The organism is Nocardia sp. NPDC058058 (genome assembly GCF_042885355.1).
GTDB lineage: Bacteria > Actinomycetota > Actinomycetes > Mycobacteriales > Mycobacteriaceae > Nocardia.
Genome location: NZ_JBHVSA010000004.1, coordinates 1023133 through 1138204, shown reverse-complemented (window position 1 = coordinate 1138204; position 115072 = coordinate 1023133). Strand labels below are relative to the sequence as shown.

101 protein-coding genes, 2 tRNA genes and 1 other RNA gene (2 of these 104 running past the window's edge) are annotated in these 115072 nt (G+C 66.0%); 42 read left to right on the top strand and 62 right to left on the bottom strand.

Annotated elements, in window-relative coordinates; translation table 11 throughout:
• The 4 genes from ACFVUS_RS36290 to ACFVUS_RS36275 all read left to right on the top strand — a co-directional run.
• Positions 1–103, top strand: the final stretch of a protein-coding gene (locus ACFVUS_RS36290) for an AMP-binding protein (protein ID WP_387777292.1). It extends 1550 nt beyond the left edge of the window; the window shows 103 of its 1653 coding nt (coding positions 1551–1653); its start codon lies beyond the left edge, outside the window; its stop codon occupies positions 101–103.
• Positions 100–1818, top strand: a complete 1719-nt coding sequence (locus ACFVUS_RS36285; protein ID WP_387777289.1) for an AMP-binding protein — start codon at positions 100–102, stop codon at positions 1816–1818. The genes ACFVUS_RS36290 and ACFVUS_RS36285 overlap by 4 nt, the downstream gene beginning before the upstream one ends.
• Before the next feature lie 44 nt (positions 1819–1862).
• On the top strand, positions 1863–2054 hold the full coding sequence (locus ACFVUS_RS36280; protein ID WP_387777286.1) for a hypothetical protein: 192 nt from the start codon (positions 1863–1865) through the stop codon (positions 2052–2054).
• A 270-nt stretch (positions 2055–2324) separates the two neighbouring features.
• On the top strand, positions 2325–3029 hold the full coding sequence (locus ACFVUS_RS36275; protein WP_387777283.1) for a phosphoribosyltransferase family protein: 705 nt from the start codon (positions 2325–2327) through the stop codon (positions 3027–3029).
• 127 nt (positions 3030–3156) lie between these two features.
• Here the strand turns inward: ACFVUS_RS36275 and ACFVUS_RS36270 are convergent, their stop codons facing one another.
• On the bottom strand, positions 3157–3792 hold the full coding sequence (locus tag ACFVUS_RS36270; protein ID WP_387777280.1) for a TetR/AcrR family transcriptional regulator: 636 nt from the start codon (positions 3790–3792) through the stop codon (positions 3157–3159).
• Positions 3793–3897: 105 nt separating this feature from the next.
• Here ACFVUS_RS36270 and ACFVUS_RS36265 point away from each other — a divergent pair, with 105 nt between their 5' ends.
• Positions 3898–4614 carry an SDR family NAD(P)-dependent oxidoreductase gene (locus ACFVUS_RS36265; RefSeq protein WP_387777278.1) on the top strand — a complete coding sequence of 239 codons (717 nt, stop codon included), beginning with the start codon at positions 3898–3900 and terminating at the stop codon, positions 4612–4614.
• On the opposite strand, the gene ACFVUS_RS36260 is transcribed toward ACFVUS_RS36265, so the two are convergent.
• Together ACFVUS_RS36260 and ACFVUS_RS36255 are read right to left on the bottom strand one after the other, a co-directional pair.
• A complete protein-coding gene (locus ACFVUS_RS36260) occupies positions 4611–5057 on the bottom strand; it encodes a hypothetical protein (RefSeq protein WP_387777275.1) in 447 nt (148 codons plus the stop codon). The genes ACFVUS_RS36265 and ACFVUS_RS36260 overlap by 4 nt on opposite strands.
• A 63-nt stretch (positions 5058–5120) precedes the next feature.
• The gene (locus tag ACFVUS_RS36255) at positions 5121–5720 is read right to left on the bottom strand and encodes a TetR/AcrR family transcriptional regulator (protein ID WP_387777272.1); all 600 of its coding nucleotides are present in this window, start codon (positions 5718–5720) and stop codon (positions 5121–5123) included.
• A gap of 76 nt (positions 5721–5796) precedes the next feature.
• Here ACFVUS_RS36255 and ACFVUS_RS36250 point away from each other — a divergent pair, with 76 nt between their 5' ends.
• Complete coding sequence (locus ACFVUS_RS36250; protein ID WP_387777269.1) at positions 5797–7566, top strand: ABC transporter ATP-binding protein; 1770 nt, start codon at positions 5797–5799, stop codon at positions 7564–7566.
• A 109-nt stretch (positions 7567–7675) separates the two neighbouring features.
• Here the strand turns inward: ACFVUS_RS36250 and ACFVUS_RS36245 are convergent, their stop codons facing one another.
• The 11 genes from ACFVUS_RS36245 to ACFVUS_RS36195 form a co-directional block, all read right to left on the bottom strand.
• The gene (locus ACFVUS_RS36245) at positions 7676–9103 is read right to left on the bottom strand and encodes an MFS transporter (protein ID WP_387777266.1); all 1428 of its coding nucleotides are present in this window, start codon (positions 9101–9103) and stop codon (positions 7676–7678) included.
• Between the two features lie 91 nt (positions 9104–9194).
• The gene (locus tag ACFVUS_RS36240) at positions 9195–9671 is read right to left on the bottom strand and encodes a MarR family winged helix-turn-helix transcriptional regulator (RefSeq protein ID WP_387777263.1); all 477 of its coding nucleotides are present in this window, start codon (positions 9669–9671) and stop codon (positions 9195–9197) included.
• A gap of 50 nt (positions 9672–9721) precedes the next feature.
• Positions 9722–11176 (bottom strand): flavin-containing monooxygenase, encoded by a 1455-nt coding sequence (locus tag ACFVUS_RS36235; RefSeq protein ID WP_387777260.1) that lies wholly within the window; start codon positions 11174–11176, stop codon positions 9722–9724.
• Positions 11177–11255: 79 nt separating this feature from the next.
• On the bottom strand, positions 11256–12254 hold the full coding sequence (locus tag ACFVUS_RS36230; protein WP_387777257.1) for an ABC transporter substrate-binding protein: 999 nt from the start codon (positions 12252–12254) through the stop codon (positions 11256–11258).
• 18 nt (positions 12255–12272) lie between these two features.
• A complete protein-coding gene (locus ACFVUS_RS36225; RefSeq protein ID WP_387777254.1) occupies positions 12273–12635 on the bottom strand; it encodes a 4Fe-4S dicluster domain-containing protein in 363 nt (120 codons plus the stop codon).
• The gene (locus ACFVUS_RS36220) at positions 12635–14227 is read right to left on the bottom strand and encodes an FAD-dependent oxidoreductase (protein WP_387777251.1); all 1593 of its coding nucleotides are present in this window, start codon (positions 14225–14227) and stop codon (positions 12635–12637) included. Before ACFVUS_RS36220 ends, ACFVUS_RS36225 begins: the two co-directional genes overlap by 1 nt.
• Positions 14220–14951 carry an ABC transporter ATP-binding protein gene (locus ACFVUS_RS36215; RefSeq protein ID WP_387777248.1) on the bottom strand — a complete coding sequence of 244 codons (732 nt, stop codon included), beginning with the start codon at positions 14949–14951 and terminating at the stop codon, positions 14220–14222. The genes ACFVUS_RS36220 and ACFVUS_RS36215 overlap by 8 nt, the downstream gene beginning before the upstream one ends.
• Positions 14952–15713 carry an ABC transporter permease gene (locus tag ACFVUS_RS36210; RefSeq protein ID WP_387778541.1) on the bottom strand — a complete coding sequence of 254 codons (762 nt, stop codon included), beginning with the start codon at positions 15711–15713 and terminating at the stop codon, positions 14952–14954.
• A 603-nt stretch (positions 15714–16316) separates the two neighbouring features.
• Entirely contained in the window at positions 16317–17552 is a 1236-nt protein-coding gene (locus tag ACFVUS_RS36205) for a type II toxin-antitoxin system HipA family toxin (RefSeq protein WP_387777245.1), read from the bottom strand.
• Positions 17545–19257, bottom strand: coding sequence for a DUF262 domain-containing protein (locus tag ACFVUS_RS36200; protein ID WP_387777242.1), 1713 nt, complete (start codon positions 19255–19257; stop codon positions 17545–17547). The genes ACFVUS_RS36205 and ACFVUS_RS36200 overlap by 8 nt, the downstream gene beginning before the upstream one ends.
• Before the next feature lie 415 nt (positions 19258–19672).
• The gene (locus tag ACFVUS_RS36195; RefSeq protein ID WP_387777239.1) at positions 19673–20578 is read right to left on the bottom strand and encodes a bile acid:sodium symporter family protein; all 906 of its coding nucleotides are present in this window, start codon (positions 20576–20578) and stop codon (positions 19673–19675) included.
• 391 nt (positions 20579–20969) lie between these two features.
• On the opposite strand from ACFVUS_RS36195, the gene ACFVUS_RS36190 reads away from it, so the two are divergent.
• Genes ACFVUS_RS36190 through ACFVUS_RS36170 form a run of 5 tightly spaced genes read left to right on the top strand, consistent with a single transcriptional unit; the run spans position 20970 to position 28030 of the window.
• Positions 20970–21380 (top strand): hypothetical protein, encoded by a 411-nt coding sequence (locus ACFVUS_RS36190; RefSeq protein WP_387777236.1) that lies wholly within the window; start codon positions 20970–20972, stop codon positions 21378–21380.
• Complete coding sequence (locus ACFVUS_RS36185) at positions 21380–22753, top strand: hypothetical protein (protein ID WP_387777233.1); 1374 nt, start codon at positions 21380–21382, stop codon at positions 22751–22753. Before ACFVUS_RS36190 ends, ACFVUS_RS36185 begins: the two co-directional genes overlap by 1 nt.
• Positions 22750–24102 (top strand): VWA domain-containing protein, encoded by a 1353-nt coding sequence (locus ACFVUS_RS36180; RefSeq protein WP_387777230.1) that lies wholly within the window; start codon positions 22750–22752, stop codon positions 24100–24102. Before ACFVUS_RS36185 ends, ACFVUS_RS36180 begins: the two co-directional genes overlap by 4 nt.
• 8 nt (positions 24103–24110) lie before the next feature.
• Positions 24111–25229, top strand: a complete 1119-nt coding sequence (locus ACFVUS_RS36175; protein WP_387777227.1) for an AAA family ATPase — start codon at positions 24111–24113, stop codon at positions 25227–25229.
• Positions 25226–28030, top strand: coding sequence for a DUF5682 family protein (locus tag ACFVUS_RS36170; RefSeq protein WP_387777224.1), 2805 nt, complete (start codon positions 25226–25228; stop codon positions 28028–28030). The genes ACFVUS_RS36175 and ACFVUS_RS36170 overlap by 4 nt, the downstream gene beginning before the upstream one ends.
• Before the next feature lie 16 nt (positions 28031–28046).
• Here the strand turns inward: ACFVUS_RS36170 and ACFVUS_RS36165 are convergent, their stop codons facing one another.
• From ACFVUS_RS36165 to ACFVUS_RS36155, 3 genes are read right to left on the bottom strand one after another with little or no spacing between them, the layout of a single operon-like run.
• Entirely contained in the window at positions 28047–28874 is an 828-nt protein-coding gene (locus ACFVUS_RS36165; RefSeq protein ID WP_387777221.1) for an aquaporin, read from the bottom strand.
• Positions 28852–29514 (bottom strand): HAD family hydrolase, encoded by a 663-nt coding sequence (locus ACFVUS_RS36160; RefSeq protein WP_387777218.1) that lies wholly within the window; start codon positions 29512–29514, stop codon positions 28852–28854. Before ACFVUS_RS36160 ends, ACFVUS_RS36165 begins: the two co-directional genes overlap by 23 nt.
• Positions 29511–31076: a mannitol dehydrogenase family protein gene (locus ACFVUS_RS36155; RefSeq protein WP_387777215.1), complete on the bottom strand. Its 1566-nt coding sequence runs from the start codon at positions 31074–31076 to the stop codon at positions 29511–29513. Before ACFVUS_RS36155 ends, ACFVUS_RS36160 begins: the two co-directional genes overlap by 4 nt.
• A gap of 431 nt (positions 31077–31507) precedes the next feature.
• On the opposite strand from ACFVUS_RS36155, the gene ACFVUS_RS36150 reads away from it, so the two are divergent.
• Positions 31508–32923, top strand: coding sequence for a serine hydrolase domain-containing protein (locus ACFVUS_RS36150; protein ID WP_387777212.1), 1416 nt, complete (start codon positions 31508–31510; stop codon positions 32921–32923).
• Positions 32924–32984: 61 nt separating this feature from the next.
• Here the strand turns inward: ACFVUS_RS36150 and ACFVUS_RS36145 are convergent, their stop codons facing one another.
• From ACFVUS_RS36145 to ACFVUS_RS36125, 5 genes are all read right to left on the bottom strand, one after another.
• Entirely contained in the window at positions 32985–33707 is a 723-nt protein-coding gene (locus ACFVUS_RS36145; protein ID WP_387777209.1) for an MspA family porin, read from the bottom strand.
• A gap of 235 nt (positions 33708–33942) precedes the next feature.
• Positions 33943–35211, bottom strand: coding sequence for a PepSY-associated TM helix domain-containing protein (locus ACFVUS_RS36140; protein ID WP_387777206.1), 1269 nt, complete (start codon positions 35209–35211; stop codon positions 33943–33945).
• 132 nt (positions 35212–35343) lie between these two features.
• Positions 35344–36153, bottom strand: coding sequence for an alpha/beta hydrolase (locus tag ACFVUS_RS36135; protein ID WP_387777203.1), 810 nt, complete (start codon positions 36151–36153; stop codon positions 35344–35346).
• Between the two features lie 235 nt (positions 36154–36388).
• A complete protein-coding gene (locus tag ACFVUS_RS36130; protein WP_387777200.1) occupies positions 36389–37192 on the bottom strand; it encodes an ABC transporter permease in 804 nt (267 codons plus the stop codon).
• On the bottom strand, positions 37189–38148 hold the full coding sequence (locus tag ACFVUS_RS36125) for an ATP-binding cassette domain-containing protein (protein WP_387777197.1): 960 nt from the start codon (positions 38146–38148) through the stop codon (positions 37189–37191). The genes ACFVUS_RS36130 and ACFVUS_RS36125 overlap by 4 nt, the downstream gene beginning before the upstream one ends.
• An 81-nt stretch (positions 38149–38229) precedes the next feature.
• Between ACFVUS_RS36125 and ACFVUS_RS36120 the strand changes: the two genes are divergently transcribed.
• From ACFVUS_RS36120 to ACFVUS_RS36110, 3 genes are all read left to right on the top strand, one after another.
• Positions 38230–38946: a TetR/AcrR family transcriptional regulator gene (locus ACFVUS_RS36120; protein WP_387777194.1), complete on the top strand. Its 717-nt coding sequence runs from the start codon at positions 38230–38232 to the stop codon at positions 38944–38946.
• Between the two features lie 753 nt (positions 38947–39699).
• A complete protein-coding gene (locus ACFVUS_RS36115) occupies positions 39700–42759 on the top strand; it encodes a hypothetical protein (protein WP_387777191.1) in 3060 nt (1019 codons plus the stop codon).
• Positions 42760–42820: 61 nt separating this feature from the next.
• Positions 42821–43840 (top strand): DUF6301 family protein, encoded by a 1020-nt coding sequence (locus ACFVUS_RS36110; RefSeq protein ID WP_387777188.1) that lies wholly within the window; start codon positions 42821–42823, stop codon positions 43838–43840.
• A 263-nt stretch (positions 43841–44103) separates the two neighbouring features.
• Here the strand turns inward: ACFVUS_RS36110 and ACFVUS_RS36105 are convergent, their stop codons facing one another.
• On the bottom strand, positions 44104–44352 hold the full coding sequence (locus ACFVUS_RS36105) for a hypothetical protein (RefSeq protein ID WP_387777185.1): 249 nt from the start codon (positions 44350–44352) through the stop codon (positions 44104–44106).
• Positions 44353–44719: 367 nt separating this feature from the next.
• Between ACFVUS_RS36105 and ACFVUS_RS36100 the strand changes: the two genes are divergently transcribed.
• Positions 44720–45016, top strand: coding sequence for a putative quinol monooxygenase (locus tag ACFVUS_RS36100; protein WP_387777182.1), 297 nt, complete (start codon positions 44720–44722; stop codon positions 45014–45016).
• 49 nt (positions 45017–45065) lie between these two features.
• On the opposite strand, the gene ACFVUS_RS36095 is transcribed toward ACFVUS_RS36100, so the two are convergent.
• Positions 45066–45323: a hypothetical protein gene (locus ACFVUS_RS36095; RefSeq protein WP_387777179.1), complete on the bottom strand. Its 258-nt coding sequence runs from the start codon at positions 45321–45323 to the stop codon at positions 45066–45068.
• A 165-nt stretch (positions 45324–45488) separates the two neighbouring features.
• Positions 45489–45561, bottom strand: a tRNA-Ala gene (locus ACFVUS_RS36090).
• 126 nt (positions 45562–45687) lie between these two features.
• Here ACFVUS_RS36090 and ACFVUS_RS36085 point away from each other — a divergent pair.
• Positions 45688–47820: a DUF222 domain-containing protein gene (locus tag ACFVUS_RS36085; protein WP_387777176.1), complete on the top strand. Its 2133-nt coding sequence runs from the start codon at positions 45688–45690 to the stop codon at positions 47818–47820.
• A gap of 790 nt (positions 47821–48610) precedes the next feature.
• Here ACFVUS_RS36085 and ACFVUS_RS36080 read toward each other — a convergent pair.
• The 3 genes from ACFVUS_RS36080 to pgm form a co-directional block, all read right to left on the bottom strand.
• Positions 48611–49351 (bottom strand): DsbA family protein, encoded by a 741-nt coding sequence (locus ACFVUS_RS36080; RefSeq protein ID WP_387777173.1) that lies wholly within the window; start codon positions 49349–49351, stop codon positions 48611–48613.
• Positions 49352–49432: 81 nt separating this feature from the next.
• Positions 49433–50641, bottom strand: a complete 1209-nt coding sequence (locus ACFVUS_RS36075; protein WP_387778538.1) for an MFS transporter — start codon at positions 50639–50641, stop codon at positions 49433–49435.
• Positions 50631–52271, bottom strand: coding sequence for a phosphoglucomutase (alpha-D-glucose-1,6-bisphosphate-dependent) (gene pgm / locus ACFVUS_RS36070; RefSeq protein ID WP_387777170.1), 1641 nt, complete (start codon positions 52269–52271; stop codon positions 50631–50633). Before pgm ends, ACFVUS_RS36075 begins: the two co-directional genes overlap by 11 nt.
• Positions 52272–52816: 545 nt before the next feature.
• Between pgm and ACFVUS_RS36065 the strand changes: the two genes are divergently transcribed.
• Positions 52817–53989: a lipase family protein gene (locus ACFVUS_RS36065; protein WP_387777167.1), complete on the top strand. Its 1173-nt coding sequence runs from the start codon at positions 52817–52819 to the stop codon at positions 53987–53989.
• A 198-nt stretch (positions 53990–54187) separates the two neighbouring features.
• Here ACFVUS_RS36065 and ACFVUS_RS36060 read toward each other — a convergent pair whose 3' ends face one another.
• Positions 54188–55693, bottom strand: coding sequence for an MFS transporter (locus tag ACFVUS_RS36060; protein ID WP_387777164.1), 1506 nt, complete (start codon positions 55691–55693; stop codon positions 54188–54190).
• Positions 55694–55810: 117 nt separating this feature from the next.
• On the opposite strand from ACFVUS_RS36060, the gene ACFVUS_RS36055 reads away from it, so the two are divergent.
• From ACFVUS_RS36055 to ACFVUS_RS36025, 7 genes are all read left to right on the top strand, one after another.
• Positions 55811–56485: a TetR/AcrR family transcriptional regulator gene (locus ACFVUS_RS36055; protein ID WP_387777161.1), complete on the top strand. Its 675-nt coding sequence runs from the start codon at positions 55811–55813 to the stop codon at positions 56483–56485.
• A gap of 33 nt (positions 56486–56518) precedes the next feature.
• The gene (locus ACFVUS_RS36050; protein ID WP_387777158.1) at positions 56519–57817 is read left to right on the top strand and encodes a D-arabinono-1,4-lactone oxidase; all 1299 of its coding nucleotides are present in this window, start codon (positions 56519–56521) and stop codon (positions 57815–57817) included.
• A 108-nt stretch (positions 57818–57925) separates the two neighbouring features.
• Complete coding sequence (locus ACFVUS_RS36045) at positions 57926–58141, top strand: hypothetical protein (protein ID WP_387777156.1); 216 nt, start codon at positions 57926–57928, stop codon at positions 58139–58141.
• 11 nt (positions 58142–58152) lie between these two features.
• Positions 58153–58482, top strand: a complete 330-nt coding sequence (locus ACFVUS_RS36040) for a hypothetical protein (protein WP_387777153.1) — start codon at positions 58153–58155, stop codon at positions 58480–58482.
• 97 nt (positions 58483–58579) lie between these two features.
• Positions 58580–60139: a BCCT family transporter gene (locus ACFVUS_RS36035; protein WP_387777150.1), complete on the top strand. Its 1560-nt coding sequence runs from the start codon at positions 58580–58582 to the stop codon at positions 60137–60139.
• A 132-nt stretch (positions 60140–60271) separates the two neighbouring features.
• Positions 60272–60685 (top strand): large conductance mechanosensitive channel protein MscL, encoded by a 414-nt coding sequence (gene mscL / locus ACFVUS_RS36030; protein ID WP_387777147.1) that lies wholly within the window; start codon positions 60272–60274, stop codon positions 60683–60685.
• Positions 60686–60775: 90 nt separating this feature from the next.
• Positions 60776–62326 (top strand): MFS transporter, encoded by a 1551-nt coding sequence (locus ACFVUS_RS36025; protein ID WP_387777144.1) that lies wholly within the window; start codon positions 60776–60778, stop codon positions 62324–62326.
• A 14-nt stretch (positions 62327–62340) separates the two neighbouring features.
• On the opposite strand, the gene ACFVUS_RS36020 is transcribed toward ACFVUS_RS36025, so the two are convergent.
• From ACFVUS_RS36020 to ACFVUS_RS36010, 3 genes are all read right to left on the bottom strand, one after another.
• A complete protein-coding gene (locus ACFVUS_RS36020; protein WP_387777141.1) occupies positions 62341–63024 on the bottom strand; it encodes a GAF and ANTAR domain-containing protein in 684 nt (227 codons plus the stop codon).
• Between the two features lie 114 nt (positions 63025–63138).
• Positions 63139–63831, bottom strand: coding sequence for a CDGSH iron-sulfur domain-containing protein (locus tag ACFVUS_RS36015; RefSeq protein ID WP_387777138.1), 693 nt, complete (start codon positions 63829–63831; stop codon positions 63139–63141).
• 5 nt (positions 63832–63836) lie between these two features.
• A complete protein-coding gene (locus ACFVUS_RS36010) occupies positions 63837–65177 on the bottom strand; it encodes a DUF3533 domain-containing protein (protein ID WP_387777135.1) in 1341 nt (446 codons plus the stop codon).
• Between the two features lie 114 nt (positions 65178–65291).
• Here ACFVUS_RS36010 and ACFVUS_RS36005 point away from each other — a divergent pair, with 114 nt between their 5' ends.
• Positions 65292–65885 carry a TetR/AcrR family transcriptional regulator gene (locus ACFVUS_RS36005; protein ID WP_387777132.1) on the top strand — a complete coding sequence of 198 codons (594 nt, stop codon included), beginning with the start codon at positions 65292–65294 and terminating at the stop codon, positions 65883–65885.
• 106 nt (positions 65886–65991) lie between these two features.
• Entirely contained in the window at positions 65992–66621 is a 630-nt protein-coding gene (locus tag ACFVUS_RS36000; RefSeq protein WP_387777129.1) for a TetR/AcrR family transcriptional regulator, read from the top strand.
• Between the two features lie 26 nt (positions 66622–66647).
• On the opposite strand, the gene ACFVUS_RS35995 is transcribed toward ACFVUS_RS36000, so the two are convergent.
• On the bottom strand, positions 66648–68789 hold the full coding sequence (locus ACFVUS_RS35995) for a prolyl oligopeptidase family protein (RefSeq protein WP_387777126.1): 2142 nt from the start codon (positions 68787–68789) through the stop codon (positions 66648–66650).
• A gap of 176 nt (positions 68790–68965) precedes the next feature.
• On the opposite strand from ACFVUS_RS35995, the gene ACFVUS_RS35990 reads away from it, so the two are divergent.
• Complete coding sequence (locus ACFVUS_RS35990) at positions 68966–71563, top strand: DUF4132 domain-containing protein (protein WP_387777123.1); 2598 nt, start codon at positions 68966–68968, stop codon at positions 71561–71563.
• Here the strand turns inward: ACFVUS_RS35990 and ACFVUS_RS35985 are convergent.
• The 4 genes from ACFVUS_RS35985 to ACFVUS_RS35970 all read right to left on the bottom strand — a co-directional run bounded on the left by ACFVUS_RS35985 (position 71539) and on the right by ACFVUS_RS35970 (position 74826).
• Positions 71539–72996 carry an FAD-binding protein gene (locus ACFVUS_RS35985; RefSeq protein WP_387777120.1) on the bottom strand — a complete coding sequence of 486 codons (1458 nt, stop codon included), beginning with the start codon at positions 72994–72996 and terminating at the stop codon, positions 71539–71541. The genes ACFVUS_RS35990 and ACFVUS_RS35985 overlap by 25 nt on opposite strands.
• A complete protein-coding gene (locus ACFVUS_RS35980) occupies positions 72993–73481 on the bottom strand; it encodes a VOC family protein (protein ID WP_387777118.1) in 489 nt (162 codons plus the stop codon). The genes ACFVUS_RS35985 and ACFVUS_RS35980 overlap by 4 nt, the downstream gene beginning before the upstream one ends.
• Before the next feature lie 124 nt (positions 73482–73605).
• Positions 73606–74265 carry a VC0807 family protein gene (locus ACFVUS_RS35975; protein ID WP_387777115.1) on the bottom strand — a complete coding sequence of 220 codons (660 nt, stop codon included), beginning with the start codon at positions 74263–74265 and terminating at the stop codon, positions 73606–73608.
• A 120-nt stretch (positions 74266–74385) separates the two neighbouring features.
• Positions 74386–74826, bottom strand: coding sequence for a MarR family winged helix-turn-helix transcriptional regulator (locus ACFVUS_RS35970; protein ID WP_387777112.1), 441 nt, complete (start codon positions 74824–74826; stop codon positions 74386–74388).
• Positions 74827–74859: 33 nt separating this feature from the next.
• On the opposite strand from ACFVUS_RS35970, the gene ACFVUS_RS35965 reads away from it, so the two are divergent.
• The 3 genes from ACFVUS_RS35965 to fmdA all read left to right on the top strand — a co-directional run bounded on the left by ACFVUS_RS35965 (position 74860) and on the right by fmdA (position 77600).
• Positions 74860–75954, top strand: coding sequence for a substrate-binding domain-containing protein (locus tag ACFVUS_RS35965; RefSeq protein WP_387777109.1), 1095 nt, complete (start codon positions 74860–74862; stop codon positions 75952–75954).
• A 98-nt stretch (positions 75955–76052) separates the two neighbouring features.
• Positions 76053–76331 carry an FmdB family zinc ribbon protein gene (locus ACFVUS_RS35960; protein ID WP_387777106.1) on the top strand — a complete coding sequence of 93 codons (279 nt, stop codon included), beginning with the start codon at positions 76053–76055 and terminating at the stop codon, positions 76329–76331.
• 15 nt (positions 76332–76346) lie between these two features.
• A complete protein-coding gene (gene fmdA / locus ACFVUS_RS35955) occupies positions 76347–77600 on the top strand; it encodes a formamidase (RefSeq protein ID WP_387777103.1) in 1254 nt (417 codons plus the stop codon).
• Here fmdA and ACFVUS_RS35950 read toward each other — a convergent pair.
• Positions 77585–78937, bottom strand: coding sequence for an MFS transporter (locus ACFVUS_RS35950; protein WP_387777100.1), 1353 nt, complete (start codon positions 78935–78937; stop codon positions 77585–77587). The genes fmdA and ACFVUS_RS35950 overlap by 16 nt on opposite strands.
• Before the next feature lie 168 nt (positions 78938–79105).
• Between ACFVUS_RS35950 and ACFVUS_RS35945 the strand changes: the two genes are divergently transcribed.
• The 3 genes from ACFVUS_RS35945 to ACFVUS_RS35935 all read left to right on the top strand — a co-directional run bounded on the left by ACFVUS_RS35945 (position 79106) and on the right by ACFVUS_RS35935 (position 81600).
• On the top strand, positions 79106–80674 hold the full coding sequence (locus ACFVUS_RS35945; protein WP_387777097.1) for an HD domain-containing phosphohydrolase: 1569 nt from the start codon (positions 79106–79108) through the stop codon (positions 80672–80674).
• Between the two features lie 42 nt (positions 80675–80716).
• A complete protein-coding gene (locus ACFVUS_RS35940) occupies positions 80717–81109 on the top strand; it encodes a nuclear transport factor 2 family protein (RefSeq protein WP_387777094.1) in 393 nt (130 codons plus the stop codon).
• A 77-nt stretch (positions 81110–81186) separates the two neighbouring features.
• Positions 81187–81600: a nuclear transport factor 2 family protein gene (locus tag ACFVUS_RS35935; RefSeq protein WP_387777091.1), complete on the top strand. Its 414-nt coding sequence runs from the start codon at positions 81187–81189 to the stop codon at positions 81598–81600.
• A gap of 13 nt (positions 81601–81613) precedes the next feature.
• Here ACFVUS_RS35935 and ACFVUS_RS35930 read toward each other — a convergent pair whose 3' ends face one another.
• Positions 81614–82138 (bottom strand): PadR family transcriptional regulator, encoded by a 525-nt coding sequence (locus tag ACFVUS_RS35930; RefSeq protein ID WP_387777088.1) that lies wholly within the window; start codon positions 82136–82138, stop codon positions 81614–81616.
• A gap of 93 nt (positions 82139–82231) precedes the next feature.
• On the opposite strand from ACFVUS_RS35930, the gene ACFVUS_RS35925 reads away from it, so the two are divergent.
• Both ACFVUS_RS35925 and ACFVUS_RS35920 read left to right on the top strand, forming a co-directional pair.
• On the top strand, positions 82232–82786 hold the full coding sequence (locus ACFVUS_RS35925; protein WP_387777085.1) for a hypothetical protein: 555 nt from the start codon (positions 82232–82234) through the stop codon (positions 82784–82786).
• Entirely contained in the window at positions 82783–84108 is a 1326-nt protein-coding gene (locus tag ACFVUS_RS35920; protein WP_387777082.1) for a carotenoid oxygenase family protein, read from the top strand. The genes ACFVUS_RS35925 and ACFVUS_RS35920 overlap by 4 nt, the downstream gene beginning before the upstream one ends.
• Here ACFVUS_RS35920 and ACFVUS_RS35915 read toward each other — a convergent pair.
• A complete protein-coding gene (locus ACFVUS_RS35915) occupies positions 84105–84365 on the bottom strand; it encodes a hypothetical protein (RefSeq protein WP_364639060.1) in 261 nt (86 codons plus the stop codon). The genes ACFVUS_RS35920 and ACFVUS_RS35915 overlap by 4 nt on opposite strands.
• 225 nt (positions 84366–84590) lie before the next feature.
• Between ACFVUS_RS35915 and ACFVUS_RS35910 the strand changes: the two genes are divergently transcribed.
• Entirely contained in the window at positions 84591–85394 is an 804-nt protein-coding gene (locus ACFVUS_RS35910; protein ID WP_387777079.1) for an SDR family NAD(P)-dependent oxidoreductase, read from the top strand.
• Positions 85395–85398: 4 nt separating this feature from the next.
• On the opposite strand, the gene ACFVUS_RS35905 is transcribed toward ACFVUS_RS35910, so the two are convergent.
• From ACFVUS_RS35905 to ACFVUS_RS35875, 7 genes are all read right to left on the bottom strand, one after another.
• Positions 85399–86358 carry a DNA polymerase domain-containing protein gene (locus ACFVUS_RS35905; RefSeq protein WP_387777076.1) on the bottom strand — a complete coding sequence of 320 codons (960 nt, stop codon included), beginning with the start codon at positions 86356–86358 and terminating at the stop codon, positions 85399–85401.
• A 58-nt stretch (positions 86359–86416) separates the two neighbouring features.
• Positions 86417–87238: a YceI family protein gene (locus ACFVUS_RS35900; protein ID WP_387777073.1), complete on the bottom strand. Its 822-nt coding sequence runs from the start codon at positions 87236–87238 to the stop codon at positions 86417–86419.
• Entirely contained in the window at positions 87235–89814 is a 2580-nt protein-coding gene (locus ACFVUS_RS35895) for an MFS transporter (protein ID WP_387777070.1), read from the bottom strand. The genes ACFVUS_RS35900 and ACFVUS_RS35895 overlap by 4 nt, the downstream gene beginning before the upstream one ends.
• 11 nt (positions 89815–89825) lie before the next feature.
• Positions 89826–90317 (bottom strand): MarR family winged helix-turn-helix transcriptional regulator, encoded by a 492-nt coding sequence (locus tag ACFVUS_RS35890; RefSeq protein ID WP_387777067.1) that lies wholly within the window; start codon positions 90315–90317, stop codon positions 89826–89828.
• A gap of 59 nt (positions 90318–90376) precedes the next feature.
• Positions 90377–91051, bottom strand: coding sequence for a response regulator (locus tag ACFVUS_RS35885; RefSeq protein ID WP_387777064.1), 675 nt, complete (start codon positions 91049–91051; stop codon positions 90377–90379).
• Entirely contained in the window at positions 91048–92295 is a 1248-nt protein-coding gene (locus ACFVUS_RS35880; protein WP_387777061.1) for a sensor histidine kinase, read from the bottom strand. Before ACFVUS_RS35880 ends, ACFVUS_RS35885 begins: the two co-directional genes overlap by 4 nt.
• A 91-nt stretch (positions 92296–92386) precedes the next feature.
• Positions 92387–94612 (bottom strand): MMPL family transporter, encoded by a 2226-nt coding sequence (locus ACFVUS_RS35875; protein ID WP_387777058.1) that lies wholly within the window; start codon positions 94610–94612, stop codon positions 92387–92389.
• Between the two features lie 149 nt (positions 94613–94761).
• Here ACFVUS_RS35875 and ACFVUS_RS35870 point away from each other — a divergent pair, with 149 nt between their 5' ends.
• Positions 94762–94974 carry a DUF5302 family protein gene (locus ACFVUS_RS35870; RefSeq protein ID WP_387777055.1) on the top strand — a complete coding sequence of 71 codons (213 nt, stop codon included), beginning with the start codon at positions 94762–94764 and terminating at the stop codon, positions 94972–94974.
• Between the two features lie 166 nt (positions 94975–95140).
• Positions 95141–95830: a DUF899 domain-containing protein gene (locus ACFVUS_RS35865; RefSeq protein ID WP_387777052.1), complete on the top strand. Its 690-nt coding sequence runs from the start codon at positions 95141–95143 to the stop codon at positions 95828–95830.
• Here ACFVUS_RS35865 and ACFVUS_RS35860 read toward each other — a convergent pair.
• Both ACFVUS_RS35860 and ACFVUS_RS35855 read right to left on the bottom strand, forming a co-directional pair.
• On the bottom strand, positions 95809–97095 hold the full coding sequence (locus ACFVUS_RS35860) for a glycosyltransferase 87 family protein (protein ID WP_387777049.1): 1287 nt from the start codon (positions 97093–97095) through the stop codon (positions 95809–95811). The two genes, ACFVUS_RS35865 and ACFVUS_RS35860, sit on opposite strands and share 22 nt — an antisense overlap.
• A gap of 101 nt (positions 97096–97196) precedes the next feature.
• On the bottom strand, positions 97197–98654 hold the full coding sequence (locus tag ACFVUS_RS35855; RefSeq protein WP_387777046.1) for an alpha/beta fold hydrolase: 1458 nt from the start codon (positions 98652–98654) through the stop codon (positions 97197–97199).
• Between the two features lie 264 nt (positions 98655–98918).
• On the opposite strand from ACFVUS_RS35855, the gene ACFVUS_RS35850 reads away from it, so the two are divergent.
• Positions 98919–99854: an undecaprenyl-diphosphate phosphatase gene (locus ACFVUS_RS35850; protein WP_387777043.1), complete on the top strand. Its 936-nt coding sequence runs from the start codon at positions 98919–98921 to the stop codon at positions 99852–99854.
• A 58-nt stretch (positions 99855–99912) separates the two neighbouring features.
• On the opposite strand, the gene ACFVUS_RS35845 is transcribed toward ACFVUS_RS35850, so the two are convergent.
• The 11 genes from ACFVUS_RS35845 to ACFVUS_RS35795 form a co-directional block, all read right to left on the bottom strand.
• A complete protein-coding gene (locus tag ACFVUS_RS35845; RefSeq protein WP_387777040.1) occupies positions 99913–101427 on the bottom strand; it encodes an ArnT family glycosyltransferase in 1515 nt (504 codons plus the stop codon).
• 557 nt (positions 101428–101984) lie between these two features.
• Positions 101985–102356: a transfer-messenger RNA gene (gene ssrA, locus ACFVUS_RS35840) on the bottom strand.
• A gap of 128 nt (positions 102357–102484) precedes the next feature.
• Positions 102485–102958 (bottom strand): SsrA-binding protein SmpB, encoded by a 474-nt coding sequence (smpB, locus tag ACFVUS_RS35835; protein WP_364639102.1) that lies wholly within the window; start codon positions 102956–102958, stop codon positions 102485–102487.
• 209 nt (positions 102959–103167) lie between these two features.
• Entirely contained in the window at positions 103168–103857 is a 690-nt protein-coding gene (locus tag ACFVUS_RS35830; RefSeq protein ID WP_387777036.1) for a slipin family protein, read from the bottom strand.
• Positions 103858–104206: 349 nt separating this feature from the next.
• Positions 104207–104279: transfer RNA gene (locus ACFVUS_RS35825), tRNA-Glu, on the bottom strand.
• Between the two features lie 140 nt (positions 104280–104419).
• Positions 104420–106612: a DNA helicase RecQ gene (gene recQ / locus ACFVUS_RS35820; RefSeq protein WP_387777033.1), complete on the bottom strand. Its 2193-nt coding sequence runs from the start codon at positions 106610–106612 to the stop codon at positions 104420–104422.
• A 120-nt stretch (positions 106613–106732) separates the two neighbouring features.
• On the bottom strand, positions 106733–107638 hold the full coding sequence (gene ftsX, locus ACFVUS_RS35815; protein WP_387777030.1) for a permease-like cell division protein FtsX: 906 nt from the start codon (positions 107636–107638) through the stop codon (positions 106733–106735).
• On the bottom strand, positions 107638–108327 hold the full coding sequence (gene ftsE, locus ACFVUS_RS35810; protein WP_387777027.1) for a cell division ATP-binding protein FtsE: 690 nt from the start codon (positions 108325–108327) through the stop codon (positions 107638–107640). The genes ftsX and ftsE overlap by 1 nt, the downstream gene beginning before the upstream one ends.
• Positions 108328–108538: 211 nt before the next feature.
• On the bottom strand, positions 108539–109396 hold the full coding sequence (locus ACFVUS_RS35805; protein ID WP_387777024.1) for a mechanosensitive ion channel family protein: 858 nt from the start codon (positions 109394–109396) through the stop codon (positions 108539–108541).
• Between the two features lie 5 nt (positions 109397–109401).
• Entirely contained in the window at positions 109402–110526 is a 1125-nt protein-coding gene (gene prfB / locus ACFVUS_RS35800) for a peptide chain release factor 2 (RefSeq protein ID WP_375966496.1), read from the bottom strand.
• 201 nt (positions 110527–110727) lie between these two features.
• Entirely contained in the window at positions 110728–111585 is an 858-nt protein-coding gene (locus ACFVUS_RS35795) for a helix-turn-helix transcriptional regulator (protein WP_387777021.1), read from the bottom strand.
• Positions 111586–111725: 140 nt separating this feature from the next.
• On the opposite strand from ACFVUS_RS35795, the gene ACFVUS_RS35790 reads away from it, so the two are divergent.
• Both ACFVUS_RS35790 and hisN read left to right on the top strand, forming a co-directional pair.
• The gene (locus tag ACFVUS_RS35790; RefSeq protein ID WP_387777018.1) at positions 111726–112322 is read left to right on the top strand and encodes an NADPH-dependent FMN reductase; all 597 of its coding nucleotides are present in this window, start codon (positions 111726–111728) and stop codon (positions 112320–112322) included.
• A gap of 113 nt (positions 112323–112435) precedes the next feature.
• A complete protein-coding gene (gene hisN, locus ACFVUS_RS35785) occupies positions 112436–113221 on the top strand; it encodes a histidinol-phosphatase (RefSeq protein WP_387777015.1) in 786 nt (261 codons plus the stop codon).
• A 429-nt stretch (positions 113222–113650) separates the two neighbouring features.
• Here hisN and ACFVUS_RS35780 read toward each other — a convergent pair whose 3' ends face one another.
• Both ACFVUS_RS35780 and ACFVUS_RS35775 read right to left on the bottom strand, forming a co-directional pair.
• Positions 113651–113875 (bottom strand): hypothetical protein, encoded by a 225-nt coding sequence (locus ACFVUS_RS35780; RefSeq protein ID WP_387777012.1) that lies wholly within the window; start codon positions 113873–113875, stop codon positions 113651–113653.
• Positions 113876–113989: 114 nt separating this feature from the next.
• Positions 113990–115072, bottom strand: the 3' portion of a protein-coding gene (locus tag ACFVUS_RS35775) for a glycosyltransferase family 39 protein (RefSeq protein ID WP_387777009.1). It continues 348 nt past the right edge of the window; only the last 1083 of its 1431 coding nucleotides appear in the window; the start codon falls outside the window, past its right edge; it ends in the stop codon at positions 113990–113992.

Genomic DNA, 115072 nt, shown 5'->3' with positions numbered 1-115072 from the left:
GGTCGACGAGTTCCCGATGACCGTCACCGGCAAGATCCGCAAGATCGAGATGCGTGAGATCGCCGTCGACCTGCTGCACCGATCCACCGAGGAGACCGCATGACCACCGCGACGCCCACCGCCAATACCGCGGCCTACCGCGCCGCCCGCGATCTGCTGGTCGCGCACGCCACCGATTACAGCGCCGCGCTGGAGCACTTCGAATGGCCGCGCCTGACCGGCGTATTCAACTGGGCCACCGACTGGTTCGACGTCATTGCCCGCGGTAACGATCGCACCGCGCTCTGGATCGTGGAGGAGGACGGCGCCGAACAGCGCATCACCTTCGACCAGATTGCCACCGGCTCGGATCAGGTGGCGACCTGGCTGTCGAGTCTCGGTGTGGGCAAGGGTGATCGGGTCATGCTCATGCTCGGCAATCAGGCCGAGCTGTGGGAGGCCATGCTGGCGGTGGCCAAGCTCGGCGCGGTGATCATGCCGACCACGGCGGCGCTGGGCCCGGAGGATCTGATCGACCGGATCGACCGGGGCGGTGCGGGTTTCGTGATCGCCAATGCCGCCGACACCCCGAAGTTCGACGAGGTGCCCGGCGACTACGTGCGAATCTCGGTGGGACAGCAGGTATCCGGCTGGCGGTCCTACGCCGAGGCGGCGATGACCATGTCGGCCGGTCCGTTCGCCGCCATCACCGAGGTGGACGATCCGCTGCTGGTGTACTTCACCTCCGGCACCACCAGTAAGCCGAAGATGGTGCAGCACTCCCAAATCAGTTATCCGGTAGGGCATCTCTCGACCATGTACTGGATCGGCGTGCGCCCGGGCGATGTGCACCTGGCCATCAGCGCACCGGGCTGGGCCAAGCACGCGTGGAGTTGCTTCTTCACCCCGTGGCTGGCCGAGGCGACCATCTTCGTCTACAACTACTCCCGTTTCGACGCCGCGGCACTGCTGGGGCAATTGCGCCGTGCGGAGGTGAACACGTTCTGTGCGCCACCGACGGTGTGGCGCATGCTGATTCAGTCCGACCTCGGCGAGCGACCGGCCGGTCTGCGTGAAATCCTCGGCGCCGGTGAGCCTCTCAACCCCGATGTGATCGCACAGGTGGAGAAGGCGTGGGGGCTGACGATTCGTGACGGCTTCGGACAGACCGAGACCACCCTGCAGGTCGGCAATACCCCAGGCCAGCCGGTCAAGCCCGGATCCATGGGCCGACCGGCCCCGGGAGTGCCTGTCATACTCGTCGATCCGATCACCGGAGAACTCGCTGATGAGGGCGAAATCTGCCTTGACCTGGGATACACTCCGGTCAACCTGATGACCGGATATCTGGGCGATCCGGAACGCAATGCCGCTGTCACGGCGGGGGGCTTCTACCACTCCGGTGATGTCGCCTCACGCGACGACGACGGATACATCACCTATATCGGCCGCACCGACGACGTCTTCAAGTCCTCCGACTACAAGGTGTCGCCGTTCGAGCTGGAGAGTGTGCTCATCGAGCACCCAGCCGTGGTCGAGGCGGCGGTCGTCCCGCAACCGGATGACACCCGTCTCGCAGTTCCCAAGGCGTATGTTTCGCTCGCCGCCGGATGGGAACCCGATCGCGAAACCGCCCGCGCCATCCTGGAATACGCACGCGAACACCTCGCTCCGTATCTGCGAGTGCGACGCGTGGAGTTCTCCGAACTACCGAAGACCATCTCCGGCAAGATCCGCCGTGTCGACCTGCGCCACCGGGAGGAGCAGGCGCATGCCGCGGGCGAGCAGATTCCCACCGAGTTCCGATACGAGGAAGTTTTCACCGAAACGCAGCCGTAGTCCTTTACACCGCACCTCTTTCCGCCGACCGATTGGAGCCCTGCGTGCCCCACAGCGTGGAGACCGCCACCGCCTACGTCATCGCCGCCCTCGAGGACAAGGGCACCGCTACGCGCGACGATTTCGACGTGACCGGCATCGTCAGTGCGACCCACCGTCTCGCCGAGACCTGGGATTTCCGCTCGGTGGATCGAGGCAGGTTCTGGAGTATCGCGGCGGCCTTCCTCCGGTCATGATCTGAGCGGTACCGGCATGTGATCAATTCGTATGCGCGGGAAGGGCGGAACCACGAGTTCGCGCTGGCGTACACTGGGATTCTGCCCTTCTCGAGCTGCCCTTCCATGCGACCGGCCCGCTCACCCACCGCGGCAGCCACTCAATGGAGAGGGCGCTTGATGATGACGGTATTCGGGCACCCCAGGCTCTCCTCCCCTTCCCCGCTCACGCCCCCGGCGTGGCCGACCACCGGCTGAAATCCCCAGTCGGGCAAGCACATGCCGCCGTTCATGGACCGCAACGACGCGGGCCGGCAGTTGGCCGGGTTGCTCGCGGCTTTTCGCGGTGACGATGTGGTGGTACTCGCGCCGCCGGGCAGCGGAATGCGGGTCGCCGCCGAACTGGCCGCCACCCTGCACGTCCTACTGGACGTAATCCTGGTGCGCCCCTTGGCCGTTGCTCGTCACCCCGATCTGGTGTACGGCATTCTCGGCGAGGACGAGACACTGCTCATCGACACCACCGCGGTGGCCGACGGGCGGCTCTGCGAAGCCGAGCGCGCCGCCACCGAGGAGGCGCAGGCGGAAATCCTGTGCCGCAATGCCTTCAGCCTGCGCGGTGATCGCAAACGGGCCGATCTCGCCGAGCGCACCGTGGTGATAGCCGATGATTGCGTGGCCGATGCCACCGCCCTGCGCGATATTTGCCGGATGGCCCGGCTGCACGGCGCGATCCGCATCGCGGTCGCCGTTCCGGTCGCCGCGCGGCAGGCGGTCGCCACGCTCTCCCCCTATGCCGACAAGATCGTCTGTCTCAATGCCACCGCGCACGCGCCCGATCCCGATCGCTGGTACGTGCAGAGCGAGACGACCACGAGCACCGATATCGCCGCCTTGCTCGGCGCGAATCACTCCTGCGGCTGGTCCGATGGTTTCACCGGCGCGGACAAGCGCACCACCCCGGCATCGAGATCGAGTTCCATGCGCGGTTTGTGACCCTGGCCGCCGCTGTCCTCGCTGCCCTCGTCGGTCAGCTTCTTACCCGGGAACAACTCGCCGATGACACCCACGCCATCCACGATAGCCCGCGCGGCGCGGGCGCTCCGGAATCAGTGCGCACCGCTCATTGCTCGGCGCTGCCCAGGGCGCGCATGAGCTGATCCTCGGTGATCGGCGGCACCGGCAGCGGATGGGCCGCGGCCGCGCGCAGACCGTCGAAGACCAACGCGAGATGGCGACGCCAGGCATCGGGGGCCAGCGTCCCGGTGGCCTCGACTATCCGGGTGTGCGCCCAGGTGATGAAGGCGATGTCCTCGAGCACCCAGTCCGCGCGCAGCACTCCGGCTCGCTGTGCGCGCGTGATGATTTCGCGCATCCGGTGATGCCCGTCCTCGCGGGCGCGCGCGATGGCCGCGCTCGGGGCGGCACGGACGGCGAGTTCATTGAGCAGCCGGTCGCCCGCCTGGAGTTCGCACACCCGCTCCACCAGATAGGTGAACGACTCCCAGGGGTCCTCGATCTGTAAGGCGCGCTCGGCGATTCGGCCGCCCGCTTCGATGCGGTCCTCGACGGCGGCGGCGATCAGATCGTCGCGGGTGGGGAATCGGTTGTAGAGGGTGCCGATGGCGACGCCCGCGCGGGCGGCGACGTCTTTGAGCGGTGCGTCCAGACCGCGTTCGGCGAAGACCTCGCGGGCCGCGGTCACCAGGGCGTCGCGATTGCGGCGGGCATCCAGGCGCAGCGGCTTGTTCGAGGACATTCGCCGATCCTACAAATTCGGGGTGCGAAATATGTTGAGCATGGGTTCAACTTAAGCTAGCGTCACGCGCATAACTTGAACCTACGCTCAACTTAGTGAGGCGTCATGAGCAAGACCATCGCGATATTCGGCTACGGACCGGGGCTCGGCGTCGGGACTGGACGGCGATTCGGGCGGGAGGGTTTCCGGGTCGCGGTCATCGGGCGCAAACCCGAGAAAGCCGAACAGCACGCCGCGGACCTGCGCGCGGAGGGCATCGAGGCGGCCGCGTTCCCGGCGGATGTCACCGACGCGGATCAGCTCGACAAGGCCATCGCCGCGATCGGGGAGACCTTCGGCGAGATCGATGTGGCCATGCACGGCGCGGCCGGGGAGATGAGCGATCGGGTCCCGAGCACCCTGGAATTGGATGTGCCCGGACTGCGCGTTCCGCTCGCGCTGAAACTGCATTCGCCGATTCTCATGACCCGCGCGCTCGCCCCGGCCATGATCGAACGCGGCGCGGGCACGCTGCTGTACTCCTCCGGATCCTCACCGCACGCGTCGCAGCCGTACCTGTCGAATTTCGGTGTGGCGCTTGCCGCTCAGCGCGGTTACGTCCATCAGCTCGCCGATGAACTCCGGGGCACCGGCGTCTACGCGGGAGTCCTGAATATCGGCGTGCTGATCGGCGACAGCCGCGCCGAGGAGATCGTGGACAACCATCCCGAATTGGTTCCGGCCGGGGTGGAGATCGCCCGCATGACCAATACCGAACTGGGCGAACACTATTGGCGCATGTACACCGAGCGGGACAGCGTGGAGATCGACGTCGGTTTCTAACTGCCGAACATGCGGGACTTCAACTCCCGCTCGGCCTGGCGCAGGCTCGCGTCCAGATCCAGCCAGGTGCGCTGACGCGGGGTCTGACCCTCGCCCATCCCGGTCATGACGAAGGTGAACACACCCCGCAGTACCTGCCGCCGCCTGCCCGGCGAGTGCACGGCCAGGGTCATGGCGATGACCATCCCGACCCGGGTGACCGTGAAAGTGGCATCGCCGTCATGCCGTCCGGCGGTGAATTGCCGCGGCCGCGCGGTGATCTCGACCCAATCGACGCTGGTGCGCGGAATTCGCTCGCTCAGCATCTCGGTGAGCCACTGCCGGATCATGACCGGCGGATCGAAGCCGAGCTGACCCAGCCAGGTGGCATCGTCCGGCAGTAGCGTGAAATCGTCCGCGCACCATTGGCTGATGCGCGGGCCGTCCGCTAGGGCTGTTCTCATACTCACGCGCTCCCCTCTCTCGTGAGTGTCTGTGCAAGCGGGGCTCGCCGCAACCGGTTTGGGCTAATCGGTTGCGGCGGGGGCGAAAACGCCCCGGGTCAGCGTGGTCATGATGGCGTCGACGAGTTCGTGGCGCGGGGTGGTCTCCTGTTTGGCGGCCTCCCACGCGGCGTAGAGCAGCGCCCAGAAGGTGCGCCGCTGCCACGACAGCGGCAGGGTTGCCCCGGTGGTCTCGCCGACGCGAATCAGGATGGCGTCCACCGCGTTCTCGCTGTGCGCGAGTTCGGCCCACAGGTCGGTGTCACCGGCGAGGGCGGGTTCGGAGTAGACGAACAGCAGGATCGGGCCGAGATCGAATTGCCCTTCCACCACCCGGCGTAGCGCGGCGAGCGGGGTGCCGCCGCGGGGTTCGGCGCGCTCGATGGCCTCGGTGCTCAGATCGGTGACGTGCCGGGCCAGGGCGCGCAGCAGATCGAGTCGTTCCGGGAAGTAGCGGTGCAGGGTGGTGCGGCCGACATCGGCGGCGGTGGCGATCTGGCCGAGCGAGGCCGCCGGGGTGGTGACGAGTACCTCGGCCGCCGCGTCCAGGATGGCCGCGCGGGTGCGGGCGCGAACTCCGGTCCTGGCGGCTCCGGTGCCGGTGGCGGCGGGTGTGGCGGGCATATTCGGAACGGTATCAGCAGGGTCCCGAACAGAGCATGTCTTGACTCTAATGGAACATGTGTGTTCCATTAGAGTTATGCAGAGTACCGAAATCTCCATTCCAGCGACCGGGCGCGCACAGCATTTGATGCTGCTGTGGTCGTTCGTGCGCCCGCACCGGGGACGGTTGCTGCTCGCACTCTGCCTCGGCTTCGGCTATACGGCCGCGGCGCTGGCCACTCCCCTGGCCACCAAATGGATCCTCGACTCGGTGGGCGCGGACAGCTCACTGCTGCAACCGATCTCGCTGCTGCTCGGACTGCTCGTCATCGGCGCGGGCTTCGGGCTCGCGGAATGGATTCTGCTCGGCCGCATCGCCGAGCACATCGTGCTGGACGCGCGGGCATCGCTGGTGCGCAGGTTCTTTCGCGGTGTGCTGCCAGATCTGCAATTCCGGCCGCCGGGTGAGTTGGTCACCCGGGTCACCTCCGACACCCTGCTGTTGCGCGAGGCGGCGTCATCGAGCCTGATCTATCTCATCAACGGGGCGATCTCGCTGGTGGGCACGCTGATTCTGATGGCGGTGCTGGATGTGCCGCTGCTGCTGTGCACGCTGGTGGCGGTGCTCGTCATCGCCGTGCTCGCGGGCTGGCTCATGCCGGCCATCGCCGTCGCACAGCGGCAGGCGCAGGAATCGGTCGGACGGCTCGGCGGCGTACTCGAGGGCGGGTTGCGCGCGGTGCGCACCGTGAAGTCCAGTGGTTCCGAGGAGCGCGAGAGCCGCCGGGTGATCGCGCACGCCGAGGATTCGGCCGGGCACGCGGTGCGGGCGGTGCGCATCGAGGCGATCGCCTGGACGGTCGCGGGCAGTGGAATCCAGTTGGCCATCATCGTGATCCTGGCCTACGGCGCGTGGCGGGTGCACGCGGGCGCGATCCCCGTCTCGACGCTGGTGGCCTTCCTGCTGTACGCGTTCGGACTGGTGGAGCCGGTGAGCGAGATGACGCGGCAGCTGGCGCAATTGCAATCCGGCGTGGCCGCGGCCGCTCGATTGCGGGAAGCGGAAACCATTCGCACCGAGGACGTTTCGGCGGGGCATACGGCGGCTACCGGCTCCTTCGGCACCAATGTGCTTACCTTCGAAGATGTTTCGGTGACGTACTCGGGCGCGGATCGTGCCGCGGTCGCGGGGCTGACCGCCGTGGTACCTCGTCGGGGGCATACCGCCATCGTCGGCCCGTCCGGTGCGGGCAAGACCACCCTCTTCTCACTCATGCTGCGTTTCCATGAACCGGACAGCGGCCGAATCACCTTGGACGGCAAGGACTACAGCGACCTGCGCATCGATTCGGTGCGCTCGCGCATCGGCTATGTCGAACAGGAGACCCCGCTGCTGACCGGCACCATTCGGGAGAACGTGCTGTATCGCCATCCGGACGCCACCGATACCGAGGCGTGGGCGGCGCTGTACGCGGTCGGCCTGGCCGAAACCGTGCGCCGGTTGCCCGGCGGGCTGGACGAACCGGTGGCGCAGACCAGCCTGTCCGGCGGTCAGCGCCAGCGCATCGCACTGGCCCGCGCGATCGTGCGGCGACCCGAGATACTGCTGCTGGACGAGGCCACCGCACAGCTGGATGGGCGCACCGAAGCGGCGGTGCAGCAGGTCATTCGGGATATCGCCCGGGACAGCGCGGTAGTGACCATCGCGCACCGGCTGTCCACCGTCATCGACGCGGATACCATCTGGCTGTTGGAGGACGGTGCGCTGCGCGCCGCCGGAACCCACCGCGAGCTGTATGCCGGGGATGAACTGTACCGCGAACTCGTTGCCGCACTGCGGATTTCCGCTCCGACGCCGGTGACCTGATATCGGCAGGGCCGATGCGTCCACGACATCCGCCGCATCGGTTATCCGGGACGCGCTTCGGGCCCAGCGGTAATCCGCTGGGCCCGAAGTGTTTCGAGGTGCTGTCGAATCAGGCGACCGCGACGAACTCCTGCTGTGCGGCGACCGCCGCGGCGGGGCGGCGCAGCACGGTGACGCTGATGGCCAGGGCCGCGACCAGCACGCCGGTGGCGATCATGAAGGCCAGGCGGTATCCGTCGGTCAGCGCGGCGGCCTCGGCGGCCCCGGCGGCGAGGCGATCACCGGTGCGGGAGGCGGCCAGGGTGGAGAGCACCGCAACGCCGAAGGCCATGCCAACCTGCTGGGTGGTGTTGAACAGACCCGAGGCCAATCCGGCGTCATCGGCGCGGGCGGCGGACATGCCCAGGTTGGTCAGCGCGGGCAGCACCAGCCCGCCACCGGCGATCAACACCATCATGGGGAGCAGATCGGTGACGTAGGAGGCGTGCACCGGAAGCCTTGTCAGCCAGGCCATTCCGGCCAGCAGCAGCACCAGTCCGGAGATCAGCACGGCGCGCTCACCGAAGCGGGTGATCAGGCGAGCCGAGACGAACAGCGAGACACCGCCGATGGCGACCGCGGCGGGCAGCATGGCCAGACCGGTCTGCAGCGCGGTGTAGCCGAGAACCCGCTGCATGTACAGCGCGACGATGATCTGGAAGGCGAACATGGCGGCCAGGGTGAGCATCTGCACCACATTCGCGCCGGACACATTGCGGGAGCGGAAGATACGCAGCGGCAGCAGCGGAGTGGCGGCGGTGCGCTGGCGAATCACGAAGGCGGTCAACAGGATCAGCGACAGTGCGCCCAGGCCCAGGGTGTGCACCGACAGCCAGCTGTACTCCTCGATCTTGACCACGGTGTAGATGCCCAGCATGAGTCCGCCGGTCACCAGCAGTGCGCCCAGCGCGTCGGCTCCGGCGGCCAGACCCAGTCCGCGATCGGCGGGCAGCGCCTTGACGGCCAGTGCGACGGTCAGCACCCCGATCGGGACATTGATCAGGAAGATCCAGTGCCAGTTCAGCGCATCGGTGAGCACACCGCCCAGCACCTGGCCGATGGACGCGCCCGCCGCACCGGTGAAACTGAAGATGCCGATGGCCCTTGCCCGTTCGGTCTTCTCGGTGAACATGGTGACCAGGATGCCGAGCACCACCGCCGCGGCGATCGCACTGCCGACGCCCTGCAGGAACCGCGCCGCGATCAGCACGGCCGGGCTGGTGGCCGCGCCCGCCAGCAGCGAGGCGGCGGTGAAGACGATATTGCCGGTCAGGAACATCGTCTTGCGGCCGATCAGATCACCGAAGCGGCCCGCCAACAGCAGCAGCCCGCCGAAGGCGATCAGGTACGCGTTGACGGTCCAGCTCAACCCGGCGGGCGTGAAGCCCAGATCCTGCTGAATCGCGGGCATCGCCACGGTCACGATGCTGCCGTCGAGGATGGTCATCAGCGTCGCGGCGGACAGCACCGCGAGGGCCAGATTTTTGGACGCAGTCATGATCTTCTCCTGTTCGAACCAACAAGAGAGACCGTACTAGATAGTTCCGTTGCAGACAATCTCTAACGGACTCTTTTTGTGAAGTAGCAGGTCACTGCCGTGCGCGACGTGCCGTTGACGCCTCCGCCGTCGTCGAAAGATGCCCTTCCACCAAATGATTCAGCGCCTTCACCAGAGCCTCCCGCTCCCCCTTGGGCAGCGAACCGAGCGCGTCCCGATGCACCCCGTCCACAATCTCCTGACTGCGCGCGGCCAACTTCGCCCCCTTCGGAGTGACCGCGATGATCCTCGCCCGCCGATCGGTACTCGACGCCTTCCGCTCCGCCAGCCCCGCCTTTTCCAGCGCATCGACGGTGACCACCATCGTGGTCTTATCCATATCCCCCAACTCCGCCAACTGCGCCTGCGTCCGCTCCTCCTCAAGCGCATGCACCAGCACGCAATGCATCCGCGCCGTCAACCCGATCTCAGCCAGCGCCGCGGACATCTGCGTCCGCAGCACGTGACTGGTCCGATCCAACAGAAACGACAGGTCACGTTCGGTACGCACGGGCGCGAGAGCAGTCATACCGCAAAGTATAGTTTCGTAGCGGATAATCCGCATTCAGCCACATACGGCTACCTGGCGGCCGCCCGCGCTCTGCGCTGTGCCGTGAGGTCGGCATAGCGGGCGGGCGTGAAGTCACCCAGGTACTCGGTCACCAGGTTACGGGTGCGCCGGGTCGGCACCTCCATATCGGTGAGCAGATCGTCGATGTGGTGAATCAGGTGCGGGCCGACGTAGAAGCCCCAGGCGCGGGCCGGGAATTCCTCGGCCAGCCAGGTGCGTACCCGGGTTATCTCGGCATCCATCTCATCGACAGTGGGCAGTTTCAGTTCATCGGCGAACACCTGCGACAGCCAGTGCGCGGAGATCTCGGAGGTGAGCTGACACGCCGTCGAGGACGCGTAACCGATGAATCCCAGGCGCGGTTCGGTGGGCGGCAGGATATGCCTATAGAGTCGGAATCCACTGTCCTGCAGCAGCTCCGAGGTGATGTCAGCCGTCAGGAACGGTAGCGTCTGACGCCAGCCGGTCGCGAACAGCACGATATCGGCGTCCAGCCGTTCACCGTCCGTCAGGCGCACCTCGGTGTCCGGTCCGAAAGAGTCGATCATGGTGCGGCGCAGACTGATTCGCCCACTCCGGGCCAGCGGATAGAACTCCGAGGTGAATCCGGCGTTCTCCAGGCCGCGCGGCAGGCGCTGCTCCGGGACCAGGACGGACGGCATGCGCAACAGCGTGCGCAAGACCAGTTCGATTGCGCGCCAGAATATCCGAGGCAGCACGCGGCCGCGTCCGTGCAGAAATCGCTCGACCCGGTTGCGCCGGTGGTAGGGCATGAACAGCTCGGCCATCCGGCCCAGCAGGACCTGGTCGGCCGGGGTGCGGCCCGGAAACCAGCGCGGAGCCATCCAGTGCGGTGTGCGGAATACCAGGGTGCAGTCCCGTGCGTGCTCGGCGGCCCAGGCGGCGCAGTCCAGCGCGGACTTTCCGGCTCCGACGACGATGACCCGTTTGCCCGCGAATACTGCCGGGTAGGTCGCCTCGCTCGAATGCAGCACGGTCCCGGCGAAGCGCTCGCGGCCCGCGATATTCGGCATCTCGGGCTCGGAGTAGGTGCCGGTGCAGACCACCACGAAATCGGCGGGCAGCTCGGCCGGACCGTCCGGGCCGACGACGGTGACCGTGAAGCCGGTCGCGTGCCGGGCCACCTCGGTCACCCGGGTCGAGAGGCGAATCACCGGTTCGAGCTCGAACCGGGCGGCATAGGAGGCCAGGTATTCGCGCACCTGGGCGGCCGTGGGGAACATGTCCGCGCTCGGACCGTACGGGTGATCGGCGAACGCATACGTGTCGCGAGAGTTGTTGGTGCGCAGTCCCGGATAGGTGCGTGACGCTGTCCAGACCCCGCCGATCTCGGGTTCCTGTTCCAGTACGTGAACGTCGAATCCGTCCTCGCGCAGCACTTTTGCCGTCACCAGACCCGAGATTCCGGCCCCGATCACGACAACCCGCTTGCATTCGACCATTACGCCAGCCCCCTCGCGCCGAAAGACCTCCCGATGCTAGCCCGTGCGGGCGGTATCGGGAGGTGCGATCGGGGAGCGGTCAGCTGGCCTTGGGGCGATCCCGGTAGAACCAGTCGTCGAGGGAGAAGTCGTCGCGGATCTTCTTCTGGTCGACCAGGAATTTCTTGGTTCCGGTGAGCAGGGTGATGCCCTGGGGGGAGAAGAGGTCGTCGGGGATGGTGTCGATGCGGGCGGTGGCGCGGACTACGGCCTCGGGGGCTTTGGATTGGGTGACTTCGTAGTTCACGTAGTCGGTGAAGTGGTCGCGGGAGTATTTGTTGGCGTCGTTCAGGATCGCCTGCCAGGTGGGGCCGAAGTCCCTGTGGGTGTCCAGGAAGTCCTGGCTGCTGACCGCGGAGCTGGTACCGGCCAGGGTGGGGTGGTTGTCGCGGACCGAGTCGACGAGGTGGAATCCCTTGGCCAGGAAGGCCTGTAGCGATGCGGACGGGTTCACATCCGGCAGGGCTACCGCCGCGACGTCACCGCCGTTGAGGGGCGCCTCGGCGTCGGTGGCGAGCAGGTGGATCAGCTGCGCGGAGATGCCTTCGGCTTGGAGCGCGCCCTGTAGGTAGCGGTCGATGTAGGAGCCGAGTTGGACGCCGACCTTCTTGCCCGCCAGATCCTTCAGGGTGCGAATGGCCGGATCCTTGGCGACCACACCGGCATTGTAGTTCACCGAATTGATCCCCAGCAGACGGGTTTTCAGGCCGCTGCCGCGCGCCACCAGTGCGGGGGTGTCACCGTAGCTGGCCACATCGAGTCGGCCGCCGACCAGGGCCTGATTCAGGTCCGGGCCGTTGGGGAAGCTGTAGACCTCGATATTGTCCACGCCGAAGGGCTTCAACGCGGGCAACACGACGCCGCGCTGATGGGCGAACCCGAGGGTTCCGGTCAGCACATTGCCGCTGCCGATGACGCCGATGCGGAGGGTTTTGATTTCGGTGCGGGTGGCCGAACTGTCGGCGCCCGAACCGCAGCCGGACAGCACCAGTGCGAGTGCGGCCACGGCGGCGGGAACGAGCTTTCTCAGGTTGCGCATGAAGAACTTTCGTGACGATCAGGGTTCGGAGTGCAGCGCTGTCAGTTCGGACAGACGCGGCGGTGGAGCGCCGTGGGGCAGGCGCGGGCCGATGGCGACCAGGCTGCCGGGCTTGCGGCCCTGACCCCAGCCGATCTCACGGCGGTAGCGGCCGAGCTGTTCCTCGGGAATCGCCGTGGGGTCGGGCAGCGGGGTCACTTCCGGGGACACGTAGAGGGCGTCGGTCGGGCAGTACGCCTCGCACATGAAACAGGTCTGGCAGTCCGATTGCCGTGCGATGAGCGGGATTCCGCTCTCGGTGCGATCGAAGACATTGGTGGGGCAGACATCGACGCACTTATCGCAGCCGATGCAATCGTTGGCGCGGACGAGCTCGATCATCAGGCCACCGCCGCGCTCGCGCCGACGGGTTCGGACGCAGAGGTCCACACCTCGTGCAGACCACCGGAAAGAATGTGGTGGTGCTGCGCGGGATCGAGATCGGGATGATCCGAGCGCTTGCTCATACCGCGAGTCTCGGTGCGGGACAATGCGGATCGGTACATGAGGCGACCGACGGCGGTGATGGCGGCGGCTTGGCGGGCGCGTACCCGCTCATCGCCGGTGGCATCACCACCCAGGCCGCGCTCGGCACGCTCCCAGAGCGCATCCAGTTCGGCCAGCGCGGGGGCGATGCGATCGCCGTGCCGCATCAGATTCTTCTCGAACGGGATCAGCTCCGCCTGGGCGGCCGCGACAATCTCGTCCGCCGATACGGATTCCGAAGTGTCAGGCCGCAATCCGACCTGTCCGGCACCGCGCAGTGCGGCGTGAGCGGGTCGTGAGTCGCGCGCGAATTCCGCCGCACCCCGGCCCGCCCAACTGCCCGAGGACATGGCCCACGCCGAATTATGGCTGCCACCACCGGTGAAGCCGCCGCAGATGCGTTCGCGGGTGGCCGCGTCACCGGCCGCATAGAGACCCGGAACCGTTGTGGCGCAATTGTCGTCGACGATATCGATGCCGCCGGTGCCGCGCACGGTGCCCTCGGCGAGCAGGTCCACCTCGAATCGATCGGTGAACGGGTCGATACCGCGCCGGTCGAATTGCAGGAAGAAGTTCGGCTGACCCAGCCGCATCTGCGCCTGCACGGTGGCGTCGGCACGATCCAGCTGCGCGAATACCTTCTCCGACAGCAGGGTTCGCGCGATCACCGAGCGGCCCTTGGTGGAGCCCGCACCCTCGACCACGCGGCCGTCCTCGTGGAAGAAGGTGGCGTAGCCGTAGTAGGCGGTCTTGGTGATGGTCGAACCCTTGGGCACGATGGCGTAGGCGTTGGAGAACTCCATACCGGAGAAGCGCGCACCCACCTCGGCGGCCATGAGCGCGCCGTCGCCGGTGTTCACATTGGTCCCCAGCGCCCGGGACAGGAAGGCACAGCCGCCGCTGGCCAGCACCACCGCGCCCGCCGCGATGCGGTAGTCGCGGTCGGCCTGCCGCTGATAGACGGCCGCGCCGCGCACCACACCGTCGGCATCGACCAGAAGTTCCAGTGCCGGTGAGTGATCCAGGATGGTGACCCCGGCACGCTTCACCCAGGCGCGCATGCGGCGCATGTATTCGGGACCCTGTACGCCGGTGCGCATTTGCTCGCCGGTGCTCTCGTTCACCGGGAACGGGTAGCGGCCCTCCACCGCGAGCCGGTTCATATTCGCGTAGGTCTGATCCAGGACCCGATCCATCCAGTAGTGGTCGGCCAGGTGCCCGCCGAGCGTTTCGCGGCTCGCCTTGGCATTGGCGCGGGCGGTCGCCTCGGGCGCCACGTACCAGACGCCGGTGCCGGAAGGCGCTGTGGCGCCGCTGGTTCCGCAGTAGCCCTTGTCCACCAGCGTCACCTCCGCGCCCGCCTCGCGCGCGTGGATGGCGGCCCAGCAGGCGGCGGGTCCGCCGCCGATCACCAGCACATCGGTACTCAACTGCCAGGTTTCACTCATGGTCGGCTCCTGTCGGTGCTTCGGGGTCGACGCCGAGTGCGAGCAGCAGGCGGCGGCGGAGTTCGGAGAAGGTGGGGTCGAGCACCGAACGCGGTCGCGCCACGGTGATTTCGAAGGATTCGGCGATGCGGCCGTCGCGCAGGACGAGGGCACGATCGGCGAGCAGCAGCGCCTCTTCCACATCGTGGGTGACCAGTAGCACCGCCTGGCGGTGCTGGGTCCACAGGCGGGCGACTAGCGCTTGGGCCTTGAGGCGGGTCAGCGCGTCGAGTGCGCCGAAAGGCTCGTCCAGCAGTAGCAATTCGGGATTGCGGACCAGGGCTCGGGCCAGGGCCACGCGCTGCGCCTCGCCGCCGGAGAGGGTGGCGGGCCAGACATCGGCCTTGGCCGCCAGGCCGACTTCCTCCAGGGCGGTGATGGCCCGCGCCTTGGTGGCGCGATTGACGCCGAGTACGACGTTGCGCCACACCGACATCCAGGGAATCAGCCGATGTTCTTGGAACACAATGGCTTTGGACGCAGGGGCCGCGAAAGATCCGGTGAATCCGCGGTCGAGCCCGCCGAGTCCGCGCAGCAGGGTGCTCTTACCGGATCCGCTCGCGCCGAGCAGCGCGACGAATTCGCCCGGCGCGATATCCAGGTCGACGCCGTCGAGCACGGTGCGCCCGGCGAAGACTCGGCGCGCGCCGCGAATGCGTACCGCGGTGCCAATGGTGGTGGTCATCTACGCTCCCTCGAATCCGGTTCGCCAAGAAAGGAATCGGCGCTCCAGCACCCGTACGAACAGATCGGTGAGCAGGCCCAGCACGGCATAGATCACCAGCACCAGGAAGATCTGATCGGTGCGCAGGAACTCCTTGGCGTCATTCATCAGGAAGCCGAGTCCGACCGGGGTCGTCTGCATCTCCGCGACCACGAGCGTCAGCCAGCCCAGCCCCAGCGCCTGCCGGAGTCCAACCAGAATCTGCGGCAGCGCGCCCGGCAGAATGATCTTCGAGGTCAGCTGTAACCGATTGAGCCCCAGCGATTCCGCCGCCTCGACCAGACGAGTGTCCACTCCTCGAATCCCGGCCAACACGTTCAAATAGATCGGAAAGATCGGCGCGACGATGATCAGCGCGATCTTGAACTCATCCCCGATCCCGAACCAGATGATGAACACCGGCACCAACGCCAGCGTCGGCAACATCCGCATCGCCTGTAGCGGCCCGTTCACCAAATCTTCCGCTATGCGGAACAACCCGGCCGCCGCCCCCAACACCAGCCCGATCACGATCCCGATCGACAGCCCCACCGCCACCCGCCGCGACGAGGCCGCCAAATGCTCCCACAACTCCCCCGAGACAATCAGCTCCCGCCCAGCCTCGATCACCTCGGTGGGCGCGGGCGTCGTAGCCCCCAGCCACCCCCGAGCCCCCAACTGCCACAGCACCAGTACCAGCACCAACCCCGAAGACTTCCGCGCCACCGACACCAACCTGCGCATGACTACGCGAGCCGTGGACGGCTCGGACGCCGCCGTATCGGAAGGGAAAATCTCGGGCTCAACAGCCGGGCGAAGGCCGGAACCGACCGCCACCGCCAATCCAGGCGGGTCCAATTGCACAGTCATCGGACACGTTCCTCACGGGTGAGTAGGTGCCCGAAACCGTAAGTTCCCCAACCCTTCCCCCTGAACGTTTCAGATCAGACCGATTCTGAACCCCCCACTTCTTTCCACGATGTGGAAAGCCCCTTGCACAATCCCCACCCGTCAGCGACCCGGCTACTGCGGACCAAATGATCGGCACTATGCGCTACGCCCACCTGGCCGACATCGAGGAAGGCCTCCGCCACCTACCCAAGTCAACGAACACATCCACCCCGCACTTCAACGGACTCCTCACCCACTACCTTGACAACGGCTGGCACCGCAAGCTTCGAGTACACCGAACCAACGCCTGAATCGACTACAGCTAAGTCCAATCTGAAGAGCGGCAACACCATCTTCCGCTTCTACTGGACAAACTATGCCGGAAGGCACCACACCGGTCCCCGCAATCACACCAAGGACATCGTCGGGCCATGCAATTCCCCGCCCAATTGACGGCTAGCGTGTTCGCATCAAGCGTGAGCTTCGGCGAAATATCGACTCGTGAACAGAATCTCGAATATTCTGAAGATCGCTTAATTCTTCAGCGAATACAGGCCACTCGACCTGCGCTAGGTCAAGAACTTCGAGTGCAATCGCAGCGAGGTCGCTTTTAACATCGAGCCTTCTAGCCAGTTTATCAAACTGATTAATTCGGACAGCATCAAATCGCCTGTTGCCAGCGAACTTCAGGCCAAGATCTTCGGGACCGTCACCAATACCGTATAGCTCCGTAGATACGATGTCATATGCGGGAGATAACGTGGGAACTTGCTTGTTAGTGTAAATGAGTGACCAGTTCTTAAGGTGCGCGTCGCCATTGCCAATAAGTACGAAAAACACTAGCCTTCGCACAAATTCATGCAGAGCCCGAAGATCGTGACCACGATAGGCAAGTGCGGCGACGGTTTCGAAGTTTCCCTCATACTTCTGAACCGGGTATATTCCTCGCACCTGCGCAAAATCTTCAATATGTATCGGACCGCGATCTCCGGAACGATCAAATCGCCGAACAGCATACGCCCAAACTTCTCGATTGGGCCAGATCCCCGAAGGCAGGCCATCGATATCGTCGCGATGAACGATCGCAACCTCAGGAACATCTATACCGACAGAGCGCGCGAAGCGCATCATCGTAAATTCGTTTCGCGGTACGTCTTGAAACCGCGCATCAGGGAGTTTAAGAATCCAATCGCCGCCTTCTCCGGTAGCCGTACAGGAGAACTGTTTGCCGTTACGGAGCATTGAAAACTTCAGACCCACTCCAGCAAGTGAGAATTTCCAAGGCTGCGGCGTATAGCTTAGGGAGTTTGACACGTGCGGTACTGATTCGATCACCGAAGCAACATCAGGCACCGGGTAATGACCGTCAGGCAGCACGCGTACCGCCCCAGGCAGGTCGTGACCAACTTGCGCAATGAGTTCCATCTCTCGCTCGGGAGACACATCGCGTTCAGCAGCGATCCAATCACGAAGAATGCCCTCAGGCAGCAAGTTGGAAAACCATTGCGGTAGACGGAGATTTGCAGCAAAGCGAGAGTGTGGCCTCTCCTCAAAACGCAAACCAAGTACAGGTCGGTCCGGGGCAGCAAGATAGTCGTCGCGGAACTCGAACCAGGTGTAGTTGTCATGATGAAACAGCCATCCGATCTGCTGGTCGTACAACCAGACCGCATGCCGAGCCGGGTCATTCATCCAGATCCCAATCCTCAAGCTCGTCCGGCTCGGACTCCAAATCATCGACAACCAAATGGTCGAGCGGTGGTGTGTCCTCGAATCCAAACTCCATTCTATGAGCCATGAACCGTCGTACGAGGATAGAGAGGTCATCCTCTCTATCACGAACAAACGCCTGAATGTTGTTATCCGACAGAGCTGAAGCCGCTTCCATACCAATTGCGTGAGACGTCAGTACGGCTTCCCAATCGCTTTCATCAATACCGATCGGTCGGCTCGATAAGATGGCAGGTACCTCGGCCGGAGCCGCCTCCAATCCAGGTATCAATAACCAGCGGGCCGCCGAATCAGCCTTCGATGCCCCCGCCGCACGACGCGACACCAGCGCGGTAAGCGCCGGTCGCGGCGTCTGGGCCTCACCAAGCGCTTCAACCAGATCATTCTGGCTTAGCTGACCACCGTCGCGCAGAGACCTTGGTCGGTTCGCCCACAACGCGCACGCTATCATCTTGCCACTCGCATGGTTAGTACGAAAACGATGGACATCCGGAAGGCTCGTCTTGGACTGCGGTATAACCTCAAGCAAGTTATGCAAAGTCGCATCCAGCGAATTGGGGACCACCATCGTACATAGCGCGCGCAACGTGCCAGAATTGCCTCCCGGAAATAGAGAGGTTCCAGCTGCGGCCGCGCGCCAATACCAGCGGCGCAGCAGTTGTATTTGACGCCCATTGAGCTCTGAATGATGTCCAAAAACGCGTGCCAACACAACTAAAAGGTGCCTATAAGGCAGAAAGGAGAAGTGCGGAGTGTCGCCGTGCTGCTGAAGAAATCGTATTGCGCGATCCAAGGCCACCTGCGTTTCGCGGTATGCCATCCCAGCCGTTTCTCCAGGAAATTCCCCGGCATTGCGGTCCTCGAATTCGGTTCTCATCTCTCTACCGAAATCAGCTCCACGCCGAGCCAGAATAGCCTGAAAGATCGTATTTCCATCGACCGTCCCAAAACCCAAATCGGTCGAAATGTGGTCGACCATATCCTCAATCGCAGTCGTCGCTGTACCGCCACCGTCAAGGGCAATTGGGTGCAGCGCGGTGAATACTTCCGCTCTTGTCAGTCGCTTTCCGTAGCTGTTCAGCCGATCAAAGATATCACGCAAAACCGATTCATCCTGAGTTTCCACAACAGAGGCCGGTATTTTGAATTGACGGATCTTCTTAGCTGCTTCCGTTGCGATATCAAAATACCGCATAGCCTCTGGCGTATCTCGAAACCATGCCATCAGAAGCGTGAGGTCGAAGAGTGTTGGAAGCGGAATGCTCAGCGACCGAGCACTAACCGTAGGAAGGATCTCTCGGGTGATCAGATCAAGGCTCAGCGCGAATCTCTCGTCGTGTGGCGAATCGACCGAAAGCGCGTTTGCGAGGGTCGTGACCCGCTGTTGACCATCAACGACCCACAACGCGTGATCCATAGCCGGAGCGTCGATACGCAATGCTCCCACTGAGATTCGTGCCGCACCAGCTGGTCGCGCCCACAGCAAAAGACTGCCCAATGGATATCCTCGCATAATGCTGTCGAATAGCCTGCGTGCGTCCTCAAGACCCCATCGGAATGGCCGTTGGAACTCGGGAATTCTGATCTTTCCGTCATAAACCATCGCGACAAGCTCTTCGACCTCGAACACCCGCGCAGTCGGTGTCGTCCCTAGGCTCATCGTCATTCCGCCACCCTCCTGTCGCCCGCACCGCTATGCCGACGTGAGAGGTCTAACTTACCAACCACCTACAAGTTGGTTTTGCAACTGGCCGTTGGTTCGTAGTTCGGATGCATGGTAGGAGTCCGAGGAGACCCTGTTGCACCTGATCCACTGGGGTGGCCGGGTCTCAAGACCGAACACTGCCGCATCTGGCACACCTCCTCCATACGAACCCCGAATTTGCTGCGCCCCTACACTTTTCACGACGTCGGCAGCTAGATGGAAACGGCAGGGTACCATCGGTTCCCAACCCATGCGCCGACTACGGCTTGACCACAGCGCTATTGGCCTACGACTGGGTTACCCGGTCAAAGTTCGCCCATCGTAAGTGTTGAACGTGATAGAGACGAGCAACGCAGTGCGCGGCAGAACGAGCCGATCAGCCTTGCAGCTCCGATCGTACAGCGAGACTCGCTGTACGGCTGCGGCGTGCGCACCGGCTGATGAGCCAGCCGGAGGCGGCGGCGAATGGGGACATGACCACCGCGTATAGGGCTGCGGGGACTGCTATTTCGGTGTTGTCCAGAACGGTGATCGCGATGGTGATGGCTATGGCGCTGTTGTGGACGCCGATTTCCATGGAGGAGGCTATGGCTTGGCGTTCCGAGACGCCGAGTAGGCGGGGGATCCAGTAGCCGATGGTCAGGCTCACCGCGCACAGGAGGGCTACGACCAGGCCGATTTTGGGGAGGTCGCCGTTCAGGCCCGAGCGGTCCGAGGCGACCGCGCCGATTACGACGAACACCAGGATGAGGGCGGAGGCTATGCGCACCGGGCGGTCCATGCGGTCGGCGAACAGGGGGCGCAGGGCGCGGACTGTCATGCCGATCGCCACGGGGATCAGCACCATCGCGAAGACCTGTACGGCTTTTCCGAATTGCACGCCCAGTGAGCCCGCGCCGTCTTCGGGGTCGAAGTGCGCGATGGCCGCGTTGGTGATCACGGGGACCGTCAGCACCGAGATGATCGAATTGACCGCTGTCAGTGAGACATTCAGCGCGACGTCACCACCGAACAGGTGACTGAAGAGGTTCGCGGTCGCGCCTCCCGGGGAGGCCGCCAGCAGCATGACGCCGATGGCAGCCAGGGGCTCCAGCCCGAAAAGCGTCACCAGGCCGAATGCCACCAGCGGTAGCACCACCATCTGGCAGACGAGCGCGATCAGCACCGCTTTCGGCTGTTGCGCGACGCGGGTGAAGTCGGCGGGGGTCAGGGACAGGCCCAGGCCGAACATGATCACGCCGAGCGCGATCGGCAGTGCCACCGCGACAAATCCGGAATTCATTGCGCCCCGTCACCTTTCACCGCACCCGCTACAGCCCTCGAACCACTCACCTACGACAGTAGCGGGAGGGTACGACGTTTCACGCGCGTTCGGACCCGCCACGACTGGGCAGGCGCCGGACACGTTCGACGGGTGAGCGATCGACGCCACACCAGCGATCGATCAGAAGGGCACGCGATCCGCACGGCCGGGAAGGCCGGAATCGGGGTTCAGCTGGAGGTTCGGGGTGCCCGCGCGACTTGTCGGTGGGGTCACATACCTTGGGCGCATCGTATCGATCGGGAGGGAAGCGATGGCCTCGGAATCGGGTGCCTTGCCGGATCAGCCGGCATGGGAAAGTGCTTCTGTCGTAAGGGTTTTGCCCGCTGTGGCGGCACGGAAACTGAATAAGGTGCCGTTTGTGGAAATGGCCGACGGGCGGCTACAGGGAGTGGTGTCGAGCGGGTCCGATATCGCCCGGGTGTACGTGGCCTCGGTGACGGCGGGGACGCACGGGCTCAGCTGCAGCACCAATAACAATCGGCCCTGCGGCGGGTTGAATCAGGGGTGGGCCTGCAAGCATTTGGACTCGCTCATCGAGGAGGCCGTCTTGCAGTACGGGCAGGACCGCGTGGCGCGGTTCCTGCGTGTCGAGGTTTCGGAGGGGCAGCGGATCGCCTCCTGCCTCAATGGATCTCGCGACCCGGCTCCGGCCGCCGCGGTCTTCAGCCGCTTCTTGCGGCACCTGACCTATCTGGAACTGCCGGGTAGCGCGACGCCGATTCCGGAGTTGCAGTGGTTTCCGGCGGGGGTGAATCGCTGATGCAAGCCGTACAACTGGACTCATTGGCGACCGCGCCCACCGGCGTCACCCCCACCCTGGACGTGGTCGGCGGCTTCGACACCGCACTGGTCAATGGACTCGCACGGGTTTCCGAACCGCAGAGTGCCGCGCTGGCGGCCCTGGCCGCAGCCGTGGCCGGATCACCGCTGGCCGAGGCTGTCGCGGCGGCGGTGGCCAAAGTGAGCGCGGGTGCGATCGGCACCGACGAACTGTCGGCACTGGCGGGCGCTCGCGCCGCCCTGCTGGGCGCGGTGCACGACGCACTGCTCGCACAGGCCGATACGGCGCTGGGCCGCAATCGATTCGACTGGCCGGGCACGTCGGACTCCGCTGCTCCGAACCCACTCGCCATCGGTTCCCGCGCCTGGCTGGGCGAACTCGCCATCGCCGGATGGCGGGGCGTCGACCACGATCTGGTGGCGGCCGCGGATCAGACCGTGGAAGCGCTGCTGGGCGAACCCGCGCTGCGACGTTTGGCGCTGCTGCTCGACGGATTCACCGCCGAGCTGAGCGCGTCGGCTCCCATCGCGAGCATGGATCGAGTGCCCGCGCGACGCTGGGCCGACCTGTGGGCACGCGCCCTGCTGCTGTCCTGGCGAGGAACGGAATCCGTTGCGGTCGAATCGATTTCGGGACGACTGCTGCCACTGGGCGTAGACGTGCACGAGCATGGAACGGCGGTGCAGATCCAGGTGTACGGCGTGCTGGAGACGGAGGGGACAGCACGGCAGGTACGGGTATCGGTGGCGGCCACCAAGGTGGATACCATTGTGGGACCGGCGATTTGGCAGCTGCTGGGAGCGCATCGCCAATTGCTGACAGCGCTGTCGGAGCATCGCGCGCTGGAGCTCACCGATATGCCGCTCGCGGCAACCGGCGATCTGCTGTGGGAGGACGATCGGGCGCGGGCTGGGGAGGCCGCCGATCCATTCGTCACCGCCACCGTGCAATTGCCGCAGGCGCAGGCCCCGGCCGTCGCACCGCTGGATCGCGATCCGGTCCACATCGCAGTACCGGTTCTGTTCGAGGGGTACCGGTTCCGCGATGGCGCACTGGAATTGGGTGCGGCTCGAATACGAGTGGAACTGGACGCACTGCCGTCCGCCGGTCCGCTCACCTCGGCCGGAGTCGGCGCGTCCAGCAGTCTGATCGGACTGCTGCGCTGGGACATCGGCGGCTGGTCGGTGCGACCGCTGGCCATTCAGCGCAAGGTCAAGACCGCGCTCACCACGTTCCACAACGGTGATTGGGCGCTGGGCCCCACCGATCCGAAAATCGCCAAGGCACAGGCGAAGTCGGGCGATGCCGTCGCCGTATTGCGCGAACGCGCGGGACGGTTGCTGCGGAAATGACAAATCATGAGACGCGCAGGCAGATCCTGTACTGGCGGCTGCTGGCCGGTGTCTTCAGCGGCGATCAACAGCCGACCCTGGAGCAGGCGAGCGCCGGGATCGTCGACGATCTCGGATTGCCGCTGGCGGTGCTGGATGCGGGTATCTCCATAGACAATGTGGTGCAACGGTATCCGGCGATGCGGGCGGAGTTCGACGGGCTCGATTTCACCGAGGCGGAGCAGGTACCGCCGGCGGACGCAGCCGCGGGCGATACGACCGAAGGCTCCGCGCCCGAGGCAACCCCGTCCGAGACGCTCCAGACCATCGGCGCGGCCGATGTCCGCACCGCCGCACTGGTTTCCAAACTGCTGCTCAATGTCTTCGCCACCGGTTCCGGTCAGGTCAGCGCCACTCAACTCGCGGGTTGGCAATCCGACGCCAACTGGCTGCGCCGCTGCCTCGGCGAGGAGGCCGGCAGCGTGCAGGGCGTGCTCACCGGTCTGGAAGGCGAGCTGGTATCCCGCATGCGGCTGCGCGAAGTGCTCGCCGATCCACACCTGGCGGCCCAGCTCACCCCGAGCATGTCCCTCATCGAACAGTTGTTGCGGGACAAGCACAATCTGTCCGGTGTGGCCCTGGCCAATGCCAAACGCCTCATCCGCCGCTATATCGACGAGGTCGCCGAGGTACTGCGCACCCAGGTGCAGCAGACCAGCATCGGCACCGTGGACCGCTCGGTGCCGCCCAAACGCATCCTGCGCAATCTGGATGTGGACCGCACCATCTGGAAGAACCTGCCCAACTGGAATCCGCAGGACGAACGCCTGTACGTCGACCGGCTGTACTACCGGCAGACCGCCAAGCGCACGGTCCCCGCACGCATGATCGTGGTGGTCGATCAATCCGGCTCCATGGTCGACTCGATGGTGAACTGCACCATCCTGGCATCCATCTTCGCGGGCCTGCCCAAGGTGGATGTGCACCTCATCGCCTACGACACCCGAGCCCTGGATCTCACCCCGTGGGTGCACGATCCGTTCGAGGTGCTGCTGCGCACCAATCTCGGCGGCGGCAATGACGGCCCGATCGCCATGGCCATGGCGCAGCCCAAGATCAGCGATCCGAAAAACACCGTGCTGGTGTGGATTTCGGACTTCTACGAATTCGATCGCTCACAACCGCTGTTCGAGGCCATGGAGGCCGTGCACCGTTCCGGGGTCAAACTCATTCCGGTCGGCTCGGTGAACAGCTCCGGCCATCAGAGCGTCAATCCGTGGTTCCGTGAGCGCTTCAAAGCCCTTGGCACCCCGGTCATTTCGGGACGCATCCAGAAACTCGTGCACGAACTCAAGAACTTTCTCGACTAGGAGACACCATGAACAACGTATTGCGCGCCCCCGCCGAGATCAAGTACGCCGAGGAACTCGATTGGCTGGAGTCCATCGACGACAATCCCAAGCCGTTCTCCTGGCGTTTGAGCCCGAAGATGGTGCGGCTGTTCATCTTCGGCTCCGAACGCGCCGACGGCCTGGATCGCGAGGTGGCGCAGAAGTGGTTCGGCGACCGCAGTTTCGTCGAGCGCAGCATCGTCACGCTGGCCTCGGACCGCGGCCTGCTGCTCATCGGCGATCCGGGCACCGGTAAGAGCTGGCTGGCCGAATTGCTGGCCGCGGCGATCAGCCGCAATTCCACGCTGGTGGTGCAGGGCACCGCGGGCACCACCGAGGATCACATCAAGTACTCGTGGAATATCTCCATGGTCATCGCCAAGGGGCAGTCGCGGGAATCGATGATCCCGTCCCCGATCATGACCGCCATGGAGCAGGGCGTAATCGGCCGTTTCGAGGAACTCACCCGCTCCACCAGCGATGTGCAGGACGCGCTGATCTCCATCCTGTCGGAGAAATATGTCTCGATCCCCGAACTCGATGACGACAATGTGGTGTTCGCCCAGCCCGGCTTCTCCATCATCGCCACCGCGAACAGTCGCGACCGGGGTGTGAACGATCTGTCCTCGGCGCTCAAGCGGCGCTTCAACTTCGTGCGAATTCCGGTCGTCTCCAATAAGAAGAGCGAGGCGGAGATCGTGCGCTTCCGCACCGCGGAACTGCTGCGCCGCCATTCCCTGGAACTGGAACTGCCGCCCACGCTGCTGGACATCCTGCTGGAGAGCTTCGCCGATCTGCGCGCCGCCGCCGCGGCCGCCACCAGCGATGACGACAAACTGGAGTCGGCGCTGTCCACCGCCGAGCAGATCGGCGTGCTCGAGGACGCCATCCTGCACAGCCAGTTCTTCGGGGCGAAGGAATTGAGCGCGGAGACCCTCGCCGGCTCGCTGGTCGGGTCGCTGGCTCGGCGCACGCCGGAGGATCTGGCGATTCTCAACAAGTATCTGCACGGTGTGGTCGAACCGCGCATCAAGAGCAATAAGGGCAAGGCCCCGTGGGGCGAATTCCTGGAGGGCGGCCGGGCCGCGATCGCGAGGCTCTCATGACCGTCTCCGATATTCGTTCCGCGCCGAATACCTTTGCCGCGCTGCGGGATCAGCTGACGGACGCGGCCGTCGCGTTCGCGGGTGAGCCCGGAGCGGCCGGGGACATCCTGGCGGGCATAGTCGACGATGTCGACCGGGCGCTGTCGGAGCGGCTGGAGATCTTCCCGGTCTGCCACCACTCCCCCGCGTCCGGCCTGGCGATGGTGCGGCGACTGCGCGAGAAGCAGCCGAGCGTCATCTACATGGAGCTGTGCGAGGATATGCGGCCGCTGCTGGATGAACTGCGCAACTGCCGATTGCCGGTCGCACTACAGGCGTTCGCCACCGATACCGTTGGCTTCCCGGCGGATTGGGCGCCGCTGTCGGTGGTCGCGCCGATCACCGAATCGTCGGCGGAGTATCAGGCCATCGCCTACGCGCTCGATACGCCGGGCGTGGAACTGGTGCTGGTGGACCGGTCCACCGATCATGTCTTCCAGTGGGCTCCGCAGGAAACGCCGCCGGAGGACGTGCCGGCCGACGGCGAGCAGCCCGATGACGACGGTCTGCACGGTGCGGCGGTCGGTATCGAAATCGGTGATCTGCGACCGCGTTTCGCCGAACTCGAAGAGCATCTGCTGCATCACGGCAAGGTCCGGCACTGGTCCGAATGGTGGGACCAGTACGTCGAGCAGCCGCTCGCGGATGCCGACTACGACACCTACCGGCAGGTCATGGTGTTGATCGGCAGTCTGTTCCGGCGACTGCGGCGCGGCAGCACCGCAGAGGATGAGAATCGTGAGCGGTACATGTGGACGCGCATGCGGGAACACTTGTCCGCCAACGCGATTGATCCGGCGCGGGCGCTGTACATCTGCGGCGCGGCGCATGCGGCCAGTCCGGTCGAACAGTTCGGCATCGACTCGAACGCACCGTTCGAGATCTCACCGCGTTCGGCCACGACCTGGCACTACGGGTTGATTCCCTCCAGCCACTCGGCGATCGAAGCGCAATTCGGTTTGGCGGGCGGCGCGGTGTCGATTGCCGCCGCCACCTGGGCGAAAGGGTTGCGGCGCGGCAAGTTGCAGCCCTTCGAACTGGAGGGACAGCCGGGGGCGAAGAAGCGCGTCAAGAAGCTTCCGCTGCCGGCCGAATCGGAAGCCGAAGTGGCGGATCAGCTTTCGGGATTCCTGTCCCGGCCGCCGGTGCTGGACCCGCTCGATGAGGCCGAATTGCTGGAATGGTCGGTGGATATCGTTCGACTGGCCCGGCGCAACGGCTATCTGGCCAGCACCGCCGACGCGATCGCGATCTTCGAGACCTCGATCCTGTTGGCGGGCTTGCGAAATCGAGCCCGGCCGACACCGTACGACTTCCAGGACGCGGCCGTCACCTGCATCGAGAAGGACCGCGTCCCCGGCCGCCGCGATGTGCGCCGACTCTGCGAGATCCTGCTCGGCGGCGACCGAATCGGCCAGGTCGGCTACGCGGCGCTGCCACCGCTGGCCCGCGATGTGCTGGACCGCCTCGAACCCCTGGGGCTCGATCTGTCCAAGCGCACCCTGCAACGCGCGCTGCTGGACCTGAAATCGACTCCGGACCTGCGCCCGTGCTCGGATCTGCTGTGGCTGCTGCGCAGACTGCTCCCGCAGGACGCGTTGCGCCCCATCATGGGTTCGCGCGGACTGGGCGAAACCTCGATCCAGGAGAGCTGGGATATCGGCCTCGGCAAACACCAGCGCTCCCTGGTCGAACTCGGCTACGAGGGCGTCTCCGTGGAACAGGTCCTGGAACAGCGCCTGCGCCGCTCGGTGACCGCACCGGACGCCACCGCGGCGATAGCCCTGGCCGCCGTCGAAGACGCACTGGTCTACCTCGGCTCGGCCCGCCTCGCCGCCGAACTCGGCAATCGCGCGGTGGAACTGCTGTCCGCCGAACGCACGGTGGACGACGCCCCCGTAGTACTGCGCCGAATCCGCTTGCTACTCAACTACTTCCGCTCCACCGAGGGCGGCCTGCCGACCTGGTGCGAACGCTTCGTGACCACCGGCTACGCCCACTACTGCACCCTGCTCCCCACCGCCTTCACCACCGACGAAACCGGCCCCGCCCAGGTGGCGGCCATGCTCGGCTTCCTCTTCGGCATGGAAAACCTGGCCCTGTCCCTCGGCTGCGACCACACCCAACTCGAACTGTCCGTCCTGCAATCCCACCCCGAATCCCCGGCCAAAATAGCCCTCCTCTGGGCGGCCCGCTTCCAACTCGGCATGCTCACCATGCCCGAACTCCGCACCCGCTGCGACGCCATGCTCACCAACCCCCTGGTGCTCCCCACGGTCCCGCACTACATAAGCGGCTTCATCCAAGCCATAGACCCCGCCCCGGCCCTGAAACCCTTTGTCGTCGAACTACTCTCAAAAGCCTTCGGCACCCTCCCCGATACGGTGCTACTGCCCTGGCTACCGAAACTGATCACCACCCTGAAGGACCAAACAGCCGACCTCATCCCCGGCCTGGTCCGCGAAGCAGGCCGCACCTTCCCCGGCGCCCTACCCGCCGTGGACGCCTTCATCCCACCCTGGTCGGACGAATTGACCGCAGCCACACCACAATTGGTTGCAGTTTCGGGAGGGCCGGTCTCCGAGCTGCTGGCCATTCATCCGGCAACAACCGACGCTCTCGCCGGACTCCTCGGCATCGACGGCGCGTGGCACGAAGCCGGGCCGACGGGCAACCGAGAGGTGACCGATCTGCTCGACCGGTTCCCGGCCACCGCGGTCGCGCTGGCGGACCAGCTCCGGTCATCACCCGCACGGAACTGATCCGAACCGGTCCGGATCAGCGGCGGGATCCGGGGACCCGGTGCAGGACGGTGACGTTGTCCGCCGCGGCCGGGGCGTCCGGGTAGAACCAGGAGATGATCGCGAGACCGATCGCGGCACCGACTATTTGGGCGGCGATATAGGCGGGGGCCGAGGCGGGGGCGATACCGGCGAGCGTATCGGAGAGGGTCCGGCCCAGGGTGATGGCCGGGTTCGCGAAGGCGGTGGAACTGGTGAACCAGCAGGCCGCCCCGATGTAGGCGCTCACGGCGGCGGCCGAGAGCGCCGGACGGGCGGATCTGGCCAGCGCGAGGATTACCGAGAGCAGGCCGGCGGTGGCCACCAGCTCGCCGACCAGATGGCCGGTGGTGACCCGGTGATTCGTCGATATCTGTAACGGGGCCAGGTCGAACATGATGTTCGCGAGTATCGCGCCCGATACGGCGCCCAGGGTCTGGGCGATCGCGTAAGCGAATACCTCGGAACCCGGAAGTCCGCGACCGATACGACGACCCAACACCCAATCGACCACGGAGACCACCGGATTGAAGTGTGCGCCCGAGATGGGACCGAACACCAGGATCAGCACCCAGAGGCCGAGCATGATCGCGATGGAACTCTCGAGCACCTGGAGGCCCAGATCGCTCGGCGACCACCGCTGGGCGGAGATGCCGGAGCCGATGACCACCGCGACCAGCAACGCGGTGCCCAGGTACTCGGCCGCGAAGCGGCGGCCCGGACCATACGGCGAACGGCGGCCGCTTCGGTGCGTATCCGAGAACTCCTGTGCTCCAGCAGGTTCGACGCGGCGCTCGACCCCGCTACGCGTTGGCTGCCACGACATAGTCGCCGACATGGTGCAGGTCGGGGTAGAGGCGGTGGGCCAGGCGGCGGGATTCGTCGGTGGGGGGCACCAGGTCCGGGATGAGGATGCAGCGCAGGCCGGCGGCGTGGGCGGCGCGCAGGCCGTTGGTGGAATCCTCCAGGGCCAGGGTGTCATCGAGGTCGAGTGCCAGGGTTGCGACGGCTTTCAGGTATGGCTCGGGGTGGGGTTTGCCATTGTCGACGTCCTGGCGGGTGATCACGGCGTCGAAGCGGTCGGCGAGGCCGGTCAGCTCGAGGTGGTGGTCGGCTCGCTCGCGGGAGGACGAGGTGGCTATGGCCTTCGGAATGCCTTGCTGATCAAGGATATCCAGGAGGGCGAGGGCACCCGGTTTGGTGGTCAGTTCGCCGTCGTCGACGAGACGGCGCAGGTGCGTCTCGTGCAGATCGAAGTACTCCTCCAGCGGGAAATCCGAACCGTAGGTTTGGGTGGCCAGCTCCCGGCAGCGGTCCGCGGGCACGCCGATCATGGATCGGCAGAAATCCAGCGGCATACCGTAACCGAGTTCGGCCCCCGCGCTGATCAGCGAGCGCATGGCCAATCGTTCGGAATCGATGAGGAGGCCGTCCATATCGAAGACGACCGCGCGCACGGGGTTCATCGAACACTCCCTTCGAGTACCGAGGACAGCCTGCGCCGCACCGCGACATCGACGCCCTCGTGAGTCAGATCGGCCAGCGCGTCACCGACCTGGCGTTGCAGTCGATCCGGCTCCGGCAGCGTGCCGAAGATATCGGAGCGCTGTAGGAATCTTTGCGCGCACAGGTGCGAATCCGCCACATCTGCCAGCGGGGTCAGCGAATTCGCGCGCGGGTCGATCACCTCCATCACCGCATCGGCGGCCTGGGCGGCGGTGAACCAGCGGATCCACGCGGCGATCAGCAATACCGCCGCGGGCGTCGGACGGCCCGCCGCGACGTTGTCGCGAAGTGCGGCAACAACTCTGGGGATCATCTTGTCCGAGCCATTGCGGCCGACCCGCGTCATATCGTGGCAGATCGCCGGATTGCGGAAGCGAATCATCAACTCGTCCACGGTCCGTCGCAGTTCCGCGGGCGGCAGTGTCAGCGTCGGGCCCTGCTCGTACAGCATGAACTGGCGGGCCAGCGCGCCGAGCGTGGGATCGGCGGCGGCCGCGGCGACGGTGCGATACCCGGCCAGCGCGCCGAGATAGGCCAGCAGCATATGAGTTCCGTTGAGCAGGCGCAGTTTTGCCAGTTCATGGTCGGTCACATCGTTGACGAAATGCGCACCGGCCAGATCCCAGCGCGGCCGGTCACCGTCGAAATCCTCGATGGTCCAGGTCATGAACGGTTCCGCAGATACCGGCGCCTGATCTTCGATGCCGCCCAACCAGTTTCGCGCCGCGACCGGATCGGCCGGGGTGGCGGGCTGCACGATCCGGTCGACGACGCTGTTGGGGAATTGGACGTTGCGCGCGATCCACTCGGCGAGACCGCCATCGCGCAGCGCCGCGAAATCGATGACGGCGGCGCGCAGGGTGCGGCCGTTCGCACACAGGTTGTCGCAGCTGAGCACCACCGGTGGCGTACCGCCGCGGTGCCGCACCAGGTCGAGACCGTAGACCAGCATGCCGATCGGGGTGACCGGGCGGCGCGGATGCCGCAGATCGTGGCGCACCGATTCACATTCGGGATCGAGACGCCCGGTGACCGGGGAGACGCAGTATCCGCTCGCGGTGACGGTCAGCGTGACGATCTTGATCCCGGGATCCGCGATCCGGCTCGGCACGCCAAGCCGATCCGAGGGCGCGTGCACCCCTTCGACGATGGACCCGACCACCTCCACCCGCGCCTGCCCGTCATCGTGCAGCAGCGTCGTATAGAGATTGTCCTGAGAACGCAAGGCGTCCACCACCATTGGGCGCGCCATCGCCACCGACACGATTCCCCAGCGCGGGTCCGACGCGGCATCGATGGCATGTTGGGTCACCAATGCCTGATGCGCGCGATGGAATGATCCACAGCCCAGATGCAGGATCCCCTTCGTGAGACTGCGCGGCGCGAAACCGGGCCGCGTGACACCGCTGGGCAGGCGGCTCAGCACCGCCTCCGAAAGGCGCGGAACGGACGGGGCCGGGGGCAGATCCGTCGCTGTGAATTCGATGTACCGAGCGGGCGAAATATTGAACACGTTACGCATGCACGACTCCGTGGATCCGAAATGTAGAAGACATTGAACAGAGGCGTCAATTCGGCGGTGAATCCGGCGCAGCGCACACGCTAACCCCGATTTCTCAATCGTTGGTTAACAACTGGCTGTTTACTGGAAGCGTCAACATTCCGCAGGTGAGAGGGTAGGGCGTAAGGGATACGTAAATTGCCAAGTCATCTGTAGCGAACCGAACGAAAAAATCGGACATCGAAGGCCGTGGAATTCATCCGGTGAATCCGATCACATACCGGTTTACGCGGGCGGACACCCCTCGGCGGGATCCCGCGAAACAGCACAGTGCACTCTGCCGGAACTCGGCGGCGAATTTTGGCGCATTGCCCGATGTCCGGGACGCATCCGGGATGCCAGCATCACTCGATGCCGAAAACGGTGTCACCACTCGGTGCGGAGGGTGCCCCATGATTTTCCGACGTCGACGCGTGCTGTCGCTGCTCGCGCAGGCGGTGGGTTTCGCCTGTGCCACGGCATTGTTCGGCGTCGTCCCGGTATCCGCGAATGCCGAATCGGGTGCGTTCGCCTGCACCGAGCCCGCCGGTGATCAGGGATATCAGCGTGCGGAACCGGCGGATCTCGGGCTCGATCCGACGGCATTGGCCGATGCGCTGTCCTTCGGTGCCCGCAAGGGCGGGTTCGCGATTCAGGTATACCGGCATGGCTGCCTGACTGCGGATTACGCGCCCGACAACGCCCTGGCGGCCGTGCTGCCGACACCGCTGGCGAGTTCCTCCAAGGGTGTCGCGTCCGTCGCGGTCGGGCGCGCGATCACCCTGGGCAAATTCGGCCTCGATGATCCACTGCGCACATTCTTTCCACAGGCGGACGAACGCCACGGCGCGCTGACCGTCCGCCAGGTCCTGAATCAAACCACCGGGCTCGAATTCTCCTGGGGCACCGACATTGCCGCCATCACCACCGATGAGGTAGCCGAGGCATTACACCGACCCTTCGCGTACGAGCCCGGCAGCACATTCCAGTATTCACAATCGGTGCTGGAACTATTGCCGCGCATAGTCGAGATCAGCACGGGTCAGGATTTCCAGGACTTCGTCCAGGAACAGGTGATGGCTCCGCTGGGCATCCCCCGCGACCATTGGATCTGGCTGCGAGATCGGCACGGGGACACCGCGGTTCACGGCGGACTCGCCATGCGGCCCGCCGACTTCGCCCGCCTCGGACAGCTGATGCTGCAGCGCGGCGTCTGGCGCGGACAGCGACTGATCGACGATTCGTACATCCGCCAGGCCGCCGAACCGACCGCCGCGAACGGCGGATACGGATTCCTGTTCTGGCTCAATGCGGGCGACTCCTATAAGACCGCGACCGTGCCGATGGCGAAGGTGTTCCCGCACAATATGTTTCCCGGATCGCCGCGCGATATGTACTCGTTCGTCGGTGCGCTCGGGCAATTCAGCGTCGTCGTGCCCAGCTTGGATATGGTGATCGTCCGTACCGGCATTCCCGGATCGATCGATCTGACCAATACCCAGACCTCGCTCGCCGCCGAATCCAATCCCGACAACAAGGAACTCCTGCGCCGGATCACGCGGGCGGTCACCGACGTCCCCGCCGTCCCCGACGACGACCCGTACCGCTACGACGACTCATTCGGCCCGCTGATCGGCAGCCCCGCCGATCTCGCCGCCTGGGCAGACCCAACCGCCATCGCGGCGGTACTGCTCGGATACGGCCCCGGCAGCGTCCCGGATTGCACGCTGATCAGCTGCGACGGCCGGCCCTTGACCGCGGATCTGGCCGCGCAGCTGTCCGATACGCTCCGACAGGTCACGCTGGCGGCTCTCGCCGCCAACCGCTGACCGGACCCGGACGGTCCAGCGAACCGAGCCCGACGAACCGATCGATACACAGCGGCCCCGATTACAGCGGAAGTGGGTCGCTGTAGATCACCCGGGAGATCTGGCTGGATTCGGTGATCACCGTAAGCCGTACGAAGACTTGAAGATTCACCTGCCCGATGGCGCCGGATACCGAGACCCGCGTGTTTTCCAGGTCGATCGACGAGACCGGTGTGGTCATGGGGAATTTCGCCAGGGAGGTCTCGGTGACGGTGCCCGGCGCGAGGGCGAGCGCGAGGGAGTGTGAGGGGATGACGTCCACCGCCACCCCGATCGACGGATTCAGGGACGGGCCGCCGGCGCCTAGGCCCACGCCGATATTGGGGATAACGGACAGGCTCGGGGTATTGATGGTGACGGTCGCCGAGGTGAGCTGCCAGGGGTACGCGACCGCGAAACCCACCTCGAGGCTGACATCCTTCGGCTGAACTCCGGCGGGCAGCTCGACCTGACCGATCGCGATACCGCTGAGGTAGGCGGCGCGGCTGAGCGGGCTACCGTCCAGTGGCGGAACCACTTTCAGCGCGGTGTCTGCCTCAGTGACGCGTAGATGCGTGCTGTCGAGTGCGGTTGCGTCGATTTGATGCCGGATGGTCAATCCGAGTGCGGCCGGATCGATGAAATCCGCGGTGGCGGTGGGTTCCGACGCGAACGCACTCAATACCAGGCCGGCGACAATCCAGGTGCGGCGCGCGGGTGCGCGCCGCCACCGACGAGCTGTGACAAGCGTTGCCGTCGAGAACATTTCGGGAACCTCCGGGAGATGAGCGAGCGCGGTTGATCCGCGAGAAGAGAACGAGGACGAGCGAAGCAAGTCGGACGCATCGAAAGATGTTGCCGCACAACCGATATGGTGAACACCGCAAACCGGAGGCAACCGGCGCGTTCGACTGAGGGAAAGTTACAGTCCCAGACAGTCTCGGTCCACAGCTTCCCCAATCCCGGTGACCAACAGCACATTCGACCGTGCTCCCCCTCGGTCAGGCCGAGCGTTTTCTGCGCCGGGTGCGGCTCTTGAACAGCCAGGTGGACAGACCCGTGACAGCCAGCGCCAGCGGGGTCAGGCCGAACAGCAGCCAGAGAATGCGCCACCAGCCGTTGACCAGCCAGCCGAAATGCGCCGGTTCGAACAGCTTGTCGTAGAACTTGTTCGCGACCGGCCTGCCTTCACCCGTCTCGGTCACCGAAATATCGTTCGCGTCATGGGAATTGACGTAGACGACGATATCGCCGCTGTAGAAAGCGCGATGCGCGTAGGGCGAATAGCCGCTGGCGATCGCGGCACGGTAGTAGTCGGCGCCTTCGGCGGGCAGCATCAGATAGGCCAGCCTGCCCGGCACCGCGCGCAGGGCGGCATCGGTCGCCTCGGTGACCGATATCGGCGGGGTCCCCGGTGACGTCTGGCGCGGGGTGAAGCTGTCATCGGCCAGTTCGGCGGCCGTTTTGCCGCCGGTCGAGACCAACCACGCGTCCTTCACCGCGGGCAGCTCGAGGGTCGCGCCGGTGATCCCCCACAGGAGCAGAAACGGGACGCTGATAATGCCGATCACGTTGTGCAGGTCACGATCTCGCGCGAATCCGCCTTTGCGCCAGCGCACCCGGAAGCCATGGCTCATGCGACGCAGCGACGGCCACCAGATGATCGCGCCCGAGACCGCGAGCAGGATCAGCAGGAATCCGAGACCTCCGAGAATCGCCGCGGCCCAAGTGATATCGAGTAGCGGCGGATTGCCATTGAGTGCGGCGATGCCGCCGGTATAGCCGACGCAGCCGAAGGCGCAATCGTGCACATTGACCAGCAGCCCCAGGACACCGCGGGTGAGGCTCGCGCTGCCGTTGATCCGGCCGGTGCCGGGATCGATCGCGTAGGCGGCGGTGAAGTCGGCATTGCCGACCGCGATGATGCCGTCGTCGGTACCGACCCATCCGACATTGAAATCCGGGTCGGTGGCCCGCACCAGGCTCACCGCCTGCTCGAGGTTGATGACCGCGGGACCATCGGTGTGCGCATAGAACGAGCTGTGACTCAGACGAAATAGGTCCGCGTGATACAGCAGGATCGCACCGGAGGTGGTCTGCACGACGAGCAGCAGCCCGAGGATGAGCGAAGACCAGCGGTGGATGGCGATTAGTCTGCGGCGCACCGGTTTTCGACTGCGGCGACGCGTGCTTACCGCGGGCTTGGCGCGGCGCGGCGTAGGTGCGGCATCGGTGGCGCCACCCTTTCCCGGCATGATCGTCGGACTCATAAGGGTAGGCTAACCTAGCAAAAGGTCAACCGGTGCACGTACGTTCCGCGGGCGCACGCGAGCGGGACACGACAGAGTCCCAGACACTGGGATACCGCAGCCTGGGACCCCGTCGCGCGGGCTACCAGCTCCCTACCGGGCCAATACCTCACGCAGAACGGCGGCGAAGCCGTCCGGATCGCCCTGCTGGCCGAACTCACCATTGAGGAAACCCCCGTGGTGGCTGGGGAACTCGACCGGCTTCGATCCGAGCTGCTCGGCGACCGCGATACCGGCGCGGTAGGGCAGTTCACCTTCGGATTCCACGCCGACCGCGATCACGATGCGGGTGGCAGCGGTCCGCAGTGCGTCGAAGTCGTGGGTGTAATGCGTGGTCGGTATCAGGTTCTGCCCCAGCAGCGCGTCATCGCGAGTGCCGTCATCCTCCGCGGGGAGCCCGAACATGGCGGGATCCGCTGGGAGAGCGGGGAACTCGGCGGGGATTTCACCCTTCAGACTGATCAGCGCGATGAACTTGGCCATTGCGGTGCCGAATCCGGCACTGCGATAGACATCCTGAATGTGCGCGGTCGCCGCCAGCGCTTGCGCGCTGTCCGGGACGTACCGCACGGCCGGGGGTTCGTGCGCGACGAGCGTACGAACCAGATCAGGATGCTTGGCCACCAGCGCCAGCGCGTTGACCGCGCCGCCGCTGCTGGCGAACACATCAACCGGCCCACCACCGAGTGCGTCGATGACCTGACGCAGATCATCCACGTGCACATCGGGATTGGACGCACTCGCGGGATCGGCCTTCGAACTGCGAGCGATCCCGCGCGGATCGTAGGTGACCACCGTGCGGTCCGGAAACCGATCAGCCAGACTGACGAACCCGCTCGCGTCCATGGGAGTGCCGATCAGCATCAGGATCGGTTCCACACCGGCCGGTTCGGCCGTGCGCACGTCATAAACAATTGTGGCACCTGAAGTTTCAATGGTGCAGGTCTTCAACTCAGCCATGACAGGCAGCTCTCCCTATGCGGTCGATTATCGATGGAATCGGAGAGAATCTCCGAAACATGTTCCGCGAGCGCGGAATTCACCACAATCATCACCGGGAATCAGCCGGCGTAACAAGCGGTGAATCCGCCACGCTGGATGTAATCGAATTCAACAATCTCCCGCTGCTGCCTGGCGGTCAGTCCTTGCGGGTGTAGCGGCGGGACGCGAGCGGCGCGAACACTATGAGCAGGCCGATAGACCATGCGACGGTGGTGATTACGGGGTGGGCGAGGGGCCAGGGGCCGGTCGGGGCCGCGGCATTGCCGAACAGGTCGCGGACCGCGGTGATCGCCGCGCTGAACGGGCTCCACTCGGCGAATGTGCCCAGCCACGCGGGCATGCTGGAAGTGGGGACGAAGGCGTTGGAGACCATGACGAAGGCGAGAATGACCGGGGCCAGTTGCTGCACCACTTCTTCGTCGCGGATCGCCAGGCCGAGGAAGATTCCCACCCAGGTGAGTGCGTAGCCGAACAGCGTGAGCACCGCGAATCCGGCCAGCGTGCGCGCGAATCCGTCGTGCGCCTGCCATCCCACCAGCAGGCCGACAACGGCCATGACCGCGATCGACAGGATCGACAGCAGCAGCTGGCTCAGACTCGCCCCGAACGGCACCGCGAAACGTGCCATCGGCATTGCCCGGAACCGCTCGGTCACGCCATTGCGCGCGTCATGGGCGGCGGCGCTCGCGGCAACCACCATGCCCGTCCCGGCGACGAGGACGAATGCCGCCGGGATGATCTGCTCCCGGTAGGAGGAGCCCGGGAGCGCGTCACGGAGAGACCCACCGAAGACGTATCCGAAGACGAGCACCAACCCGATCGGGCCCGCGAGATTCGCGGCAAGTAGGGCGGGATTTCGCTTGAGTGCCAAGAGATTACGGTAAAGGACGCTCATGCCGTCGATGAGAGCGTTTCTCCGCTCGGTCTGCTGCGTGCTCATGCGTACTCCTTGGTCAAGGCGAGGTAGGCCTCGTCGAGCGTGGGGTCGGACAGTCCGATGTCGAGGACCTCGACCCCGGACTCGGTGAGGGCGTTCAGCAGAGGAGGCAGGGCGATCGAACCGGTTTCGACTCGACCCGTAAGCGCGGCGTCCTGCTGCCGTTCGACCAGGTCGCTGACTCCGAGCGCCGCGAGAACGTCAATCGCGTTGCGGCGGTCCGACTCTCGGGTCAACTGGACGGTGAGCCGCTGTCCGATGCGGGCCTTCAGGTCGCGTGGCGTGCCATCGGCGATGATCTGTCCGGCGGCGAGCACCGCCACGCGGTCTGCCAGCTGATCGGCCTCGTCGAGGTACTGGGTGGTGAGGAAAACGCTGGTACCGCTCTCCGCCAGTTGACGGACTGTCGCCCAGATCTCGCTGCGGCTGCGCGGGTCCAGGCCGGTGGTCGGTTCGTCGAGGAACAGCAGGGCCGGTCGCCGGATCAGGCTGGACACGATGTCGAGTCGTCGGCGCATGCCGCCGGAATAGGTATCGACGGGGCGATCAGCGGCATCGAGTAGGCCGTACTGCTCGAGCAATTCGTCGGCCGACTCGCGGGCATCCGCGCCGGACAGTCCGTACAGCCTGCCCAGCACGTTCAGGTTCTCCCTGCCGCTCAGGCGATCGTCGAGACTGGTGCGCTGCCCGATCACGCCGATCATGGCTCGGACGCGGGCGGCCTCGGTGACGACATCGGCCCCGAACACCTCGGCCTGCCCGGCCGTTGGCGCGGCCAGCGTGGTGAGGATCCGATTCAGGGTGGTCTTGCCCGAACCGTTCGCACCCAGCAGCCCGAAGACCGTGCCCGCCTCGATGGTGAGGTCGACGCCGTCCAAGGCGACCACTTCACCCTCGCCCTTTCCATATTTCTTGACCAATCCCCGCGTCCGAATCACCGCGGGTGCTTCGTGGTTCATCTCCACTCCCCATTAGTGCGATCAATGTTCGCAGTAAACGTACATCAGATCTGCGAACAGTGCATGCAGTAGGCTGCCCCCATGGATGACGACGGCGCACCACGCCCGGTGATCTGGATGCGCGACCCATCCCCCCGCCGCGGACCTCGGCCGACGCACACCCGCCAGGAGATCGCACAGGTGGCGATGTCCATCGCCGACGAGCAGGGACTCGACGCCGTCTCGATCCGGGCGGTCGCCAAACAGCTGAGGGCAGGGGCGGCATCGCTCTACCGCTACATCGACTCCAAAGCGGACCTGTACGACCTGATGGTCGACGCGGCCTCAGCCGAGTTCAGCCTCCCGCCCACACCCACCGGCAACCAGCGAGCCGACCTCACCGCGATCGGAAACCGGGCCAGGTCCATCTACCTCCGCCACCCCTGGGCAATCACCTTGTCCGCCAACGCATCTTGGGGACCGCACGTCCAGGCCTACATGGAGTTCTTCCTAGCGGTTCTGAAGCCCACAGGCCTGAACACCCGCCAGCAACTCGAGCTGATCGCCCACTTCAACGCCTCCATCGCCACCTTCGCCTCCCACGAACGGCAACAAACCGACCAGCCCGGCAACCCAGGGGCACTACAGGCCCGCATGATGCACCTACAACAAATCGCCGAAAACCCGGACCTACCAAACCTATCCGCCGCCGTCACAGCAATGCTGAACTCCACCCCACAAGACACCGACCCGGACGAACTCTTCCGCCGATCCCTCAACCGGCTCATCGACACCATCCCGGCCCCGGCCGACAGCTGAGCAAACGCAAAAGGCCGGATCCGATTCGGATCCGGCCTTTTGCCGTGGGTGGAGCTAACGGACCAGCATACGAGCCGGGCGGTGATGCCTGATGAACGGCCGTGGCGATCGGGCCGCGCATGGAGAGGCGTTTGGAAGCGCGGATGGGGTCTTCCCAAATGTTCTGGACGAACTGCCATCGCACGGCGGTGTGGCGGAAATGGCCGCCTACCAGCGCTGTTGGATACTTTCGGCGGTTTGTCAAAGCCCTGGGCGTTAGGTCCTCGCGGGCGCGCACCCCGAAACCGTGCATTACCAGCTTGTTGGTTCCTTCCCGGGGCGTGTAACTGTCCGCGCGATAGGCTGCCGCCGTCGCCGTTGAGGCCGCCCGCAGTCGCCCACCATGGGCGGCGGGCAGCGTCCCGACGCCACAGGCCGACGGAACCGGCTACCAACCCCGCCGCGCGTCATCGACCCGAACCCGCGCGGTGACCCCACTGCCGTCGAAGGCCGACGTCTACCGGATAAGGCCGAGCTCGGTCATCCACTGCTCACGACTTTCTTTGCGAGCAAATCCGTTGTGCGGCAGCCCAATTAACATCGAATCAAGGGCGGCACCTACTCTTTCCGCCCACGCAGCCGCATCCGGTCAACTACCGCAACGACGGCTATGTCATTCCGCTGCTGAGCCAGCACACCCATATTCCAAAGCCGAAGGCGCCCAAGACAACTGGGGCGCCTTCGGCATTTACGTATCACGAAGTGGAGTTCCTCATGACAGCAGTGCCGGTCGGCCCGCCGGTCACCACCACCAACGGCTACGGCCAGAAGGTGACCACCACCCACCTGTCAGACGGGACCATCCAGGTTGACACCCAAACCGGCGGCGACGAGGGCGCTCACCGACCTACGACCAAAACCGAAATCCAGATCGACCCGGCCTGGGCCGCCGTGTTCAGAAAGCCGGAGGACCAGGGCAAGCCGCTTCCCGCGCCGTACAAGCCGAAATCGTCCGATTCGACGCCACCACAGACCCCCACGGCACCGAAACAGTTCACCCCGGAACAGCTCAAAAATATGGGAGCTCTCGGGATCATCGTGGCCAATGAAACCGGCGACGGCTCTCAACCGCAGCAGCGAGGGCTCGACCCGCGGCCCAGCTCGATCACCAATGCCGATGTAGCGACGAATCCCTTACTGACGGTTCTGCAGGCCGAGGAAATCCGAGCACACCCTTCCGCTCCGGGTACGTCCTACACCTTGTCGAACGGAAACAAGGTCACCATCGACTCTGCGGGCAACGCCGTCGTCGAGGACCAGCAGCACAATCGCCACGCCATCGCGCCCGAGGTGCCTGCGCAGCTACGGCAGTGGTACGGCGGTGACAGCAAAGTTCAAGCCGTGCTCGACGCCGCCGGCGAGCCTCAGATGGTCATCACCGACAAGAACGCTCATTTGGTCATCACCCGAACCCAACACGGTGGCGACGAGGGCGGCAACCAGCCTTGGACCGACAACATCGTCACCGACCTCAGCGGCAACGTGATCGCTCACTTCGTCCAGGACTCCGCACACGGTGCGGGCAAGCGATCCGACGACGGGTTATGGCACTACCCGGTCGGCAACGGTGACACCGTGACCATCAACGGCAAGGGCGATCTGATCGACCCGACGGGCACGAAAACCTCTCCGTACCAAGCGTTTTATAACAACAGCACCAGCTCCGATCTCAAAGCCGAAAAGATCCCCGATTTGCCGGGCAAATTCCTGGTGACTCTGCCCGACGGCCGCAAGATCATCACCGACAGCAAGCCAGGTGGACTCAACCCCAATGACTACCACTGGGTTACGAATGCCCCACCGCCGAAACGTGGCTTCCTCGACAACCTCGAGGAAGCCACGATACAGAGCGCACCTCTGCTCGGCGGAGCTGTCACCGAGGTGGCCGGTGCCGCCTACTATGCCTACCTCGAATCAATGCTCGGACCGACGGCAGCCACCGTCGCCCGAGACGCCGCGATTGCTGCGGCTGCTCGCGCTGCGGCCGCTCGCGCAGCCGCTGCGGCCGACGCCACCGAGGGCGCCAACGGACTCGGCGCGCAGCCATCCGGGACCGTACCCGGCTCCGGCAAGGGATCGGGCCGGGGTTTACACGAGGACGAAGCCCCACCCGTAGAAGGTTCGGGCGGCAACCCGAATACCAATTCAGGTCGAGGCGGGACTCCGAATAGCGGCACCCTCGGCGAACCAAATCCGCCACGCGGCAACCGAATCCCTGGCGCGGAGGAAACCGAATCCAGCGGCAACTCCGGTGTGGGAGGAGATCAGGGCGCCCCCAACGCTGGCGGATATCAGATCCCTCCGGGAAAACAACCCGGGCCGGAGCCTGGCACATGGATCGACAGCCGTGGATATATCCATGATGAGACCGGCTATAGGGGCCACATCAAATCGTGGGGTCAGACCGAGCCCGAGCCTGCAACACCGGCGCGGCCTGCACGACCCAAGCAGACGCCGTCCGGACCGATCGACTGGGTCAAATACGTCACGAACAAGGGCCTCGGTCTCGCCGAAGACTTCATCAACACATTTCGCCCCGGCGAACTACCCGACGAAGTCGCCGCCGCCATCAACAGCACAGCCAGAGCCACCGACACCTATGTCAGACCCAGCCTCGACAACAAGCGCACCAAAGCATTCCAGCCGAGCTGGGGCGCACGCTGGCAAATCAACCGCACCCTGCGCGAGCGCGATGAGGCGATGGCGACACGCGACGGCCTCTTCCAGCAACGCGACGAGCTCGCGATCAACGAAGGCGGAGCGACACCCGCCACGACAAAGGAGGGAAACCCCAAACGGCTCAGTAAGGACGAGATCGAAAAAGCGATTAAGAGTCTTCAGGATCAGGGGCGGCAAGCGGACGCCGACAGGCTCCAAGGGCTGGACAAGCAGGCCAATCTGTCGATCAATTCTGTCACTCAGATCTCGTCTCGGTTGGGTGTCATCGGTGCGAAGGATTACATCCAGCAGATCGGCGGCAAGGTTATCTACGTCGGCAAAGACACCAGTAACCGACTAGATGTCGCCGGGATCGTCAACGGCAAGTTGGTGGTCATAGAGGCGAAGGGCGGCGATGCCGGGCTGAATGCAGCGTGGGTGCCGGTCGGCAAGGACGTGTGGCGCTACGACCTGCAGGGCACTTTGCCTTATCTAAAGTACAAGGCCGCCAACGATAGGGACTTCCTCGAAGCGCTCCGCGCGGCCGGGCATCCGGATCTGGCTGCCCAGATCGAGGCGGGCGACATGGGCAATGTCGACTACAAACTCGTCACCGTCGACACTCACGGCAACGCCACGGTGTCCGGGTTCGACCTCAACGCGAACCCGACGGTGCCCAATCAGGCACTGCACTATGGCGAGAACCCACCAAGAAAGGGCACCAATCCCCAGAATCCGAACCCACCAGCTCCACCGGCTCCCTCCACTGCCAACCCGATCTCCGCCGCCCTTTCGGCACTTTTGCCGACCGTGGGACTCGCGCCGTGGCTGGCGAACCTGCCTCACATGCTCGCCCCCTGGACATCGTCCAACGACCAACCACAAGCACCCTCACAAGACAACCTGCTCGGCGCACTGCAGACCATTACACTCCCTGCCCGCGTACCGATTCTCAACAACCTGTCTGCGTTGCCTTGGCCAAATGCCCTGTTCGGCGGCGACAGCGGCAAGACTGTGGACCAGTCCATCACCGTTGACCTCACCCTTCCACAGGTCGACCTTCGCGCCCGGGCCGAAGCCCGCAAGGTCTTCGGCATCGCCGCCCACATCCGATAAGCCGACCCGCGGCACGGCACAATGAACCGTGCCGCGTCCCCACAGGAGGTAGAACCCCACCATGCATGTCGACATCGACGGTGCGGTCCGAATTGCCCGCGTGGCAGCCGATTTCGGATGGACCTGGACCCTCGCCGACCTCCAACCCTTCTGCACGAAAACCGGTTGGAGAATCACGAAATTCCGGGAACTCGGCGCTGAACTAACCACGAACTTCGCGGTCAATCGACAGGATGCATCGGCCTCTCTTCCCGAGGGCATACGACGCTGGCGACGTGATCGATCCGACATGGACCAGCTTTCCATCTTCGTGTCCGACGTCAGCGATGAAGCTGACGTCATCACGCAGATCGACAGCGCGCTCATGACAATGATCGAGCAGTTCTCCCAAGAGCTCGGCCCGTCGGCGCCATCCGAAGACGATTCCCATCCCACTGGTCGATGGGACCTACCCGATGTCGTCATTCGCCTCAACGGTAGCTATCCGTCAAACCGCACCCCATGGCTCGGCTCACTACGTCTAGAGCTCGTCAGTCCGGCCATTCAGAAGCTTCGCGATAACGCGGATGAAATGCTCGAGCAGCAGCTGCGGGCGGAGGGTCGGTGGGTGGAGGAGATCGATCCGCCGACCGATTGGCCTGAGTTCACGGCTCGCCTGGCCCCGGCGCTGGGTGACCTGCCCATCGATTCGGTCGTGAGCTTCAGGGCCACCGGCAACCGGTATGTGCAACTGGGCCGCAACTCAAAGTTGGGCCACAGTTCCGTCGAAGTGTGGTGTGAGGTGGTCTCCAACGAGTTCCTCGAGATCGACCATCGCATGTCGGCTGCAGACGAAGCCACGATGGTTACACGCGGCTGGGAAGCACCGACGGTCGAAGGTTCCGCGAACTGGTACCGGGAAATCCCCTCACCGCCTTCGGAACTCGAACGCATACAGCTGGCCGAGGAGATCACCGCCGCGCTCTCGACCACCCTGCACATCGGTACACCCGCGCAGCTGACGGTCGAGGCATGGGCAGGCGCACCCACCAACCCGTTCGATGTCAGCGCCCTCGGCCTGGACCCCTACCTCAAGAAGTAGTCAAGAGACAGATCGGGGACTGGTCGGGCCGGCGCATCAGCACAGCGTCATCATCGCCTGCGGCGCCGATATCGCGCTGTCCGGTGTCGATACGCCGAATGGCTGGGGCGCAACGGTATCGAACTCGAACTGATGGTTCGCATCGGCTTTACCGCCGCCCAGGCAATCGAGGCCGCCACGGACCCGCGGCACATCACTCGGGTGTAGAAGTCCGGTGAACTCGTGAATGACATTGCTCGAGAGGGTAATTCGTGCTCGGCGGACTACGTCCGGTAGACCTCAACGTAGGCGTTGGTCGCCACGGCGAAGACACCGGGACCCATGCCGGTGCAGCCCACCGAAACCCGCTCGCCCGACGGGGTGAACGGATAGCTGAGCACCCGGTACGGGCCTACGGTGTACAGCGGGAACGGCCCGCCCGGGTAGAGGCCCACGCAATCGAGGTGCAGCACGTAACTGGATCCGCCATCCGGACCGCAGACCGCGGAAGCGTCGAAAACACCCCTGGTCACATTGCAATCCTGCGGTGCGGCCTGCCCGCTCTCGCGAAAGCCGCGAATCCCAACCCTGAAATGCTCACTGCCACAATACGTGCGGTTATACCCAACGACTTCTTCATGAGATCCCTTCCAGTTCGAGTTGCGCGATAAACGAGACCGAACGATCCGACCCCTGGGAATCGAGACGCCCCGAAGGCTTTCGGGCGGAAGGACCATTCTGTTGCGGAGGTGTCACCGACCTGAGCGTCGTCTTACGCCCGATCGCCAGAACATCCTGGAGACCGGGACGGGCCGTGCCGGTAATCCCACCGAGCGCCGACGATTGGATGAATCAGGGCGATGCACGACGCAGCGCGAATCACGAAGGGTCGATCCAACGATGCACACCGCCTTCATCCGCCTCAAGGTCACCGCCGACGTCGCAGACCGCGCCGCCGCGGCCATGCCCGCCCTGGCCGCCGCCACCAAAACCGAACCCGGCTGCCACACCTACGAGTTCTACCGCGACCTCGACGACCCCACCCTGTTCCACTGCTTCGAACACTGGACCAACCGCCAAGCCCTCGACGAACACGGCACCACCCCCCACGTCACCGCCTTCCTCACCGAATTCGGCCCCGCCATCGAACTCTGGGAATCGAACCACGCCACCGCGGTGCCGGCCGAAACCAACTGAGCCCCCACTACTTCCGTCAGTATCGGCCCGCCGACCTCGAGCCGGCGGTCTAGCCCTCGCGGTGGTTGGCGCTGGCGCTGGTGAGGGCGGAACTGCCGGCATTGAGCAGCGGGCTCAGGAAATTCACTTCCGCACAGGAGGATCCGAGGATCATGGAGGTTTCCTGGCCGTTGGGTCCGGTGCACGTGCTGGGCTGATTGATCTGCTCGCCGGTCGAGGTGTCCGCAGCCGCGATCGCGGGTCCGATGAGTATCGCGAGAGCGGATGCGGCGATGGCCGCGGTAGCGGTGAGTGGACAAGCATGCATGTGGTCTCCTCGGCGAGCCTGGCAATGTGGAATACATCTATTTAACTAGCCGTGGGGACGCGTGGGGAGACCCGTGAATTGAGGTGGGCAGAGTCTAAGTCGCCGTGATAGCCGAAACGACGAAAGTCCGTGACCCCTGAGGAGATCACGGACTTTCATCGGTTGTGGAGCTAAGGGGACTCGAACCCCTGACCCCCACACTGCCAGTGTGGTGCGCTACCAGCTGCGCCATAGCCCCATGTGTGGATTTGCTCGCGGGGCGTGCCCCGCTTGCTTGAACGAAGTTACACGATGCGGGTTGGGCAAACCAAATCGCCTGCACAAAGGGTGGCGGGGGCGATCTTCTGGGGGTAGGGTCGAACACATGTTCGATAGCGGAGAGGCGGAGGCTATGGGCGATGGGGAGCTGATCGAGGCACTGCGGCGGGCGCATGGGGCGGCGGCGTTTGCGCAGGCGGCGGAGATCACGGCGATTCGGGAGGTGTATCGGCGGCATCGGGCCGAGAATGCCGAACCGGGGCCGGGCGGGGTGCGAGCCGGGGAGTTCGCGGCTGCGGAGGTGGCGGTCGCGGTGCATGTGTCCGAGGGGGTGGCGGCGGCGCTCATCGATATCGGGTTGGCGTTGGATTCGCTACCGCAGACCAGGAAGGCGTTCGCTGCCGGGCGGATCGATCTGTCCCGGGTGCAGGTGATCGCCGAGGCCATGCGAGGGCTCACGCGCGAGGTGCGAGAAGCGTTGGAGCCCAAGCTTATTGATGCTGCCACCCGGACCGATCCGGGGCGGCTGCGGCAGACGGCGCGGCGGTGGATCATTCGCCTCGACAGCGCGGGGGAACAGCAGCGACGTGAAGAACGCGAGACCGATCGCGATGTGCGCATTCGCGCTGTGGCCGACGGGATGGCGGTTTTCGATGGATTGCTCCCGGCCGCCGGGGCGCAGACGCTGGCCATGCGGCTGCGCGAGATGAGTCTTCAAGTCTGCGAGGATGATCCGCGCAGCATGCCGCAGCGGCGCGCTGACGCGCTGGTCGCGCTCGCAGACGGGACCGGTCGCCTGCGGTGCGGTTGCACGCGCGGTAAGTACTGCCCGCAGGCCGGTGCGCCCTCGGCCCCACGCCGGCCGCTCATTCAGGTCGGCATGTCCTCGGACACCCTGCTCGGCCTCCGCGACGATCCGGCCTACCTCTCCGGCTACGGACCCGTCGATGCCGCCCTCGCCCGCACCCTCGCCGAACACGCCCGCTTCCAGGTGATTCCGGAATACTTCGCCCCGGCCGAACCGGAAAGCGAACCGGAAGCGCCCGCCGCACGAACCATTGGCAATCATCCCGCCGGCACCAAGCGCGGCCGTTCCGAGGCGAAACCCGCTGCGCCCCAGGCACTCCCGGAACCATCGAACGAGCCTGATGCACCGACGGCACGCCGCGCGATAACGCCGAAAGCCCCGTGGGAACGCATCCCGGGCATGCCCGGCGGGCAGTCCCACGCGCCGACACCCGACCCGCTCAGCGCGTCCGCGCGGCACCCCGATCCAGCCGCACCGCAACACGACGATTTCGCAGCGATGGCATTGCGCCGAATCGCACGAGCCGACTCGGGCGTCTCCGATGAATTGCGCCGCGCCGCACAACAAGCGGTGTCCAGCCTGGCCGACGCCGCTCGACACGATGCGGGAGTGTCGACCGCGAACTCCCCGAGCGATCTGCGGCCCGCGATGGAGGCACGCGCATCGGCGGACGCTCGGAGCGCGGTAGAGCATGCGGCTTCGAGCTCGACTGAAGGGCTGCGACGCGGCGGGGCGCAGACGAATCCGGCTGTCGCCGAGGTTTTGCGGTCCGCGGCGGAGCAGGCGGATACCGGATCGCCGGAAGCGCTGCGGGCGGCGGCTCGCCGAGCGGCGGGCACCGGAGCACCCGGGGCGCACCCTGCCGGCTCGAAGCGTCGGCAGGGTGCCGTAACGGCGAATGCACCTGTGCTGCATCCATTCTCGGCGGCTCCCCCGCGTGAGATCCGCGCATTCGACGGTCTGTGCCGCTTTCCCGGTTGCACCATGCCCGCTGCGGAAACACTGGTGACGCAATTCGATCCGCTGCGGCTGCGCCGCGCACCGCAAACGAGCGCGGCTCCGCGCGCGGTGCTGTGCTCGCATCACCACCGGCTCAAGGCGCTCGCCGACAGCGGAAAACAACCGTGGCGCGTCTACCTCGCCGATACCGATCGCATGCGCTGGATCGACCCCACCGGCGAATCCCACGAAACCATTCGCGAAGGCGCTCGCTATCTCTTCCCGCACACCGATATCGACGCACCCTCCGTTGCGACCCCACACCTACACCTGGCTCCCGAAGACGCCCTGGATCCCCCAATCCCCTTCCGCCCCTTCAACACCGATATCTGCTACCCCCTGGACACCCACGTCCTACTCCACCCCCAGCTAACCCGCACCACCCCCGAGAACGACATCCCCGCCACCCCGGCCCGCCCCGCACCCCGGTGAGCGCCGCCGCGCGGCGCTGTTCTCGCCACCCCCTACGCTGCGACCCCGCTCGCCCCTGACCACGGAACCGCGCTGCCAGCACGGTTCCCTGCCCGGGGCGCGGCTCTCCTGTGGCCCCGATGGGCCGCGCCCCACCAATTCCCTTGCACCCCAACACCCGGAGTCGCGCCTGGCACACGACTCCTCGGGGGTGCGGCCGACCCGAACAGCCGCACCCCACCCGAACGCTGCCGACTCGACCGCAGATTCCTCCGGCGGTGTGGCTGAAGGCATAGGCGTGCGTTGTATCAACTTCCCGACCAGCGGACGCGATCAGCAGGCCGTGCCTCGAAACAAGATGACGCGACCGAGATGCAGTGGATCGCGCTGCGGCAAAGCGATTCCGTGCGCGGAGGGTAGAACCGCGTGTGCACAATCAGCCATCAACGCAGCACGATTCCCGGCACCGTTGAACGCCCCGCCACAACCGAAGCCGACAGCTCTTACGGGCTGCATCCCGCAGCACCGCATCAGGCACGGATCCGATTTCAGCAGAACGTATTCCGGGCACCGTGGCCTGCGATTCGATCGCCGCGGCTGTCCCCCAGCAGCGTCGGCACAGGGTCGCAGGTTGCCTCGGCTGAATATCGCCGAGCGGCTGTCCGCCGGTACCGCGCGCCGGTGCTTCCGCAATTCACGAGCTGGTGGTGCGCGGCCCGTCGGTGAGATAGGCGACCCGGGTGATCAAGCGACGTGCAGGCAAGGGCAGCGGTTCGGGTGAATCGGCTGCCCGGTGCATGCGCGTCGGAAACTACTTGGCGGCGTTCTGGACCCAGTCTTCGTTGTTGACGTCGATCTTCTTGCCGTCGAGGAAGACCGAGGGGGTGGCTACGCGGTCGCCGGAGGCGGAGGTGAGGGCCTTCATGGCGGATTCGGCGTGGTTGCGGGCCGAGTCGAGGCGGTCGCCCTTGGTGATGCAGGTGAGGGCGTCGGCTGAGGCGCCGGCGTCCTTGGCGATGGCTACGAGTTCCTGGTTGTTGTGGTCGGAGCCGCCTTCGGAGGGCTGCTGGGTGGTGAAGAGCAGGGTGTGGAATTTGGCGTAGGCGGGGCCGTCACCGGCCTGGGCCACGCACTCGTTGGCCGCGACGGCGCGGGTGGAGTAGTCCTTGCTGCTGGACTTGGAGTCCAGGAAATTGACGAGGCGGTAGCGGACGGCGAATTTGCCTTCGTCTACCTGCTGGGCGATTTCCTGGCCGTAGAGCTTCTCCAACTGGCCGCAGGCGGGGCACAGCGGGTCTTCGTAGATATCAATGGTTTTGGTGACATCGGGCTTGCCGAGCACGATCGCGCCGTCCGAGTCCATGGCGACCGAGACCGCGGGATTGTGGGCGGAACCGTAGCCGTCATTGCGGATCGAATCGCTGCCGCCCTTATTCCATTGGGAGACAGCGAAGATGATCAACGCGACCACCACCACGGCCACTGCGCCGAGGGCGTAGGTGGTCTTGCTCGATACCGGCCGCGGGGTGTGTTTCGAAGACGGTGCGTTCACCCCGCACACTCTGCACCACACACACCCGCACCGGCCAGGCGGCCCCGCCAGCGTGTCGGCCCCGCAACGAGATCCGCCCGGTTACGCCCCGGTGGTGACGACGGCTTCCCTGCGCCGCAGCGTTTCCGGAACCATCAGCCACACCGCCGAGGCCGACGCAAGAATGACGCCGGTGACCCCGAGCGCCAGCCCGTAGGACACCTGATCGGCGAGCATGCCGATCAGATACGGCCCCAAAAACGTGCCCAGATCCGCGGACATCTGATACCCCGCCAGCACCGGCCCGCCGCGCACCCCGGGCCCGACGATATCGGCGACCGCGGCCTGCAACGCGGGCGAGAACATTCCGGACCCGATCCCCGCGATACACGAGGCCACCAGCAGCCACGGGAACGTCGAGGCCAACCCCAGCCCGGCCGTGCCGAGCGCGCACACCAGCGTCCCCGCGATCAGGAACGGCTTGCGGCCCAATTGATCCGACCACCGCCCGGACAGGAACAGCACCGCGGCATTACCCGCCGCGAAAACCGTCAGCGCGACGCCCGCCAGCCCGGCGTCCTTGTGCAGCACCTCCACCACGATCAACGGCACCAACGCCATCCGCACACCGAAAACCGCCGCGCCATTACCGAAATTCGCCCACAGCGCCGCCCGGTACGCGGGCCGCGCCAGCCCCTCCCGGAAGGTCATCACCGCCGACCCGTTGGCCGCCTCCGGCACCGCCAGCGGCGAATCCCGCAGCGCCACATACACGATCAGGCTGGCGATGAGCAGCGCGACGCAGTAGATGATGAACGGCGCGCGCAACCCCAGGAACGACAGCGCCCCACCCACCAGCGGCCCGCTGATCGAACCGATCAGAAAGCTCGTCGAATACACCCCGGACACCCGCCCCCGCTCCAGCGGCGGTGAAATCCGAATCACCAGCGCCAGCGAGGACACCGTGAACATGGTCGACCCGATACCGCCGAGCGACCGCAACACCAGCAGCTGCCAATAGGTTTGGGCGAACGCGCACGCACCCGTGGAAATCGCCACGATGATCAATCCGGTCAGATACACCGGTCGCTCGCCGAGCTTCTGCACCAGCCGCCCGCCCAGCGGCGCGAACACCAACCGCATCAACGCGAACGCGCTGACGATGAACGACGCCGCCGCGACACCGACCCCGAAACTCCGGGCGAACTGCGGCAGCGCGGGTGCGACCAGACCGAATCCGATGGCAATGGTGAACGCGGCTCCCACCAGCACCCAGATCTCGACCGGTAGAGCCTTGGATCTATTCACCAGCTAGAGCCCGTCCCACCATCTCCTCCGCGGCCGCCTGCACCTGTGCCAGATGCTCGGGGCCTTGGAACGATTCCGCGTAGATCTTGTATTTGTCCTCGGTGCCCGAGGGCCGGGCGGCGAACCAGGCGTTCTCGGTGGTGACCTTCACCCCACCCAGCGCCGCGCCATTGCCCCGCGCCCTGGTCTGGATGCCGGTGATCGGCTCCCCGGCTATCTCTTTCGCGGTGATCATGTCCGGCGTCAACGCCGCCAGCCGCGCCTTCTGTTCCACGGTCGCGCTCGCGTCCACCCGGTTGTAGGCCGGACTGCCGTAGCGCTTCTCCAGTTCGGTGTAGCGCGTGGACGGGCTCTGCCCGGTGACAGCGGTGATCTCCGCCGCGAGCAACGCCAGCAGAATGCCGTCCTTATCGGTGGTCCACACGGTGCCGTCCATGCGCAGGAAGGACGCGCCCGCGCTCTCCTCACCGCCGAAAGCCAGGCTGCCGCTGAACAATCCGGGCACGAACCATTTGAACCCGACCGGCACCTCGTAGACATCACGGCCGAGCACCCCGACCACGCGATCGATCATCGACGAGGTGACCACCGTCTTGCCGATCTTGGTCAGCGCGTCCCAGCCCATCCGGTTGGCGATCAGATATTCGATCGCCACCGCCAGGAAGTGATTCGGATTCATCAGTCCCGCATCGGGAGTCACGATGCCGTGCCGGTCGGCATCGGCGTCATTACCCGTGGAGATGTCGTAATCGTCCCGAATCGCCACCAGCGAGGCCATGGCATAGCGCGATGACGGATCCATTCGGATCTTGCCGTCACTGTCCAGGGTCATGAACCGCCAGGTCGGATCGACGAACGGATTGACCACCTCGAGTTCGAGGTCGTACCGCTGCCCGATCTCCTCCCAGTAGTCCACGCTCGCACCGCCCATCGGATCGGCGCCCAGCCGAATACCGGCGCCCCGAACCGCGTCCAGATTCAGCACATTGGGTAGATCCCCGATATACCGATCGAGATAGTCGTAGCGTTCCACCTTGTGCGCCAGCGCATGCGCGAGACTGGTGCGCCGCACATCGGCCAGCCCGCCGCGCAACAGCTCGTTGGCGCGCGCGGCAATCGCGTCGGTGGCGACCGTATCGGCCGGACCACCGTGCGGCGGATTGTATTTGAACCCGCCGTCACGCGGCGGATTGTGCGACGGCGTCACTACGATGCCATCGGCCTGATGCCGGGTACCGCCGCGATTGTGCCGCAGCACCGCATGACTCAAAGCCGGTGTGGGCGTATACCGATCGCGCGAATCGATGATGGCGGTGACGTCATTGGCGGCGAGCACCTCCAGCGCGGTGGTCCAGGCCGGTTCGGACAGCGCGTGCGTATCGCGCGCCAGATACACCGGACCGGTGATGCCGCGGGTGGCGCGATATTCGACGATGGCCTGGGTGATGGCGAGAATGTGCGCCTCGTTGAACGCGTTGTCCAGACTCGACCCGCGATGACCCGAGGTGCCGAAGGCGACCAGCTGCGCCGGATCCGCCGGATCGGGAATCCGGCTGTAGTAGGCCGTCACCAAGTGCGCGATATCCTCGAGGTCCGTGGCGCGCGCCGGTCGACCGGCCCGATCATGCGCCATGCTCGCACCTCCCTTCCGTATCGCCTGTGCCCGGCTGGTCATCAGGATCACGGGGACACCACCACTACGTTCGCCACCGCATAGCTGTAAGCGCCCTCCTCAGTCCTTCGAACCGCTGCCCACTCGAACCTACTGAACGTGGTCAGCACGGATGTGCCCAGTGGAGTGACACTATCGAATCGATGTGCCACCGCGCGATCCAACGGTTGCCGGCCCGCTAGCTCCTCACTCACCGCCTGCCCCCAATCGTCGCCGTGCCGCCACATCGCTCCCCCGAAGTCGCCGGGCGCGGAAGATGTCCGGCCCATTCGAGCCAGTCTACGAACTTCCGCCGCCAACGTGCGCAAGGTGGCGAAGCAGTCGAGCGCACGAGTTCCGACGATAGGGACGACTACCCTCCTGTTCAGTTTGCTAAACCGTTGCCCTTCGGCGTGTTGCTAAGCCGCAACAGCACCCGGGAACTGCGAGGATAGTGCCGCTTGCCCGGAGTTGTCCCATCGGTATCGAGGAGAGCCAAGTTGGCGGTGCGGCAGTTGATCAGAAGCATGCTGGTCCGGAGCTGCGGCATCGCCGCGGCGGCGATCGCCGTCATGGCGTCCGCACCGGCGGCACACGCGGGAGCGATATACCCGATCGCGGATCCCGACGGGTTCTACTACGCCCCAGGAAATCTCGGCTCGACCGCGCCGGGCGACGTCCTGCGGTCGCGAAATGTGCCCTCCCCGTGGCCCGGCGCCACGGTATGGCAGTTGCTGTTCCACTCCACCGATTCGTCGGGCGGACCCATCGCGGCGATGACCACGCTGATCATGCCCGGCGGGCCGGGTCCGAAGCCGCTGGTCTCGTATCAGCCGTTCGTCAATTCGCTTGGGCTGCAGTGCGCTCCGTCGCACGCGCTGTTCGACGGCGGGCTCAAGGAATCGGCGGCGCTGAATCTGTTGCTGGCCAGGGGCTGGGCGGTCGCCGTCCCCGACCACCTAGGGCCGGACAGTGCGTACGGCGCGGCCCGCATGGGCGGGCAGATCACCCTCGACGGCATTCGCGCGGCCGAGCGATTCGCCCCTGCGGGACTGGGGAATTCCCCGGTCGGCATGGTCGGATACTCCGGCGGGGCGATGGCGACGGGCTTCGCGGGCGCGCTCGCCCCGGAGTACGCGCCGGAATTGAATCTCGTCGGACTCGCCATGGGCGGCGTTCCGGTGAATCCCGGCAAGATCGCCATCCAGGTCGGCGACGTGCCGCATCCGCTCTTCGGACTCGGCTTCGCGGTCGCCATCGGCATGGAACGCGAATACCCGAGCCAGGTGCCGCTCGACAACGCGCTGACCCCGGCGGGCTACGCGCTGCGCGACCGGATCGCGAATTCCTGTGTGGACGACATCATCTCGGCCGGGGCCGGGCACACCATCAGCGAGGTCTTCCATCGCGGTATGGAGAACGATCCGTCGCTGATCGCGGCCTTCCACGACAACGCGCTGGAGATCTACCCCGGCGTGCCCCGGATCCCGGTCTACGAATGGCACGGTGGCAGTGACCAGGTGCCGCTGGATCTCGCGCTCGGGACCGCGGGCCGCTACTGCGCCTCGGGCACCCCGGTCCAGTTCGACATCATCCCCGGCACCGATCACGCCACGGCCATCCTGCCGGGCGCGATCAACGCCTACGGCTACCTGGCGGACCGTTTCGCGGGCAGGCCCGCACCGTCCAACTGCCACTGAGGTTTTCAGCGGCAGAGAAGTAGCAAAGCGGCCCCGCTCACTGACGTGAGCGGGGCCGTCGCCTATATGGAGGGGATGGTGAAGCGCCCCGCACCCCAGCGCGAGCGAGCGGGGCTCGAAGCGAAACTCCGGACACGGAGCGGCCCCGCTCACTTCGTTGTGAGCGGGGCCGCTGTCCGTTGATTCGGGGTTCGAATCTCAGTGCGCCAGAACGGGTTCGCCCTCGGAGGGGACGGGTACGTTGTTCGGCATGATGAAACCGGTGATCACCGCGCCGACCACGAAGATCGCGGCGGCCCACCAGAAGGTGGTGGTGTAGCTGCGCACGGCGGCTTCGGCCAGTACCGCGGGAGTCGCGGGGCCGTGGTCGGAGACGTAGTTGCCCAGTGCGGTGGCGGCCAGCGTGCTCAGCAGCGCGGTGCCGATGGAACCGCCGACCTGCTGGCTGGTGTTCACCATGGCCGAGGCCACGCCCGCGTCCTCATGCTCCACACCGGAGGTCGCGCCGATGAAGGCGGTCGACATCGCGGTACCCAGGCCGACGCCCATCAGGATGAGGCTGGGCAGGATGTGGCTGGCGTACGCGGTGTCCACGCCGATCCGGGTGAGCAGCGCCATACCCAGTGCGGCGAGCAGGAATCCGGTCACGACCGTCACCTTGGGGCCGACCTTGGGCACCAGCAGCGACGGCACCGTGGTCGAGGAGGCGACCATGCCCGCCACCATCGGCAGGAAGGCCACGCCGGTGATGATCGGCGAGTAACCCAGCTGCTGCTGCATGTAGTAGGTCAGGAACAGGAACATCGCGAACATGCCGATGCCGATGGCGAAGACGGTCATGTAGGACGCGCCGCGGGTGCGATCCAGCACCACGCGCAGCGGCAGCAGCGGATTGGCGACCCGCTGTTCCAGTGCGAAGAACACGCCCAGCAGCACCACGCCGCCGATCAGGAAGCCCAGCGTCGCCGAGTTGGTCCAGCCGTCGGATTCGGCCTTGGAGAAGCCGTACACGATGGAGAACAGCGCCGCGGTCACCGCGAGGGTGCCCGGGATATCCAGCTTGGGCCGGGTGGTGGCGGTGTGCTTGGCCAGCAACAGGATCGCGCCGACCAGTGCGACGGCCGCGAAGACCAGGTTCACGTACATGACCCAGCGCCACGACGCCCATTCGGTGAGCGCGCCGCCGAGCAGCAGACCCAGCGCACCGCCGGCACCGGCGATGGCGCCGAAGATGCCGAACGCCTTGGCGCGTTCCTTGGGCTCGGTGAAGGTCACGGTGAGCAGCGACAGTGCGGCGGGCGCGAGCAGTGCGCCGAAGACGCCCTGGGCCACGCGAGCACCGACCAGTACCTCGAAGCTGGGTGCGGCGCCACCGACCGCGGAGGCGGCCGCGAAGCCGACCAGACCGACGATGAAGGTGGTGCGGCGGCCGAACAGATCGGAGAGTCGTCCGCCCAGCAGCAGCAGGCTGCCGAAGGCGAGGGCGTATCCGGTGACGACCCACTGCCGGTCGCCGTTGGAGAAGCCGAGGTCGAGCTGGGCTTCGGGGAGTGCGATATTCACGACGGTCGCATCGAGTACGACCATCAGCTGGGCAACGCCGAGTACGGCGAGCACCCACCAGCGCATGGCATGTGATCCACGGCGACCGTCTCCGGTCGTCGGCGCGGCTACTGCCTTCTCTTTCTCGAGAGCTGTCGTCATGGTGGTTTCCTTGTCCCCTAGGATTAGCGGAGATGCCATCTCCGTTTACTGAACGAAGCTATCATGTAAACGGAGAGATTCCCTCCGGATAATCCCGGTTCCTGTTAGGATTAGGCTGTGAATCACGTCACCACCGCGCCCCCACCGCGTCGCCTGCGGGCGGACGCGGCCCGCAATCAGCAGCGCATCATCGCGGCTGCGCGCGAACTATTCGCCGATCGCGGCCTCGAGGTCACCCTCGACGATGTGGCCGAACGCGCGGGCGTCGGCGTCGGAACCGTCTACCGGCGCTTCGCGAACAAGCAGGAGCTCATTCTCGAGGTCTTCGACGCCATGGTCACCGAGCTGGCCGCGGCGGTCGAGCTCGCGCTGCACCATCCGGATCCCTGGCAGGGCCTGGTGGAGTTGTTCGAGTACTCCTGCCGGCATATGTCCATCAACCGTGGATTCGGTGAGGTTGTGCTGGAGCTACACGACAGTATGGACCGCTTCGCCGCCATGAAGGAACGGGTGCGTCCCGGAATGCAGGCGGTCATCCGCCGCGCCAAGGAGGCGGGCGCGCTGCAGCCCGATATCGAGGCGGGCGATTTCTTCGCCATGGTGAACATGGTCGACGGCGTCGCCGGTTTCGCCCGGCCCGTGAATACCGAAGTGTGGCAACGGTATATGGCGCTGGTGCTGAACGGCGTGCGCGGCGACGACGTCCCGCGGATCATTCCGACCCAGCCTCCGCTCACCGATGACGAGGTGGAACTGGCCAAAGAAGCGATGTGCAGCGGCCGGAAAAGGTAGCGAGACTCACACCGGCGGTTTAAAGTTGGTCGCATGACCAACTCGTGGGCGAACTGGGCCGGGGATCAGAGCTGTACTCCGGCGGTTATCGCCGAGCCGGGCACGCCCGAAGAAGTCGCCGCCGTGCTGGCCCGCGCGGAGGCGGACGGGCATACCGTGCGCGTCGCCGGATCGGGGCATTCCTTCACCGAGACCGTGCTCACCGACGGCACCATGCTGCGCCTGAACAAGCTCGACAAGATCATCTCGGTGGACCGCGAACAGGGCCTCGTACGTGCCGAGGCGGGCATCACGCTCAACGCCGCCAGCAACGCGCTGCACCCGATGGGCCTGGCCTTCCCCAATCTCGGCGATATCGATGTGCAATCCGTGGCGGGCGCGACCGCCACGGGCACCCACGGCACCGGGGCCAAGTTGCAGAACCTCTCGGCCGCACTGCAATCGGTGGAGCTCATGCTGGCCGACGGCAGCCGCGTGGAACTCAATGAGCAGACCGATCCGGACGGCTGGCGCGCCGCGCGGGTGAATGTGGGCGCGCTCGGCGTGGTCACCGCCGTCACCCTGCAGATGGTGCCGTCGTTCGTGCTCGAGGGCGTGGAGCGGCCGGTGCCGGTGGAGGACGTACTCGCCGATCTGGACACCTTCGTGGACGGCAACGAGCATTTCGAGTTCTACATGTTCGCGCATTCGCCGCTGGCCATGACCAAGGCCAATAACACCGTCGACCTGCCCGAACAGCCGCGCGGCAAGGCCATGGACTGGTTCTCCGACATCCTGGTCACCAACTACGCCTTCGACGCGCTGTGCAAGCTCACCCGCGCCCAGCCCCGCCTGATTCCGTACGTGCAGCGCGCCGCCGCCTACGCGGGCAGCTACCGGCGGCAGGTCGAGCGGTCCTATCGGGTCTTCGCCAGCCCGCGCCTGTTCCGCTTCACCGAGATGGAGTACGCCATTCCGCGCGAGCACTCCGCCGACGCGATCCGCGAGATCAAAGAGGTGGCAAGCCATTTCGATACGGCCATGCCGATCGAGGTGCGCTGGGTCGCGCCCGATGACGCCTTCCTATCCCCCGCCGGGGGTCGCGAGACCTGCTATATCGCGGTGCACCAGTACACGGGCATGGAGTACGAGCCGTACTTCCGCGCCTGCGAGGCGGTGTTCGATCGCTACAACGGCCGCCCACACTGGGGTAAGCGGCACTTCCAGACCGCCGAGACGCTGAGCGAGCGCTATCCGCACTGGGAGCAATTCGCCGAGGTGCGCAAGCGTTTCGACCCGCAGGGGCGTTTCACCAACGCCTATATCGAGCGGGTACTGGGTCCAATCGGCTGAAATGGCACTATGCTCGGTTGCTGAAAGATCGCTGTAATTGCGGAACTGCTCGTCGGACTGTCCTGGATGCGCGCCCGACCCGGGTGCGACCACACGGAGGAGGTTTCGATGTCTTCTTTCAACGACAACGTCAATGACGCGACCGACAAGGCCAAGGACGCAGCCGCTCAGGCCAAGGACGCAGCCAAGGACGCCGCGGACAAGGCCGAGGGCATGGCGGAACATATGGAAGACCGCCTCAAGCACGCGACCGATGACGTCAAGGAGAAAGTCGGCGGATTCGTCGACAAAATGAAGGAACGCCTCGGCGGCGGCGCGAAGTAGGGCAGCCGAATATGCCGACGAATGACGATATCGGCGATTCCGCCGAAAAGGTGGCCGGTGATATCGGCGGCAGCGCCGGGGAATTCGCCGATAAGGCCCAGGCGGCCGCCGGACAGCTCGCCGAACGGGCGAGCGGTGCGGCCGCCGAACTCGCGGACCGAGCCAGCAGCGCCGCCGCCGACCTCGCCGATATGGCGAAGGCATTCGCCGACAAGATCAATACCGACGATATGCAGGGCACCCTCGAACAGGTGCGCGCCAACCTCGAACATGCCGCCCAGGACGTCATGGCGGCGGTCAACGAGATCGTCGAAGCCGTGAAGAACAAGGTCGGAAAGTAGCAGCCCGCAACCCCGATGCCGAGCCCCGCGCTCGGCATCGGGGTTGTCGCACATCGGAGTTCGGACCGTCGCACCACCTCGACAGGGAGCCAGCCACGTGAGCGCACCGAGCAAACCCTCGTCCGATCCGGCTCCGATCAATCACCGAGTGGCGGTCGCGCCCAGGGTGTTCTGGCCCTCGGCCATTGTCGTCACGGCATTCACGCTGTACGCCATCATCTTTCGCGATCTGGCGGCGCGGCAGGCGAAAGCGATCCAGGACAATGTGATCGGCAGTTTCGGCTGGTACTACATCGTCATCGTCACGCTGTTCGTGGTGTTCGCCATTTGGCTCGGGCTGGGCCGCTTCGGCGATATCAACCTCGGCGATGACGGCGAGCAGGCCGAATACTCCATGGGCGCTTGGCTTTCCATGCTGTTCGCGGCCGGGATGGGCATCGGACTGGTGTTCTGGGGCGTGGCCGAACCGCTGTTCCACTATGACGAGCCCCGGCCCGGGGTCGGAACGACGTCCGCGCAGCGCGCCGATGCCGCCATGGTGCAGACCTTCCTGCACTGGGGAATTCATCCGTGGGCCATCTACGTGGTGGTGGGCCTGGCCATCGCGTACTCGATCCATCGCAAGGGACGGCCGGTGTCGATTCGCTGGTCGCTGGAATCGCTTGTGGGCGATCGCATTCGGGGCTGGCGCGGCGATGTCATCGACATCGTCGCGGTCATCGGCACGGTGTTCGGCGTGGCCACCTCGCTCGGGCTGGGCATCCTGCAGATCTCCGCGGGCCTGAATTTCGAAGGCTGGCTGCATGAACCGGGTAAGGGCTTGCAGGTGGTGCTGATCATCGGGGTCACCGCGCTGGCCACCATCTCGGTGGTGACCGGCGTGGACAAGGGCATCAAGCTGCTGTCCCAGGCGAATATGGGCGTGGCGGGATTGCTGCTGCTGTATGTGCTGGTGGCGGGCCCGACGCTGTTCATCGTCAATGATCTGGTGCAGAACATCGGCACCTACATCCAGCAATTGCCGAAGATCAGCCTCTACACCGGTGCGACCGAAGGGGCGGACGGCACCGCGTGGACGCAGCGCTGGACGGTCTTCTATTGGGGCTGGTGGATTTCCTGGGCACCGTTCGTGGGCGTGTTCATCGCCCGGATCTCGCGCGGGCGCACCGTGCGCGAATTCGTGGCCGGGGTGCTGCTGGTGCCGACGCTGCTGACCTTCGTATGGTTCGCGGTATTCGGCGGGGCGGGCCTGCATCGCGAAATGCTCGGCGGCGGTGGACTTATCGGGCCGGATGGGCCGGATCGCGATAGCGCGCTGTTCGCCATGCTCGATACCCTGCCGGGCGGCAGCCTCACCGCCGGACTGGCGATTCTGGTGATCGTGCTGTTCTTCGTCACCTCGGCGGATTCCGGTGCGCTGGTGGTGAATATGTTGTCCTCGGGCGGAAATCCGGAGCCGCCCAAGTGGAGTCGGGCATTCTGGACCGCGATGCAGGGTGCGGTGGCCATCGCGCTACTGGTGGCCAGCGGTACCGGTACGGCCGCGCTCACCACGCTGCAGACCGTGGCGATCTTGATCGCGCTGCCGTTCAGCGTGGTCATGCTCGCCATGTGCTGGGCGCTGGTGCGCACCTTCAAAGCCGAGCGCGGCGGCTGATCAGATCACATACCGCCCAGCATGTGACGACTGTCAAAAACGTCAGCGCCTTGTCCGAAATGCCGTGCGGCCTGCCCTTAGACTTCGAGACAGTAGATTACGAATTCGTCTCGGATTGGATATTCCTGCATCATGCTCAAGGGTTTCAAAGACTTCCTGATGAGGGGCAACGTGCTCGACCTCGCGGTCGCGGTTGTCATGGGAACCGCCTTCACCGCCATCGTCACCTCGGTGACCAAGGGGCTGATCGAGCCGCTGCTGGCGACCGCGGGCGGTAATAGCGAATTCGGTCTCGGCTTCCAGATTCTGGCGAGCAAGCCGTCCACGTTCGTGGCGCTCGGCCCGATCATCAGCGCCGCGATCAACTTCGTGACCGTGGCCGCGGTGCTGTATTTCGTGCTGATCCTGCCGATGAAGCACCTGCAGGCCCGGCTGTCCAAGCCGACCGCGGTCAAGGCCGATCCGACCGAGCTGGAACTGCTCACCGAGATCCGCGACCTGCTCGCCAAGCAGAAGGCCGAAGCGGGCGAAACACTGAACAAGTAGGTCACGACCGCCTCCCCGGACCGGGGCTAGGGTGCTAGCCAAAGCGTTGCTGGCTAGTTCTCCGAGCACTCGAAACGAGGAGGCGGGACCGTGGGCCGCATTCCGCCGCGACAGCTGTCGCAGGCTGGACCCGATCATGAGCATCCCGCCGCGACCGGCCGCTGGGCGATGCTCGCGGTGCTGTGCTGCAGCCTGCTGCTGGTCGCCATGGACGCCACGATTCTGAATGTGGCGCTGCCCTCGCTGATCGACCATATGGATCCCAGTCCGATGCAACAGCTGTGGATCGTCGACCTCTACGGCCTGGTGCTCGGCGGCCTGCTCATCACCTGCGGCGCGATCGGCGACCGCTACGGCCGCAAGCGCCTGTTCGTCGCCGGATTCGTACTCTTCGGCGCGGCCTCGGTGGTGGCCGCGATGGCGCATTCACCCGCGCAGCTCATCGCCGGGCGCGCACTGCTCGGGGTCGGCGGGGCCATGGTGATGCCGTCCACGCTCTCGCTGATTCGCAATATCTTCACCGATGATCATGAGCGCACCCAGGCCATCGGCATCTGGGCGTCGGTCGCGGGCGCGGGCGCGGCGATCGGCCCGCTGGTCGGCGGGCATCTGGTGGAGGCGTTCGGCTGGTCGGCGGCATTCTGGCTGAATGTGCCGGTGGTCGTGGTGACGGTGACCGCGGCGATCTGGCTGCTGCCGGAGTATCGGGCACCGCAGATCGGCAGCCTGGACTGGTTCAGCGCGATGCTGTCGGTGCTGGGCATCGTGGCGCTGGCGTGGGGCATCAAGCATGTGGCCAAGGGCAATCCGGCCGCGCTCGATCTGGTGATCCTGGTGGCGGCGGTGCTGTTGCTCGGGCTGTTCGCGTATCGGCAGTTGCGCTCTCCCGATCCGCTGCTGGATGTGCGGCTGTTCCGCAATCGCGCGTTCACGGCGGCGGCGCTGGCGACGCTGCTGGCCATGCTCGCCATCGGTGCGGCGCTGTTCCTGATCTCGTTGTGGCTGCAATACATTCACGGCTACACGCCGTCCGAGGCCGGATTGCGCACGGTGCCAGCGGCGATCGCGACGCTGCTGGGGTCGCTGTCCACGCCGTGGCTGCTGCGGCGGGTGGGCGTGCGGTTCCTGATGGGCTTCGGATTGGGTGCGCTGGCGGTGGGTTTCATTGTGCTGGCGGCCATTCCGACCACCACCTATCCGCTGGTCGCGTTGATTCTGGTGTGCCTGGGCATCGGTGACGGGGTGGCGATCACCACGGCCGCGGCGGTGCTGGTGTCGGCGGTGCCGCCGGAGCGGGCGGGCATGGCGGGGGCGGTGGAGGAGACCAATTACGAGCTCGGCATCGGCTTGGGCGTGGCGCTGCTGGGCAGTATTCACGGCCGGTTGTTCGTCTCGCATATGACGGAGCTGCCGTTGTCCGGGGAGCAGCTCGATACCGCGCGCGGATCGGTGGGCGGGGCGGCGTACGTGGCGGATCAGGTGGGCGGGGCGACCGGGGCGCAGGTGCTCGAAATCGCCCAGCACGCTTATGATTCCGCGCTCACCACCACCTCGTGGATTTCCGCGGGCTTGGTCGGGGCGGTCGCGGTGCTGACCGTGGTGCTGGTTCCGCGCGGCTTCACCGCCACCTCCGCGCACTGACCGAGCCCGGACGCTCACACCGGTTCTATGCGGAGTTCGCGTTCCACCACGCGGTGTGCGACCTCGGCCAGGGACAGGCTGTTGATGAAGGCGTAGCCGCGCAATCGGGCGTAGGCGTCGCCGATATCGATGCCGAGTTCTCCGCTGGTCATGGCCGCCGCCTGGTGAATCCATCGGCTGGACAGCGGTTGCGCCCACTGCCGGGCCTCGTCCCCGGAGGCGAGCACCAGGCTCGCGGTCACCAGATCCGCGATGTGCAGGGCGGCCGCGAGCAACCGCGGACCGGGCTTGCCGACGGTATCGCGATACAGGTCCACCGCACCGAGCGGCAGCGGTCCCAGCCGCAGCGGGACCGCGAACAGCGATCCGGAAACCGCAACGCCCGCAAGGGCTTCGGCGAATCCGGGCCAGCGCTCATATTCGGCGGTGAAGTCGGCGATCGTCACCGGTGTGCCGTGCGCCGACGCCGATACCGCGGGCCCCTCCCCCACCGTGGCCTGTGCCCGTTCCACCTGATCGGCGAATTCGTCACTGGCGCACCAGGGTTGCATACCGGCGTCGATCTCGTGCAGCACGATGGCGGCGCGCCGCACCGGCAGCACCCGCACGCACGCGTCGCAGACCGCCGTCAGCCCGCCGCCGGCGTCGCGAACCGCCCGCAGGAACTGCCCGGTCAGCTGATCGAACTGTGTACCCATCCCTCGAACCGCCCCACACTCATCGTTCCGCGAGGAGTAATTCGGTGCCCTGCGCCCATGGTCCCGTCACAGTCCCGCAACGAAAAGGGCCGAAAGTCCCACAGTGGCAGGCGATCAGTGCGATCGGTCGTCGCCGGGGGCGTCGGTGAAGCCGATGGCGGCGTGCGTGCCGTCGCAGAAGGGTTTGTTGCGGGATTCCCCGCAGCGGCACAGCGTGACGCGATTGCGGAGCTCGTAATCGGTGCCGTCGGCTGCGGTGACCTGGATACCGCCGCGCACCCAGTACGGGCCGCTCACGCTCTTGGCCGGATCTTCCACCAGGCCAATGGATTTGGGCAGTTCGGGTTCGTAGGCGGTGCGATCGGCGAGATTCCAGGCGATCAGGCGGCCGGACGGGCAGTCACCGGATTCGCGTTTGGTGGCCTCGGCGGCCTGCGCGCCGGGCTGTTCGACCAGGTTCCACACCTGGCCGTCGGCATCGCAGAAGCGGGCGAACGCGCAGAGCGGCTGGGCGTCGGTGAGCGTCACCTCCGGCCCGTCCTGTTCGGTGGCCTGCGCCAGATACGGTGCGCGCGTGGCCACTTCGGTGCCGTCGAAGCCGATCTTGGCGTGCGTGCCGTCGCAGAAGGGCTTCTTCGCCGAATGTCCGCACCGGCACAGGCTGTAGTTCTCACCGGGTGTGGTGACCGGATCGCCCTCGCGCCACTCACGCGAGTAGCCCTCGGCATCGGGGACGATGGTCTGCCGATTCAGCGGTACACCGCCGGTGACGCGGTACGGGCCGTTCTCGGTAACCCGAATCTGCATACGGGTTACTCCACCAGCACCGCTTCGGCGGGCTGGTGCGACACGCCGAGTCGGTACAGACCCCGCAGGTCATAGGTGTGGGTGGCGACGGCGCCGAGCAGCACGCCGAGCAGCAGGCCGAAGGTGGTCATCCACAGGCCGGTGCCCAGACCCGCCGACAGATGCCCGTCGAAGAACAGCAGCGACCGCACCGCCAGGTAGATCTGGTGCATGGGTTCGAAATTCGCCAGGAAGGCGATGTAGCGCGGCGTCGCCTCGATGGGAATGCTGCCCGAGGAGGACGGCAGGCCCAGCACCACGAACACGATCATATTGATGAGCAGACCCGCGGTACCGAATGCGGCCAGCACCGAGAGTCCGGTCACCGCGACGGCGGTAATGGCGAGCGTGCCGTACAGGAACAGCGAGAACGCGTGCTCGATCGGCATATCCAGCAGTTCGGCGATGCCCAGGAACACGCCCGAGGCGATCGGTGCGGTCACCGCGGCCATGGCCCATTTCACCAGCAGCGTGCGCCAGCGCGAGATGGCCACGGGTGCGATGTGCCGGTACCACGGACCGTATTCGGCGGGCACGTAACCGAGCACATTGTCGACCATGGCGTGAATGATCATGGCCCCGCTGAAGCCGACGAACAGCAGGATGAGGGTGTAGAAGAAGGCCGACAAACCCTGACCGGTGCCCTCGGGTAGCGGGTGGTACGGGCTCACCACCACATCGATGGGCTTGGCCAATTGCAACCGGGCCGCACCGCTCAACTCGGTCGGGGCAGCGCCCGGCGCGGGCGCGAGCTTCGCCTTCACCTGTTCGGTGAGCTGGGTGCCGACGGTCGTATTGACCTGCGCCATGGCCCTATCCGAGATGCGCTGCACGATCGAGGAGGCGTAGGTGCTGGCGCGCGGATTGGTGTGCACGGTGATCACCGGGCGCTCCACATCGCCGGGCACCACCGAGGCGGTGGCCAGAATGCTCAGCCGCTTGCTGAAATCGCTGGGAATCACGATCTCGCCGTAGACCTTGCCGTCGGCCAGCAGATGCTGTGATTCGCTGATGCCGACCACGTGCAGATCGATCTTGTCGGCCGGGATCTGCGCGATCAGCGCCTCGGCGATCTGATCGCCGATATTGATCGGCTTGCCGTCGAGAATGTCGCCGTCATCCTGATTGACCAGCGCGATCGGGAAATCGTGCAGATTCTTCTCCGGGTCCGAGGTGTACCCGAGGTACATGGTGCCCAGCAGCGCGGCGAGCAGCGTGATCACGAAGACGGGCGCGATCCAGCCGCGCAGCGGGACGCCGGGCTTGGTCGCGGGCGGAATCGCCGAGGGCGCGGGATCTTTCGGCACTGGCTCACTCCATTCGATACGGACACGCTCTGAAAGTCTTCGCCAAATGTAGGCACTGACAACAAAGTAGTCAATGCCAACATCTGCGGATGTGTCCTATATCCTGCAAGCACCATGTCCATAGCCAGTTCGCGCTCCTATCACCACGGCGACCTGCGGGCCGAACTTCTACGCCGCGCCGAGTCGCTGCTGCGCCGCTCCGGGGTCGACGGCCTGTCGCTACGGCAGCTCGCCCGCGATACCGGGGTCAGTCATGCCGCGCCGAGCAGGCATTTCCGGGATAAGCAGGCGCTGCTGGACGCGCTCGCGGCGGCCGGATTCGAACGCCTCGGCACCTCTTTCGAGCAGGCCGCGGACAACGGCACGCTGCTGGAGCGGATCACCGCGGTGGCACGCGAGTATCTGCGCTTCGCCATCGACAATCCGGAACTGCTGGCGGTGATGTTCGCGCGCAAGCAGCGACAGACCCCGGACATCCAGGCGGCGGTGGCGCAGGCGCTGGCCATGCCGATCGCCATGATCACCGACGGTCAGGAGCAGGGCGAGGTGGTGGCGGGCGACGCGCGGCGCATCTGCCTCTCCGCCATGGCAGCACTCCAGGGGCTCGCCACTTTCGTGGGTTCGGGTTTCGTGGCGGCCGAGGATGCCGACGGATTATTTGAAGAGACCGTGACCCACATGTTGGACGGTTTGCGTCCCCGTCGCTGAAGAACGGGCTCGACACCGCTACCTTTGATGCGGACCACCGCATACGACGACAATCGAAGGCGGGCAGTGACAACCGAGGGCGGGCAGTGACAACCGGAGCCGGGCAGTGACCATCGCGGGCAGGCAGTACGGCGGGCGCGCCGTCACCGAGCGCAAAGCCGAACGGCGGCAGCGGTTTCTCGACGCCGCGATCCAGATCTTCGGCGAACGCGGGTATGCCAACTGTTCCCTCGCCGATGTCTGCGCCGCGGCCGGACTCTCCAAACGGCAGTTCTACGAGGAGTTCACCACTCGCGAGGACGTACTGGTCGCCGCCTACGACCAGATTCAGGACGAGGCGACGGCCGCGCTCGCCGCGGCGCTGGGCACCCTCGGACCGGATCCGGATCCGATCGATACCGTAACCCTGGTGCTGTCCGCCTTTCTCGGTTCGGTCGGCTCGAACCCGCATCGGGCCAAGGTCGCCTTCGTGGAGGTGGTCGGGGTCAGCCAGGCCATGGAGGAACATCGCCGCGCCCGCAGGCACGCCTGGACACTGGTCATCCGGCACGCGCTGGAACCGCTCGCCGGACCGGGCGCGCGCATTCGCGGCAATCCGGAGATGGCGGGCAGCGCACTCATCGGCGCGGTCAACGGCCTGGCGCACGAATGGCTGCTGTCCGATCCGCGGCCCCCGGTCAGCGAACTGGTGGACATGCTTGTCCCCATTGCGGTTTCGCTGATCATCAGAGACTGAGACCCGAGGTCTGTCCGCCGACCCCCCTACATCAGCTGGCGCATGAAGTACGTGTACTCGAGCGCGTTGGTGTGTGCCTTCTCGTCATTGTTCGCGCCCGCGCCGTGTCCGCCCTGGGTGGCCTCGTAGAAGAAGTACGGGTCACCCAGCGCGGCTAGTCGGGCGGCGAATTTACGCGCGTGCTGCGGTCCGACGCGATCGTCCTTGCTGGTCGTCCAGACGAACGGCTCGGGATACTTCACCCCGGACTTCAATCGTGCGTAGGGCGAGATGGATTGGAGGAAGGCGCGTTCCTCGGGCACCGACATGGACCCGTACTCGCCCACCCAGGACGCGCCCGCCGCGATCTGCTCGTACCGCTCCATATCCAGCAGCGGTATCTGGATATCCACGGCGCTCCACAGTTCCGGATGCTGGGTGAACTGCACGCCCATAAGCAGCCCGCCATTGGAGCCGCCCTGAATCCCGAGATGGCGCGGCGTACTGATATTGCGGGCGATGAGATCGTCCGCCACCGCGACGAAATCGTCGAAAGCCTTCTGCCGCTTGGTCTTCAGCGCGGCCTCATGCCAGGCCGGACCGTATTCGCCGCCGCCGCGAATATTGGCGATGACGTACGCCCCGCCGTGTTCCAGCCACGATTTGCCCAGCAGCCCGTTGTAGCCGGGCGTGGACGAGAGCCCGAATCCGCCGTAGGCGTTCACGATGGTCGGGGTGCTGCCGTCGTATTTCATATCGGCCGCGTGCACGATGAAGTACGGCACCTTGGTGCCGTCCGCGGAATCCGCCTTCAGCTGCTCCACCACGAAGCGGGACGAATCGAACCGCGCCGGTGCGGATTTCACCGGAACCAGGCGGCCGCTCGCGGCATCGAGACTCCACAGCGTGGAGGGTGTGAGCGGTGAGGTGACCGAGAGGTAGGCGGTCTCACCGCGCGAATCCGCGTCCACGCCATAGACGGTCGCGTTATCGGGCAGGGGCACCGGGGCGTTCGTCCACGAGCCGTCCGGCTGCGGGGTGTAGACGGTGGCGCGGCCCTTCACGTCGTACAGCGAGGTCACGATCGCATGCCCGCGCGTGGTCATGACCGACTGGAACGCCTCCTGCGGGCCGGGGATGTACACCACCCGCGCCCGCAGATCGTCCGGATGCCGCGCCATCTCATCGGCATCGAGGGAGATCAGCGAACCGGATTGGAAGCTCACCCCGCCGGTGGTCCAGTCGTCCTTCAGCTGCACCAGCACCCGATTGCCGACCATGCCCTCCAACTCGGACTTCGGGGGCAGTGCGAGCCGGACGGGTTTGCCATCGACGAGCAGGTTGAACTGCGCCTCGAAGAACGAGGGACGGCGCACGATCATGCTGACCCGATGGCCGTCACCGCCGTCCAGCACCTGCGGCGCGGTGCCCAGCCCGTCGGTGGGATCACCGCGCAGCACCTCGTCGGCCTGATCCAGCGGCTGCCCGCGCTGCCAGCTCTTGACGATGTACGGATAACCCGAGGCGGTCTTATCCCCCGGCTGCCATTCCCGCGAGATCAGCAGGGTGTCGTTGTCCGCCCACGAGATGTACTGCTTACCGCGTTCGAGACTGAACCCGCCGGGGACGAATTGCCCGGTGCCCCGGTCGAATTCGCGCACCGTGACCGCGTCCTCACCGCCCTCGGACAGGCTCACCAGGCAGCGCGTGCCGCGACCGGGCGCGCAATTCATGCCCTCCCACACCCAATTGCGCCCCTCGGCCGCGGCCAGCGCGTCGAGATCGAGCACGGTCTTCCACCGTGGTTGCGGGGCCTCGTAATCGGCGGGGGTGGTCTCGCGCCAGATACCGCGCTGATGGTCCCCGTCCTGCCAGAAATTGCCGATCGCGCCGTCCCGGAACTCGGGCGAGGGAAGTCGATCCGGGGCATTGGCGAGCGCTTTGGCCTGCGTGAAATTGTCGGCGTATCGCGGGTCCTGCTCCAGCACCCCGAGCGTCTTGGTGTTCTCGGACTCGACCCAGGACCGCACCCGCGGCGAATCCAGTTCCTCCAGCCATTGGAACTCATCCCCCGAGCTCCCCGATCCGGCGCAGCCCGCGAGGACCACGGCGACCGCCGCGACTATCGCACCCCGCCGGCCGATTCGGTTCCGGCCCGCGCCCACCGTGAATCTGCCTGCACGAGCCATGAATCCCCCGTTTCATGATCATGCGCCCGCCCCGGGCGAAGCGTCGAAGGGCAGACTACCGCGCGCAGCCGACACTTTCACCGGGCCGGGAGGCCGCCGTCGCATCGAGGTTGTCGGTGCCGGGCGGCAAGATCGGATCAGGTGCCGGGCCCGAACAGCGCGGCGGAGAGGGTGCGATGACGACCGAGGACGAATGGTCCGTTCCCGCGCAGTGGTGCGCGAAGGCGGAACCGTTCCGGGGGCGGAATACGGTGCGGGCCCGGGAGATCCCGGCCGGTGCGACGGCGAAATTGGCCGCGGTGCTGGCCCGATATCGCCCGCGGGTATGGGACTGGCTGGAGGTGCCGCCGCAGGGTGAATTCGGCGCGGCGGTGGCGGCGGCCAAGGGATACATCCAGGCACCGGATGCCCCGGTCACACCGTTGGCCGCGGCGGTGGTGTGGGCACTGGCGGACTACGACCTGCGGCACCGCGAGGATGAGCGCACCCATATGCGGGAGTGCTTCCTGGACAGCTGGATTCAACGGCACGGACCGGTCTTCACGGCCGAGACCGTGGTGTGGAGTCGTGGCATCGTGGTGGATCGCCGCCGGTCCGGCGAGGGCTGGCTGGCCGCCGTACTCGAACTCGCCGCGCCGGACGATCCCAATCTGATCGGTTTCGACTATCTGGCGCAGAGTCTGCGGGCGCACCTCGCGGACATCCCGGACGACGAGTATCAAGCTGTGGTGCAACGGCTTTCGGAACTACGCGCGGATCCGGGCACGGTGTGGGCACGGCTGGCGTGCACCTATCTCGTTCCCGATCAACAGGACTGGCTGGAGGTGGATCTCGCGGCCGACGGTCAGGGACCGCGCAGTCGCGCCCGGACCATGCTGTCCTCCTGCCTGACCACCGAAAACCAGCTGCACCGATTCCTGGAGGTCACGGGTCCGCCGGTGTACAGCCCGGATTCGCAGCGGTACAGCATGCTGACCCAGGTCGGCCCCGCCGTGCTGCCGATGATCACGCAGCAGTTCGACTGGTCGGCGGGCAATAACTGGACCGAGGACATCAAAATGCTGTCCGGCGTGCTGTCGCACGCGCCGACCGATGCGGCCTATCAGGCGCTGCTGAACCGGATCGACAACAAACATGTCGCGGCCGCGCTGGACAAGGCATCGGCCCGCTATCCACGCCGCGCCATGCGACTGCTGTCCCGCCAGGCCGCCGAGCTGGCCACCCCGCTGGTGGTCCGGACGCTGCGGTTGCACACGGCGGCGTACCCGGATCTGGTCACCGAATACGCTGTGGCCGAGGCGCTTCCGTTGCTCGAGAGCACCAAGCGGCTGCCCGACGCCGATGCCGCGGCACTCCCGCCCGCGCTCACCGGTGAACCGCCGAAGAAGACACCGAAACCGCCGAAATGGCTGGTGCCCAACCTGTTACCGCAGCTCAGGCTGCGCGCCGCGGATACGGTGCTGCCGGAAACCGCTGCCACCCGGTTCATTACGATGCTGATCGCGTCCGGCAGCGATAATGATCACCCCGGGATCGACGAGGTGAGCGCGGTCGTGGAACCCGCCGCGCTGGCCGAATTCACCTGGGCAATCTTCGATGCGTGGCAGCTGGCCGCCTATCCGGCCAAGAACGGCTGGGTGCTGCACGCGCTGGCGCTGACCGGCAATGACGACACCGCGCGCCGCCTGGTCCCGTATATCAATGCCTGGCCGGGTAAGTCCGGGAGCGCACGGGCGGTGGAGGGGCTGCGGGTGCTGGCCGCCATCGGCGGTGAGATCGCGCTCATGCACCTGCATGCCATTGCCGGGAAGACCAAGTACGACAGCCTGCGCACCGAGGCCGAGAAGCAGGTGGCGGCCATCGCCGAACGGCTCGGGCTGGGCGAGGAAGAGCTGGCCGATCGGGTCGTCCCGCATCTGGGCCTGTCCGCCGACAGCACGCTGCGGCTGAACTACGGGCCGCGCGAATTCGAGGTCGGCCTGGATCATGAACTGCGGCCGAGTATTTCGGCGGGCGGCCGGTCCCTGCGCAGCATGCCCAAACCGGCCGCGGCCGATGATCCGGAGCTCGCGCCGGTGGCCTATCAGTCCTTCCGCGATTTCGCGAAGGAGCTCAAGGCGGTCACCACCGATCAGCTGCGGCGTTTCGAGGCGGCCATGGTGGACGGCCGCCGCTGGCGCGCGCCCGCCCAGCGCACCATGATCATCGAGCATCCGGTGCTCGGTCAGCTCGCGCGGCGGCTGGTGTGGGCGATCTTCGCGACCGATGGGACGGTGACCGGCTCGTTCCGGGTCGATCAGGACGGCACCCTCGCCGATATCGACGACGAACGCCTCGAACTACCGGCGGACGCCCACGTCGGCATCGCGCATCCGCTGCATCTCGGCGACGACCTGGAACGCTGGCGGGAGGTATTCACCGATTACGAACTGCTGCAACCGTTCGAGCAGCTGGAGCGGCCGGTGTACCGGTTCACCCCGCAGGAGGCGGCCTCGAACGAACTGCCGCGCTTCGTCGATCGCAGGGTGCCGACCGGCAAGCTGTATGGCCTGCGCCAGCGCGGCTGGGAGTTGGGGTACTCCGCGCTGTCCCGCCGGTTCGGGGTGAACCGGCAGGTCATCGTCTCGGTGAGCCCCGGCATCCAGGGTGGCTACAGCTACGAGGCCGAGGAACAGGTCATCGTCTCGGTGCAGTGCGGGGGCGGTGAGTTCGGCGAACTCGACGCGCTCACCGCCTCCGAACTACTGCGTCAGCTGGAGCGATTGGCGGCGTGAGCGCCGGCGCGGCGGCCGAAGAACGATCCCGCGCCGAGCTGGGTGCCGCTGGAGTAACCCTTACCGTCCTGGGCCAGGGTCGCCGCGGTGGCGCCCGCCGCGTACAGGCCGGGAATCGGTGAACCGTTCTCGTGCAGCACTTCTCCGTCCACGGAGGTGTGCAGTCCGCCCAGGGTGAAGCCCGCGTACAGTGCCTTGCCCAGGGTCAGGTTGAACGCGGCCCACGGCCCCTTGTCCTGCGGTGCGAGCCAATCCGGGTACTTATGGAAATCCGGATCCTCGCCCCGCGCGGCATGCTCGTTGTACCGGTCCAGGGTGGCTTGCAGTGCCGCATAGGGGATTCCGAGCGCCTCGGCCATTTCCTCGACCGTCTCCCAACCGTCGATGAACGGGGCGAGCGGGAACATCGGGCGTTCCATATGTTCGGAGTCGACGATCAAATACGCTGCCGCGCCGGGCTGTTCGAGCACGAACGCGGAGGTGCGCGAGTGGTACGAGTCCTCGGCGACGAAACGCTTGCCTTCCTTGTTCACCACCAGTCCGGTGAGCAGGATCGAGGGCGGGTACACCGGCGCGGTCACGAACGCCTGGTCCATATTCCGGGCGCTGCCGCCCGCCGCCAGGCCCAGCCGCAGCCCGGTCCCGTCGTCGTAGGTGGTGCCGAGCACGAACGGCTTCTCGGCCAGCCAGGGCACGTTCTCGGCGACCATATCGGCGTTCATGACGAAGCCGCCGGTGGCCAGGACCACCGAATTCGTCCGCACCGCACCGGTTTCGCCGGGGCGTCGCCAGCGCACGCCGACAATGCCGCCCGCGGCGTCGGCGACCAGATCGGTCACCCCGGTCTCGTACCAGACCTCCACACCCAGCGCCGCGGCCCGCTTCACCAGCAGTTCGATCACCATGGCCGCGCCCTGGGTATCGCCGGGCACCGGCACCTTATGCCCGCGCGGTGCGGGGACGGCCTGCTCGCGGTACGGCCACACCTTCTCGTTGCCGGTGTACATCAGCCCCTGCGTGCCGGGCTGGATGACCGCCTTCTCCGGGTAGTAGCTGCGCTCGAATTGGAAGCCGAGCCCTTCCAGCCAGTCGAAATGTTCGATGCTGCCGTCGCAGTAGGCGCGGATCTTCTCCGGTTCCGGTTCGCGCGCCACCGAGAGCAGGTACTTGTACATCTCCTCGGCCGAATCCTGCTGTCCCGTGGCCTTTTGCACCGCGGTACCGCCGCCGAGGTAGAAGTGCCCACCGGCCAGCGCGGTGGTGCCACCGGCCACGGCGGCGCGTTCCAGGATCAGCACCCGCGCACCGCGCGCGGCGGCCTCGACCGCGGCGCAGCCACCGGCGATGCCGAATCCGGCGACCACCACGTCATATTCGGCGGTCCATTCGGTAACCGACTCCACCGCGACGACTTCCGGCGCTCTCGTGCTCACAGCGCACCCTTCTTGATCTGTTCGAAGAACATTCGCATATTCGCCCCGACCTCGGCGAGTTCGATATAGGGCACCCCGGCGGCCGCGCCGTCGAGGTAGGCGAAGCGCATCTGCCCGCCCATATTTCCCTGCTGCACCACGTCGATGCCCTGCGCCGCCGCGTCTTTCAGCGTGGCGTCGAAGTCCGCGGGTTCGGTGCAGACGTGATGCAGACCCGGGCCGCCGCGCTCCAGGAATTCGGTGTAGATGGAGTCGCCGCGCACGGGCTGGATCAGCTCGTACTGCATATCGCCGTTATAGGCGAGGGAGATGTGCGCGGTGAAATCCGTGGGCTCGCCCCGGTAGGTGCAGGCGTCCGGGCCGAAGTGGATATCCGGCATGCGCGTCCATTTGCCGGCGCCGAGCGCGGCTCCCAGGAACTCTTCGCTCCGCGCCACATCCGTGACGACCCAGGCGATCTGGGTTATCGGTCCTGTCGACAGCATTGTCGTATTCACTCCTCCGTGCCACTTCTTCGGAGCCTAACCCGAATTCGGCGGGGCGACCCGGACAAGAACGAAGGCCCGGTCCATGGGACCGGGCCCTCCGAAATCGGTGCGATCATGCTGTCTACGCGATGGCCTTGCGCATCGTCTTGATGGTGCGGGCGGTGATCACCATGAGCACGGTGATGACCGAGACCATGAGCACGGTGGACAGCCACACCATGGTGCTGATCGGCAGCTGGTAGGCGAGCACGACGCGCACCGCGGCCTCACCGAAAAGTCCCGCGCCCCAGAGCAGGGCGATGTTGATGTGGGTGCGCCGGGCGGTCGGGTTGGTCTCGAAGGCGTGCTCCACCGCGGCCAGCTTCTCCGGCGCTCCGGCCAGCGCCTTGCGCACCGCGGCGTAGGTGAGCGGCTTGCCGATCAGCGCGCTGATCAGGAACGCCAGGCCGATGGCGGCGGTGCCGAAGGAGTCGCGGACGATCATGATGCGCGGGTCGCCGCTGATCAGCGAACCGACCAGGCCGACGACGAAGCCGATGAGCACGATGACGGCGATGGGATCCAGCTTGCGCGCCTTGACGGCCGGAATGAGCACGGTCGCCGCCGAGGCCACCGCACCGCCGAGCAGTGCGACGAAATCGGAGTACCCCAGCCAGTGCAGCAGGAAGTAGATCGCCATCGGAATCGCGATATCCCGGGCGATGGGGGCGAGCATGCGGCGCATGGCCGGGCCCTGAGCCGAGTTCGGTGCGGTGGCCGTGGTGGTTTCGATGGCGGTCATAGCGGTTGCTCCCCTGTGGTTTCGACTGTGCGCTACAGGAAATGACGCTACGGAGATTCGGCCCCCGGCAGATCTGCCAACCATCACGACCCCGGCATGACAACTGTCATGTCTGTCGGATTACGCGTGCGCGGACTCGGCCTCGTGAATGTGTCCGATGAGGCTGGTCAGCGCCTTGGGCAGGCGCGGGCCGCCGACGGCGAGCAGATCCAGGCCGCTGTCCGCGAGGGCGGTTGTCATGGTCTGGTAGGCGCGCACACCGCGCGGTGTCGGGAAGACCAGCACGCGGCGGCGGTCGGTGTCGTCGACCCGGCGGTGCACCAGATTCTCGGCGATCATGGCGTCGATGAGCCGGGTCAGGCTGGCCCCGGTGAGCAGGGCGGCCTCACCCAACTGCGACATGGAACGACCTTCGCCGTCCGCGACCGCGGCCAGCACATGCCAGCGGCCGACCGAGGTGTCACCGACGCACGCCGCGATGGCGCGATCCAATTCCTGTGCGGCCAGGCGCACCAGTCGCGCCAACTCCACCAGGGTGGTGGGGGCGGTGCTATTGTCCACCTCAGCACTATATACAACGCCGTTCGGATTTCCATGGGCCACTTCACTTCTCGCGATGACCGGTCGACGGTGGATATCGCGCTCGTGATTCCGCTGAGCGGTTCCGCGGGCATGTTCGGGCCGTCCTCGGAGGCGTGCGCCACCCTGGCCGTCGAGGACATCAATGCCGCGGGCGGCATTCTGGATCGTCCGGTACGGCTGCACGTGGTGAATTCCGGTGCGCCGCTGTCGCAATTGGCGGAGCAGGTCGGGCGCATGGTGGACGGCGGCGCGATCGACGGTGTGGTGGGCTGGCATCTGTCCAATGCGCGCAAGGTCATCACCCCGCGTACGGCGGGCCGGATTCCGTACGTGTACACCACGTTCTACGAGGGTGGCGAGGATTCCGACGGCGTCTACATGGTCGGCGAGACGCCCGATCAGCAATTGTTCCCGGCGCTGCGCTGGTTGCGCGCGGAGTCGGGTATCCGGCGCTGGTGCGTGATCGGCAACGACTATGTGTGGCCACGGGAAACCGCGCGGGCCACAAAGGAATTCACCGTCGGGACGGATATCTCGGTGGTAGGGGAAGCCTATGTTCCGCTGGGCAGCCGCCGGTTCGGCCGCGCGCTCGACCTCATCCGGAACTCGCCCGCCCAGGGTGTGTTGCTCTTCATGGTCGGCTCGGACTGCGCCGCCTTCAATCGCGCGTTCGCCCGCGCCGGGCTCGATGACGGGCGGCTGCGGCTGTCCATGATGATCGGCGAGGATGTGCTGTACGCGGGCGGCCCGGACAGCACCCGCGGATTGCACACCGCCTCCGGCTATTTCGAGAGCGTGGTGACCCCGGAGGGGATGGACTTCGGCAGCCGCTATGTGCGGCGCTTCGGTCATTACGCACCGGCGCTGAACAATATCGGCGAATCCTGTTACGAGGGACTGCTGTTGTTCGCCTCGCTCGCCGAGGCCGCGCGCAGCCTGGACCCGCGGGCGATCGAAAGGCATGCGGCGCGGGTCAGTTACGGCGGACCGCGCGGTGAGGTGCGAGTGCGCGGTGCGCACACCACCCAGCCGGTCTTCCTCGCCGATGCCGACGCGCTCGAGTTCAGCGTGCTCGCCGAGCTCGATACCCGTTCCGCCACTCCGTAATACGAATTTCACCCGCCGGATTCGCCCCGGAGACACGGACGGCTTTGTATCGTCTCCATACGGAATAGGTTCATTTGAAAATAATGAGATGAGAGGTCATGCCCCTCTACGAGTTCCGCTGTCGCGACTGCGGCAGCTTCGATCGCAGCTTCAGCATGGCCGCGGTGCCCGATGCCGCGGACTGTCCGGAATGCGCGGGCAGCAGTCGGCGGCAGGTGGGCGGCGGCGCGTTCGTACGACCGGGCTCCGCCGCCGCCCGGCTCATCGACGCCACCACCCGCACCGCGAGCGAACCCGCCGTGGTGGGGGCTCCGGCCGGGCGTTCGCGCGCACCGGTGACCCGGAATCCGTTGCATCGCAAGCTTCCCCGCCCCTGACATCGAAGGAGTCCCATGCCCGAGTTGTTGTTCCCCCTCGATTCCCGCAAGAAGTTCACCGAGCAGCGGTTCGTCGGACACAACCGCTGGCACCCCGATATTCCGGCCCCGGTCACGGTCAAGCCGGGCGATGAGTTCCGGGTGCACGTGCGCGAATGGTTCGACGGCGCTATCCACAATGACGATTCCGCCGAGGATGTGCTGAACGCGCCGCTGAGCACGGTGCACTGCCTGTCCGGGCCGTTCGCGGTGGAGGGTGCGCGGCCGGGTGATCTGCTGATCGTGGACATCCTCGATATCGGCCCCATCCCGCAGGAGGATTCGGGACCGCTGGCCGGTCAGGGCTGGGGATACACCGGCATCTTCCCGACCGATAACGGCGGCGGTTTCCTCACCGAGCATTTCCCGGACGCGTACAAGGCGATCTGGGATTTCAGCGGCCACACCGCCACCTCCCGGCATGTGCCCGGGGTGAAGTTCACCGGCATCATGCATCCCGGACTGATGGGCACCGCGCCCTCGGCGGCGCTGCTGTCCAAATGGAATGCCCGCGAAGGCGCGCTGATCGCGACCGATCCGCTGCGGGTGCCGCCGCTGGCGCTGCCGCCGGAACCGCGCGACGCCATCCTGGGTTCGCTCACCGGAGGCGAATTCGACCGTGCCGCGGCCGAGGCCGCGCGCACCGCTCCCCCGCGCGAGAACGGCGGCAACCAGGACATCAAGAACCTCACCCGCGGCAGCCGCGTCTTCTATCCGGTGTTCGTGGACGGCGCGAAACTCTCGGTCGGCGATCTGCATTTCTCCCAGGGCGACGGTGAGATCACCTTCTGCGGCGCGATCGAGATGGGCGGCTTCATCGATCTGCGCGTGGACCTGATCAAGAACGGTATGGAGCTCTACGGCGTCAGCGAGAACGCCATCTTCATGCCCGGCAACGAGGGCCCCAATTACACCGAATACCTTGCCTTCTCGGGCACCTCGGTAACCCTGTCCGGCGAACAGCGCTACCTCGACTCCCAACTCTCCTTCGAACGCGCCTGCCTGCACGCCATCGACTACCTCACCAAATTCGGCTACTCCCCCGAACAGGCCTACCTGCTGCTCGGCGCGGCCCCCATCGAGGGCCGCTTCTCCGGCGTCGTCGACATCCCCAATTCCTGTGCCACCGTCTACATTCCGACCGCCATCTTCGATTTCCCCATCGCGCCAACGGCTTCCGGCCCGGTGCGCATCGATCCCGGCATGGGAGCCCCTCACGCCACCCGTTGAATCTCGCCCGAGTTGGCGGCGGATTCCAGCGAGACGCCCTTGGTCTCGGGTGCGCCCCAGACACAGATTCCGAAGCCGACCGCGGTCAGGGCCGCGGCGGCCAGGAAGGTGGGGCCCATACCGAAGTGGTCCAGGGACCAGGGCAGCAGATAGGTGCCCAGGGCCGCGCCGATGCGGCTGACCGAGGTGGCGACGCCGACGGCGGTGGCTCGAATGTGGGTGGGGAACAACTCGTTCGGGTAGGTCCAGTCCAGCACGTTCGGGCCGCCGCAGAAGAAGGCGTAGAGGCAGAGCATGAAGAAGCCCAGCAGGGCGGGCATGGTGGGCCAGACGCCGATGAACAGCACCGGCAGGATCATCAGGCCGAAGCACCAGACGATGACGGGGCGGCGGCCGACGGTATCGATCAGGCGCATGGCGGGCAGGCAGCCGATCAGGAAGACCAGGCTGATCAGGGCGGTGCCGAGGGTGTCCATCCAGGTGCCCTCGGGCATGCCGAAGGAGGACAGGATCTGCGGGCCGAAGGTCAGCATGGCGAACAGCACCGCCACCTGACACAGGAAGAAGCCGCAGCAGAACACGATTCGCTTGCGGTAGCGCGGGGAGAACAGCTCGCGCAGGGAACCGTGCGATTTATCGGTGCTGTCCACCTCGATGAGGTCGGCCGGATCCACCCGCACGTGCAGGTATTTCTCGACCATATCCGCGGCCTTGGCGGATTTGCCGTGCTGCGCCAGCCAGCGCGGCGACTCCGGCGCGGTGCTCTGCCGGACGACCAGGAAGAACGCGCACAGCACCGCACCGCTCGCCAATTGCCAACGCCAGCTGCCGTTTCCGCCGAAGGTCAGCAGCAGATAGCCGACCACGTACGCCAGCACCGACCCCATATACCAGGCCACGATCTGGAAGCCGAGTAGCTTGCCGCGCTGTTTGACCGGGAGCCACTCCCCCAGCAATGACGTGGCGATCGGATAGTCCGCCGCCACCGCCATCCCCAGGATGAAGCGCAAAAGCACGATGAGCCAGGTGGATTCGGCCCAGAACGACAGAATCGAACAGGCCGCCATCACCACCAGGTCGGCGGTGTACATGACCTCGCGGCCGATCTTGTCGGTGAGCACCCCGAACAGCGCACCGCCGACGAACATCCCGACCAGCGCCGCGGCCCCGATCAACTGGATATCCCCGGTGCTCAAATCCAATTCCGCGGTCATGCCGATGAGCGCGGTTCCGACGATGCTGAGGATGTAGCCATCCAACATCGGCCCGCCCGAGCACGCGATGGCGAGCCGTTTATGGAAGCCGGTGAAGGGCGCCTCGTCGATGACCGTGCTCATCCGACCTCCTCGGCAATGCATCGACAAGCCATTAGCGAATAATTGGCAACCTTTGGCGAACGTACCCGCCCACGGCGGCCCGAAACCCGGCTGGCACGCCACCTCGGCGATTCGATCCGGGGCCGCTATCCGGGCGGTGGTGGGCCGCACGGCGATATGATCAGCGCGATGGCGCAGCACGATTCCTCCGGGGTGCGGCTCGCGGAACTGGTCGCATCCCTGTCGCTGGCGACCGATCTCGGTCTCGGTCAGCCGGAACAGCACGTACTGCGCCAGACCGTGATCGCCACCCGATTGGCCGCCGCGGCCGGATTCTCCGAGGAACAGCGCGCCGCCACCTTCTATGTCTCACTGCTGGCCTGGGTCGGCTGCGTCGCGGATTCGCACGAAATGGCCGCCTGGTTCGGCGATGACCGGCAGATCCGGGCGGACAGCTACGCGGTCGACAAATCGGGCCTGCCCATGCTGACCTTCCTGCTGGGTCATCTCGGTCCGGGCCTGTCCCCGCTGCGCCGGATGACGCTGGCCGGCCGCTTCCTGTCCGGCGGCATCCGGGACGCCATGCATTCGTTCGTCACGCACTGCGAGACCACCGCGGCTATCGCCGACCGGCTCCGCCTGCACGCCGAGGTCTGCGCGGCGCTGCCGCAGGCATTCGAACGCTGGGACGGTAAGGGCGTACCGCTCGGACTCTCCGGCGCGCAGATCACGCCCGTGATGCGGGTGGTGCAGATCGCCGACGATGCCGAGGCGTTCTGCCAATTGGGCGGGAGCACAGCGGCATTGGAGGTACTGCGGGAACGCGGCGGCACCGAGTTCGATCCGGAACTGGTGGAACTCTGCGCGCGCGAACCCGAAATCCTGGACGGCATCGCCACTTTCGATGCCTGGCAGACGGTCATCGACGGCTGCGCACCACTGGATCGGTCGATTCCGGAGGACGAACTCACCGAGATGCTGCGCACCTTCGCCGACTACGCGGACCTGAAAGCCCCCTGCTTCCTTGGACATTCGAGCGCGACCGCCGCATTGGCCGCCGCGGCGGCCCGGGTCCACGGATTGCCGGAGGCCGAGGCGATCGAGGTGGAGCGCGCCGCGCTGGTCTGCCGCCTCGGCGTGATCGGCGTATCCACCGGCATCTGGAACAAACCCGGCGCGCTCTCGCCCTCGGAGTGGGAGCGGGTGCGCATGGTGCCCTATCTGACCGAGCGCATGCTGTCCCGCAGCGCCGGGCTGCACCGGCTCGGGACGATCGCCGGAATGTGCCACGAACGCATGGACGGCTCCGGCTATCCGCGCGGATTGTCCGGTGCGGCACTGCCTTTCGCCGCGCGCCTGCTCGCGGCGGCACAGACCTATCAGGCGCTGGGCGAGGATCGCCCGCATCGTGCGGGGCTGCCCGCGGCCGAACGCGCGACGCTGCTGCGGGACGAGGTCGCCGCCGGCCGACTCGATGCCGAAGCCGTGCGGGCGGTGCTGACCGCCGCCGGACAACAGCCGCCGCGCCGGACCGCACAGGTCGCCGGACTCACCGCCCGCGAGGTGGAGGTGCTGTGCCTGCTGGTGCGCGGACACTCCAATAAGCAGATCGCACAGCGGCTTTCGATCACGCCGCGCACCGTCGGCACCCATGTCGAGCACATCTACACCAAGATCGGGGTGACGGCCCGTGGCGCGGCCGCCATGTTCGCCATGCGACACGGCCTGATCAGCGCGGACGACGCAAAGATCGGGTGAACACCCGATGTGACGACGCGCGCGGGCTCGTAGAAAAAGAGTATGACCACAACAGCCCACACCCCCGAAACCGAAACCGGCTGGCCCGTAGCGGGTCTGCTACTCGAAGCGCTCACGCGGCGCGACTTCACCGCGCTGTCCGCCTGCCTCACCCCCGACGTCCGCTTCCGCGGACTGATCCCACCCGGCCCCTTCGACACCGCGGGCGCGGCGGCCGCCGAGACCCGCTTCCGGAATTGGTTCGGCGGGACGGACGCCTTCGAGGTCCTCGATGCCACCGCCGGACGCCTCGGCGACAAGCTCTACCTGCGCTGGCGCGTGCGCATGATCGACGACGCGGGGCAGGCCCGCATTGCCGAACAGCACGTCTTCGCCACCGCCGGTGACCACATCGGCGCACTCGATCTGCTGTGCTCGGGCTGGAATCCGGAGTAGTACCCGGCCATCGCCACCGCCGCGGAATTCGGGTACCGTCCGAGATACCTATTCAACGAGTTGCATAAGAGGTGGCGATGAACTCCTTCCGCAAGGCCGTGGAAGCCCGTGATGAGCAGGCGATCGAGGCGCTGCTCGCCGATGATGTGGTGTTCACCAGCCCGGTCGCCTTCAAGCCCTATCCGGGCAAGCCGGTGACCGCGGCGATCCTGCGCGGGGTGCTGCGCGTCTTCCAGGATTTCGAATACGTGCGCGAGATCGCCGATGCCAACGGCCGCGATCACGCCCTGCTGTTCGAGGCCACCGTGGACGGCAAGAAGATCAACGGCTGCGATTTCCTGAAGTACGACGAGCACGGCAAGATCGTCGACTTCATGGTGATGGTGCGCCCGCTGTCGGCGGCGCAGGCGCTGGCCGCGGCGATGGCCGGGCAGTTCGAGCGGATTCAGCAGGAAGCGGCCGCGCAGATCGCCCGCGAGGCAGGCGCGTAATACGTTGTGCCGCTCAGGTGTTGCGCTCGGGAATCTGCTCGAGCGCCCACCGCGCCCACTCCTGATTCATGGTGGCGAATCGCTCGCCCCATTCCATCGCGATGCGGCCGTAGACGGACAGATCGCTATCGTCCCAATCGACGTTCGCGCCCAGCTCGTGTAGTTCGGACTGGGCGTTCACGTACAGCTCGTCGACATCGGTCAGATACGCGCGCGCCTGCGCCCGGCTGACCTGTCCGAGGAAGAACACCCGCATCAGCATCTCGTTGCGCGGTTGCCGCTTCGGCCGGGTGTCGGTGAGCCATTCCCGCAGCTGTTCGAGCCCGGTCTCGGTGATGCTGTATTCCTTACGCCCGCGCGCGCCCTCGTCCGACACCTTGATCAGTTCGGCGTCGGCGAGCTTGGTGAGCTCGGTGTAGATCTGGCTCTGGGTGGCGGGCCAGACCTGGCCCAGCGAGATCTTGAACCGCCGGAGCAGGTCGTATCCGCTCGAGGGCTCTTCGGCCAGCACACCGAGGAGGGCAAATCGAAGGCTCATGAAAATCATCGTACATTCCACTATTGACATGTCGATACCGGAGGTTCTAACTTCGACATGTCAGTTTAGGAATGTCACCGAGGAGCTTTCGAAGTGTCCTACTTGCGCACCTTCGCCCCCTGGATCGTCTACGCGGTGATCCCCTCCGAGTACTGGAAGTGGGCCGCGCTCATCGCCTTCGGCATTTCCGCCGCCACCGTCGTCCGGCAGACCCGCGCGGGCCAGGCCCTGGACGCCCAGCTCATCGATATCGGCTCCGCGGTGTTCTTCGCGGCGCTGACCGTACTGGCCTTCGTCAATCCCGATACCGCACTGCACCCGTACTCGCCCGCACTATCCTCTGGCGTGCTCGCGCTGATCGCGGGAATCTCACTGGCACTGCGCAATCCGTTCACGCTGCCGATCGCGAAGCAGACCACGCCACCCGAACTGTGGGACAACCCGGTCTTCATTCGCACCAGCTACATCATCACCTCGGTGTGGGCGGCGAGCTTCGCCATCGGCTGCGTGGCGCTCGCACTGCTCGCGCACACCGACGGCCCGCGCACCATCGTGCAGATCGCGGCCTTCGTTATCCCGGTCGTATTCACCCTGCGCTATGTCGCGTACATCCAGGGTAAGGCCCGCAAGATGGCGGATCCGGCATGACCATGAGCCCGCCGCATATGGCCGGGAACTACGCACCGGTCACCGAAGAGCTGACCGCGCGCGAACTTTCGGTCACCGGCCGCATACCGCCCGAACTCACCGGCTGGTATCTGCGCAACGGCCCCAACCCGCACGACGCCGCCTCCGGGCACTGGTTCACCGGTGACGGCATGGTGCACGGGGTCCGGCTCGACGGCGGCCGCGCCGTCTCCTACCGCAATCGCTGGGTGCGCACCAGCACCTTCACCGATGGTGCGAGCCCCTACGGCGCGGACGGCTCCCGCGATCTGACGGCGGGCGTGGCCAATACCCATGTCATCCGCCATGCCGGACACACCCTCGCACTGGTGGAATCGTCCCTGCCCTACGAATTGACGACCGAACTCGACACCGTCGGCCCCTACGATTTCGACGGCGCACTGCGCACCGCCATGACCGCGCATCCCAAAACCTGCCCGCGCACAGGCGAATTGCACTTCTTCGGCTACGAGGTGACCGGCGAGCCGTACCTCACCTACCATCGCGCCGACGCGAATGGCGAACTGCTGCTGAGCCGTCCGATCGATGTGCCCGCCCCGACCATGCAGCACGATTTCGCGCTGACCGCCGCACACGTCGTATTCCTCGATCTCCCGGTGGTTTTCGACCGGGAGGCCGCCATATCCGGCGGTATGGCCTTCCGCTGGAGCGATGACTATCGGGCGCGACTGGGTGTGCTGCGGCGCGACGATCCGCACGGCGCGATCACCTGGTTCGAGATCGCGCCCTGCTATGTCTTCCACACCCTCAACGCCTTCGACGAGGGCGACCGGGTGATCCTGTACGCCATGCGCTATCCCGAACTGTGGCGCACCGGCTCGGACACCTTCACCGAGGCGACACTGTGGCGCTGGACCATGGACCTGACCACCGGCACCGTGCGCGAGGAGCAGATCGACGACCGCGCGGCCGAATTCCCGCGCGTCGACGACCGGTTGCTCACCCTGGACTCCAGATTCGGGCACGCCACCGTCTCCGGGAAATCCCGCCTGACCGGCGCGGGCGGCGCACTGGTGCGCTACGACCTGCACACCGGTGCGCACACCGCGCACGAATTCGCCGGCGGACTGGTCCCCGCCGAAGCCGTATTCGCCCCGGCCGATGAAACACTCACCGGCAGCGGCTATCTCATGACGTACGTCTACGACCACGGCACCGACCGCAGTTCGCTGACCATCCTGGACGCCGCCGATATGACGGCCCCGCCGGTCGCCATCATCCAGCTGCCGCAACGGGTTCCGTACGGCTTCCACGGCAGCTGGCTGCCGGATCCGAAGCCCTAGGCGCTGCCGCTGAAAATGCCCTTGCAGGTCACGCCGGACTCGCCGCTCAGACTCATGGCCGAACCGACGGTGGCGCAGTCGCGCGGCCCGCCATTGACCGAGCCCAGGGCCAGCCCGGTCGGTGAGAGCGCCGAACCGGCGTCGAGGCCCTCGGCCAGCGGCACCGCGCGACTCGCACCGCCACCCGCGATCACGAAGCAGAGGCTCACCGCCGCAACACCTTCGGCGAGCAATAGCCCGGCACGGGACACCGACATGGGTTTTCTCCTGTTCACGCACGCGGACCGAGAGGTCGGCGTGCGCGGAACTGTACCCGAGCGCGTCGCCGCGCAACCTCGGTCCGAGCTGTGAATTCGCTTTGAAGGCTCGGCGCGCATCGGATTCGGCGACCGGGTACGGTTCGCGAAACCCGTTCCGGCACTGCGGCTCTGTTCGAGGTCGAGATCGTGACCGCGAACGACGAGTGACTGGAGTGCAGGAATATGGCTGATCTGCGGGGCCGCACGGTCGTCGTGACCGGGGCGAGTTCGGGTATCGGCGCGGCCGCCGTACGCCGCTTCGCCGACCTCGGCGCACGTGTCGTGGTGGTCGGGCGATCACCGGAACAGACGCGCGCGGTGGCCGAATCCATCGACGCCGAACACCATATCGCCGACTACGCCCGGCTGGACGATGTGCGCGAACTCGCCGAGAAGCTCGCCGACCGCCCGATCGACATCCTGGCCAATAACGCGGGCGGGGTCTTCAGCGGGCGGCGCCTGACCGCCGACGGGCACGAAATGTCCTTCCAGGTCAATCATCTCGCGCCGTTCCTGCTCACGAATCTGCTGCTGCCCGCCCTCGACGGCGCACGCGTCATCAATACCGGCAGCGTCGCATATCGCACCGGCACACTCGATCTGAACGATCCGGACGCCGTGGGCGGGCACCGCGCCTACGGTGCGGCCAAACTGGCGCTGCTGCTGTTCACCCGCGAATTGGCGCAGCGCGCACCGCGACTCACCGCGAGCATCTTCCATCCCGGCGGCATCGGCACCGGTGTCATGCGCGAAACCCCGATCCTGGGCCGCCTCATGATCATCGGCCGCCACGTACTGCCCACCCCGGACACCGGCGCGGCCCCGATGATCCACCTGGCGACGGTCGAGGACCCCGCGACGATCAACGGCGCGTATTTCAACAAGCTCCGCCGCCAGGAACCCACCCACAAACAGGTCACCGATCCGGCCGTCGGCCGCGAACTCTGGGAGCTCTCGGCCCGGCTCACCGGGCTGACGGCCGAGTAGCGGGTCAGGTATCGCGCCGCGCGCGGGCGCGGCGCTTGCCCTCGTGCATGGCCTGGACGCGGGCGACCGGGATGGTGTGACCGTGTTCGATCAGGTCGGCGGGCAGCGTCTGCGGATCGGGCATCTGCTCGGCCCAGGGATCGCGATCGCCGAGTTGTTTCGTGGCGGTGCGAATCGTGAAGTCGCGCGGGTGGATCTGCCCGAGATCGGACCACGCGATCGGGAAGGACACCGTGGCCCCCGGCCGAATGCGGGGGCTGTAGGCCGCCACCACCGTCGCGCCGCCCGCGCGGGTGGAGTCCAGGAAAACCTTGCCGCCCCGGTCTTCTCGAATGAACGCGGTGGTGGCCAGCGCCGGATCGAGTCGCTCGGCGCGGACCGCGATGGCGCGGGTGGCGGCGGCCGCGTCCTCGATATTCACGTCCCGGACCGGGACGAAGATGTGCACGCCTTTGGCCCCACTGGTTTTCACCGCTCCCGCGAGTCCGTCGTCGGCCAGGGCCTGGCGAATCAGCTCGGCCGCGCCGACCACCTGATCGAACGGCTGGTCCGGGGCCGGATCGATATCGAGCACGAGATGCGTTGGGCCACCGGCATAGTCGACGAGCTCCTCGGCGAGCAACAGCGTCACGTGGTATTCCACCGCGCGTTGATTGCCGAACCAGAGCAGCGTGCGCAGGTCATCGCAGAGCGCGTAGGAGATCTCACGCTTGGAGCTGTCCGCCCACATCGTCTTACGCGGCACCCACTCCGGGGTGTACTTGGGCAGATTCTTCTGCATGAACGGCTCCTGCCCGGGCCGCACCCGCACCACCGACAGCGGCCGGGCACGCAGATTCCGCACCAGCCGCTCCCCCACCGCCTCCAGGTAGTCGATCAGCTCACCCTTGGTGGCGTCCGCGCCATCGAACAGCGGACTGTCCAGACTGCTGAACTTCAGACCGTCGCGAACCCCGTCACCCATGGCCCCACCCTGCGCCCGCACCCGCCCCGCGTCAAGCATCCGGGCGGATCGGACCTCGCTACATGGCCGGGAGGCGCTCGCCCTGGACCAGTTCCATATCTAGTTCGACGCGCAGGGTCGCGCCGACCGCGGCGATGCCCGCGCGCACCATGGCGTTGTAGTCGATGGCGAAATCGTCACGGTGCAAGAGGGTTTCGGCGTGGAAGGCCACGCGTACGCCGCCCCAGGGGTCCGGGCCGTAGCCGCCGTAGGTGACGGCCAGTTCGACCGGGCGGGCGCGGCCGTGCAGGGTGAGTTCGCCGGGCATCACCCAGGTGTCGCCGCCGGTGCGGCGAAAACCGTTGCCCGCGAAGGTGATCAGCGGGAAGCGTTCGGCGTCCAGGAAATCCGCGGAGCGCAGGTGATCGTCGCGCATACCGACCCCGGTATCCACCGCCGCCGCCTTGATCTCGGCGTATCCGGTGGACCGCTCGAAGTTCGCGGCGATCTCCAATCGCCCGCTCACCTCGGCGAAACGCGCCTTGATACCGGCGATTCCGAGATGCCGGGCGGTGACCAGCACGGTGGAATGCGCCGGATCGATGGTCCACGGGCCGGGCGGCGGCAGCGCCACCGTATTCGCCTCGGGCTCGAGACGGACCTCACCGAGCGCACCGCCGCCGGTCGCGGCGATGCGCGCGAGCTGGGCCACCGGCTGATGACCGGGCGCGGTGACGACCGCGGTATGGGTACCGGGCGGCAGCGGCTCGGTCATCGCGACCCCACTCGCATCCGAGGTCGCACGCGCCAATTGCCGTCCGGTCAGATCGGTGACGATCAGCACCGCACCCGGCATCGGCCAACCCGCCGAACTCCGAATCCGGGCGGTGAGACCGGTCATGATCCCTCCGTTGTCCATTCGACGTCATCCTGCTCGGCCGCAACCGTACCCAGGTCGTAGCCCAGATGCATATCGTGCACGATCTCCCCGCCGGTGAGCCGAATTCGACTGTGTACCGCAGGATATCCGCGCGCGATGACCGTGTACCCGCCTTCGACGAGATCCGGCACCGTATAGCGGCCGTGCGCATCGGTGCGGGTGGCCCCGATCTCATTGCCCGCCGCGTCCAGAATGGTGACCGAGGCGTCCGGCAGCGCCCGGCCCTCGGCCCACACCGTTCCGGTCAGCATGGCCATCGCGGTCAGCTCCAGATCGAAATGCAGCAGTCCGCTGTCCGGCACCACCACCGAGGTGGCCTGCGGCCACATATGCGCGGCCGCCGCCACCAGCGTGTATGCCCCGGCGACGACGCCGTTGCAGAGATAACCGCCGTCGGCCCCGGACACCGCCGCGCCGACCACCTCGCCGCGCGCGTCGGTCAGCGTGATGCTCGCGCCCGCGAGCGGTCCGCCGCGACCGGCGATGCGAATGGTGCCGGACAGCTCGCCCGCGCTCTGCAGGGTGATATCGCGCTGCTGCGGGTGGGTGTCGATGGCGACATTGACCGCGGTCGGCAGATGCCCGGCCGCCGAGACGATCAGCACATAGCTGCCCGCCGCGGGCGGTTCGATGCGATAGCCGCCGCCGCTGTCCCCGGTGGCGCGCGAAACCTGGTGTCCGCGTTGATCGATCAGCGTCACCGCGGCATCGGGAATCGGGCGGCCGTCATCGCGGCGCACCTGCCCAACGATCGCGCGCACCCGCCCGGCGGCAGGTGCCGCGCCATTGGTCGCCGATGCCGCCACGGTGGCAACCTGTTTCGCCTGGAAACCGTCGGCCTCGGCGTGATTCGCCTCCGCCAGTACGGGTTCCGGCTGCGAGATGGCGCGCGCCGCCCCGTCCCACACCTGATCCTCGGCCCACTCCGCCTCGGAAACCGCTGCGGGATCGGCGGTTTGCGGCGCGGCGGGCGCGATGTCCTGAAGCGGGATCTCCTTCATGAACAGCAGCACGACGCACGCGACCAGCGCCACTCCGGCCGCCGCCCAGAACACCCCGTGCATGGCATCGGTGAAGCCGATCAGAATGGGATCGCGCACCATGGCCGGAAGTGTCGCGATACCAGCGGTATTGGACTGCACGCTGTCCAGCTTGGACGCGTCGAAACCGGGCGGCAGGTGACCGCCGAAGGCATCGATGATCTTGTTCGGCAGCAGATTGAACAGAATCGTCAGGAAGACCGCGACACCGAGCGTGCCGCCGACCTGCCGGAAGAAGGTCGCCGATGCGGTCGAGACACCCATATCCGAACGCGGACCGGCATTCTGGACCGCGATGATCAGCGTCTGCATACAGCCACCGAGCCCGAGCCCGATGATGCCGCTGTAGAGCAGCGGCTGCCACAGCGCGCTGTCGTAGTGCACCGTCGCGTACAGCGCACCGCCGCAGGCGATGATGAACGTGCCCGCCACCGGCAGAATCTTGTAGCGCCCGGTGCGTTTGGTGACCTGACCGGAAATGAGCGAGCCGATCATGATGCCCGCCACCAGCGGCAGCATCAGCAATCCGGCCTTGGTCGGCGAGAACCCGCGCACCACTTGCAGATACAGCGGCACCATCGAGATCGCGCCGAACATGGCGATACCGACGATGAACCCGCCGATGATGCATACGGTGAAGGTCGAATTCCGGAACAGCCGCAATGGAATCAGCGCGGCGTCCTTCATCAGGTATTCGACGCCCAGGAACACCACCAGGCCGATCACGCCGATGACGTAGCACAGGATCGAACGCCCCGAACCCCAGCCCCAGCCGCGCCCCTGTTCGGCGACGATCAGCAGCGGCACCACGCAAACACTCAGTGCCACAGCGCCGCCCCAGTCCACCCGGAGTTGGCGCCGCTCCTGCGGCAGATTCAGCACCTTGGCCACCACCACCAGCGCGATCACGCCGATCGGCACATTGACCAGGAACACCCAGCGCCAGCCCTCCAGGCCCCAGAGGTGATCGAACCCGGAGAACCAGCCGCCCAGCACCGGCCCGAGCACCGTCGCGATACCGAAGACCATCATGAAATAGCCCTGGTATCTGGATCTTTCGCGCGGCGGGACGATATCGCCGATGATCGTCATGGCCAGCGACATCAGCCCGCCCGCGCCCAGGCCCTGGAAGGCGCGGAACCCGGCCAGCTCGTACATGGAGGTGGCGAAGGTGCAGGCCGCCGAACCGATGACGAACAGCCCGATCGCGGTGAGGAAGAAGGCTTTTCGCCCGTAGATGTCCGCGAGCTTGCCGTACAGCGGGGTGCTGATGGTGGCGGTGATCAGGTATGCCGTTGTCGCCCAGGCCTGCTGGTCGAATCCGTGCAGGCTGTTGGCGATCTTGACGATGGCCACGCTGACGATGTTCTGGTCGAGCGCGGCCAGGAACATGCCCAGCAGCAGACCGGACAGAATGGTGAGGATCTGCCGGTGCGAGAGTTGCGGCGGACCGCCCGCCTGCTTTTCCGGTGACGCCTCGATCGTCGCACTTGTCATAGTTCGGGGACCTATTTCGATTCGATTGGCACAGTGGTTGTTTCGATGTCGTGCACGAGCCGGTCGAGCAGGTCGATCAGGGTCGCACGGTCGGCCGCGGGCCAGTCGGCCAGCAGGCCGGCCAGCCAGAGATTGCGCCGCCGCCGGTTCTCTGCGAACACCCGCTCGCCCTCGGCGGTGGCGGTCAGCACGCAGGCGCGGCCGTCGATGGGGTCGGCGCCGCGGGATATCAGACCGTGTGCGACAAGGGTTCTGGTCTGGCGGCTGATGGTCGAGATCTCCGCGTGCAGGAGTTCGGCGAGTTTGCCGGTGCGCTGCGGACCGTCGTGGACCAGACAGAAGAGCACGGCGTAGGCGAGTTGTTCCAACCCGTCCGGGCCATGCTTGACCACCCGATGTTTGGACCTGCCGATCGCCCGCATGAGGCGAACCAGCACGGAGCCGAGCTGATCGGCCGCATCGGGTTCGGTTGTGGCGCTTGGATCACGGGCGACGATCGCCATGATCGGTCCTTCACGATTACGCTTATTACTTAGCTACTACAACTACTTGCAGTGGCTAACTATACACGCGGCGGTTCCACCCGAACCAGACCCGATTGGAACGCGATCACCACCAGTTGCGCGCGATTCTGCACGCCCACTTTCGACATGGCGCGCTGCACATGGGTGCGCACGGTGAGCGGGCTGACGTACATCTTCTCGGCGATCTCCTCATTGGAGAGCCCCTCCGCCACCATGGCGACCACCTCGCGCTCGCGGGCGGTGAGCACCTCCAGGGATTCCGCGGCGCTGACCCGGCTTTCGGGCCGGGCCAGATAGCGCGCGATCAGGGTGCGGGTCGCGGTGGGCGAGAGCAGGGCGTCACCGGCGGCGACGGCGCGAATGGAACGCAGCAGCTCCTCCGGGCCCACATCCTTGCCCAGGAAACCGCTGGCCCCGGCCCGCAATGCCTGCGCCACATACTCATCCAGTTCGAACGTGGTCAGGATGAGCACGCGCGTCTCGCGCAATTCCGGATCGGCGCAGATCTCCTGGGTCGCGGTCAGCCCGTCGACACCGGGCATGCGGATATCCATGACCACCACGTCCGGACGCACCGCCTGCGCCAAATCGACCGCCTCGCGGCCGTTTCCGGCGATCCCGACCACTTCCATATCCTCGGCCGAATCGATCAGCAGCCGGAAGGTTCCGGCCAGCAGCGCTTGATCATCGGCCAGCAGTACCCGGATGGTCATGAATTGTCCTCGTGGTCAGGGGTTCTCGGAGGTTCCAGCGGAAGTTCGGTGGTGACTTCGAAACCGCCGTCCGGCCTGCGCCCGGCCCGCAGATGACCGCCGACCGAGACCGCGCGTTCGTTCATGCCGATCAGACCGTAACCCTGACTGTCGGAATCCTGCTCCGAATCCCGGTCGGCACGACCGTGTTCGGCGCTTTCACCGCCGCCGTCATCGCTGACACTGATGGTCAGCAGGATCCGGGAGTACACCAGCCGCACCGTCGCCGCCGCGGTGCCCGCATGCTTGGTGACATTGGTCAGCGCCTCCTGAATGATCCGGTACGCGGTCAGATCCGCGCCCGGCGACAGCGGGCGCGGCACCCCGGTGATCGACAGCGACAGCGTCAGCCCGGTGCGCTCGAACGAGGTGAGCAGCTCGGACAATTGCGCCAGCCCCGGCGTCGGCTCCAGCGGTGCGTCCGAATCATCCTCGCGCAGTAGGCCGACGGTCGCCTTCAGCTCGCGCAGCGCCGCCGAGGTGGTGCCCGCCAGCTGATCCAGCATCTCCTGGGCCTGATCCGGCTGACTGCGCAAAAGGTAAGCGGCCGTGGAGGCCTGGGCATGCGCCAGCGCCATATGGTGCGCGACGATATCGTGCAGCTCGCGCGCGATCCGCAGGCGCTCCTCGCCGACGCGCTGGCGCGCCTCCTCCTCGCGGGTGCGCTCGGCCAATTCCGCGCGCGCGTGCAGCGCGGCCAGATAGTTGCGGCGGCTGCGCCCGGCCTCGGCGAACGCGCCCGCCACCAGGACACCGGCGATCAACGTGATGCGGCCGCCGGTCAGCACCGGATGGAAATGCTGGAAGAACGAGGCGATCAGCAGCGCGGCCCCCGCCACCATCGGCCAGACCTTGGCCGTCCGAAGATCTTTCGACCAGTACCCGATCGAATACATGGCCACGAAGGACGCGCCCGCGGTCAACAGCGAGATCTCATAGCCCAGCGCCTCGATGACGATGCCGCACACCGTCGTGATCACCAGCACCGCGCGCGGAAACTCGCGCCGCAGCAGCAGCGCCAGCGACGCCGTCGCCGAGATGGCGAACACCGACATCGACGCCGGGCGCACCACCACCGGCCCCTGCCCGTTGCCGTGGTCGGCCAACCGGCTCGCATAGGTGGCGAGCACGCACAGCAGGATCGCGATGACCACGTCCACCACGCGGCTGTGCCGGCGCGGCCACTGCGACCATTCGGCGGTCATAGGTGTTCCTCCTCGTCGAGAACCCTAATCGGACTACCCCGAAGCGACCGATAGGCCGCCCACTCGGGACGGCCCATCGATGCGTTCGGATTCAGGCGCGAGCGGATTCGAGCTCCCGCTCCGGTTCCGCGATCGGCTTGCGGTTCAGGCTCTCGCCCTCCACATCCACATTCGGCAGGATCTTCGCCAGCCACCGCGGCAGCCACCAGGCCTTATCGCCGAGCAGCGCCAGCACCGCCGGAACCAGGGTCATGCGAACGATGAAGGCGTCGAAGAAGACCGCCGCCGCGAGACCCAGACCCATCATCTTGATCATCGCCTCACCGCCGCCGATGAAGCCGGAGAACACCGCGATCATGATGGCCGCCGCGGCCACCACCACCCGGCCGCTGTGCCGGAAACCAGTCACGATGGCGTCCTTGGCGCTCTCACCGTGCGCGTACGCCTCCCGCATCCGGGTGACCAGGAAGACCTCGTAATCCATCGCGAGCCCGAACACCACACCGATCAGGAAGATCGGCATCATGCTCATCACCGGTCCGGTCTGGTGCACGCCGATCAGACCGGCCAGCCAGCCCCACTGGAACACCGCCACGATCACGCCGAACGCCGCGCCCACCGAGAGCAGGAAGCCCAGCGCCGCCTTGATCGGCACCGCGATGGACCGGAACACCAGCATCAGCAGCAGGATGGCCAGGCCGACCACCACCGCCAGATACGGCAGCAGCGCGTCCGACATCTTCTGCGAGACATCGATATTCATCGCCGTCGCACCGGTGACCAGCACGGTCGCACCGGTCGCGGTCTTCAGCGCGGCCGCCTCGCCGCGCAGATCGTGCACCAGATCCTTGGTATCGGTGGACGACGGGCCACTGGCCGGAATCACATTGAGCATGGCCGCGTCACCGGCCTGGTTGAACATCGCGGGCGACACCTCGACCACGCCCTTGGTCGCGGTGAGGGTCTTGACCGCCTGATCCACGGCCCCCTTCGGATCGGCGACACCCTTGACGTCGATCGCGATCATCAGCGGACCGTTGAAGCCGGGACCGAATCCCGCGGCCAGCGCATCGTAGGCGCGGCGCTGCGTCGTCGAGGTCGGCTGCGCCTCGTCACCGGGCATACCGAGTTCCAGGCTCGTCATCGGCAGTGCCAGCACACCCATGCCGACCAGGCCGATCAACAGCACCGCCACCGGACGGCGCACCACGAATCGCGCCCAGCGCGTTGCCATTCCGGGCTTCTCATCGGGAATCTCGGTGGCGTTCAGGCCATTTCCGCTCGCCTGCCCCGCGATCGGCAGCACACGCCGGAAAGCCTTGGGCATGACCGCGTTCTGGAAGAAGCCGAGCAGCGCGGGCAGCAGGGTCAGCGCGATGGTGACGGCGACCGCGACGGTGCCCGCCGCGGCCAGACCCATCTTGGTCAGCATCGGAATACCGACCACGGCCAATCCGGCCAGTGCGATGACGACGGTCAGGCCCGCGAAAACCACTGCGGAACCGGCGGTTCCGACCGCACGTCCCGCCGCCTCCTGGGCGCTGTAACCCTCCGCGCGTTCGGTCCGGTACCGCGACACGATGAACAGCGCGTAGTCGATGCCGACCGCGAGCCCCAGCATCATGGCGAGCGTCGTCGTGGTGGTGGACATTCCGATGGTCACGATGGCGGCGATACCGACGCCGATGCCGATCAGCGCGGTCACCAATGGCAACCCGGCCGCGGCGAACGCACCGAAGGTGATCATCAGGACAATGGCCGCGATGGCGATACCGATGGCCTCGGTGGCCCCGCCCATTTCGGGCTTGGGTTGCAGCGCCGACCCGCCGACCTCGACGGTGACCCCGGACCCCTTGCCCGCGTCGATCGCGTTGGTGAGCGCGTCATGACTGGCATCGGTGAGCTGATCGCTGGTCACGTTGTAGCTCACGGTCGCGTACGCGGTCGTGCCGTTCTTGCTGACCGCACCGGTCTGGAACGGATCGAGCACGCCCTTCACCTGCGTGCCACCCGCGACCTCGGACACGATCTTCTCGACCGCCGCCTTATTGGCGTCCGAACCGATCTGCTGCCCGTCCGGTGCGACGAAGACGATGCGGGCTTCCGCCCCATCGGATTTGGTGCCCGGGAAACGTTCCGCGAGCAGATCGAACGCCTGCTGCGACTCCGTCCCCGGAATAGAGAACGTATCCGGCGGCGGAGTGGGCGCGCTGGCGGCCCCGGCCACCAGCGCCGCCATGATCCCCAGCCAGAGCACAACGACAAGCTTCCGCTTCTCGAACGCGAAGCGGCCCACCCGATACAGGAATTTCGCCATGTGACAATGCTCTTGGTCGGGGTCTGTAGTCGGCATCGTGCACGTGAAGGCCGTTGCGCGTACTGCATCCGCAGTACGTCCACCCCCGTCGTACGCGTTCCGCAGGCCTGGAATGCCGTCGAATGCCCCCGAGGTGGCAGGCTGTCCCCATGGCCGATGAACAAGAAGTACCGAACGGGAATCTCGAGGCCCCGGCCGACGAGACGCCCGAAGAGGCGACCAAGCGCAAGTTCCGCGAGGCGCTCGCACGCAAGAACGGCCACCACACGGAGGCCGGAGCCGCCCAGAGCAACGCCAAAGTCCGCGGCACCCGTGCTCAGGCCGGCGGTAAGCGCACCTTCCGCCGCAGGGCGGGCGGCTAACCCTCGGGTGTCCGCATGAGCGGGACGAGCCCCGCACCGGTGCTACCGGTGCGGGGCTTTTCTTGTTTCGGCACCGATTTCTTCCCCCGGCACCGATGAATTCGATGCGCGAGCGCGGTCTACACCTACAGTCCGCACTCTGTGTACCGGTCAGGGAGGAAACCTGATGACCACTTCCGCACTGCCGCCCATCGTCGACGCCGAATCCTGGCGGCGCGAACTCGACGCACTGCGCGTCCGCGAGAAGGCCGCCACGCGCGAGCTGGACGCCATCGCCGCTCAGCGCCGGCGGCTACCGATGGTGGAAATGCCCGATTACACCCTCGAAGGCGAGGAGGGTCCGGTCCGGCTGGCCGAAATCTTCGGCGACGCACCGCAATTGATCGTCTACAGCCATATGTGGTTCGACAACGAGGAATGGCAGTGCCCCGGCTGCACCGGATTCACCTCGCAATTCACCCGATTGGAGTTCCTGAACAACTACGACGCGCGCTTCGTCATCGTCACCCAGGGGCCCATCGACCAGGCCCTGGCCTATAAGCGGCGGGTCGGCAACAAGATGACCTGGTACTCCACCGCGAACAGCTCCTTCGGCGCGGATGTCGGCGCACCGCCCGGAGCCGGATTCGCGGTGAATGTGTTTCTGCGCGACGGGGATACGGTCTACCGCACCTGGCATACCGACGGGCGCGGCACCGAACAGCTCAGCCACGCCTTCCCGCTCATCGACCTGCTGCCCTACGGCCGGCAGGAGGAATGGCAGGACTCACCCGCGGGCTGGCCGCAATCCCCCACCTACAGCCGCTGGGGCAGTTCGAAGGATATCGCCGCCGCCTACGGCGAACCCGGAGCCTGAACCACTCCGTCCGCCCGCTGTCGCGTCGTGACCGGCGCGGCGGCGCGGCGGGCGGTGACCAGGTACAGGGCCACCAGCAGCACGCTGAGCCAGACATAGGAATCGCCGATGAAGTGCTGCCAGGGGGTCCAGTGCGTTTCCTTGCCGTCACCGCCCGGCAGCCAATTCTGCGGACCGTAGACGAAGAACGCGATGGTGATCGCGGTGACCAGATACCAGCCCGCCGCCGCACGCCACGGCAACCGGGTCGCGTACCCGATCATCGCGAGCACGGCCGGAGCGATCCACACCCAGTGGTGTGACCACGAGATCGGCGATACCAGCAGGGTGAAGACGGCATTGATGGCCAGCGCCAGCGGCGGGCGGTCCGCGGCCTGCCGCATGGCGGCCACCACCAGCGCCAGCACCAGCGCGCCCAGCACCAGCCACAGCAGCGTGAACAGCGGCTTGTGAATCCCGAAGCGCGCCAGCACCGCCTGAATCGACTGGTTGGTGTGGAACGCCGAACCACTCAGCCCGGACACATTGCCCATTCCGCCGAACCAGTACTCCGTCGAGGACTTGGGCATGATCGGGAAGGTCAGTACGGTCGCGGCCGCACCGGTGATCGCGGCGGTCGCGGCGGCCTTGTAATCGCGGCGGATCAGGAAGTACAGCACGAAGGCGGCCGGGGTCAGCTTCACCGCGGCCGCGATGCCGACCAGCATGCCGCGCTTCCACTTCGGCTTCTCGGTCAGGCAGTCGGCCACCACCAGCGCCATCAGCAGCAGATTGACCTGCCCGAAATCGAGCGTCGAGCGCACCGGCTCCAGCAGCAGCGCCAGCGGCGTCGCACAGGCGGTCGCGAACAGCGCCAACTCCCGGCGGCCCTGTTCCGGCCACACCCGGCGCGCGACCAGATACAGCGACAGCGCCAAAGCGACCACCGAGGTCACGAAGAACGCGAACCGCGCCGCGTCCCACGGCAGCAGCGCGAAGGGCGACAGAATCACCGCCGCGAACGGCGGATAGATGAACGGCAGCCCGATCCCGATGGTGGTCTGCGGTAGCTGCCCGTACAGATCACCGCCGTGCCGCAGCGTCTCGATGCCGATCCGGTACACCTGTAGGTCGATGAACCCACCGGTGATCTTGGAGAACGGCCAGACCGGCCGGGTCAGGCACAGGTACGTGAAACCCGACAGCAACGCCGGAAGCAGCCACAGCACCCGCCCGAAACGGCGGTCCAGCGACTTCGGCACATCTACAGCGGTGGAACTACTCATCCGCACGAAGAATACCGAGGTCGGCTGCGGCAATCGACCGGAGGCCGACCGGCACCGGAAAACTGGCCGGGAATGCCGGACGGCCGGTGCCGGAAACGGACTCAGTACGCGACCGTGAAGCGCTCACGAATGAACGAATCCCGCTGCACCGCGTCGACGATGGCGGACGCGTAATCGCCTACGCTGACCCGGCTTTCGCCATCGGCGTCCACGATGGGGGTATCGCGGGCCTCGGCCCGATAGCCGCCGGTGGCCTCCCCCGGAAGCAGATGCACCGGCGGCGGGCTGACATAGGACCAGCGCACCGCGGCCGCCGAACCCCGGAAAATCTCCAGCGCCTCGGACTGATCCCGCGCCGTCTCCAGATACTGGGCCGGGAAATCGGGCGAATCCACGAACCGCTGCCCCGGCGCGTACTCCAGGCTGCCGCCGCCACCGAGGAACACCAGCCGGTCCACACCCGCCGGCGGCAGCGCCTCCAGCAGCGCCGCCGCCCCGCGCGGCACCAGGTGATCCGGACCCTTGACGGCCACCACGACCGCATCGTGACCGGCGACGGCCTCCTTGATCGAGGCCGGATCGGTCACATCCACCCCGCCCCGATCGAGCGCGGTGACCTCGATGCCCCGGGCGCGCGCGGCCCGCACGACCGCGCTGCCGAGATTGCCGCGCGCGCCGATGACGGCGATCTTCAGGGGCTCGCGGCGCAGACCGTCGACGAAGTCCGCGATGAGCGCTGCGATCTCGGGCAGGTTCTCCTCCAGCGCGAAATGCCCGGTGTCGAAGAGATGCAGCGCGGCATCGGGCAGATCGCGCAGATAGGCGTGCGCCCCCGCCTCCGGGAAGAAGGCGTCATTGCGACCCCAGAGAATCAGCGCGGGCGGACGGTGCTCGCGCAGCCACCGCTGCCAGACCGGGTACAGCTCGAGATTGCTGTGATAGTTCAGCGCCAGCTCGATCTGCGCGTCCTTGCGGCCCGGCAGATCCAGGAAATGCTGATCCAGGGTCCAGCCGTCCGGCGCGATGAGCTCGGTATCGGTGGTGCCGCCCTCGTACTGGCTCCGGGTGACCGGCAGTTCCAGGATCTGCCGGACATTGTCCGCCGCGCCCGCGACCCCCGGCATATTGGCGCTCATCCCCCGGGCCATCTCGGACAGGCCGTCGTCATAGGCATTGGCGTTCTGAATGATCAGTCCCGCAATCCATTCCGGATGCCGGGTGGCCAGCCGGAACCCCACCGGACCGCCGAAATCGAAGGCGTACAGCACGAATCGATTCAGCTCGAGCGCCCGCACGAAGCCTTCGGCGATATCGGCGAGCCGATCGAAGGAATACTCGAAACCCGCGGGCACCTCGGTATGGCCGAACCCCGGATAGTCCGGCGCGACCAGCCGGTACCGCCCGCCGAGCGCGTCCATCAACCGCCGGAACTGATGCGACGCCGACGGAAAACCGTGCAGCAGCAGCAATACCGGCGCATCCGCCGGACCCGCGTCGCGATAGAAGACCCGCACCCCGTCGACCTCGACGAACCTGTGCCTGATGTGCGGAATATCCACTGCCGACCTCTCTGAAACACCTTCATCTATCCGGTCCACGATCAACTGTTCGCCCGACACGATCAAGGACGAATCACCCAAGGTTCGTTTATCGGTGGTTGATGATCACGAGGGTGTCCGCTATATCCCCGGCCCGCCGAATTCGATCAAGATCGGACATCTCGTACGAATCAGACGAAAGCTGTTGATTCACAGCATATTCGGAGCTTCGGCCGGGCGCACCGGCTGCGAGATTTCCAGGCCACCGTGCGAAACTCGTTCGCGATGCTCACCTACTTCGAAGCGATTGTCATCGGTGCGGTGCAGGGAGTCACCGAACTCTTCCCGATCTCCAGCCTGGGCCATTCGGTCCTGATGGCCGACTGGCTCGGGGGCGCCTGGCGCGAACTACCGCAGGACGACGAAAGCCCCACGGATACACCGTATCTGGCGTTCGTGGTGGCATTGCACGTGGCGACCGCAGTGGTCCTGCTGTGGCACTATCGGCGCGACTGGCGTTCCATCACAACGGGTTTCGCCATATCGCTGCGCACCGGGCGCGTGGATACCGTGCCGCAGCGGCTGGCCTGGCTCATCGTCGTCGGCAGCGTTCCGGTGGCGGTACTCGGCCCGCTGCTCCAGCATCCGCTGCACGAGCTGTTCTCCAGCCCCTTCGCGGCCGCGCTCTTCCTCACCCTCAACGGCGTGGCACTGATCGTCGGGGAGGCGCTGCGCCGCCGCAATGAACCCACACTCGCGGAATACGGGCGGCGCTTCGCCCGCCGGGAAACCCGCCGCTCGGTCTTCACCACCGCCGAACTGCCACGCCTGCAAGCGGATCGGCCGCTGGCCGCCCTCACCACCGTCGACGCCCTCGGCATCGGACTGGTTCAGGCCGGGGCACTGCTCACCGGTTTCAGTCGCGCCGGTCTGGCCATGGTCGGCGGTCTCTGGCGCGGCCTCGAACACGAGCACGCCGCCAAATTCGCCTTCATGCTCGCCACCCCCGCCATCCTGGGAGCGGGCCTGTACGACCTGCACGACCTGTCGGGCGCCTCCAGCTCCGATATCGGGCCGATCCTGCTGGGCGCCTTGGCCTCCGGCATCTCCTCCTGGCTCGCGGTGCGCTACCTCGAGCACCACTTCCGCACCCGAACCCTGCTCGTCTTCGCTCTCTACTGCCTGATCGCGGGCACCGTCTCACTACTGCACTTCGGCTGACGCCGACGGTCGGACGACGAAGGCCCGGTCCTGATGAACCGGGCCTCGACGGGAGTCGTCAGTGCGTGGGGCGCGTGGTCCATCTCGGATCACGCCACTGGCCGAGATCGAAGTAGAGGGTGGTCATGGAGTCCCACATGGTCGACCAGGACTGCTTGGGGTCCTGGCATTTCCACACCGAGACCATGCGATCGATGCCGGGGATGCCCATCGGGTCGTCGAGCCGGGCCACGCGTTCGACCTTGCCGAAGCGGGAACGCAGGTCGGGTTCGGCGGTGTCCAGGCCGACAAAGACCACCGTGGTGGCACTGTCCGGGGGCGGGCCGAAGAAGCCGAAGCCGCGGCTGGGGCTGTAGGTGGCGGGCAGGTCGTACCGGCCGCCCAGCTCCTCGATGGCGCCCGCCTGCCAATAGCCTTGGGCGACAATGGCGGAGTTCGATTTCTGTTCCGGCGTCAGGGTGTCGTACCCGGTGTCGACGGCCGCAACGAGCTTGTCCCAATTGGTGGTACCCCACAGGCCCGAGCGGAAGCCCAGGTCGATGGCGTCGTAGGTCTGGGTGCGCCAGCTGGACGGCAGCGGCATCAAGGTCAGCGTGCCGATATAGGTCACCACGGTGACCGCGATGAGCGGGATCATCGCGAGGTTCATCCAGCGCTTGCGGTCGAATTGCCAGAAGGTGACCGCACCGAGGGCGAACATGGCGGGGAAGAAGCCGGTCGGATAGTAGGGCCGGCCGTGCGTGATGATGACGAATACGGTCATGATGACGAGCGCGGCCGCGATGAAGCGGTACGGCCGCAGCGATTCCATCTTCCACACGCCCCAGAATCCGGCGGCGATCATCAGGGTGCCCAGGAATCCGGCCAGGCCGAGCCACTGCGGCAGGAATCCGATCGGACCGTAGCCGGTGGCGTCCTGTTCGGCGCCGATGATCTTGCCCATGGCCAGCTGCGGCCAGTTGTGCCGGGACTGCCAGATCAGAATCGGCACCAGGGACAGGGCCAGGATCGCACTCGCCATCCACAGCGCGGGGCGGCGCAGCACCTCCCGGGGACCGCAGGCGATGACCGCCAGGCCCAGGCAGGCCCAGACGATCGGGATCATCCACTTCACCTGCATATCCACCGCGGCCACGAGTCCCGCCACGATGATCAGCCGGTCCTGCCTGGTGCGAACCCAGCGGATGAGCAGCCAGGTGATCACGGCGGTGAGGGTGGCGTCGAAGGAGAAGGTGCTCAGGGCGACCTGGGTCACCACCAGGTAGGACGTCGCATAGGTGCCCGCGGCGAGCATCTGGACGCGGCGATTGCCGCGGAGTTCGTAGGCGATCAATGCCGCCACCACGATCGCGCCGACGCACATCAGCACGGCCGGGAATCGCAATGCGATCAGCGAACCGGGTGCCAGCACATCCGCTATCCGGGCGAAGAGCGGCACCACCACGCCCTGATCGGCGTAGGTGTAGTCGAGTCGCCGGCCGGAGGAAAGGAAATAGAGTTCGTCGCCGAAGAAGTCATAGCGGCCGGCCGTCACGGTCAGCGCTATCCCGGAGATCAATGCGATCAGGGCCACACCGCGGAAAGCGAACTGTGGATGAGGTGGATGAGTATGCCTATCCGAAATAACCTGTGGCTCGGCGCGAAGCGCAAAGACCGATGCCATGAACTGCCCCCAAGAGCTTTCCGACAGACGCGTTCGACGCCGCTACACGGTGGTGTCGCGCGCGATCTGTTCGCTGGTGAACCGATTCCTCCCCGGCAGCGAACTTGATGAGCGCGCACGCTCGGACCTGCTCGGATTGTGCAATTTTGTGAAATATTAGTTTGTATCACTGGAACCCGCAAATGGACCACGGGGGCTCGTGATAGCAGTTTGCTTTGAATGAATGTGACCCAGGTTACGAATTCCGACATTGCCCGCCGACGGCCGGGGATTCGATCCGGAGAAACGGAAATACCTGTTACTCGCCGGTTTCTATTCACGCAGTGTTCCTCAGTGGTGACAATGCGTGCCACATGCCCCCGAAACTATTGGCATGTCTTTGTTTTGAAAATATGTTATTTCACTAAGTGGGCACCAAGTCGATTCCAACGACGAAGGCCCGGTCCGTGTGGACCGGGCCTTCGTGTCAGTGGAGCTGCCGGGAATCGAACCCGGGTCCTCCGCCGCATTTTCAGGGCTTCTCCGTGTGCAGTTCGCAACGTCTCTACTCGGATCTCTCAGTCATGCGAACAAGCCGAGATGACGATCCCAGTCGCTGTTTGATGTTCCGTCCGACTCCGCGACCGAGCCGAACGGTAAGCCCTCTAGCTGATGCCAGTGACCGGGTCGAGGGCGAACCCGGGCTGACAGACACGCTCTACTGCTTAGGCAGCGAGAGCGTAGTCGCGCTGATTGGAATCGGCGCTTATAGGGTTGCAGCGACGCTTATACAGTGGTCTCCTGCCTGCACTGACACGCTTCCCCTGAATCAACGTACGCAGTCGAAACCGTTCAGCCCCGTCTGTGTTCACCGATTCGAGTGAACTGCCCGGCTCGCACCGGGCGATTCATATTAACACCACCCAAACAGCGGATCATCCCATTATCCGCGCGTCACGCGGGGTGTTCGCCACCGGCGAACCCACGCTCAGCGCATGCCCTTGATCCGGCGGCCGATCTCGCGGGTGACCTCGCGCTCGGCATCGCGCTTGGCCAGGTCCTGACGCTTGTCGTAGTCCTGTTTACCGCGGGCCAGCGCCAGCTCGACCTTCACCTTGCCGTCCGAGAAGTACATGGACAGCGGGACCAGCGTGAGGCTGGACTCCTTGGTCTTGCCGACCAGCTTGTCGATCTCGCGGCGGTGCAGCAGCAGCTTGCGCGTGCGCCGCGGCGCGTGGTTGGTCCAGCTGCCGTGCGAGAACTCCGGCACGTGCAGACCGCGCAGCCAGACCTCACCGTCATCGATCGTCGCGTAGGCGTCCACCAAAGACGCCTTCCCCTCGCGCAGGCTCTTCACCTCGGTACCCACCAGCGCGATCCCCGCCTCGTAGGTGTCGATAATCGCGTAGTTGTGCCGCGCCTTGCGGTTGCTGGCGATTACCTTGCGCCCCTTCTCCTTCATGCTCCCTCAATCGTCGCGTCGCCCGGCACGGAACACCTTCCGCACCGAGCTGTGTCCCGGGCGCCGATCCCGGCCCCGGTCGAACCGCTGTCGTCTTTATCGCGACCCAGAGTAATGGCCGCGGCCGACCGATTATTCCGGAGCGCGGACCCTGCTCCGTGCCGGGACTGCTGCCCACCACACCGGTTACGAGGCCGCGACCCAACGCTCTACTCCGGGAGCCGCGATCCGATCCCCGCGTCGAGCACGATCTTCGCGCCTGGCGCGGTGGCGACCTGCAAGGTGCGCAGGCGCAGCAGCGCCGGGTGCTCGTCGAGCAGCTTGGCGGTATTGGCCAGCGAACGCAGTGCGGCCGCCTCGGCGCGGGCCCGCTCCAATTCGGCACGACCGCGCTCACGGGCCAGCACCGTCTCCAGTGCGGCCTTGCGCAGCTCGCCCGGCAGCATCAGATCCTTGGCCCGAAGCCCGGATACCTTGATACCCAGGTGCTCGACCGCCGTGGCTACGCGCTGCACGTCACCGTTGAGGAGCGCGCGATCGGCGACCAGCTCATCGAGCGTGTGCGCGGCGATCAGATCGCGAACGGCTTCCTGGATCGCGCCGTAGAGCACGGGTTCGGCGAATTGCGCGCCGGTGGTGAAGGCCACCGGATCGATGACCACCCAGTCGGCGGCGTAGCTCACCCGTACCGAGAGGCCATCGCGGGTGAGCAGTTCCTGCCCGCCCACCTGCAGCAGGCGCGGGCGCATATCGACGCTGACCAGCGTGCAGCGTTCAGCGTCGTATCGGTGCCGTCCCGGTTCCAGCACCCGCTCCAGCATCCCGTCCCGGTACAGCAGCGTGCGCTGCCAATCCATAACGGTCGCATAGGTATTGGTGAACATCTTCAGCTTCGTCATATCAACCTCCTTGCCGCGCCTGATGATTCGGTGACGACCGGATACGCCCTGCCCGGCACGGTGTACGGCGGGAGCCTCCCCCGTCCGCGGACGGAGAGCTCGCAAAGCCGCACGACCGCGAACATCCGGGCAGGGCGCATCACGCTAAGGAGTCGAACCTCGGCAGATCGAAGACCTGCGTCACCAGAAAGTTGACCGCAACCGATATGGGGAACGCGCTCCGGAGATTCCGGTGCGCCCCTGACTCGCGGCCGACTTCCAAGGTATCCAGAACATCCCGATCCACGCGACCGATTTAATCGCGCCCCCGGAAATGCGAAAACCCCAGCCGATGGCTGGGGTTTCGTTGTAGTCCCGACGGGATTTGAACCCGCGCTACCGCCTTGAGAGGGCGGCGTCCTAGGCCGCTAGACGACGGGACCAAGGTCGCTCACGATCAACATCCGGAAGATTCCGACGCCCACCGTGGCAGCTCCGAAAGCTTATCGCGCTCCCGCCCAGCAACCAAATCCGCTGCCAGCGGCCTTGGACACACTCCGCGGCCACCGCCGGCCGGATCGGGTCAGCCGAAGTCGGGTGGTAGTTCGTCGAAGTCGGGGGGCATGTCGTCGGGCCAGGGGACGTCGTCGTAGGGCGAGGGCGCCACGGCGGGGGTCGCAGCGGGACGGCCGCCGGGGCGGGACGGGGGCGGTGCGGACCGGGTGGCGCTCGGCTGCGGTTTGGATCCGACAGCGGGATCGCTCGGCGCGGCCACGGCCGGGCGAGCGGTGGATCCGGTTGCGGGCGGGGCGGATTCACGCGCCGGGGTGGCGGCTGGAGCGCCGAAGCGGCTCGCGGGGCGGGCCGGGTTCGCGGGGGCCGCCGGAGCGGACGGCGATTCGGAGGCACCGCCCGCGATCACCTCGAGGACGCCTTCGCCGTATTTGGCGCGCTTGTTCTCGCCGATGCCGGAGATGGTGCCGAGGTCGGCGAGGGTTGCCGGTTTGCGGGCGGCGATTTCGCGCAGGGTGGCGTCGTGGAAGACGACGTAGGCGGGGACGCCCTGTTCCTTGGCGGTGGCGCCGCGCCAGGTGCGCAGGCGTTCGAAGAGGTCGGCATCGCCGGGGGCCAGGTCGGCGGCGGGGCGGGAACCCTTGGCGGACTTGGCGGTTCGGGCGGGCTTGGTGCGTTCGGGTTCGCGGCGGAGTTTGACCTGGCGGCCCTCGAAGAGCACCTCGTTGGAGGAATCGGTGAGGGTGAGCACACCGTAGTCGCCGTGCACGGCGAGCAGGCCCTGGGCCAGGAGTTGGCGGACCACGCCGCGCCATTCGATATCGCGCAGGTCCGCGCCGATGCCGAAGACCTTGAGTTCATGGTGGGCGTGCTGCTCCACCTTGGGGTTTCGCTTACCGATCAGGATGTCGACGATATGGCCCGCGCCGAAGCTCTGCCCGCGTTCGCGTTTGAGCCGCAGGATGGTGGAGAGCACCTTCTGCGCGGGCACGGTGCCGTCCCACGATTCGGGGGCGTTGAGGCAGGTGTCGCAGTTACCGCAGGGTTCCCCCGGCTGCCCGAAGTACGCGAGTAGCTGGGTGCGGCGGCATTCGACGGTTTCGCAGAGCGCCAGCATGGCGTCCAGATGCAGCTGCAACTGACGGCGATGCATGGCATCGCCCTCGGAGGAGTCGATCATCTTGCGTTGCTGCACAACATCACTGAGGCCGTAGACCATCCACGCGGTGGAGGATTGGCCGTCACGGCCGGCACGGCCGGTCTCCTGGTAGTAGCCCTCCACCGATTTCGGCAGATCCAGATGCGCGACGAAACGCACATCGGGTTTGTCGATGCCCATGCCGAAGGCGATGGTGGCGACCACGACCAGCCCGTCTTCACGCAGGAACCGCGACTGGTTCGTCGCGCGGGTGCGATTGTCCAACCCCGCGTGATACGGCACCGCCGTCACCCCGTTGGCGGACAGGAACGCGGCCGTCTTCTCCACCGAATTGCGCGAGAGGCAGTAGACGATCCCGGCATCCCCGGCGTGCTCGCTCTGAATGAATGCCAGCAGCTGCTGTTCCGGCCGGTTCTTACCTTCGATCCGGTATTGGATATTGGGCCGGTCGAAGCTGGCCACGAAATGCTTGGCGTCGGTGAGATCGAGCCGCTCGGCGATCTCCTTGCGCGTGGCCGCCGTGGCCGTGGCGGTCAACGCGATGCGCGGCACGTCCGGCCAGCGCTGATGCAGCATGGACAGCGCCAGATAGTCGGGCCGGAAGTCGTGGCCCCACTGCGAGACACAGTGCGCCTCGTCAATGGCGAACAGCGCGATCTTGCCGCGATCGAGCAATTGCGCGGTGGATTCCAGCCGCAATCGCTCGGGCGCGAGGTAGAGCAAATCCAGCTCCCCCGCCACGAACGCCGCCTCGACCGCGCGCCGCTCATCCGGGAACTGGGTGGAATTCAAGAAGCCCGCGCGCACGCCGACAGCGTTCAGCGCGTCGACCTGATCCTGCATGAGCGCGATGAGCGGTGACACCACCACGCCCACACCCGGCCGCACCAGCGCGGGAATCTGATAGCACAGTGATTTACCGCCGCCGGTGGGCATGAGCACCAGCGCATCCCCACCCGAGATGACCTGCTCGACAATCGCGCGCTGCGGCCCGCGGAAACTGTCGTAGCCGAACGTCTTCTGCAGAACCTGGTGCGCCGCAGCGCTTTCCGCATCCATAGCGGCTGCGTTGGCTGCGACGGTCTCGACCTCCGGTGCACTCACCCGCGCAATCCTACGGATCCCGCCCGACACCCGTTTCGCCTTCCGCACACGATGCGCAACTTCGCACCCCCACCCGCCCGGTTCACGAGGTATGCGAATCCCGGGCGGGCGTGAGCGATCTCACTCGCGGACGTAGTACCGCAGTGCGGCGTAGGCGGCGAGTGCCGCGAATCCGATGCCGATCGGCGTGACGATCAACGCCACGGTGGCGATATCGTCGCCGGTGATGCGCGGCAGCACTTGATCATTGAACAGACTGCCGAGCGCCCGGTTGATCACCAGCGGTTGCGCGATGAACAGGCCGCCGATGGCCAGCGCCGAGCCGATGGCCGCCGCGAACACCGCTTCCAACAGGAACGGCAGCTGGGTGTACCAGCGCGTCGCGCCGACCAACCGCATGATCCCGACCTCGGTCTTGCGCGCCAGCGCCGCGACCTGCACCATATTCGCGATCAGCAGCAGCGCCGCCAGCGCCTGCAACGCCGCCAGCCCGAAGGCCGCATTGCGAAGTCCGACAAAGAAACTCACCAGCCGGTCGACGATGTCCATATCGTTCAGCACCGTCATGACGCCGGGCCGTTTGGCGAAATCGTCATAGATGGACCGGTATTTGGTCACATCGTTGAGCTTCACCCGGAACGACGCGGGCAGTCCGTCCTTGCTCACCTCGTCGGCGAGTCCGGGCTGATCCTTGAAGGTGGTCTCCTTGACCTCCTTCACCGCGTCCACACTGTTGACGAACTGCACGCTCGCCACATCGCCGTGCTTCTTCAGATCGGACATCAGCGTTTTGCAGGGTTCCTGCGTGCAGTCCAGATCCGTGCGCGAGACGTCGTCGTCCAGATACAGCCGGATCTCGACCCGCTGGACGTAGTAGTCCTGGATCTTGTCCGCCATGCGCACCGCGAGCAGGCCACCGCCCAGCATGGTGAGCGAGACCGCGGTGGTCAGGATCATGGCGATGGTCATGGTGATATTGCGGCGCAGGCCGGTGAAAACCTCACCGAAAAGGAATCCGAGGCGCATTACCGGCCCACCCCGTAGACGCCCATCTCCTCATCGCGGACCAGTCTGCCGCGATCCAACTCGACCACCCGCCGTCGCATGGCGTCGACGATGGTGTTGTCGTGGGTGGCCATCACCACCGTGGTGCCGGTGCGGTTGATGCGCTCGAGCAGGGTCATGATGTCGGCGCTGGTCTCGGGATCGAGGTTGCCGGTGGGCTCGTCGGCGAGCAGTACCAGGGGCCGGTTCACGAAGGCACGGGCCAGGGCCACGCGCTGCTGTTCACCGCCGGACAGCTCACTGGGCAGGCGATCGGCCTTGCCGGAAAGTCCCACCATATCGAGCGCTTCGGGCACCGCGCGGTGGATGAAGGTGCGCGATTTGCCTATCACCTCCAGCGCGAAAGCGACATTCTGCTCGACCGATTTCTGTTGCAGCAGCCGGAAATCCTGGAACACACAGCCGATGCGCTGCCGCAGTTTGGGCACTTTGCGGGCCGGTAGCCTATCGACCCGGAAGTCGGCGACCCAGACTTCGCCGGCGGTCGGCTTCTCATCCTTGAGCAGCAATCGCATGAAGGTCGACTTACCGGATCCCGATGGTCCGATCACGAAGACGAACTCACCTTTTCCGATGTCGACCGAGACGTTGTCCAGGGCGGGCCGCGTCGAGGTCTTATAGGACTTGGTGACGTTCGCCAGGGTTATCACGGGAGCCCAGTCTAGCGAGACGTGACCGTTACCCGGCCACGCCGCGCAGACACGCCGTTAGCGGGCGGATGGCTCAGTTGGGCCAGACATCGGGTTGCTGAGTACCGAGTTCACGAAGGCCGGATAGTCCGGCCCCGTGGTGGTTTCGGGTTTCACGAACAGGTAGAGAACGAACGTGGCGACCCAGACCGTAATGAGGATCGCCGTGGACTTACGTGTTTTCACTCAAACCCTCCCGGCGGAGCGCCGCGGCCACCCGCACCCGCAGCTCACGACCGACTTCGAACTGTTTGCCCGGCAGTGTCCGGGCCACCATCTTGATATTGACCTGATTGACCGTGAGATCTTCGACACCCATGACACTGGGCTCGTCCAGCAGCAGGGTCTTCAGCTTGCGATCGGCGAACGCTTTCGCACCCACCTCTCGCAAGATCTCATTGACCTTGTTGATATCGGAGGTCGCGGGTACGGGCACGTCGATGGCGGCACGCGCCCAATCCTTCGACAGGTTGGTCACTTTCACGATCTGGCCATTCGGCACGATGATCACTTCACCGTCGACGCTGCGCAAGGTGGTGACGCGCAACGTGACGTCCTCGACCGTACCCTCGGCCTCCACGCTGGAGCCAGTGACGGCGATGCGCACGACATCACCGAAGCCGTACTGCCTTTCGGTGATCAGGAAGAATCCGGCGAGCAGATCCTGCACCACGCGCTGTGCGCCGAAACCGAGCGCCGCGCCGAGCACCGCCGCCGGGGCCACCAGGCCGCCGAGCTGGAATCCCATGCGGCGCAACACTTCCAGCGCCACCAGGAAATACACGATGGACAGCACGACCCAGGTGATGACCTGCGCCAGCGCGTGCCGGTGTTTGGCCGCCTCCGACCGCACCAGCGAATCGCTGCTGCGGAAGGAGGTGTCGATCTTGCGGGTGATCCGGTCGCGCACGTAGGTGGCCGCACGCGAGAACAACATCGCACCGACGATGAGCAGCACGATCTCGAGACCGCTGGACCGGAGCCAATTACCTAGATCGGCGCCGGTATTCGCGGCCAGAATCGAAACCATATGAATTACCCCTGGGTGGTCGACTGCTCCCGCATCCGCCAGCGGATTCCGGATTCGATGAAGCCATCGATATCGCCGTCGAGCACGGCCGAGGGATTGTTGACCTCGTAGCTGGTCCGGAGATCCTTGACCATCTGATACGGGTGCAGAACGTAGGAGCGCATCTGGTTGCCCCAGGACGCGCCCTCATTGGTCTTGAGCGCGTCCATCTGGGCGCGCTCTTCCTGCCGCTTGCGCTCCAGCAGTTTGGCCTGCAGCACGCGCATGGCCGAAATCTTGTTCTGGAGTTGGGATTTCTCGTTCTGGCAGGTGACGACGATGCCGGTCGGAATGTGCGTCAGGCGCACCGCCGAGTCGGTGGTGTTGACCGACTGACCGCCGGGACCCGAGGACCGGTACACATCGACGCGCACCTCGCCGTCCGGGATCTCGATGTGGTCGGTGGTCTCCACCACGGGTAGCACCTCGACCTCGGCGAACGAGGTCTGGCGACGACCCTGGTTGTCGAACGGACTGATGCGCACAAGTCGGTGCGTACCCATTTCCACCGACAATGTGCCGTAGGCGTAGGGCGATTTCACAGCGAAGGTCGCGGACTTGATGCCCGCCTCTTCGGCGTAGGAGGTGTCGTAGATCTCGACGCTGTACTTGTGCCGTTCGGCCCAGCGCACGTACATGCGCATCAGCATCTGCGCCCAGTCGGCGGCGTCCACGCCACCCGCGCCCGAACGAATATTGACCAGCGCCTCACGCTTGTCGTACTGGCCGGACAGCAGGGTGCGGACCTCGAGGGCCTCCACATCGCCGTGCAGGGTGGCCCGTTCGGCGTCCGCGTCGGCGAGAGCGGAGGCGCGCGCGTCGCCCTCCTCGTCCTCGGCGAGTTCGTACAGCACCGGCAGATCCTCGAGCCGCTGGCGCAGCTCCTGGACGCGGCGCAGTTCGCTCTGGGCGTGCGAGAGCTCGCTGGTGACGGCCTGGGCGTGGTCCTGGTCGTTCCAGAGTTCGGGATCAGCGGCCTGCTGTTCCAATTCGTCGATCCGCCGGACCAATTCCTCGATGTCGAGCACCGACTCGATGGTCTTCAGAGTCGAGTCGAGTTCGGCCAGGTCAGCGGAGACGTCAGGATGCACGGTTGTCAAGGTTACCGCCCCTTTCAAGGTCGATGAACAAAGGGAGATCGGCCGCGTGCGCCGCGGCCGGTGGGCGGACGGGACCGCCGGAGAGGTTCGATGGGCGCGCGGCGGCGCACGCTCACGCGCGCAACGGCCGCGCCACGGTCAAGTCGGGGCGGCCGATGCGGCGAAGTGCGGAGTTGTCGCGGGGGCGGCTCTTCAACCGGCGACGGCGCGCAGGCTGCCGGGTTTGCGGCCGACGAGGGTGTCCAGCGCGGCGGCGGTGGCCTCGTCGGCGGGCAGGTAGACCATGACGTACTGGTCGTCGTCGGCCGAGAGGTGCAGGGTTTCGTAGGCCAGGCGAAGCATTCCGGCTTCGGGGTGCAGCAGGCGGCCGACGCCGTTGTGATCGGGCAGGCCGGGGATGGTGTCCAGGCGCCGGGTGAAGTCCTCACCGGCGGTAATGGTGAGTTCGTCCATGAGGACGGCCAATTGGGGATCCGAGCGGCCGGGCCCCTGTTTGAGCGAGGCGACGCATTTGTCCGCCTTGTGTTCCCAATCCGGGTACACGGTGCGGGCACGCGGATCGGCGAGGACGAAGCGGGCGTAACTGCCGGGGTCGCCGCCGTCCAGTAGGCCGAGCGGGGCCATCAGGCTGCGATAGCCCTCGGTATAGGCGAGTATCTCGCTGAGCCGGTTCATCACGACCGCGGGTGCGGGCTCGAGTTGATCGAGAATGGCTCGAATGGCGGGGCGCACCTGTCGGTTCGGGCCGCCGCCGCCCATGCAGCTGAATCCCGGATCCGCACCCTTGCCGAGTTGATGCAGATGCACCCGCTGGGTCCTGGTCATGCGGAGCGCGTCGGCGAGGGCGGACAGCACCGACGCCGATGGCCGCCGATCGCGTCCCTGTTCCAGCCGGGTCAGGTATTCGACGCTGACCCCGGCGAGGGTGGCGAGTTCGGAGCGACGCAGTCCGGGTGTGCGGCGACGCACTCCGGCGGGCAACCCCACCTCGACGGGCGTGGTCGCCTCCCTGCGGTTGCGCAGGAACAGCCCCAGCTCGTTGTCGCTCACGCTTCGACGGTACCAAGGTTCGCGCGGCCGAGACTGTCCCTGCCACTACCACTCTCGGCACGGTCTCCCTGGGTGGCGCGGTGGGCCGCAGAGTCGTTGGTGAGCGGCCGTCCGGTCGCGGCGCATTCGAAGGAGTTCCCATGAGCAGCACAGCTCCCCGCCTCGCGGTGATCATCGGCAGCACCCGGGAGGGGCGTTTCGGACCGGTGCCGGCGGCCTGGTTCGCGAAACAGGCACGGCGGCACGGGGTTTTCGAGGTGGATGTCATCGATCTGGCGGATTATCCACTGCCGCATGAACTTCCGGCGGTGTCGCCGATGGTCGAGCCGAATCCGCCGCGTCCGGCGGGCACCGCGGAGTTGACCGCGCGACTGGATGCTGCCGATGCGGTGGTGATCGTGACGCCCGATATCAACGCCAGCTATCCGGCGTCGTTGAAGACGGCCATCGACTGGCATTTCACGCAGTGGCAGCGCAAGGTGATCGGCTTCGTCGGATACGGCGGCAGCAGCGGCGGGTTGATGGCGATCAATCATCTGCGGCATGTGTTCACCGAGCTCAACGCGCACACGGTGCGGGAGTATCTGATCTTCCCGAAGTTCTTCCTGCTCTTCGGCCCGGACGGCGAGCTGCTCGATCCGGCGGCGCCGGAGGCGGCGGCCGCGGCCATGCTCGACCAATTGCGCTGGTGGTCAAGCGCTCTGGCGAATGCGCGCGAACTCAGCGTGTCCGCGTGAACCGGCTGCGACCGGCTGCGATGCGGGTGGCGGCCGCTCTACCGCAGCGCGATGAATGCGAGAAGTTTGCGGCCGACGCGCGACGGTAACCCGGGGGCGCTAGCGTGTTGCGAGTGACCACCTACTCCAGTGATCTCGAACTCGCCCTGCGGCTGGCCGACGCGGCCGACGCCATTACCCGTGATCGGTTCGGCGCACTCGATCTGAAGATCGATTCCAAGCCGGATCTGACGCCGGTATCGGACGCTGACCTGGCCGTGGAGCGCATGGTGCGCGAGGCGCTGGGGGCCGAGCGGCCGGACGATCTGGTGCTCGGTGAGGAATTCGGCGGGGATGCCGAGTTCAGCGGGCGGCAGTGGGTGATCGATCCGATCGACGGCACCAAGAATTTCGTGCGCGGGGTGCCGGTGTGGGCCTCGCTGATCTCACTGCTGGAGGACGGCGTACCGGTGGTGGGCGTGGTGAGCGCCCCGGCGCTGTCGCGGCGCTGGTGGGCGGCGGCGGGCGCGGGCGCGTGGACGAGTTTCGAGCAGTCCGAGCCCAAGGCCATCTCGGTGTCGGCGGTGGCCGAACTGGGCGCGGCCAGCCTGGCGATCTCCTCGCTGTCGGGCTGGCGGGCGATCGGGCGGCGGGCCAAGTTGATCGCGCTCACCGATGAGGTGTGGCGGACCCGCGGTTACGGCGATTTCTTCGGATACACGCTGCTGGCGGAGGGTGCGGTGGATATCGTCACCGAACCCGAACTGTCGCTGTGGGATATGGCGGCGCTCGACATTCTGATTCGTGAGGCGGGTGGCACGTTCACCTCGCTCGACGGCAATCCCGGACCGCACGGCGGCAGTGCCGTGGCGACGAATTCCCATCTGCAGGACCAGGTTCTGGCCGCGCTCGCTGCCTGAACCCTTGGCCGCCTGATACCCCGAACACACGAACGCCCCCGCCTGCAGTGCGGGGGCGTTCACGTTCGTTCGGTCGAGATCTAGGCGGAACCGCCGCCGCCACCGCCGGGTGTGCCGATGAGCACCCCTACGAGGCCGCTGAGCAGACTGGTAACCACAGAGACGAGTCCTGACAACATAACCAATCCTCCTTTCGTCTCGTCGAAAAACGTAGTGAGGCTTGACAGTTGGCGTGACCGAAACGAAATAACCGCACCGAGTTCCCGCTTATGCAAGACTCGCGACGCAGCAAATCACCTTGCACACAAGCAGATTCGACGCGTTTATCGCGAAATACCTTGGGTAAACCTATTATCCACGCTTATTGATGCGGATCACGTGTCATATCAACAAATTCGGAGCCGCAACCCATTCGGATAGGTCCCGACCTCAGGCGTTGGGCGCACCGCCGCCCTTACTGGAACCGGTTGACGACCCCGACAGCAGGCCGACCAGCGCCTTGACGATGGGCGAGCACGTCGGATCGGTATTGGAGGTGCACCCGATCTCCGAGGAACCGGACGAGCCGGAAGTCGCGACCGGAGTGCCGACCGGGGACTGCGCCGCGGCCACCCCGACCTGAATCGGCATGAACAGTGCACCGGCTACAGCCATCCCGGCAATTGAACGCTTCATCTCGAGTCCTTATCTGGTGAGTCTTGCTCTGCCGACTCGAAAGATAGTGAAACGTAAAGATTTCGCAAAGCCCCGAATTCCCCGGCCCCGGAACTATCCGAGCATGCGCAGGGTGGGCCAGGTGTCGCGCCAGGGCAGCAGAACCGAGCGGCAGAGATATAGGCTCCGACCCTGCTCGTCATTGTCGATACCAACACCATTGTCGATCCGCCCGACCAACTCCGGAGTGGTGCACAGCCGGGCGAGACGCCCCGGATTCAGGCCGACGGTGAGCACCGGGCGCCCCTCGGCGGGTGGACCCCACCACCAGTAGGCGTTGTGTGCACTGTGCGGCACGGGGAGGCCGTAGGCGGGGCCGAACCGCTCGATGGCCGCCGCCTCACCGTAGTTGGCTGTGAGAATGTCCGCGTCCGGGGCGAAACGGGAACGGGCGTCGGCGATCCGGCGTACGAAGGCCGGCCAGCCGATGGTCTCGCCCGCGTCGTAGTTGACCGCGAGCACCGGGGAATCGGGCAGGTCCGAGATCGGGAGGATCGGCAGGAACAGCACGGCCGAGACGGCGGCGTTCACGGCCACCGCGAAAGCGACGGCGGCGGCGCGCATTCGGTGATCGCGGAGCTTCGGCGCCAGTCCCACCGCTCCGGCCGCGAGCAGGAGCGGGTACATCCCACCGAGGTAGTACGCCTTGCCGCCGGTGAGGGTGAAAATCAGGAAGAGTAGCGCGTAGGTGAGCGCGAACGCGTGATACCGGATATCCCGGCTCAGCCGGTAGAGGCCGAATATCCACAGCGGCACCAGCAATGGGCCCATCAGCCCGAATTGCAGCAGCACGAAGGCGAGCGGCGAGTTCGAGGTGCCGGAGGATCCGCCCGCGATGGAACGGCTCAGCTCCCACTGCGGCCAGCCATTGCTCCCCTGCCACCACAGGTAGGGCAGCACCAGTACTCCGGCGATGCCGATGGCCAGCGCGAAGTACCTGGTGGCGAATATCTTTCGAGGTCCTGCCAGGGCGAGCGACAGGGCCAGCACCACCAGCGGAATCGCCATCAGTGCCTTGTCCTGCAGGCCGATTCCCGCCAGTGCACCGATCGGCAGCCATCGGTGCGGCTGGAAGTCCGTGCGCAGCAACCGCATTACGAGCAGCGTGAGCCCGCACCAGATGGCCAGGTCGAAAAC

What these genes read in the sequence shown, in the direction of transcription:
- ACFVUS_RS36285 (WP_387777289.1), top strand. Translation starts at nt 100, where the DNA reads ATGACCACCGCGACGCCCACCGCCAATACCGCGGCCTACCGCGCCGCC.
- ACFVUS_RS36275 (WP_387777283.1), top strand. Translation starts at nt 2,325, where the DNA reads ATGGACCGCAACGACGCGGGCCGGCAGTTGGCCGGGTTGCTCGCGGCT.
- ACFVUS_RS36270 (WP_387777280.1), bottom strand. Translation starts at nt 3,792, where the DNA reads ATGTCCTCGAACAAGCCGCTGCGCCTGGATGCCCGCCGCAATCGCGAC.
- ACFVUS_RS36265 (WP_387777278.1), top strand. Translation starts at nt 3,898, where the DNA reads ATGAGCAAGACCATCGCGATATTCGGCTACGGACCGGGGCTCGGCGTC.
- ACFVUS_RS36260 (WP_387777275.1), bottom strand. Translation starts at nt 5,057, where the DNA reads ATGAGAACAGCCCTAGCGGACGGCCCGCGCATCAGCCAATGGTGCGCG.
- ACFVUS_RS36255 (WP_387777272.1), bottom strand. Translation starts at nt 5,720, where the DNA reads ATGCCCGCCACACCCGCCGCCACCGGCACCGGAGCCGCCAGGACCGGA.
- ACFVUS_RS36250 (WP_387777269.1), top strand. Translation starts at nt 5,797, where the DNA reads ATGCAGAGTACCGAAATCTCCATTCCAGCGACCGGGCGCGCACAGCAT.
- ACFVUS_RS36245 (WP_387777266.1), bottom strand. Translation starts at nt 9,103, where the DNA reads ATGACTGCGTCCAAAAATCTGGCCCTCGCGGTGCTGTCCGCCGCGACG.
- ACFVUS_RS36240 (WP_387777263.1), bottom strand. Translation starts at nt 9,671, where the DNA reads ATGACTGCTCTCGCGCCCGTGCGTACCGAACGTGACCTGTCGTTTCTG.
- ACFVUS_RS36235 (WP_387777260.1), bottom strand. Translation starts at nt 11,176, where the DNA reads ATGGTCGAATGCAAGCGGGTTGTCGTGATCGGGGCCGGAATCTCGGGT.
- ACFVUS_RS36230 (WP_387777257.1), bottom strand. Translation starts at nt 12,254, where the DNA reads ATGCGCAACCTGAGAAAGCTCGTTCCCGCCGCCGTGGCCGCACTCGCA.
- ACFVUS_RS36225 (WP_387777254.1), bottom strand. Translation starts at nt 12,635, where the DNA reads ATGATCGAGCTCGTCCGCGCCAACGATTGCATCGGCTGCGATAAGTGC.
- ACFVUS_RS36220 (WP_387777251.1), bottom strand. Translation starts at nt 14,227, where the DNA reads ATGAGTGAAACCTGGCAGTTGAGTACCGATGTGCTGGTGATCGGCGGC.
- ACFVUS_RS36215 (WP_387777248.1), bottom strand. Translation starts at nt 14,951, where the DNA reads ATGACCACCACCATTGGCACCGCGGTACGCATTCGCGGCGCGCGCCGA.
- ACFVUS_RS36210 (WP_387778541.1), bottom strand. Translation starts at nt 15,713, where the DNA reads ATGCGCAGGTTGGTGTCGGTGGCGCGGAAGTCTTCGGGGTTGGTGCTG.
- ACFVUS_RS36205 (WP_387777245.1), bottom strand. Translation starts at nt 17,552, where the DNA reads ATGAATGACCCGGCTCGGCATGCGGTCTGGTTGTACGACCAGCAGATC.
- ACFVUS_RS36200 (WP_387777242.1), bottom strand. Translation starts at nt 19,257, where the DNA reads ATGACGATGAGCCTAGGGACGACACCGACTGCGCGGGTGTTCGAGGTC.
- ACFVUS_RS36195 (WP_387777239.1), bottom strand. Translation starts at nt 20,578, where the DNA reads ATGAATTCCGGATTTGTCGCGGTGGCACTGCCGATCGCGCTCGGCGTG.
- ACFVUS_RS36185 (WP_387777233.1), top strand. Translation starts at nt 21,380, where the DNA reads ATGCAAGCCGTACAACTGGACTCATTGGCGACCGCGCCCACCGGCGTC.
- ACFVUS_RS36180 (WP_387777230.1), top strand. Translation starts at nt 22,750, where the DNA reads ATGACAAATCATGAGACGCGCAGGCAGATCCTGTACTGGCGGCTGCTG.
- ACFVUS_RS36175 (WP_387777227.1), top strand. Translation starts at nt 24,111, where the DNA reads ATGAACAACGTATTGCGCGCCCCCGCCGAGATCAAGTACGCCGAGGAA.
- ACFVUS_RS36170 (WP_387777224.1), top strand. Translation starts at nt 25,226, where the DNA reads ATGACCGTCTCCGATATTCGTTCCGCGCCGAATACCTTTGCCGCGCTG.
- ACFVUS_RS36165 (WP_387777221.1), bottom strand. Translation starts at nt 28,874, where the DNA reads ATGTCGTGGCAGCCAACGCGTAGCGGGGTCGAGCGCCGCGTCGAACCT.
- ACFVUS_RS36160 (WP_387777218.1), bottom strand. Translation starts at nt 29,514, where the DNA reads ATGAACCCCGTGCGCGCGGTCGTCTTCGATATGGACGGCCTCCTCATC.
- ACFVUS_RS36155 (WP_387777215.1), bottom strand. Translation starts at nt 31,076, where the DNA reads ATGCGTAACGTGTTCAATATTTCGCCCGCTCGGTACATCGAATTCACA.
- ACFVUS_RS36150 (WP_387777212.1), top strand. Translation starts at nt 31,508, where the DNA reads ATGATTTTCCGACGTCGACGCGTGCTGTCGCTGCTCGCGCAGGCGGTG.
- ACFVUS_RS36145 (WP_387777209.1), bottom strand. Translation starts at nt 33,707, where the DNA reads ATGTTCTCGACGGCAACGCTTGTCACAGCTCGTCGGTGGCGGCGCGCA.
- ACFVUS_RS36140 (WP_387777206.1), bottom strand. Translation starts at nt 35,211, where the DNA reads ATGAGTCCGACGATCATGCCGGGAAAGGGTGGCGCCACCGATGCCGCA.
- ACFVUS_RS36130 (WP_387777200.1), bottom strand. Translation starts at nt 37,192, where the DNA reads ATGAGCACGCAGCAGACCGAGCGGAGAAACGCTCTCATCGACGGCATG.
- ACFVUS_RS36125 (WP_387777197.1), bottom strand. Translation starts at nt 38,148, where the DNA reads ATGAACCACGAAGCACCCGCGGTGATTCGGACGCGGGGATTGGTCAAG.
- ACFVUS_RS36120 (WP_387777194.1), top strand. Translation starts at nt 38,230, where the DNA reads ATGGATGACGACGGCGCACCACGCCCGGTGATCTGGATGCGCGACCCA.
- ACFVUS_RS36115 (WP_387777191.1), top strand. Translation starts at nt 39,700, where the DNA reads ATGACAGCAGTGCCGGTCGGCCCGCCGGTCACCACCACCAACGGCTAC.
- ACFVUS_RS36110 (WP_387777188.1), top strand. Translation starts at nt 42,821, where the DNA reads ATGCATGTCGACATCGACGGTGCGGTCCGAATTGCCCGCGTGGCAGCC.
- ACFVUS_RS36100 (WP_387777182.1), top strand. Translation starts at nt 44,720, where the DNA reads ATGCACACCGCCTTCATCCGCCTCAAGGTCACCGCCGACGTCGCAGAC.
- ACFVUS_RS36095 (WP_387777179.1), bottom strand. Translation starts at nt 45,323, where the DNA reads ATGCATGCTTGTCCACTCACCGCTACCGCGGCCATCGCCGCATCCGCT.
- ACFVUS_RS36085 (WP_387777176.1), top strand. Translation starts at nt 45,688, where the DNA reads ATGTTCGATAGCGGAGAGGCGGAGGCTATGGGCGATGGGGAGCTGATC.
- pgm (WP_387777170.1), bottom strand. Translation starts at nt 52,271, where the DNA reads ATGGCGCATGATCGGGCCGGTCGACCGGCGCGCGCCACGGACCTCGAG.
- ACFVUS_RS36065 (WP_387777167.1), top strand. Translation starts at nt 52,817, where the DNA reads ATGCTGGTCCGGAGCTGCGGCATCGCCGCGGCGGCGATCGCCGTCATG.
- ACFVUS_RS36060 (WP_387777164.1), bottom strand. Translation starts at nt 55,693, where the DNA reads ATGACGACAGCTCTCGAGAAAGAGAAGGCAGTAGCCGCGCCGACGACC.
- ACFVUS_RS36050 (WP_387777158.1), top strand. Translation starts at nt 56,519, where the DNA reads ATGACCAACTCGTGGGCGAACTGGGCCGGGGATCAGAGCTGTACTCCG.
- ACFVUS_RS36045 (WP_387777156.1), top strand. Translation starts at nt 57,926, where the DNA reads ATGTCTTCTTTCAACGACAACGTCAATGACGCGACCGACAAGGCCAAG.
- ACFVUS_RS36040 (WP_387777153.1), top strand. Translation starts at nt 58,153, where the DNA reads ATGCCGACGAATGACGATATCGGCGATTCCGCCGAAAAGGTGGCCGGT.
- mscL (WP_387777147.1), top strand. Translation starts at nt 60,272, where the DNA reads ATGCTCAAGGGTTTCAAAGACTTCCTGATGAGGGGCAACGTGCTCGAC.
- ACFVUS_RS36020 (WP_387777141.1), bottom strand. Translation starts at nt 63,024, where the DNA reads ATGGGTACACAGTTCGATCAGCTGACCGGGCAGTTCCTGCGGGCGGTT.
- ACFVUS_RS36015 (WP_387777138.1), bottom strand. Translation starts at nt 63,831, where the DNA reads ATGCAGATTCGGGTTACCGAGAACGGCCCGTACCGCGTCACCGGCGGT.
- ACFVUS_RS36005 (WP_387777132.1), top strand. Translation starts at nt 65,292, where the DNA reads ATGTCCATAGCCAGTTCGCGCTCCTATCACCACGGCGACCTGCGGGCC.
- ACFVUS_RS35995 (WP_387777126.1), bottom strand. Translation starts at nt 68,789, where the DNA reads ATGGCTCGTGCAGGCAGATTCACGGTGGGCGCGGGCCGGAACCGAATC.
- ACFVUS_RS35990 (WP_387777123.1), top strand. Translation starts at nt 68,966, where the DNA reads ATGACGACCGAGGACGAATGGTCCGTTCCCGCGCAGTGGTGCGCGAAG.
- ACFVUS_RS35980 (WP_387777118.1), bottom strand. Translation starts at nt 73,481, where the DNA reads ATGCTGTCGACAGGACCGATAACCCAGATCGCCTGGGTCGTCACGGAT.
- ACFVUS_RS35975 (WP_387777115.1), bottom strand. Translation starts at nt 74,265, where the DNA reads ATGACCGCCATCGAAACCACCACGGCCACCGCACCGAACTCGGCTCAG.
- ACFVUS_RS35965 (WP_387777109.1), top strand. Translation starts at nt 74,860, where the DNA reads ATGGGCCACTTCACTTCTCGCGATGACCGGTCGACGGTGGATATCGCG.
- ACFVUS_RS35960 (WP_387777106.1), top strand. Translation starts at nt 76,053, where the DNA reads ATGCCCCTCTACGAGTTCCGCTGTCGCGACTGCGGCAGCTTCGATCGC.
- fmdA (WP_387777103.1), top strand. Translation starts at nt 76,347, where the DNA reads ATGCCCGAGTTGTTGTTCCCCCTCGATTCCCGCAAGAAGTTCACCGAG.
- ACFVUS_RS35950 (WP_387777100.1), bottom strand. Translation starts at nt 78,937, where the DNA reads ATGAGCACGGTCATCGACGAGGCGCCCTTCACCGGCTTCCATAAACGG.
- ACFVUS_RS35945 (WP_387777097.1), top strand. Translation starts at nt 79,106, where the DNA reads ATGGCGCAGCACGATTCCTCCGGGGTGCGGCTCGCGGAACTGGTCGCA.
- ACFVUS_RS35940 (WP_387777094.1), top strand. Translation starts at nt 80,717, where the DNA reads ATGACCACAACAGCCCACACCCCCGAAACCGAAACCGGCTGGCCCGTA.
- ACFVUS_RS35935 (WP_387777091.1), top strand. Translation starts at nt 81,187, where the DNA reads ATGAACTCCTTCCGCAAGGCCGTGGAAGCCCGTGATGAGCAGGCGATC.
- ACFVUS_RS35930 (WP_387777088.1), bottom strand. Translation starts at nt 82,138, where the DNA reads ATGAGCCTTCGATTTGCCCTCCTCGGTGTGCTGGCCGAAGAGCCCTCG.
- ACFVUS_RS35920 (WP_387777082.1), top strand. Translation starts at nt 82,783, where the DNA reads ATGACCATGAGCCCGCCGCATATGGCCGGGAACTACGCACCGGTCACC.
- ACFVUS_RS35915 (WP_364639060.1), bottom strand. Translation starts at nt 84,365, where the DNA reads ATGTCGGTGTCCCGTGCCGGGCTATTGCTCGCCGAAGGTGTTGCGGCG.
- ACFVUS_RS35910 (WP_387777079.1), top strand. Translation starts at nt 84,591, where the DNA reads ATGGCTGATCTGCGGGGCCGCACGGTCGTCGTGACCGGGGCGAGTTCG.
- ACFVUS_RS35905 (WP_387777076.1), bottom strand. Translation starts at nt 86,358, where the DNA reads ATGGGTGACGGGGTTCGCGACGGTCTGAAGTTCAGCAGTCTGGACAGT.
- ACFVUS_RS35900 (WP_387777073.1), bottom strand. Translation starts at nt 87,238, where the DNA reads ATGACCGGTCTCACCGCCCGGATTCGGAGTTCGGCGGGTTGGCCGATG.
- ACFVUS_RS35895 (WP_387777070.1), bottom strand. Translation starts at nt 89,814, where the DNA reads ATGACAAGTGCGACGATCGAGGCGTCACCGGAAAAGCAGGCGGGCGGT.
- ACFVUS_RS35890 (WP_387777067.1), bottom strand. Translation starts at nt 90,317, where the DNA reads ATGGCGATCGTCGCCCGTGATCCAAGCGCCACAACCGAACCCGATGCG.
- ACFVUS_RS35885 (WP_387777064.1), bottom strand. Translation starts at nt 91,051, where the DNA reads ATGACCATCCGGGTACTGCTGGCCGATGATCAAGCGCTGCTGGCCGGA.
- ACFVUS_RS35880 (WP_387777061.1), bottom strand. Translation starts at nt 92,295, where the DNA reads ATGACCGCCGAATGGTCGCAGTGGCCGCGCCGGCACAGCCGCGTGGTG.
- ACFVUS_RS35875 (WP_387777058.1), bottom strand. Translation starts at nt 94,612, where the DNA reads ATGGCGAAATTCCTGTATCGGGTGGGCCGCTTCGCGTTCGAGAAGCGG.
- ACFVUS_RS35870 (WP_387777055.1), top strand. Translation starts at nt 94,762, where the DNA reads ATGGCCGATGAACAAGAAGTACCGAACGGGAATCTCGAGGCCCCGGCC.
- ACFVUS_RS35865 (WP_387777052.1), top strand. Translation starts at nt 95,141, where the DNA reads ATGACCACTTCCGCACTGCCGCCCATCGTCGACGCCGAATCCTGGCGG.
- ACFVUS_RS35860 (WP_387777049.1), bottom strand. Translation starts at nt 97,095, where the DNA reads ATGAGTAGTTCCACCGCTGTAGATGTGCCGAAGTCGCTGGACCGCCGT.
- ACFVUS_RS35850 (WP_387777043.1), top strand. Translation starts at nt 98,919, where the DNA reads ATGCTCACCTACTTCGAAGCGATTGTCATCGGTGCGGTGCAGGGAGTC.
- smpB (WP_364639102.1), bottom strand. Translation starts at nt 102,958, where the DNA reads ATGAAGGAGAAGGGGCGCAAGGTAATCGCCAGCAACCGCAAGGCGCGG.
- ACFVUS_RS35830 (WP_387777036.1), bottom strand. Translation starts at nt 103,857, where the DNA reads ATGACGAAGCTGAAGATGTTCACCAATACCTATGCGACCGTTATGGAT.
- ftsX (WP_387777030.1), bottom strand. Translation starts at nt 107,638, where the DNA reads ATGCGCCTCGGATTCCTTTTCGGTGAGGTTTTCACCGGCCTGCGCCGC.
- ACFVUS_RS35805 (WP_387777024.1), bottom strand. Translation starts at nt 109,396, where the DNA reads ATGGTTTCGATTCTGGCCGCGAATACCGGCGCCGATCTAGGTAATTGG.
- ACFVUS_RS35790 (WP_387777018.1), top strand. Translation starts at nt 111,726, where the DNA reads ATGAGCAGCACAGCTCCCCGCCTCGCGGTGATCATCGGCAGCACCCGG.
- ACFVUS_RS35780 (WP_387777012.1), bottom strand. Translation starts at nt 113,875, where the DNA reads ATGGCTGTAGCCGGTGCACTGTTCATGCCGATTCAGGTCGGGGTGGCC.